The sequence below is a fragment of the Nocardia asteroides genome, assembly GCF_900637185.1.
GTDB classification, from domain to species: domain Bacteria; phylum Actinomycetota; class Actinomycetes; order Mycobacteriales; family Mycobacteriaceae; genus Nocardia; species Nocardia asteroides.
The window spans coordinates 2,160,001-2,272,642 of sequence record NZ_LR134352.1 but is presented as its reverse complement, the minus strand read 5'-3'; the positions used below and the strand labels follow the sequence as shown (position 1 = coordinate 2,272,642).

Annotated in this window: 115 protein-coding genes, 1 tRNA gene, 2 rRNA genes and 1 pseudogene (2 of these 119 running past the window's edge); 69 read left to right on the top strand and 50 right to left on the bottom strand. The window is 70.2% G+C overall.

Annotated elements, in window-relative coordinates; translation table 11 throughout:
• Positions 1-73: the final stretch of a cupin domain-containing protein gene (locus EL493_RS10615; protein WP_019045593.1), read on the top strand. 224 nt of this gene lie to the left of the window's left edge; the window shows 73 of its 297 coding nt (coding positions 225-297); the start codon falls outside the window, past its left edge; the stop codon is at positions 71-73.
• Between the two features lie 63 nt (positions 74-136).
• Here the strand turns inward: EL493_RS10615 and EL493_RS32260 are convergent, their stop codons facing one another.
• The gene (locus EL493_RS32260; RefSeq protein ID WP_022567121.1) at positions 137-940 is read right to left on the bottom strand and encodes a hypothetical protein; all 804 of its coding nucleotides are present in this window, start codon (positions 938-940) and stop codon (positions 137-139) included.
• A gap of 63 nt (positions 941-1,003) precedes the next feature.
• A complete protein-coding gene (locus EL493_RS10605; protein WP_022567120.1) occupies positions 1,004-1,468 on the bottom strand; it encodes a MarR family winged helix-turn-helix transcriptional regulator in 465 nt (154 codons plus the stop codon).
• A gap of 73 nt (positions 1,469-1,541) precedes the next feature.
• Between EL493_RS10605 and EL493_RS10600 the strand changes: the two genes are divergently transcribed.
• Both EL493_RS10600 and EL493_RS10595 read left to right on the top strand, forming a co-directional pair.
• The gene (locus EL493_RS10600) at positions 1,542-2,519 is read left to right on the top strand and encodes a pirin family protein (RefSeq protein ID WP_019045590.1); all 978 of its coding nucleotides are present in this window, start codon (positions 1,542-1,544) and stop codon (positions 2,517-2,519) included.
• Positions 2,520-2,656: 137 nt separating this feature from the next.
• Entirely contained in the window at positions 2,657-2,953 is a 297-nt protein-coding gene (locus EL493_RS10595; protein ID WP_019045589.1) for an excalibur calcium-binding domain-containing protein, read from the top strand.
• A 191-nt stretch (positions 2,954-3,144) separates the two neighbouring features.
• Here the strand turns inward: EL493_RS10595 and EL493_RS10590 are convergent, their stop codons facing one another.
• On the bottom strand, positions 3,145-3,378 hold the full coding sequence (locus tag EL493_RS10590) for a DUF3618 domain-containing protein (RefSeq protein WP_019045588.1): 234 nt from the start codon (positions 3,376-3,378) through the stop codon (positions 3,145-3,147).
• A 74-nt stretch (positions 3,379-3,452) separates the two neighbouring features.
• Between EL493_RS10590 and bcp the strand changes: the two genes are divergently transcribed.
• Positions 3,453-3,926, top strand: a complete 474-nt coding sequence (gene bcp / locus EL493_RS10585) for a thioredoxin-dependent thiol peroxidase (protein ID WP_030202485.1) — start codon at positions 3,453-3,455, stop codon at positions 3,924-3,926.
• On the opposite strand, the gene EL493_RS10580 is transcribed toward bcp, so the two are convergent.
• Positions 3,927-4,652 (bottom strand): TetR/AcrR family transcriptional regulator, encoded by a 726-nt coding sequence (locus EL493_RS10580; protein ID WP_022567118.1) that lies wholly within the window; start codon positions 4,650-4,652, stop codon positions 3,927-3,929.
• A gap of 118 nt (positions 4,653-4,770) precedes the next feature.
• Here EL493_RS10580 and EL493_RS10575 point away from each other — a divergent pair, with 118 nt between their 5' ends.
• Positions 4,771-5,724: a daunorubicin resistance protein DrrA family ABC transporter ATP-binding protein gene (locus tag EL493_RS10575; RefSeq protein WP_019045585.1), complete on the top strand. Its 954-nt coding sequence runs from the start codon at positions 4,771-4,773 to the stop codon at positions 5,722-5,724.
• Between the two features lie 20 nt (positions 5,725-5,744).
• On the top strand, positions 5,745-6,533 hold the full coding sequence (locus EL493_RS10570) for an ABC transporter permease (protein WP_019045584.1): 789 nt from the start codon (positions 5,745-5,747) through the stop codon (positions 6,531-6,533).
• A gap of 57 nt (positions 6,534-6,590) precedes the next feature.
• Here the strand turns inward: EL493_RS10570 and EL493_RS10565 are convergent, their stop codons facing one another.
• On the bottom strand, positions 6,591-7,826 hold the full coding sequence (locus tag EL493_RS10565; protein ID WP_126405657.1) for a hypothetical protein: 1,236 nt from the start codon (positions 7,824-7,826) through the stop codon (positions 6,591-6,593).
• A gap of 311 nt (positions 7,827-8,137) precedes the next feature.
• On the opposite strand from EL493_RS10565, the gene EL493_RS10560 reads away from it, so the two are divergent.
• On the top strand, positions 8,138-8,776 hold the full coding sequence (locus tag EL493_RS10560) for a TetR/AcrR family transcriptional regulator (RefSeq protein ID WP_074965548.1): 639 nt from the start codon (positions 8,138-8,140) through the stop codon (positions 8,774-8,776).
• A 111-nt stretch (positions 8,777-8,887) separates the two neighbouring features.
• Here the strand turns inward: EL493_RS10560 and acpS are convergent, their stop codons facing one another.
• Both acpS and EL493_RS10550 read right to left on the bottom strand, forming a co-directional pair.
• Entirely contained in the window at positions 8,888-9,316 is a 429-nt protein-coding gene (acpS, locus tag EL493_RS10555; RefSeq protein ID WP_019045582.1) for a holo-ACP synthase AcpS, read from the bottom strand.
• Between the two features lie 11 nt (positions 9,317-9,327).
• Positions 9,328-18,666, bottom strand: a complete 9,339-nt coding sequence (locus EL493_RS10550) for a type I polyketide synthase (protein WP_019045581.1) — start codon at positions 18,664-18,666, stop codon at positions 9,328-9,330.
• A 373-nt stretch (positions 18,667-19,039) separates the two neighbouring features.
• Here EL493_RS10550 and EL493_RS10545 point away from each other — a divergent pair.
• Positions 19,040-19,121: transfer RNA gene (locus EL493_RS10545), tRNA-Leu, on the top strand.
• Between the two features lie 122 nt (positions 19,122-19,243).
• Here EL493_RS10545 and EL493_RS10540 read toward each other — a convergent pair.
• Both EL493_RS10540 and EL493_RS10535 read right to left on the bottom strand, forming a co-directional pair.
• Complete coding sequence (locus tag EL493_RS10540; RefSeq protein WP_019045580.1) at positions 19,244-19,579, bottom strand: YnfA family protein; 336 nt, start codon at positions 19,577-19,579, stop codon at positions 19,244-19,246.
• A 44-nt stretch (positions 19,580-19,623) separates the two neighbouring features.
• Entirely contained in the window at positions 19,624-19,983 is a 360-nt protein-coding gene (locus EL493_RS10535) for an Rv2640c family ArsR-like transcriptional regulator (RefSeq protein WP_022567115.1), read from the bottom strand.
• A gap of 99 nt (positions 19,984-20,082) precedes the next feature.
• Between EL493_RS10535 and EL493_RS10530 the strand changes: the two genes are divergently transcribed.
• From EL493_RS10530 to EL493_RS10505, 6 genes are all read left to right on the top strand, one after another.
• A complete protein-coding gene (locus tag EL493_RS10530) occupies positions 20,083-20,601 on the top strand; it encodes an ArsI/CadI family heavy metal resistance metalloenzyme (protein ID WP_019045578.1) in 519 nt (172 codons plus the stop codon).
• Between the two features lie 145 nt (positions 20,602-20,746).
• Positions 20,747-21,124, top strand: a complete 378-nt coding sequence (locus EL493_RS10525; RefSeq protein WP_019045577.1) for an ArsR/SmtB family transcription factor — start codon at positions 20,747-20,749, stop codon at positions 21,122-21,124.
• Positions 21,121-21,861, top strand: coding sequence for an aquaporin (locus tag EL493_RS10520; RefSeq protein WP_019045576.1), 741 nt, complete (start codon positions 21,121-21,123; stop codon positions 21,859-21,861). The genes EL493_RS10525 and EL493_RS10520 overlap by 4 nt, the downstream gene beginning before the upstream one ends.
• Before the next feature lie 11 nt (positions 21,862-21,872).
• A complete protein-coding gene (locus EL493_RS10515; protein ID WP_019045575.1) occupies positions 21,873-22,277 on the top strand; it encodes an arsenate reductase ArsC in 405 nt (134 codons plus the stop codon).
• Between the two features lie 142 nt (positions 22,278-22,419).
• Entirely contained in the window at positions 22,420-23,853 is a 1,434-nt protein-coding gene (locus tag EL493_RS10510) for a DUF1254 domain-containing protein (RefSeq protein WP_019045574.1), read from the top strand.
• A gap of 34 nt (positions 23,854-23,887) precedes the next feature.
• Positions 23,888-24,910, top strand: a complete 1,023-nt coding sequence (locus EL493_RS10505; RefSeq protein WP_232017315.1) for a DUF389 domain-containing protein — start codon at positions 23,888-23,890, stop codon at positions 24,908-24,910.
• A gap of 83 nt (positions 24,911-24,993) precedes the next feature.
• Here the strand turns inward: EL493_RS10505 and EL493_RS10500 are convergent, their stop codons facing one another.
• Positions 24,994-27,150 carry an elongation factor G-like protein EF-G2 gene (locus EL493_RS10500; protein ID WP_019045572.1) on the bottom strand — a complete coding sequence of 719 codons (2,157 nt, stop codon included), beginning with the start codon at positions 27,148-27,150 and terminating at the stop codon, positions 24,994-24,996.
• Positions 27,151-27,310: 160 nt separating this feature from the next.
• Between EL493_RS10500 and EL493_RS10495 the strand changes: the two genes are divergently transcribed.
• Positions 27,311-27,679, top strand: coding sequence for a gamma-glutamylcyclotransferase family protein (locus EL493_RS10495; protein WP_019045571.1), 369 nt, complete (start codon positions 27,311-27,313; stop codon positions 27,677-27,679).
• A 106-nt stretch (positions 27,680-27,785) separates the two neighbouring features.
• Here the strand turns inward: EL493_RS10495 and EL493_RS10490 are convergent, their stop codons facing one another.
• Positions 27,786-28,361, bottom strand: a complete 576-nt coding sequence (locus EL493_RS10490) for a hypothetical protein (RefSeq protein ID WP_022567114.1) — start codon at positions 28,359-28,361, stop codon at positions 27,786-27,788.
• A gap of 332 nt (positions 28,362-28,693) precedes the next feature.
• Positions 28,694-29,251 carry a hypothetical protein gene (locus EL493_RS10485; protein WP_022567113.1) on the bottom strand — a complete coding sequence of 186 codons (558 nt, stop codon included), beginning with the start codon at positions 29,249-29,251 and terminating at the stop codon, positions 28,694-28,696.
• Positions 29,252-29,332: 81 nt separating this feature from the next.
• Between EL493_RS10485 and EL493_RS10480 the strand changes: the two genes are divergently transcribed.
• The 3 genes from EL493_RS10480 (at position 29,333) to EL493_RS10470 (ending at position 32,491) form a co-directional block, all read left to right on the top strand.
• Entirely contained in the window at positions 29,333-30,934 is a 1,602-nt protein-coding gene (locus EL493_RS10480; RefSeq protein ID WP_019045568.1) for an MFS transporter, read from the top strand.
• 159 nt (positions 30,935-31,093) lie between these two features.
• Positions 31,094-31,990: a bile acid:sodium symporter family protein gene (locus EL493_RS10475; RefSeq protein WP_022567112.1), complete on the top strand. Its 897-nt coding sequence runs from the start codon at positions 31,094-31,096 to the stop codon at positions 31,988-31,990.
• A 126-nt stretch (positions 31,991-32,116) separates the two neighbouring features.
• Positions 32,117-32,491, top strand: a complete 375-nt coding sequence (locus tag EL493_RS10470) for an Imm32 family immunity protein (protein ID WP_019045566.1) — start codon at positions 32,117-32,119, stop codon at positions 32,489-32,491.
• Here the strand turns inward: EL493_RS10470 and EL493_RS10465 are convergent.
• Complete coding sequence (locus EL493_RS10465; RefSeq protein WP_126405655.1) at positions 32,416-32,952, bottom strand: hypothetical protein; 537 nt, start codon at positions 32,950-32,952, stop codon at positions 32,416-32,418. The two genes, EL493_RS10470 and EL493_RS10465, sit on opposite strands and share 76 nt — an antisense overlap.
• Before the next feature lie 86 nt (positions 32,953-33,038).
• Between EL493_RS10465 and EL493_RS10460 the strand changes: the two genes are divergently transcribed.
• From EL493_RS10460 to EL493_RS10445, 4 genes are all read left to right on the top strand, one after another.
• The gene (locus EL493_RS10460; protein ID WP_019045564.1) at positions 33,039-33,374 is read left to right on the top strand and encodes an ArsR/SmtB family transcription factor; all 336 of its coding nucleotides are present in this window, start codon (positions 33,039-33,041) and stop codon (positions 33,372-33,374) included.
• Positions 33,371-34,072, top strand: a complete 702-nt coding sequence (locus tag EL493_RS10455) for a cation transporter (RefSeq protein WP_036836166.1) — start codon at positions 33,371-33,373, stop codon at positions 34,070-34,072. The genes EL493_RS10460 and EL493_RS10455 overlap by 4 nt, the downstream gene beginning before the upstream one ends.
• Before the next feature lie 276 nt (positions 34,073-34,348).
• Entirely contained in the window at positions 34,349-34,624 is a 276-nt protein-coding gene (locus EL493_RS10450) for a glutaredoxin domain-containing protein (RefSeq protein ID WP_019045561.1), read from the top strand.
• A 58-nt stretch (positions 34,625-34,682) separates the two neighbouring features.
• Positions 34,683-35,285, top strand: a complete 603-nt coding sequence (locus tag EL493_RS10445) for a hypothetical protein (protein ID WP_019045560.1) — start codon at positions 34,683-34,685, stop codon at positions 35,283-35,285.
• A gap of 13 nt (positions 35,286-35,298) precedes the next feature.
• On the opposite strand, the gene EL493_RS10440 is transcribed toward EL493_RS10445, so the two are convergent.
• Complete coding sequence (locus EL493_RS10440; RefSeq protein WP_198041013.1) at positions 35,299-35,910, bottom strand: TetR/AcrR family transcriptional regulator; 612 nt, start codon at positions 35,908-35,910, stop codon at positions 35,299-35,301.
• 75 nt (positions 35,911-35,985) lie between these two features.
• Here EL493_RS10440 and EL493_RS10435 point away from each other — a divergent pair, with 75 nt between their 5' ends.
• The gene (locus tag EL493_RS10435) at positions 35,986-36,411 is read left to right on the top strand and encodes a DoxX family protein (protein ID WP_019045558.1); all 426 of its coding nucleotides are present in this window, start codon (positions 35,986-35,988) and stop codon (positions 36,409-36,411) included.
• A 9-nt stretch (positions 36,412-36,420) separates the two neighbouring features.
• Here EL493_RS10435 and EL493_RS10430 read toward each other — a convergent pair whose 3' ends face one another.
• Positions 36,421-37,431, bottom strand: coding sequence for a TY-Chap domain-containing protein (locus EL493_RS10430; RefSeq protein WP_126405653.1), 1,011 nt, complete (start codon positions 37,429-37,431; stop codon positions 36,421-36,423).
• A 120-nt stretch (positions 37,432-37,551) separates the two neighbouring features.
• On the opposite strand from EL493_RS10430, the gene EL493_RS10425 reads away from it, so the two are divergent.
• Positions 37,552-38,475 carry a hypothetical protein gene (locus EL493_RS10425; protein WP_126405651.1) on the top strand — a complete coding sequence of 308 codons (924 nt, stop codon included), beginning with the start codon at positions 37,552-37,554 and terminating at the stop codon, positions 38,473-38,475.
• A gap of 169 nt (positions 38,476-38,644) precedes the next feature.
• Positions 38,645-38,836 carry a hypothetical protein gene (locus EL493_RS32970; protein WP_019045554.1) on the top strand — a complete coding sequence of 64 codons (192 nt, stop codon included), beginning with the start codon at positions 38,645-38,647 and terminating at the stop codon, positions 38,834-38,836.
• Here the strand turns inward: EL493_RS32970 and EL493_RS10415 are convergent.
• Positions 38,826-39,512, bottom strand: a complete 687-nt coding sequence (locus EL493_RS10415; RefSeq protein ID WP_022567108.1) for a TetR/AcrR family transcriptional regulator — start codon at positions 39,510-39,512, stop codon at positions 38,826-38,828. The two genes, EL493_RS32970 and EL493_RS10415, sit on opposite strands and share 11 nt — an antisense overlap.
• Before the next feature lie 94 nt (positions 39,513-39,606).
• Here EL493_RS10415 and EL493_RS10410 point away from each other — a divergent pair, with 94 nt between their 5' ends.
• Positions 39,607-40,515, top strand: a complete 909-nt coding sequence (locus EL493_RS10410; RefSeq protein ID WP_019045552.1) for an SDR family NAD(P)-dependent oxidoreductase — start codon at positions 39,607-39,609, stop codon at positions 40,513-40,515.
• A 40-nt stretch (positions 40,516-40,555) separates the two neighbouring features.
• Positions 40,556-41,215: an NAD-dependent epimerase/dehydratase family protein gene (locus EL493_RS10405; RefSeq protein WP_022567107.1), complete on the top strand. Its 660-nt coding sequence runs from the start codon at positions 40,556-40,558 to the stop codon at positions 41,213-41,215.
• 175 nt (positions 41,216-41,390) lie between these two features.
• On the opposite strand, the gene EL493_RS10400 is transcribed toward EL493_RS10405, so the two are convergent.
• From EL493_RS10400 to EL493_RS10390, 4 genes are read right to left on the bottom strand one after another with little or no spacing between them, the layout of a single operon-like run.
• Positions 41,391-42,260: an alpha/beta fold hydrolase gene (locus tag EL493_RS10400; protein ID WP_019045550.1), complete on the bottom strand. Its 870-nt coding sequence runs from the start codon at positions 42,258-42,260 to the stop codon at positions 41,391-41,393.
• Positions 42,261-42,308: 48 nt separating this feature from the next.
• Positions 42,309-43,283, bottom strand: a complete 975-nt coding sequence (ligD, locus tag EL493_RS10395; protein WP_019045549.1) for a non-homologous end-joining DNA ligase — start codon at positions 43,281-43,283, stop codon at positions 42,309-42,311.
• A 44-nt stretch (positions 43,284-43,327) separates the two neighbouring features.
• Complete coding sequence (locus EL493_RS32255) at positions 43,328-43,480, bottom strand: hypothetical protein (protein ID WP_019045548.1); 153 nt, start codon at positions 43,478-43,480, stop codon at positions 43,328-43,330.
• 29 nt (positions 43,481-43,509) lie between these two features.
• A complete protein-coding gene (locus EL493_RS10390) occupies positions 43,510-43,737 on the bottom strand; it encodes a DUF6480 family protein (protein WP_019045547.1) in 228 nt (75 codons plus the stop codon).
• A 140-nt stretch (positions 43,738-43,877) separates the two neighbouring features.
• Here EL493_RS10390 and EL493_RS10385 point away from each other — a divergent pair, with 140 nt between their 5' ends.
• Entirely contained in the window at positions 43,878-44,432 is a 555-nt protein-coding gene (locus tag EL493_RS10385) for a type 1 glutamine amidotransferase domain-containing protein (RefSeq protein ID WP_019045546.1), read from the top strand.
• A 38-nt stretch (positions 44,433-44,470) separates the two neighbouring features.
• A complete protein-coding gene (locus tag EL493_RS10380) occupies positions 44,471-44,800 on the top strand; it encodes a hypothetical protein (RefSeq protein WP_019045545.1) in 330 nt (109 codons plus the stop codon).
• Between the two features lie 12 nt (positions 44,801-44,812).
• On the opposite strand, the gene EL493_RS10375 is transcribed toward EL493_RS10380, so the two are convergent.
• A complete protein-coding gene (locus EL493_RS10375) occupies positions 44,813-45,433 on the bottom strand; it encodes a TetR/AcrR family transcriptional regulator (protein WP_019045544.1) in 621 nt (206 codons plus the stop codon).
• A 120-nt stretch (positions 45,434-45,553) separates the two neighbouring features.
• On the opposite strand from EL493_RS10375, the gene EL493_RS10370 reads away from it, so the two are divergent.
• Positions 45,554-46,573 (top strand): AraC family transcriptional regulator, encoded by a 1,020-nt coding sequence (locus tag EL493_RS10370; protein ID WP_019045543.1) that lies wholly within the window; start codon positions 45,554-45,556, stop codon positions 46,571-46,573.
• On the opposite strand, the gene EL493_RS10365 is transcribed toward EL493_RS10370, so the two are convergent.
• Entirely contained in the window at positions 46,570-48,069 is a 1,500-nt protein-coding gene (locus EL493_RS10365; protein WP_019045542.1) for a flavin-containing monooxygenase, read from the bottom strand. The two genes, EL493_RS10370 and EL493_RS10365, sit on opposite strands and share 4 nt — an antisense overlap.
• A gap of 189 nt (positions 48,070-48,258) precedes the next feature.
• Between EL493_RS10365 and EL493_RS10360 the strand changes: the two genes are divergently transcribed.
• A complete protein-coding gene (locus EL493_RS10360) occupies positions 48,259-48,888 on the top strand; it encodes a hypothetical protein (RefSeq protein ID WP_126405649.1) in 630 nt (209 codons plus the stop codon).
• Positions 48,889-49,096: 208 nt separating this feature from the next.
• Complete coding sequence (locus EL493_RS10355) at positions 49,097-50,146, top strand: alpha/beta fold hydrolase (protein WP_019045540.1); 1,050 nt, start codon at positions 49,097-49,099, stop codon at positions 50,144-50,146.
• Positions 50,147-50,159: 13 nt separating this feature from the next.
• Here the strand turns inward: EL493_RS10355 and EL493_RS10350 are convergent, their stop codons facing one another.
• Positions 50,160-51,170, bottom strand: a complete 1,011-nt coding sequence (locus tag EL493_RS10350; RefSeq protein WP_019045539.1) for a crotonase/enoyl-CoA hydratase family protein — start codon at positions 51,168-51,170, stop codon at positions 50,160-50,162.
• A 137-nt stretch (positions 51,171-51,307) separates the two neighbouring features.
• On the opposite strand from EL493_RS10350, the gene EL493_RS10345 reads away from it, so the two are divergent.
• From EL493_RS10345 to EL493_RS10325, 5 genes are all read left to right on the top strand, one after another.
• Positions 51,308-51,895 (top strand): TetR/AcrR family transcriptional regulator, encoded by a 588-nt coding sequence (locus tag EL493_RS10345; protein WP_019045538.1) that lies wholly within the window; start codon positions 51,308-51,310, stop codon positions 51,893-51,895.
• Positions 51,896-51,965: 70 nt separating this feature from the next.
• A complete protein-coding gene (locus EL493_RS10340; RefSeq protein WP_019045537.1) occupies positions 51,966-52,535 on the top strand; it encodes a TetR/AcrR family transcriptional regulator in 570 nt (189 codons plus the stop codon).
• 72 nt (positions 52,536-52,607) lie between these two features.
• A complete protein-coding gene (locus EL493_RS10335) occupies positions 52,608-53,630 on the top strand; it encodes a medium chain dehydrogenase/reductase family protein (RefSeq protein ID WP_019045536.1) in 1,023 nt (340 codons plus the stop codon).
• Between the two features lie 30 nt (positions 53,631-53,660).
• Positions 53,661-54,239: a hypothetical protein gene (locus tag EL493_RS10330; RefSeq protein ID WP_019045535.1), complete on the top strand. Its 579-nt coding sequence runs from the start codon at positions 53,661-53,663 to the stop codon at positions 54,237-54,239.
• A 126-nt stretch (positions 54,240-54,365) separates the two neighbouring features.
• Positions 54,366-55,352, top strand: coding sequence for an Acg family FMN-binding oxidoreductase (locus EL493_RS10325; protein WP_022567104.1), 987 nt, complete (start codon positions 54,366-54,368; stop codon positions 55,350-55,352).
• A gap of 3 nt (positions 55,353-55,355) precedes the next feature.
• Here the strand turns inward: EL493_RS10325 and EL493_RS10320 are convergent, their stop codons facing one another.
• The gene (locus EL493_RS10320; RefSeq protein WP_022567103.1) at positions 55,356-57,059 is read right to left on the bottom strand and encodes a SulP family inorganic anion transporter; all 1,704 of its coding nucleotides are present in this window, start codon (positions 57,057-57,059) and stop codon (positions 55,356-55,358) included.
• Between the two features lie 185 nt (positions 57,060-57,244).
• Here EL493_RS10320 and EL493_RS10315 point away from each other — a divergent pair, with 185 nt between their 5' ends.
• The 4 genes and pseudogenes from EL493_RS10315 to EL493_RS10300 form a co-directional block, all read left to right on the top strand.
• Complete coding sequence (locus EL493_RS10315; RefSeq protein WP_019045532.1) at positions 57,245-57,889, top strand: response regulator; 645 nt, start codon at positions 57,245-57,247, stop codon at positions 57,887-57,889.
• Between the two features lie 41 nt (positions 57,890-57,930).
• Entirely contained in the window at positions 57,931-59,667 is a 1,737-nt protein-coding gene (locus tag EL493_RS10310) for a GAF domain-containing sensor histidine kinase (RefSeq protein ID WP_019045531.1), read from the top strand.
• A 94-nt stretch (positions 59,668-59,761) separates the two neighbouring features.
• Positions 59,762-60,625: a universal stress protein gene (locus EL493_RS10305; protein ID WP_019045530.1), complete on the top strand. Its 864-nt coding sequence runs from the start codon at positions 59,762-59,764 to the stop codon at positions 60,623-60,625.
• A gap of 199 nt (positions 60,626-60,824) precedes the next feature.
• Positions 60,825-61,244, top strand: a pseudogene (locus EL493_RS10300) (MgtC/SapB family protein); the annotation flags it as partial.
• A 23-nt stretch (positions 61,245-61,267) separates the two neighbouring features.
• On the opposite strand, the gene EL493_RS10295 reads toward EL493_RS10300, so the two are convergent.
• A complete protein-coding gene (locus tag EL493_RS10295) occupies positions 61,268-62,341 on the bottom strand; it encodes a magnesium and cobalt transport protein CorA (RefSeq protein WP_030202473.1) in 1,074 nt (357 codons plus the stop codon).
• Positions 62,342-62,422: 81 nt separating this feature from the next.
• On the opposite strand from EL493_RS10295, the gene EL493_RS10290 reads away from it, so the two are divergent.
• Together EL493_RS10290 and EL493_RS10285 are read left to right on the top strand one after the other, a co-directional pair.
• Positions 62,423-63,124 (top strand): response regulator transcription factor, encoded by a 702-nt coding sequence (locus EL493_RS10290; protein WP_019045527.1) that lies wholly within the window; start codon positions 62,423-62,425, stop codon positions 63,122-63,124.
• Positions 63,111-64,529 carry a sensor histidine kinase gene (locus EL493_RS10285; RefSeq protein ID WP_019045526.1) on the top strand — a complete coding sequence of 473 codons (1,419 nt, stop codon included), beginning with the start codon at positions 63,111-63,113 and terminating at the stop codon, positions 64,527-64,529. Before EL493_RS10290 ends, EL493_RS10285 begins: the two co-directional genes overlap by 14 nt.
• On the opposite strand, the gene EL493_RS10280 is transcribed toward EL493_RS10285, so the two are convergent.
• From EL493_RS10280 to EL493_RS10270, 3 genes are all read right to left on the bottom strand, one after another.
• On the bottom strand, positions 64,508-65,176 hold the full coding sequence (locus EL493_RS10280; protein WP_019045525.1) for an MspA family porin: 669 nt from the start codon (positions 65,174-65,176) through the stop codon (positions 64,508-64,510). The two genes, EL493_RS10285 and EL493_RS10280, sit on opposite strands and share 22 nt — an antisense overlap.
• A gap of 41 nt (positions 65,177-65,217) precedes the next feature.
• The gene (locus tag EL493_RS10275; protein WP_019045524.1) at positions 65,218-65,859 is read right to left on the bottom strand and encodes an MspA family porin; all 642 of its coding nucleotides are present in this window, start codon (positions 65,857-65,859) and stop codon (positions 65,218-65,220) included.
• Positions 65,860-66,066: 207 nt separating this feature from the next.
• Positions 66,067-66,924 (bottom strand): AraC family transcriptional regulator, encoded by an 858-nt coding sequence (locus EL493_RS10270; RefSeq protein ID WP_019045523.1) that lies wholly within the window; start codon positions 66,922-66,924, stop codon positions 66,067-66,069.
• A 139-nt stretch (positions 66,925-67,063) separates the two neighbouring features.
• Here EL493_RS10270 and EL493_RS10265 point away from each other — a divergent pair, with 139 nt between their 5' ends.
• The 4 genes from EL493_RS10265 to EL493_RS10255 all read left to right on the top strand — a co-directional run bounded on the left by EL493_RS10265 (position 67,064) and on the right by EL493_RS10255 (position 69,070).
• Positions 67,064-67,600, top strand: a complete 537-nt coding sequence (locus EL493_RS10265; protein ID WP_019045522.1) for a carboxymuconolactone decarboxylase family protein — start codon at positions 67,064-67,066, stop codon at positions 67,598-67,600.
• 120 nt (positions 67,601-67,720) lie between these two features.
• Positions 67,721-68,044: a hypothetical protein gene (locus tag EL493_RS32250; protein WP_019045521.1), complete on the top strand. Its 324-nt coding sequence runs from the start codon at positions 67,721-67,723 to the stop codon at positions 68,042-68,044.
• 19 nt (positions 68,045-68,063) lie between these two features.
• Positions 68,064-68,534 (top strand): CinA family protein, encoded by a 471-nt coding sequence (locus EL493_RS10260; protein WP_019045520.1) that lies wholly within the window; start codon positions 68,064-68,066, stop codon positions 68,532-68,534.
• Between the two features lie 26 nt (positions 68,535-68,560).
• Positions 68,561-69,070: a DUF1990 family protein gene (locus tag EL493_RS10255; RefSeq protein WP_019045519.1), complete on the top strand. Its 510-nt coding sequence runs from the start codon at positions 68,561-68,563 to the stop codon at positions 69,068-69,070.
• Position 69,071: 1 nt separating this feature from the next.
• On the opposite strand, the gene EL493_RS10250 is transcribed toward EL493_RS10255, so the two are convergent.
• Positions 69,072-70,109: a beta-ketoacyl-ACP synthase III gene (locus EL493_RS10250; protein ID WP_019045518.1), complete on the bottom strand. Its 1,038-nt coding sequence runs from the start codon at positions 70,107-70,109 to the stop codon at positions 69,072-69,074.
• 89 nt (positions 70,110-70,198) lie between these two features.
• Between EL493_RS10250 and EL493_RS10245 the strand changes: the two genes are divergently transcribed.
• Positions 70,199-70,780 (top strand): TetR/AcrR family transcriptional regulator, encoded by a 582-nt coding sequence (locus tag EL493_RS10245; protein WP_019045517.1) that lies wholly within the window; start codon positions 70,199-70,201, stop codon positions 70,778-70,780.
• Positions 70,781-70,783: 3 nt separating this feature from the next.
• Here the strand turns inward: EL493_RS10245 and EL493_RS10240 are convergent, their stop codons facing one another.
• On the bottom strand, positions 70,784-71,680 hold the full coding sequence (locus EL493_RS10240; RefSeq protein ID WP_019045516.1) for an alpha/beta hydrolase fold domain-containing protein: 897 nt from the start codon (positions 71,678-71,680) through the stop codon (positions 70,784-70,786).
• Positions 71,681-71,741: 61 nt separating this feature from the next.
• A complete protein-coding gene (locus EL493_RS10235; RefSeq protein ID WP_019045515.1) occupies positions 71,742-72,284 on the bottom strand; it encodes a YaeQ family protein in 543 nt (180 codons plus the stop codon).
• A gap of 75 nt (positions 72,285-72,359) precedes the next feature.
• On the opposite strand from EL493_RS10235, the gene EL493_RS10230 reads away from it, so the two are divergent.
• The gene (locus tag EL493_RS10230) at positions 72,360-72,791 is read left to right on the top strand and encodes a hypothetical protein (RefSeq protein ID WP_019045514.1); all 432 of its coding nucleotides are present in this window, start codon (positions 72,360-72,362) and stop codon (positions 72,789-72,791) included.
• 3 nt (positions 72,792-72,794) lie between these two features.
• Here EL493_RS10230 and EL493_RS10225 read toward each other — a convergent pair whose 3' ends face one another.
• From EL493_RS10225 to EL493_RS10200, 6 genes are all read right to left on the bottom strand, one after another.
• A complete protein-coding gene (locus EL493_RS10225; RefSeq protein ID WP_022567101.1) occupies positions 72,795-73,130 on the bottom strand; it encodes an MmcQ/YjbR family DNA-binding protein in 336 nt (111 codons plus the stop codon).
• Between the two features lie 37 nt (positions 73,131-73,167).
• Positions 73,168-73,686, bottom strand: a complete 519-nt coding sequence (locus EL493_RS10220; RefSeq protein WP_019045512.1) for a hypothetical protein — start codon at positions 73,684-73,686, stop codon at positions 73,168-73,170.
• A gap of 114 nt (positions 73,687-73,800) precedes the next feature.
• Positions 73,801-74,682: a metal ABC transporter permease gene (locus EL493_RS10215; protein ID WP_019045511.1), complete on the bottom strand. Its 882-nt coding sequence runs from the start codon at positions 74,680-74,682 to the stop codon at positions 73,801-73,803.
• A 10-nt stretch (positions 74,683-74,692) separates the two neighbouring features.
• Positions 74,693-75,421, bottom strand: a complete 729-nt coding sequence (locus EL493_RS10210) for a metal ABC transporter ATP-binding protein (RefSeq protein WP_019045510.1) — start codon at positions 75,419-75,421, stop codon at positions 74,693-74,695.
• Positions 75,418-76,362 (bottom strand): metal ABC transporter substrate-binding protein, encoded by a 945-nt coding sequence (locus EL493_RS10205; protein WP_019045509.1) that lies wholly within the window; start codon positions 76,360-76,362, stop codon positions 75,418-75,420. The genes EL493_RS10210 and EL493_RS10205 overlap by 4 nt, the downstream gene beginning before the upstream one ends.
• A gap of 67 nt (positions 76,363-76,429) precedes the next feature.
• Positions 76,430-76,804 (bottom strand): cupin domain-containing protein, encoded by a 375-nt coding sequence (locus tag EL493_RS10200; protein ID WP_019045508.1) that lies wholly within the window; start codon positions 76,802-76,804, stop codon positions 76,430-76,432.
• A gap of 56 nt (positions 76,805-76,860) precedes the next feature.
• On the opposite strand from EL493_RS10200, the gene EL493_RS10195 reads away from it, so the two are divergent.
• Together EL493_RS10195 and EL493_RS10190 are read left to right on the top strand one after the other, a co-directional pair.
• Positions 76,861-77,337 (top strand): MarR family winged helix-turn-helix transcriptional regulator, encoded by a 477-nt coding sequence (locus EL493_RS10195; protein ID WP_232017281.1) that lies wholly within the window; start codon positions 76,861-76,863, stop codon positions 77,335-77,337.
• Positions 77,338-77,525: 188 nt separating this feature from the next.
• Positions 77,526-77,756: a hypothetical protein gene (locus tag EL493_RS10190; protein ID WP_019045506.1), complete on the top strand. Its 231-nt coding sequence runs from the start codon at positions 77,526-77,528 to the stop codon at positions 77,754-77,756.
• Here the strand turns inward: EL493_RS10190 and EL493_RS10185 are convergent, their stop codons facing one another.
• Positions 77,757-79,181 (bottom strand): amidase, encoded by a 1,425-nt coding sequence (locus tag EL493_RS10185; protein WP_019045505.1) that lies wholly within the window; start codon positions 79,179-79,181, stop codon positions 77,757-77,759.
• Positions 79,182-79,316: 135 nt separating this feature from the next.
• Positions 79,317-80,018: a hypothetical protein gene (locus tag EL493_RS10180; protein ID WP_030202459.1), complete on the bottom strand. Its 702-nt coding sequence runs from the start codon at positions 80,016-80,018 to the stop codon at positions 79,317-79,319.
• Between the two features lie 100 nt (positions 80,019-80,118).
• Here EL493_RS10180 and EL493_RS10175 point away from each other — a divergent pair, with 100 nt between their 5' ends.
• From EL493_RS10175 to EL493_RS10130, 10 genes are all read left to right on the top strand, one after another.
• Complete coding sequence (locus EL493_RS10175) at positions 80,119-81,378, top strand: ATP-grasp domain-containing protein (RefSeq protein ID WP_019045503.1); 1,260 nt, start codon at positions 80,119-80,121, stop codon at positions 81,376-81,378.
• On the top strand, positions 81,375-82,199 hold the full coding sequence (locus EL493_RS10170; protein WP_019045502.1) for a hypothetical protein: 825 nt from the start codon (positions 81,375-81,377) through the stop codon (positions 82,197-82,199). Before EL493_RS10175 ends, EL493_RS10170 begins: the two co-directional genes overlap by 4 nt.
• Positions 82,196-83,230, top strand: coding sequence for a PLP-dependent cysteine synthase family protein (locus EL493_RS10165; RefSeq protein ID WP_019045501.1), 1,035 nt, complete (start codon positions 82,196-82,198; stop codon positions 83,228-83,230). Before EL493_RS10170 ends, EL493_RS10165 begins: the two co-directional genes overlap by 4 nt.
• A complete protein-coding gene (locus tag EL493_RS10160; protein ID WP_019045500.1) occupies positions 83,227-84,612 on the top strand; it encodes an MFS transporter in 1,386 nt (461 codons plus the stop codon). The genes EL493_RS10165 and EL493_RS10160 overlap by 4 nt, the downstream gene beginning before the upstream one ends.
• Positions 84,609-85,562 (top strand): GHMP family kinase ATP-binding protein, encoded by a 954-nt coding sequence (locus tag EL493_RS10155; protein WP_022567099.1) that lies wholly within the window; start codon positions 84,609-84,611, stop codon positions 85,560-85,562. Before EL493_RS10160 ends, EL493_RS10155 begins: the two co-directional genes overlap by 4 nt.
• Positions 85,559-86,374 (top strand): ABC transporter ATP-binding protein, encoded by an 816-nt coding sequence (locus EL493_RS10150; RefSeq protein WP_019045498.1) that lies wholly within the window; start codon positions 85,559-85,561, stop codon positions 86,372-86,374. Before EL493_RS10155 ends, EL493_RS10150 begins: the two co-directional genes overlap by 4 nt.
• Positions 86,371-87,447, top strand: a complete 1,077-nt coding sequence (locus EL493_RS10145; protein ID WP_019045497.1) for a FecCD family ABC transporter permease — start codon at positions 86,371-86,373, stop codon at positions 87,445-87,447. Before EL493_RS10150 ends, EL493_RS10145 begins: the two co-directional genes overlap by 4 nt.
• A gap of 33 nt (positions 87,448-87,480) precedes the next feature.
• Positions 87,481-88,458 (top strand): ABC transporter substrate-binding protein, encoded by a 978-nt coding sequence (locus EL493_RS10140; protein ID WP_019045496.1) that lies wholly within the window; start codon positions 87,481-87,483, stop codon positions 88,456-88,458.
• On the top strand, positions 88,455-89,015 hold the full coding sequence (locus EL493_RS10135) for a GNAT family N-acetyltransferase (protein WP_019045495.1): 561 nt from the start codon (positions 88,455-88,457) through the stop codon (positions 89,013-89,015). Before EL493_RS10140 ends, EL493_RS10135 begins: the two co-directional genes overlap by 4 nt.
• A gap of 96 nt (positions 89,016-89,111) precedes the next feature.
• Positions 89,112-90,524, top strand: a complete 1,413-nt coding sequence (locus EL493_RS10130; RefSeq protein WP_019045494.1) for an AIM24 family protein — start codon at positions 89,112-89,114, stop codon at positions 90,522-90,524.
• Here EL493_RS10130 and EL493_RS10125 read toward each other — a convergent pair.
• Together EL493_RS10125 and EL493_RS10120 are read right to left on the bottom strand one after the other, a co-directional pair.
• Positions 90,488-91,762, bottom strand: coding sequence for a hypothetical protein (locus tag EL493_RS10125; RefSeq protein WP_019045493.1), 1,275 nt, complete (start codon positions 91,760-91,762; stop codon positions 90,488-90,490). The genes EL493_RS10130 and EL493_RS10125 overlap by 37 nt on opposite strands.
• A 64-nt stretch (positions 91,763-91,826) precedes the next feature.
• Positions 91,827-93,128, bottom strand: coding sequence for a hypothetical protein (locus EL493_RS10120; protein ID WP_019045492.1), 1,302 nt, complete (start codon positions 93,126-93,128; stop codon positions 91,827-91,829).
• Between the two features lie 529 nt (positions 93,129-93,657).
• Between EL493_RS10120 and EL493_RS10115 the strand changes: the two genes are divergently transcribed.
• Both EL493_RS10115 and EL493_RS10110 read left to right on the top strand, forming a co-directional pair.
• On the top strand, positions 93,658-94,803 hold the full coding sequence (locus EL493_RS10115) for an acyl-CoA dehydrogenase family protein (protein ID WP_019045491.1): 1,146 nt from the start codon (positions 93,658-93,660) through the stop codon (positions 94,801-94,803).
• A gap of 212 nt (positions 94,804-95,015) precedes the next feature.
• Positions 95,016-95,471, top strand: coding sequence for a DUF4254 domain-containing protein (locus EL493_RS10110; RefSeq protein WP_019045490.1), 456 nt, complete (start codon positions 95,016-95,018; stop codon positions 95,469-95,471).
• Positions 95,472-95,638: 167 nt separating this feature from the next.
• On the opposite strand, the gene EL493_RS10105 is transcribed toward EL493_RS10110, so the two are convergent.
• Both EL493_RS10105 and EL493_RS10100 read right to left on the bottom strand, forming a co-directional pair.
• Positions 95,639-96,007 carry an Rv3235 family protein gene (locus EL493_RS10105; protein ID WP_019045489.1) on the bottom strand — a complete coding sequence of 123 codons (369 nt, stop codon included), beginning with the start codon at positions 96,005-96,007 and terminating at the stop codon, positions 95,639-95,641.
• Between the two features lie 228 nt (positions 96,008-96,235).
• Complete coding sequence (locus tag EL493_RS10100) at positions 96,236-97,078, bottom strand: DUF72 domain-containing protein (RefSeq protein WP_019045488.1); 843 nt, start codon at positions 97,076-97,078, stop codon at positions 96,236-96,238.
• Positions 97,079-97,182: 104 nt separating this feature from the next.
• Between EL493_RS10100 and EL493_RS10095 the strand changes: the two genes are divergently transcribed.
• The 5 genes from EL493_RS10095 (at position 97,183) to EL493_RS10075 (ending at position 102,075) form a co-directional block, all read left to right on the top strand.
• Complete coding sequence (locus EL493_RS10095; RefSeq protein WP_019045487.1) at positions 97,183-98,415, top strand: MFS transporter; 1,233 nt, start codon at positions 97,183-97,185, stop codon at positions 98,413-98,415.
• Positions 98,412-98,606 (top strand): hypothetical protein, encoded by a 195-nt coding sequence (locus tag EL493_RS10090; protein WP_019045486.1) that lies wholly within the window; start codon positions 98,412-98,414, stop codon positions 98,604-98,606. The genes EL493_RS10095 and EL493_RS10090 overlap by 4 nt, the downstream gene beginning before the upstream one ends.
• Positions 98,607-98,696: 90 nt before the next feature.
• The gene (locus EL493_RS10085) at positions 98,697-99,242 is read left to right on the top strand and encodes a YceI family protein (protein WP_022567095.1); all 546 of its coding nucleotides are present in this window, start codon (positions 98,697-98,699) and stop codon (positions 99,240-99,242) included.
• 23 nt (positions 99,243-99,265) lie between these two features.
• A complete protein-coding gene (locus tag EL493_RS10080) occupies positions 99,266-100,474 on the top strand; it encodes a L,D-transpeptidase (RefSeq protein WP_022567094.1) in 1,209 nt (402 codons plus the stop codon).
• Positions 100,471-102,075 carry an LCP family protein gene (locus tag EL493_RS10075; protein ID WP_019045483.1) on the top strand — a complete coding sequence of 535 codons (1,605 nt, stop codon included), beginning with the start codon at positions 100,471-100,473 and terminating at the stop codon, positions 102,073-102,075. The genes EL493_RS10080 and EL493_RS10075 overlap by 4 nt, the downstream gene beginning before the upstream one ends.
• Positions 102,076-102,126: 51 nt before the next feature.
• Here EL493_RS10075 and fadD32 read toward each other — a convergent pair whose 3' ends face one another.
• Both fadD32 and EL493_RS10065 read right to left on the bottom strand, forming a co-directional pair.
• Positions 102,127-104,010, bottom strand: a complete 1,884-nt coding sequence (fadD32, locus tag EL493_RS10070) for a long-chain-fatty-acid--AMP ligase FadD32 (protein WP_019045482.1) — start codon at positions 104,008-104,010, stop codon at positions 102,127-102,129.
• Between the two features lie 120 nt (positions 104,011-104,130).
• A complete protein-coding gene (locus tag EL493_RS10065) occupies positions 104,131-105,351 on the bottom strand; it encodes a KasA/KasB family beta-ketoacyl-ACP synthase (protein WP_019045481.1) in 1,221 nt (406 codons plus the stop codon).
• Positions 105,352-105,580: 229 nt separating this feature from the next.
• Between EL493_RS10065 and EL493_RS10060 the strand changes: the two genes are divergently transcribed.
• Positions 105,581-106,573: an acyl-ACP desaturase gene (locus EL493_RS10060; RefSeq protein WP_019045480.1), complete on the top strand. Its 993-nt coding sequence runs from the start codon at positions 105,581-105,583 to the stop codon at positions 106,571-106,573.
• Positions 106,574-106,600: 27 nt separating this feature from the next.
• Here EL493_RS10060 and EL493_RS10055 read toward each other — a convergent pair whose 3' ends face one another.
• The 5 genes from EL493_RS10055 to EL493_RS10035 form a co-directional block, all read right to left on the bottom strand.
• On the bottom strand, positions 106,601-107,881 hold the full coding sequence (locus tag EL493_RS10055) for a sensor domain-containing diguanylate cyclase (RefSeq protein WP_019045479.1): 1,281 nt from the start codon (positions 107,879-107,881) through the stop codon (positions 106,601-106,603).
• A gap of 43 nt (positions 107,882-107,924) precedes the next feature.
• A complete protein-coding gene (locus tag EL493_RS10050) occupies positions 107,925-108,734 on the bottom strand; it encodes an SAM-dependent methyltransferase (RefSeq protein WP_022567093.1) in 810 nt (269 codons plus the stop codon).
• Positions 108,735-108,820: 86 nt separating this feature from the next.
• The gene (locus EL493_RS10045; protein ID WP_022567092.1) at positions 108,821-109,465 is read right to left on the bottom strand and encodes a YdcF family protein; all 645 of its coding nucleotides are present in this window, start codon (positions 109,463-109,465) and stop codon (positions 108,821-108,823) included.
• A gap of 197 nt (positions 109,466-109,662) precedes the next feature.
• Positions 109,663-109,779: ribosomal RNA gene (rrf, locus tag EL493_RS10040) — 5S ribosomal RNA — on the bottom strand.
• Between the two features lie 125 nt (positions 109,780-109,904).
• Positions 109,905-112,642 (bottom strand): 23S ribosomal RNA (locus EL493_RS10035) (it continues 376 nt past the right edge of the window).

Here is a 112,642-nt window from a genome sequence, read left to right as displayed (position 1 = left end):
CCTGACCACCGGCGACTACACGGGTGAAGTCCCCGACCACATCACCGCGACCACGGGCCGTGCGCTGACCTGAGCGGGTAGACCGCGCGCCGAACGGTCGGGCCCGCGGACCGTGACGGCCGCGGCGAGGTTCCGATCAGCTCGCGGCCGCCGCGAAATACGCCGTGCGGACGGCGACCACCAGCGGGGGTGGGAAGTCGGGGTTGCCCGAGCCCAGCGGGCCGACCCGCACCGTCCAGGTGCTCGACGAGGTATCGATCGCGGTGCGCGCCTCGGCGGGTTGGAGCACCACATCGTGTCCGCCGTCGCAGGAGTACGCGCCGACCAGGCCGTCGGAGCGGCCACCCCACGCGCCGCCGACGCGGATGCGGCAGTGCCTGCCGTCGGCCAGTTCCAGTGCCCACGGCTCGGGCGATTCGGTGCGCCCGACCGGGGTGAGCTGCGGTGTCACGGTGTAGCGGCGCAGGGTCCGCTGCCAGGGATCGTTCGCGCACAGCAGGGTGGTGTTGCCGGGTGGCGCCCAGCAGACGTCGGCAGAGTCGGCGGAGGCGCCGCAGCCGGAGTAGATGCCCGCGGTATTGCCCGAGCGGCCGGCCTGGGCGTATCGGCAGTCCAGGGCGCCGAACGGGTCGGGGCTGGTGACGGTGAATCCGTCGGCGGGCTGACCGGCGGCGTCCACCGCGACCACCGAGACGACGGTGGTCGCCGGGCCGGACGGCGCACCAGTCGATGTCGCGGGAGCGGCCGTCGAGGTGGTGGCGGACGGGGACGGCACGGTGGTGCCCGGATCGGTCGTGGCGGACGGCGTCTCCGGTTGGGCGGTGGCCGGGGACGTGGTGGTCGGCGTCGCGGTGTCCTCCGACGCGGACGAACACCCGGCGAGCACGACGATCAGCGCCGCACCCACCGCACCGGCCACCCGTGCGCGAACGACAGTCATAGCCACCCCTCGATTCGACGAGCCCGACCCTCGACCGATGCATCGACGACGCGCGCGAATTCGTTAACCCGGCAATGCCGTTCGGTTGTCGCTGGCCGCGATCACCTTCTCCGACAGCGACCGGATCGCGGTGCTCTCACGCTGGGTCAGCCGGTCGACGAACACCTCCCGCACCAGTTCCACGTGTTCGGGCGCGGCGCGCCCGAGCAGCGCCCGGCCCGCCTCGGTCAGCGAGACCACGATCCCGCGGGCGTCGTCCTCGGCGGGCCGCCGGTCGACGAGTCCGCGGGCGGCCATCCGGGCCAGCTGCTTGGACAGCCGCGACTTGTCCCAGCACACCTCGCCAGCCAGTTCCTTGGCCCGCATGCAGCCGTTCGGCGTGGCCGACAGCGGCACCATCAGCTCGTAGTCGGCCATCGACAGCCCGTGTTCGGCCAGGCCCGCGTTGATCGCGGCGTCGAGCCGCTGCCGCATGCGGATGTAGGCCTGCCAGGTCTGCTGCTCTTCGTCGGACAACCATCGAGTCACGGGAATGATCCTAGAACCCATTTGGTTGACATGGAAACAAAGAGACCGCAGATCCGTCCAGGAGGCGCATCCCATGCCCGCAATCACCGTCGACGACATCATGGTGCTGCCCCGGCTGCCCCGTCCCGATGTCACCGAGACCCAGCGACCCGTCCGCCAGATCGTCACCGCCACGCGGCAGCGCGAAGGCGCGGGCTTCGAGGTCACCCGCCCGTTCCCCAGCGTCGACCTGCGCGCGGCAGACCCGTTCATCCTGCTCGACCAGATGGGCCCGGTGGCCTACGAGCCCTACGAGGCCAAGGGCGCGCCCTGGCATCCGCACCGCGGTTTCGAGACCGTCACCTACATGCTCGACGGGACCATGGTCCACCACGACTCCCAGGGTGGCGGCGGCGTCATCAGCGAGGGCGACACCCAGTGGATGACCGCGGGCTCCGGCATGCTGCACGACGAACTGCCCGAGGAGAAGCTGGTCATCTCCGGCGGCACCTTCCACGGCATCCAGCTGTGGGTCAACCTGCCACGGGCGAACAAGTTCGCCACCCCGCGCTACCAGGACCTGCGCGCGGGCGAACTCACCCTGGTCAGCTCGCACGACGGCGGCGCGCTGGTCCGCGTCATCGCCGGTGAGCTGGGCGGCTTCGCCGGTCCGGGCTCCACCTACACCCCCATCGCCTACGCGCACGCCTCGCTCGTCCCCGGCGCGCAGCTCGAGACGCCGTGGCCCAAGGACTACACCGCCATGGCCTACGTGCTCTCTGGTACCGGCACCGTCGGCGTCGACCGCAGGCCGATCAGCGCCGGACAGCTGGTGGTGTTCGGCAAGGGCGACGCGATCACCCTGACCGCCGACACCAGCCAGCACAGCAGCACCGGCGATCTCGAGGTCCTGCTGCTCGGCGGAATCCCGTTGCGCGAACCGGTGATCCAGTACGGGCCCTTCGTGATGAACACCCGCGAGGAGATCATCGAGGCCATGGAGGATTTCCAGGCGGGCCGCATGGGCACCGTCCCGGCCGAACACCGGACCGGGCGACGGCTGGGTGAATAACCGACCGGAGTTCACGGTGCCGCGGTAGGGTCCCGCGCGGTTGACAACGGGCGGCCCCGTCGTGAAGGTTGACGGGGCCGCCCGCGGCGTCAAGTGTCCGGGCCCACAACCGAACCGCAGCAGACATCGAGGAATTCATGAACGTTCGCCGGCTCACCGTCAGCCTCGCCGCCGCAGGCCTGTCCCTGCTGGCCGTCCCCGCCGCCCATGCCAACGTGCCCACCGGCTCCGCGGGCACCGGCTCCTCCAGCTTCGACTCGCTCCTCGGCGCGACCGGCTCGGCCAACCTGGTCCAGTCCGGCTCGGCCGGCGGCGCCTTCCGCAGCTGCGACGACGCCTACGCGCAGGGCCGCGCCCCCCTGTTCCGTGGCGAAGCCGGCTACTCCCCGCACCTGGACCCCGACGGCGACGGCCTGGCCTGCCCCACGCAGTAGTTTTCGGCGGCTGGCGCCGCGGGGTTTTCGGCCCCTGGTGCCTCGCGCCCGAGGGGCGATACTTCGCCTTCGGCGGTACGTCTCGCCCCTCGGGCGCGAGGCGGCCGAAAACCCGTGGTGGAGCCGTTTGTCTTACACAGAACCCCCGATGTGGCCGGTGCCGCATCGGGGGTTCTGGTGTTCGCCGGTCTTCAGCGGCGGAAGATCTTGACCAGGACCAGGCCCGCTACGAGGGCGCCCGCGCCGATCAGTGTGTATTTGACCTTCGGCTCGTTCAGCTTGGCGACCACGATCGCCTTGGTGTCGTCCGCGATCCGCTGGGGATCGGCGCGCACCGCCAACTCGTCGAGCGTTGTCGCCAACCGGGCGCGCGCGATCTCGATCTCACGCTCGATCCGGTCGGTGTCGTCCTTGGCCACCTGCACCTCCAGTATGTGTCTGCTGCTCGCCGACGAGTCTATCCATGCCGTCGCCGGACCCGGTCGGTTACCGTGCGGTGGTGACCGACAACCATCGCCTCTCCCCCGGAGACCCCGCACCCGATTTCACGCTGCCCGACGCCGACGGCAAGGACGTGTCGCTGTCGGACTACCGCGGCCGCAAGGTGATCGTCTACTTCTACCCGGCCGCGAGCACGCCCGGCTGCACCAAGCAGGCCTGCGATTTCCGCGACAACCTGGCCGAACTCGGCGGCGCGGGCATCGACGTCATCGGCATCTCGCCGGACAAGCCGGCCAAGCTGGCCAAGTTCCGCGACGCCGAGGGCCTGACCTTCCCGCTGCTGTCCGACCCCGAGCGCACCGTGCTGAAGGAGTGGGGCGCGTTCGGCGAGAAGATGATGTACGGCAAGACCGTCACCGGCGTCATCCGCTCGACCTTCCTGGTCGACGAACAGGGAAAGATCGAACTCGCCCAGTACAACGTGCGCGCCACCGGCCACGTCGCCAAGCTGCGCCGCGACCTGTCGGTGTAGCTACCCGGCGAAGGTGCGGATGAAGACCTCGTAGCCGTCCAGCATCCGCGCCAGACCGAATTCGAAATCGGCTTCGCTCCAGTCGATCTCGTCGGCGAGGAAGGCGGAGGCGGACAGTGCGGCCGTCACCGAGGGAAAGCGCCGCGGGTCCAGTACCCGCGCCAGCACCCCGGTGAAGTCGCTGTCCTCCTCCGCCTGCAGGTCGCGCACCGCGCGCCGCTTGCCCACCACGAACATCGACAGGTTCATCACCAGCTGCAGCTTCACCGGCTCCGGCACGGTCGTCGCGGCCAGCGTCCGCAGGCCCGCGTCTAGCCAGGCCATGTTGTTGGGCCCCATCGGCGGCCGGTTCAGCGGGATGTCCACCCACCACGGATGCCGGCCGAGCCGCTCGAACTCCGCGCGCGCCCAGCGCTCGAGACCCGTTCGCCACGGCAGCTCCGCCGTGATCTCCGGCGGCGGCCCGACGACCCGGTCCATCAGCAGATCGATCAGGGTGTTCTTGCTGTCGACATAGCGGTACAGCGACATGGCCGTGAAGCCCAGCTCCTTGGCGACCCGGTTCATCGACAGCGCCGGGTAGCCCTCCGCGTCGGCCACCGCGACAGCGGCGTCGAGGATCTGGTCGAGCGTGAGGGTGCGCCGCGGCCCGCGCGCGCCGGGCTGTTCCAGCCCCCACATCAGCTCGACCGATCTCGGTAGCGCCGTATCGCCGGACGTCGTCATCTGCTCGCATCCTCCTCCGCTCCGCTCGACTCTATCGCCCCCGGCTCTTGCGCCCAGAAACTGTTTACCCTATAAATTGAGTTTATTACATAAACAGTTTCTCGATCGGAGAGATCTCATGCCATCCGAACCCATCCCCGCGCTCTCGATCAGCGGGCTCCACAAGGCCTTCGGTGACCACGTCGTCCTGGCCGAGCTCGACCTGGAGATCGCGCCGGGCACGGTCTTCGCGCTGCTCGGACCCAACGGCGCGGGCAAGACCACGCTGGTCCGCATCCTCGCCACCCTGATCCGGCCCGACCAGGGTGGCGCCCGGGTGTTCGGGCACGACGTGGTCGCCGAGGCCGACACGGTGCGCGGCCTGATCGGCGTCACCGGGCAGTACGCGGCCGTCGACAGCGTGCTCACCGGCACCGAGAACCTGCGGATGACCGGCAGGCTGCTGCACCTGGGCACGGCCGAGACCCGGCGCCGCACCGCCGAACTGCTCGAGCGTTTCGACCTGGTCGAGGCCGCCGACCGGCCGGTGGCCGCCTACTCGGGCGGCATGCGCCGCAGGCTCGACCTCGCCATGAGCCTGATGGGCAGGCCGCGCATGGTCTTCCTGGACGAGCCGACCACCGGCCTGGACCCGCGCAGCCGCCGCGACCTGTGGGCGGCGATCCGGGCGCTCGCGGCCGACGGCACGACCATCGTGCTCACCACCCAGTACCTGGAGGAAGCCGACCAACTCGCCGACCGGATCGCGGTACTCGACGGCGGCGTCATCGTGGCCGACGGCACGCCCGCCGAGCTCAAGAATCTCGTCCCCGGCGGCCATCTGCTGCTGCGCTTCCCCGACCACCGGCTGCTCACCGCGGCGAGCCGGGCCGTGCCCGACGGCCATCCCGACCCCGCCGAGCTGACCCTGCAGATCCCGACCAGCGGCGGCACCGCGCAGATCAAGGACCTGCTCGACCGGTTCGCCGACCTCGACATCACCGTCGAACAGCTGACCGTGCACACCCCCGACCTCGACGACGTCTTCTTCGCCCTCACCGGCGGCGCCCACCGGCCCGCCGCGGCCGCCTGACCCACGGAACGAGACCGACCATGACCATGCCATCCCCCGCCCTGCGGTCCCTGCGCACCGCCCAGGACTCGATCACCATGCTGGACCGCAATATCCGGCACACCGTGCGCTCCCCCGACACGATGATCATGACCATCGCGCTGCCGGTGATGATCCTGCTGATGTTCGTCTACGTCTTCGGCGGCGCGATGGACGTCGGACCCGGGGCCTACATCGACTACGTGGTGCCCGGAATCATCCTGCTGTGCGCGGGTTTCGGCGCGTCGACGACCGCGGTCGCGCTGTCGACCGACGTGGCCGACGGCATCATCGACCGATTCCGCACCATGGCCATCGCGCGCTCGGCCGTGCTCACCGGCCATGTGATCGAGAGCGTGCTGCGCAATCTGATCACCTCCGCGATCGTCATCGGCGTCGCGGTGCTGATCGGCTTCCGGCCCACCACCGATCCGCTGCGCTGGCTCGGCGTGGCGGGCGTGCTGACGATGTTCGTCTTCGCGCTGTCGTGGCTGTCCGCGGCGCTGGGCCTGCTGGCCCGTAACCCGCAGGCCGCCAACGGCTTCACCTTCGTGTTCATGTTCCTGCCCTATGTGAGCAGCGCGTTCGTGCCCGCCGAGTCGATGCCGTCGGCGCTGCACGCCTTCGCCCGCAATCAGCCGGTGACCCCGGTCATCGAGACGCTGCGCGGGCTGCTGATGGGTACGCCGATCGGGAACAGCGCGCTGCTCGCCGTGCTGTGGTGCGCCGGGATCGCCCTGGTCGGTTATGTCTGCGCCGGAGCGCTGTTCCGGCGCCGCACCAACGGCTGACCAACGAGCGAGGGGCCGCGCGAATCTCGCGCGGCCCCTCGCCGGGTGCGGCCGGAATCAGTCGGCCGACGCCGAGCTCGGCCCCTCGGGCGCGGGCGCCTGGGCGGGCTGCATCCCCATCGGGATGCCGGTGCCGGGCACTGTCGGCGCCGCGGCGGGCGTCTGCGGCACGATCGGGGCCGCCGGTTCCAGCGGCAGCGGCTCGTCCTGTGGCGCGTCGCCGTAGAGCTGGGTGGGGTACTCCAGCGGGAACTGGCCCGGGTCGATGAGCTGCGGGTTCGGCGACACGACGTCGTAGGGCGACGAGCCGGACGGCTCACCGGCCGGACTCACCTGCAGACCGCTGCCGGAGTTGACGCCGCCCGAGGTGCCGCTCTCACCCGAGCCCGTGTCGGCGACCGGCCCGGCCTCGGGCACCTGCGGGACGACCGGCGCGGCCGGACCGGCGCCCGGCTCCGACGACACCGCGGTGTTGTCCACTGCCTGCGGCCCGCCGCTCATCAGCGCGTACGAACCACCCGCCACCAATCCGCCCGCCAGCAGGCTCGCGGCCGCGGCGACCAGCGCGGTGCCCCGCTTGGACTGCGCGGCGACCGGAACCGGCACGTCGACGGCGTCCCCGAGGGCCACCAGCGCGGCGCCGGCGGCCGGGGCGAACGGCGCCAGCCGGCACGGCAGCACCGGCACCCCGAATCCGGCGACCGCCTCGCGCACCGCGGGCGCGTCGGCGGACGTGCCGACCAGCACCACCGCGCCCGGCCGCACCGAGGCCGCCTCGAACTGATCCCAGGCCGCCGACACTCCCGCGCGCAACGCGTCGGGGGTGGGCGCGCCGGTCTGCGCGGAGGCGGCCAGCACGCGCTGCCTACCCGGGTCGATGAGCGTCATCGCCTGATGACCCGGCACCGCCTCGTAGACCAGCAGATTCTCGAATTCGTCGAGCCAGGTCATCGCCCCGGCGACGAACAGGTGCGCCGACTTGGCCGAGACCAGCGAAGCGGTGCGCCACGGCGTGGGCGCGAGCCGGGTGACGATGGCGCGGCGCTCGACCGCGTCGCGGTAACTCACTGCCACCCCGGCGATCTCGTGCTCGTCGTCGAGTTCGGCGGCCATGGTGTCGAGCGCGGTCTGCACCGCGGCGGCGACATCGGCCCTACCGTCCCCGCCGGCACGCACCGTGCGCCGCAGCAGCATCCGGTCGGTGAGGGTGGCGCCTTCCGCGGCGAAGGCCACCGCGTGGACGGCGCCGCGCTCGGTACTGACACCGAGGGTGATCACAGATCCTGCAGCCACAAGTCAAGCCTTCCCTGTGCGAAACGATGCGGGACGGGACCGCACGGGGCCCATCACTTCGCGATAGGTCGGTTGCGGCGAGATCGCCGCGAATAAGCGTGCGGATGCACGCACGCTCATCTGATGATTCGTCACCAGCCGCGGCGCGGATGGGACCTATTTCTCCCAGTTGTTGACACGCTGTCGGTAGACGCGTGTCGTGGATGTGTGTATACCGCTAGCCTGGATGGGTGGAGGTACATGCGCAGGCCCGGTCCAAGCAGAGCCGTCCGGACCCTGCGCTGGAGTTGCAGGACGATCCGCAGGAGCTCATGCCGCGCAAGCGGCCCACCCAGGAACGCAGCAAGCGCAAATTCGACGCGCTGCTGGCCTCCTCGCGCGAACTGCTCGTCGAGGTCGGATTCGAATCGTTCACCTGTGAAGAGGTCGCGCAGCGCGCCGAGGTGCCCATCGGCACCCTCTACCAGTTCTTCGCCAACAAGTACGTGATCGTCTGCGAGCTCAATCGGCAAGACCTCGTTGCGGTTTCCCGTGAGCTGGCCGACTTCCACGGCGAGGTGCCCTCGCTGGACTGGCTGCGGCACATGAACCAGTTCGTCGACCACCTGGCGAATCTGTGGACCACCGATCCCTCGCGGCGCGAGGTGTGGCTGGCCATGCAGTCCACGCCGTCCACCCGGGCGACGGGCGCGCTGCACGAGAAGGAATTCGCCGAGGTCGTGTCGCAGATGCTGCGACCGCTCACGCCACGCACCCCGCGCGCCCGGCGCACGATGATGGCCGAGGTGCTGGTGCACGTCGTCTACTCGATGCTCAACTTCTCCGTGCAGGACGAGCAGTCCAACGCCGACGCCGTCGCCGAGCTGAAGCGCCTGATGGTGGCGTACCTGCTTGTGGCAGAGAAGGAATCGCGCCATGACCGCCTCCCCGGGGATTCGGCCGACAGCTGAGTAGCGGCGTGCGTGGCAACCGGGCATGCGGTGCGGTAACTCGCCGGGTTCTGGGCGTTCCCGGCGAGTTACCCATGTACTGACGAGATCAGCTGTAGCGGTGGGCCGCAGTCAGTGTCGTCCCTCGATCAAGTCCGCGAGTTCGCCCGGGTCTTCCAGGACGACCATGGCCGCTGCGGTGTCGCCGTCGTGGGTCAGCGACAGGTGCACCCGGGCCCGCGGCAGGAATTCCGCGGCCAGGCCGTGCAGCTTGATGCTCGGCCTGCCCCAGGCGTCGTTCACCACTTCGATCAGCGGATACGGGTTGTCCCCGATCTGCGGGCTGCGCGCGAAGCGAGACGATGCCCAAGCCTTGAGCACCGCCTCCTTCGCGGCCCAGCGAGCGGCGAAGCTGCGGGCCGGGTCCGTCTGCTTGCTCTGGCAGTAGCGGCGTTCACCCGCGGTGAAGCTCTCCCTGAGCATCGTCGTACCCGACCGTTGCAGCTGCTCGGCGAACTCGGAGATGGTCACCAAGTCCAAACCGATTCCGAGAATCGTCACGAAGCGGCAGCCTACGACGCTTCGTTCGACTGCGGAGCGGAACCGATCTGCCCGGTGCCGCAACCCCATCCGTTCGCCTGGTACACACCCGTGCCGTCGAGCCTGGCCTCCGGCGAGAGCAGCATGTCGGCCTCGCGCTGACGGATCTGCTTGGCCGGGGTGCCGTCGGCGCCGAGGCGACGATCGGCCGGCTTCTCGTACAGTGCCGCGCCGCCGCACATGGCCTCGGCGAAACGCTGACGACCCGCGAGCTGACGCGCCTGCGCCCGCTCCTGGTACTCCGCCCGCGCCACCGGCTCGATCGCGGCCAGGAACGCCTGCGGATGCACCACCGCGAGCAGACCCGACACGTGGCCGAAGCCGAGCGAGGTCACCAGACCGGCCTTGAGCGCGAACTTGTCGCCGAAGCGCAGCGGCTCGCGCGCCCACACCAGGTGCGGGTAGCTCGCCATCTTCTCGTCGACGCAGTCCAGGCTCCGGTTCGGCGGCACCACACCGTTTTCCAGCACCTGGCACAGGCCGATGAGCTGGAAGGCCGCCGCGCCGCCCTTGGCGTGACCGGTGAGGCTCTTCTGCGACACCACGAACATCGGCGCGCCCTCGCTGCGGCCCAGCGCGCCCGCCAGCCGCTCGTGCAGCTCCGACTCGTTGGGGTCGTTGGCGGCGGTGGAGGTGTCGTGCTTGGAGATCACCGCGATGTCGTCGGGCGCCACACCGAGCTTGCGCAGTTCGGCGGCCAGCCGCGAACCGCTGCCACCGCGACCCGCGCCCAGCGCGCCGAGACCCGGCGCCGGGATGGAGGTGTGCACACCGTCGGCGAAGGACTGGGCGAAGGCGAGCACGCCCTGCACCGGCAGACCCATCGCCACGGCCACGTCACCGCGGGCCAGCAGCACGGTGCCGCCACCCTGCGATTCCACGAATCCGCCGCGGCGGCGGTCGTTGGCGCGGGAGAAGTAGCGGTCGCTGATGCCCTTGGCGCGCATGGCCGCCGAGTCCGCGGTGGCCGACATGTCACCGAAGCCGACGATGCCCTCGATACCCAGATCGTCGAAACCACCGGCGACGACGACCTCGGCCTTGCCCAGCTTGATCTTGTCGACGGCTTCCTCCACCGACACCGCCGCCGTGGCGCACGCCGCGACCGGGTGCACCATGGCGCCGTAGCTGCCGACGTAGGACTGCACCACGTGCGCCAGCGCGACGTTGGGCAGGGCCTCCTGGAGGATGTCGTTCGGGCGCGGTTCGCCGAGCAGGTTGTCGACGTAGAGCGAGCGCATCGAGGACATGCCGCCCATGCCGGTGCCCTGGGTGTTGGCCACCAGGCTCGGGTGCACCCAGCTCATCAGCTCGTCGGGGCTGAAGCCGGCGCCCACGAACGCGTCCACGGTGCAGACGATGTTCCACAGCGCGACCCGGTCGATCGAGGCGGCCATATCGGCGGAGACACCCCAGATGGTGGGGTCCCAGCCGGTCGGGATCTGGCCACCGACCACCCGCGACAGCTTGGCCTTGCGCGGCACCCGGATCTCGGTGCCCGCCTTGCGGGTCACCGTCCAGTCGCCGGAGTCGGCGACCGGGGCGATCACGGTGTGCTCGGGGTCGGCGGTGTGGAAGGCACGCGCCTCGGCCTCGCCCGCGACGGTGAAGCTCAGGTCCTGGTCGAGGAAGACCGAGGTGAGCAGCGGCGCCGCGTTGTCGAGCATGGCGCCGTCGTCCTCGTAGCGGCGCACGCCGCAGCGCTCGACGACGGTGTCGTGGTAGCGCTCGGCCAGCTCCGATTCCGGCACGAAATCACCGGATTCGACGTCGTACCAGCCCGGCTTCGGGTCGTTCTCCCAGCGGATCAGACCGGTGGTCCAGGCCAGCTCCAGCACGCCCGCGGCGGAGAGCCGGTCCTCGACCTCCATCTCGAAGCGGGTGCGCGAGGAACCGTACGGGCCGAGCTCGGCCGCGCCGACGATGACGACCATGTCGGCGAGGTCGGCGGTCACCTCGCCCCATTCCGGCACCGGCAGAGCCGAACTCAGGGTGGGCGGCGCGGGCAGCGCGGCGATGGTGGCGGCGGTGACCGCCTCCTCCTCGCTCGCGGCCGCGGCCTCCTGGGCCTGCTTGGCCAGCGCGGGCAGGTCGAGCTTGGCGCGCGCCAGCCCGCCGGTGAGGTCGATCTGCTGCGGGCCGGTCTCGGTGACCTGCCGCGCCCGCGAGGTGCACCACTTGAGCAGCTCGTCGGCCATCTCGGTGGTGGACCAGGTCTGCACGCCCGCCGCCTCGACCGCCTCGACCATCGGGTCGTTGTGGCCCATCAGGCCGGTGCCGCGCACCCAGCCGATCAGCGCGTGCACCATGGTGACCCGCGCCGACCAGGACTTCTCGGCCCGCCAGCGGGTGACCACCGCGTCGAGCGCGGCCTTGGACTCGCCGTAGGCGCCGTCGCCGCCGAAGAGGCCGCGGTTGGGCGAACCCGGCAGCACCACATGCAGTTTCGCGTCGACGTCGTGATCGGCGCCGAGGGCGGACAGGCCGCCGATCAGCCGCTCGACCGACCAGAGCAGGACCCGCATCTCCATCTCGGCGCGGGCGCCCGCGTCGGCGAGGTCACCGGCGACGCGCGGCGCCGCGAACGGCAGCAGCAGCGTCGGGGTCATGGCGTCCTTGACCTTGATCTTGGCTCCGCCCGCGTTGTCGACCTGCTCGGTGCCGACCCAGTCGATCAGCGCGTCGAGGTCCTGGTAGGAGGCCATGTTGGCCGGGACCACCCACAGCGCCGCGCCGTGGCGGGCGTTGGTGCGGTACAGCGAGCGGTAGAAGCGCAGCCGCTCGTCGTCCAGCCGGGAGGTGGTGACCACCACGGTCGCGCCGCCGGCCAGCAGCCTGCCGGTCACCGCGGCCGCGATGGAACCCTTGCTGGCGCCGGTGATGACGGCGACGTCGTCGGACCACAGGCCCGCTTCGGTGGTGTCGAGGGCGGCCTCGGCGATCTGGCCGTAGACCCCGGCCAGCACCGAACGCGCCTCGCGCATCGCCCGCTGACGCCACCAGTTGGCCTGCGCGGCAACGGCTTCGCCCGCACCGTGGTAGCCGGAGATCGGCTGCTCGGCGGTGGTGGCGTCGTCGCCGAGCCACAGCGTGGCGAGGTCCTCGCGGGCGGTGGCCCAGCGGTCGTCGATCAGCACGGCCTTGCGGCCGTCGAACGCGGGGGCGACCAGTCGCGGCCAGTCGCTGCCGAGTTCGGCCGACACCAGGTCGACGAGGGTGTCCTCGGTGACCTCGGGCGCGCTGACCTGCTCGGCGAGGCCGAGCTGCTCCAGGATGACCCGCGCCGTGGTGGCCAGCACCCCGTCGCGGCCGGTGATCTGCTCGGTGAACTCGCCCAGCGCCGCCGCGTCGACGGTGCCGCCTGCCCCGCCGCCCGCCGAGGGCAGCGTCACCACGACACCGCGGCGCGCGGCCACGGCCTGCACGGCGGCGTCGATGGCCGCGTCGACCGAGGCGGCGTCGCTCAGCGCGCCGCCGACGAGACCGCCGAGGTCACCGCCGCGCACGCTGGCGCCTTCACGGGTGCCGAGCGAGACCTCGGCGGTGACGTGGCTGGCCCAGCCGTCGCCGAGTTCCCAGGTCTTCTTGACCCGGTCGGCGATGGCGGCGGGCCGCTTGCCCGACGGCCCGAAGACCTTGCGCAGGTGGTCGCCGATGGCGTCGGTGAGGACGGTGCCGAACGGCTTGTAGGTGCGGGCCAGGCGCTCGACGGTGCCCGCCAGGGCGCCCATGTCGGCGTCGGCCGCGCCGTCGATGGCGCCGAGCGAGAGCTCGGAGCCGAGGTCGACCAGCAGCTGGTTACGCCGCGAGGACACGCCGTCGCAGAGGCCTTCGATCGTGTCGACCGGGCCGATCTGGTCCAGCCGCAGCTTGGTCCACAGCGCGATGAGCACGCGGGTGGCGTCGGCGGCGGTGAAGGAGATGTCGTCGGGACGCGGTCCACCGGTGGCGGCCGGCGCCGCGGCGACCGGCGCGGCGGCGGGAGCGGCCGCGGCGGCGGGCGCCTCGGCCGGGGTCTCCTCGATGTCGTCCTCGACCGGCGCGGGATCGGTGTCGGTGGCGTAGACGACGGCGGCGTCACGCTCGACGTTGACGACCTCGACCGTGGCCCCGCCGAACGCGGGCAGCTTCAGCGTCTGCGAGGCCAGGTTCGCCACCGTCGGGGTGGCGCCCAGGCCGATCTCGACGAACCGCTCCACCCCGAGGCCGCCGTGCGCGGTGTCGGTGAACAGCAGGTCCTGGGTCTCGATCCAGCGCACCGGGCTGGCGAACTGCCAGGCCAGCAGCTCGATCAGCACCACGCGGCACAGCTCGGCCGCGCGCTCGGCCCAGCTGTCGAAGTCGGCCAGGACCGCGGCCAGCGGCTCGGACGGCACGAGTTCGGCGATCTCGGTGAGGAATTCGCGGGTCAGCGAGAACGGACGCGGCACCAGGTTCGGGATGTAGCGCCCGACCAGCACCTCCGGGTGCACCTCGGCGGGCAGCAGCTGCTCGAGCTTGTGCCGGAACTCCGGCACACCGTCGCGCAGCACCGAGGAGTGGAACGGCACGTCGATGCCGGGCACCAGGATGAACGCCCGCTTGCCACCGAATTCGGCGCGGCGGCGGTCGATCTCGGTCTCCAGCGCCTCGAGCCCGGCGACCGTGCCCGCGATGGCGTACTGCGAGCCGCGCAGGTTCAGGTTGACGACCTCGAGGAACTCGCCGGTCGCCTCGCCGATGCCGTTGACGAAGTCGATGACCTCGGCGTCGGGCAGACCGATCTGCGACGGGCGGATGGCGGCCATCCGGTAGTCGCTGCGGCCCTGGGCGTCACGCGGGACCAGCTCGTGCATGGCCGAACCGCGCTGGAACACCACCTCGAGCACCGCTTCCAGCGGCAGCACACCGGCCACGGCGGCCAGCGCGTTGTACTCACCGACCGAGTGACCGGCCAGCATCGCGCCCTCCACGAAGGCGCCCGCTTCGCGCAGCTCGGCGACCTGGGCGACGCCCAGGGTCGCCATGGCGACCTGGGTGAACTGGGTCAGGTGCAGCACGCCGTCGGGGTGGCGGTGTTCGACACCGCGCGCCTTGAGGTAGGTCGGGTTGTCGCGCACCACCGCCAGGATGGAGAAACCGAGCGCCTCGCGGGTGTGCGCGTCGGCACGCTCCCACACCTGTTTGGCCGCCTTCGAGCGGGTCAGCGCGTCCAGACCCATCCCCTTGCGCTGGATGCCCTGGCCCGGGAAGGCGTAGACGGTCTTCGGGGCGGCGGTGCGCCCGGTCGCGGTCATGACCAGGTCACCGTCGACGCGGCAGGAGACCTCGACGATCTCGCTGCCCGCGTCCACCGCGATCCGCTCCACCCGCACGTCCACCGTCGCGCCGGGGCGGACCATGCCGAGGAACCGGGTGGTCCAGGCGGTGAGCGTGCGTGCGGGAACGGAGCTTTCGGGATCCACCGCGACGACCGCGTGCTGGGCGGCGGCCGAGAGCCACATGCCGTGCACGATCGGGCTGCCCAGACCGGCCAGCTTGGCGGCGGAGTCGGAGGTGTGGATCGGGTTGTGGTCGCCGGAGACGGCGGCGAAGGCGTGCATGGCGCGCGGGGCGGCCATGGCGACGTCGCGGCGACGGCGGCGCGGGGTGTCGGTGGCGTCGGCCGAGACCGCACCGGCCGCGCGCGGCGGATCGGTGAGCTCGCCGGCGCCGTTGCGGCCGCGGATGGCGAACCGCTCGACCAGGCGCGCCAGCGGGGTCGGCTCGAGGCCGTGATCGAGGATCAGGCCCACGGTGACGGCCACCTCGACGACGCGGCCCATGTCGGTGTCGACGACCGCTCCACCCTCGGCGCGGACGACGAGAATGCCGGTCTCGGTGGGCAGTTCCTGCAGCAGCTCGATCTGGTGGTCCAGGTGGACCAGATCCAGCATGCCCTCGATCACCGAGCCGCCGTCGGCGGTGCGGCCCGCGCCGAGCACCGCGAACACCGCGGGCCAGCAGGCGCCGACGAGCACGTCGGGCGCGGTGCGGCCGAGGGTGCTCAGCGCGGCGGGCAGGCCGGAGCCGGTGACGCCCGCGTGGTCGGCGACCAGGTCCGGGGTCCAGGCCAGGTTGAGGTGCGCCACACCGGACTTCACCTCGGGCAGCGACTGTCCGGCGGCCACGGCGAGCAGCGCGGACATGGCCGTCTCGGCATCGGCTTCGGTGATCACCGGCGCACCGCCGGAGTACACGCTCACCGGCACGGTGATCCGGATGGTCACCACGTCGCGGCCCAGCAGCGGCACCGACAGCTCGACGTAGCCGAATTCGGCTTCGGGACCGGCGATCTCGGTCAGGGTCGCCCCGGTACCCGGATGCACCGCGCTGCCCTGCTCGACGATCCACTCGCCCGGCGCGCCGAGGCGGTGCACCGGGTTGACGGTGGTGCGGCCCGCCCACTGCACGTCGGGGGCGGCGAGCACGGTGTCGATGGCGCCCGCCACCACACCGGCCACGCGGCGCGCGTCCACCGGCGTCGGCGCGACACCGGCCCGGACCAGGGTGTAGGCGGTGTCCTGCTCGAAGCGGTCGAGCAGCTCGCCGACCGGCTCGTCGACGCGGGTGATGCCGGCGACCGCGACGGTGCCGGGGATGACGCACACCTGATCGGCCGAGTAACGCGGATCGTGGGCCTGCCACAGCGAGTCCGAGCGCCACCAGCGCCGCACGTCGGCATCGACGACGGGCACGAAGTTCACCGGCTTGCCCGGGGTCTTGCACAGCGCGACGAAGAACGGCACGTCGGCCGGGTGCAGCACGGTCTCGGCGACGGCCGGGTACTGCTTCTTGAGCGCGCACAGCGCCTGCACGGGCTGTTCGAAGGCCTCGTCGTCGGCGAACAGCGTCTCGATCTCGCCGCTGTCGGCGGGGTGCAGCCGGGATTCGGTGCGCCGCATCATCTCCGCGAACCGGTCGCGCCAGGTGATGTCGAGCCACAGCGAGCGGGTGGCGTCGACGATCGCGTCGCCGATGTCGCTGCCGCAGTCGAAGGAGATCGGGACCTCGCTCGACACGGCCAGCGAGACATAGCGTTCCAGCCACTGCTGGTAGGTCATGGTGGCGACGTCACCGAAGTACGGCTTGGCGGTGGCGTCCAGCGCGGCGATGATCTCCGCGCGGCGCTCGGCCACGGCGTCGGCGTCGCCTGCCACCTCGTCGAGCAGGCGGCCGGTGCGCGAGGCGGCGTTGTCGATCTCGTGGATGTCGGCGCCGAGCTGGCTGCGGCCCGAGGCCATCCCGCCGCTGGCGGTGCCGGCGCCGACCCAGTCGGGGGTGCCGGGGGTGTCGACCAGCAGCTGCTTCACCTCGGGGGCGGTGGTCGCCTCGAGGGTCGCCATCGCGGCGGTGCCCACGAGGATGCCGTCCAGCGGCATCACCGGGTAGCCGTGGTTGGTGGCCCAGGTGCCGGTGAGGTAGTCGGTGGCCCGCTCGGGCGTGCCGATGCCGCCACCGACGCAGACCACCACGTTGGCGCGGTTGCGCAGCTCGGCGTAGGTGGCCAGCAGCAGGTCGTCGAGGTCTTCCCAGGAGTGGTGACCGCCGGCCTTGCCACCCTCGATGTGCATGATCACCGGGTAGTCCGGCACGGCGTCGGCGATGCGCAGCACGGCGCGGATCTGCGCGACGGTGCCCGGCTTGAACGCGACGTGGCTGATGCCGGCCTCGGTGAGCTCCTCGATCAGCGCGACGGCCTCGTCCAGCTCGGGGATGCCCGCGGTGACGATCACGCCGTCCAGCGGCGCACCGGCCGCGCGCGCCTTCTGCACCAGGCGCTTGCCGCCCAGCTGCAGCTTCCACAGGTACGGGTCGAGGAACAGCGAGTTGAACTGCACCGCGCGACCCGGCTGCAGCAGCTGACGCAGCTCGGACATCCGGTCGGCGAAGATCTGCTCGGTGACCTGACCGCCACCGGCCAGCTCGGCCCAGTGGCCCGCGTTGGCCGCGGCGGCGACGATCTTCGCGTCGACGGTGGTCGGCGTCATGCCGGCCAGCAGGATCGGCGAGCGGCCGGTGAGCTTGGTGAACGCGGTCTCCACGACGATGCGCCCGTTGGGCAGCCGCACCGGCTTCGGCGCGAACGCCGACCACGGGGTGGCGGGCTCGGGCGCGGCGCCGGGGGTGAGCAGGCTGCGCTGGCCGGGGCGGGTGGCGGCGGCGACCACGCCGACGCCGGTGCCCTTGATCGAACCGCCGGTGACCCGCGAGAGCAGGTCACCCGGGCCGAGATCCAGGATCCACTCGGCGCCCGCCTCGACGACCTCGTCGACAGTCTCGACCCAGTCGATCGGGTCGACCAGCACCTGCTGGGCGAGCGTGGCGGCCAGCTCGGCGTCGAGCTCGCACTGGCGGGCCCAGCCGGTCACCAGGTCGACGGTCTCGGCCAGGGCCGGGTGGTGGAAGGCGACGTCGACGGAGATGTCCTCGAACACCGGCGCGAACACCGCGCCGCCGCGCACCTTGGCCTCGCGCTCGCGGGTCTGCTCCTCGTGCAGCTGCGCGCAGCGGGTGCGCACGCGATCGATCTGGGCGGGCGCGCCTGAGAGCACGACCCGCCTGCGGCCGTTGCGGATCGACACCACCGCGGCGACGGCGGGATCGACGCCCTCGGCGACCTCGGCGACGATGGCCCGCAGCTGTTCCGGATCGACATTGGACACCGCGACCATCGGCGAGCGCTCGCCCACCGGCATCAGTCCGCGCCTGCGCGCGACGAGCCCGGCGGCGGCGCCGATGAACTGGGCGATCGCCAGCAGCTCCGCGTCCCGGGCGCCGTGCGCGGTGAGCGCGGCGGCCGCGATCAGGCCCTGCGAGTGCCCGATGACCGAGACCGGCGGGTGCTCGGCCGTGTCCAGACCCTGCAGGCGCAGCGCCCTGGTGGCCGCGACCTGCGCGAGGAACACACCGGGCATGGACACCGCCGCCGAGCGCAGCACCGTGTCGGCCGGGGCCGAGGACGGCTCGTCCGGCTCGTCCAGCTCACTCTCCAGCATCCAGCCCATCGGATCGAAGCCGCCGGGACGGACCACCAGCAACTGCGCCGCAACCGGCTCGACCAGCGCCTCGGCCTCATGCACCAGCGCGGTGAGCTCGGTCTCCAGCGCGCTGTCGCGCGCGATCTCCTCGAGCTCGCGCAGCCACTGCGCGCCCTGTCCACCGAACGCCAACGCGTACCCGGCCCCGTTGCGCAGCTGCTCCAGCAGCGCCGCGCGGACACCCTTCACCTGGTCACGACCCGCTTTCGCGGCCGACCCCGTGCCCAACTCGGTGCTCTCGTTGATCGTCAAGACGCTCGACTTCCTTCTCCTGGCGTTTCGCCCACCGACGGAACGCACACGTATCCGGCAGCCCCTCGGGCCTGTATGCGAGCCACGATCGCACAAAATCATGAGGAAAGCCTCACGTTTCCAGCCCCCACGGCAGCTACCGCCGAGTATTTCTGCACGCCCGTACCAGTTTTATCTGAAACGTGACCCACCCTCATGTTTGAACGCGCAGGTCCGGCCTGTTACTTCGCTTCGCAAACATGAGTGGCCCTCACATTGGTGGTTACCAAATCGTTATAACCCCAGGTCGTGTTACCGACGAGTACGCCACGCCGCCGAAGCGCTTCGCGTAGCCGGATTTGCCCGGTAGAGTTTGGACGGTCGTACACATCCAGCGCGAGTGGCGAAATTGGCAGACGCGCCAGATTTAGGTTCTGGTGTCCACGGACGTAGGGGTTCAAGTCCCCTCTCGCGCACAGATTTGTGGCACGCATGCCACATTCGGAGTTGCACCTCGACTCGTCGAGCCTGTGATTCGGTCTCGAAACACCTGCGGCCGCGGCGGTGCGCTGACGACCTGGCCGTTCGGCAGCCGGACTCAGGCAGCGCGCGGTGCGTACATGATGACGGCGACACCGACGAGGCAGATGATCGCGCCGATCACGTCCCAGCGGTCGGGACGGAATCCGTCGAGCGCCATGCCCCACAGCAGAGATCCAGCGACGAAGACCCCACCGTAGGCGGCGAGGATGCGCCCGAAGTTCGCATCGGGTTGCAGGGTCGCGACGAAGCCGTAGACACCGAGAGCGAGGACTCCGGCGCCGATCCAGGCCCACCCGCGGTGCTCGCGCACGCCTTGCCAGACGAGCCAGGCCCCACCGATTTCGGCGACAGCCGCGAGCACGAACAGCAGGATCGAGCGGACAACGGTCATGTGAAAAGCGTAGTTACCTGGAGTCCGGCGTCGAGGATGTCGGGTCAGCTGCAGCAGTTGGGATCGAGCACGAAGCACAGGGCGGAGAGCGCGTCGCGGCGGGCGCGGTGGAAGGTGTTCATTCCGCGCCGCTCCGATTCCACCAGGCCGGCTTTGCGGAGCTGGCCGAGGTGGTGGGAGACGGTGGACTCACCCACGCCGACCGCGGCGGCCAGGTCGCCGCCGTTGCACTCCCCCTGCGGGGCGGTGAGCAGCAGCGACAGCAGCTTGACCCGGACCGGGTCGGCGATCGCCTTGAGTCTCAGCGCCACCTCGAGCGCGGCGGCGTCGTCGACCGGTCCCGCCGCCACGGGGGCGCAGCAGACAGGAGCGGACATGTCGATCACGGGGAGCGCCTTGGGCATGGAATCGAGACTACCCGCGGTATTGACATATGTCGAAAAGGTGAGCAGACTCGGAGTCGGAAGTTCTTCGATATATGTCACACAAGTGGAGGTTCGATCATGTCTCGCATCCAGCTCGCCCTCAACGTCGACGACCTCGACACCGCCGTGCGGTTCTACTCGACCCTGTTCGACGCCGAACCGGCCAAGCGCAAGCCCGGCTACGCCAACTTCGCCATCGCCGATCCACCGCTCAAGCTCGTGCTGATCGAGAACGCCGGACAGGGCGGGTCCATCAACCACCTCGGCGTGGAGGTCGACACCTCCGAGCAGGTCCACGGCGAGATCGCGCGGCTCTCGGGCGCCGGACTGTTCACCGAGGAGCAGACCGCGACCACGTGTTGCTTCGCCACCCAGGACAAGGTGTGGGTGACCGGTCCCGGCGCCGAGCGGTGGGAGGTCTACACGGTCCTCGCGGACAGCGAAACCTTCGGCACCGCGCCCGAACTCGGCCGCACCGACGCGGAGGCGGTCGACGTGTGCTGCGGCACCGCCGCCGAAGCCGAGGCCGAAGGCGCGTGCTGCGGCAGCCAGGCCAAGGAGAAGGCAGTGGCCTCGGGCGCGAGCTGCTGCGGCTGATCGTGTTCGCGAACCCGGCGGCCGACACGCCGACGCCGTATGCACCCGGCTCTCGCGCAGAGAAACGGTCCGGCAGAGCGTGTCGGCCCCGGTGTTCACCCACTGTTTGCTTGCCGACTGATTCGACAACCGTCAATATCGATGCGTGTCGAATCCGCCCTCGTCCTGTCAGCCGCGCGAGCCTGTCTCGTGTGAGGTCATCCCGCTGACCCGGGAACCGCTGTCCGCCGAATCCGCCGCCGAACTGGCGACGACGTTCAAGGCGCTGTCGGATCCGGTGCGGTTGCGACTGCTCAGCCTGGTCGCCAGCCGTGGCAGCGGCGAAGCCTGCGTGTGTGACCTGTCCGCCGGGTTCGAGCTGAGCCAGCCCACCATCTCCCACCATCTCAAGGTGCTGCGCGAGGCCGGGCTGTTGTCGAGTGAGCGGCGTGGTTCGTGGGTCTACTACCGGATCGAACCGCGCGCACTCGCTCCGCTGGCGCAGTTGCTCGATGTCACGACTGTCGAGGCGGGCGCGCGGTGACCGATATTCGACGCCGGTTCCTGGCCGAGTTCGTCGGCACGGCCGCGCTGGTCACTGTCGTGGTCGGTTCGGGTATCGCCGCCCAGCAGCTCACCGACGATGTCGCCTTGCGGTTGCTCGCCAACTCCACCGCGACCGTCTTCGGCCTCGGTGTGCTGATCCTGGTGTTCGGACCGGTTTCCGGCGCCCACTTCAATCCCGTGGTCTCCCTAACGGATTGGCTGCTCAGACGCCGTCACGGCACCGGCCTGGCACTCATCGACGCCCTCGCCTACACGATCGCGCAGATCAGTGGAGCGGTCTGCGGCGCCGTGCTGGCCAACGTCATGTTCGATCTGGAGGCCTGGCAGATCTCGACCCATGACCGGATCACCACCGGTCACCTGGTCGGCGAGGTCGTCGCCACCGCCGGATTGATCGCGGTGATCTTCGCGCTGGCCCGCAGCGGCCGGGCGGCACTGTCCGCTTCGGCGGTAGCGGCGTATATCGGTGCGGCGTACTGGTTCACCAGCTCCACCAGTTTCGCCAATCCCGCGGTCACCGTCGGCCGCGTCTTCTCCGACACCTTCGCCGGTATCGCACCCACGTCCGTCCCCGGATTCATCCTCGCCCAATTCGTCGGTGCGGCACTGGGCCTGGCGTTGATCGTGGTGCTGTATCCCCGCTCGGCGAGTGTGGCAGCCGACAACGCGGTGGTTCCGCATACCGCGGATCGCCCCGCCGCCAGCCCCCACTGAAAGGACATCCCGTGTCGACCAAGCCCAGCGTGCTGTTCGTCTGCGTCCACAACGCCGGACGCTCCCAGATGGCACAAGGCTTCCTGACCCACCTCGCCGGCGACGCCATCGAAGTACGTTCCGCGGGTAGCGCTCCCGGCGACACCCTCAACCCCGCCGCGGTCGAGGCGATGGCCGAAGTCGGCATCGACATCACCGACCAGGCCCCCAAGATCCTCACCCCGGACGCGGTCGAGACCTCCACGGTGGTGATCACCATGGGCTGCGGTGACGCGTGCCCATACTTCCCGGGCGTCGACTACCGCGACTGGCAGCTGGAGGATCCGGCGGGCAAGGGTGTCGAGGCGGTGCGGCCGATCCGCGACGAAATCCGTGCGCGCATCGAGAAGCTCATCACCGAGTTGATCCCGGCGTAGCGAACGATGTCGCGATCTCCCGGCGGGCACGACGGATGATTCATCCGATTCGGGTGATGCGCGCGACCCGTCGGCACGATTCGGTGGGAGGTGGCGGCCCGAGCGCCGAGCTGGGTCGATAGCCGCGGGCGAGGGAGATTGCATGACGCGATACGACGATCTGGCCGAGTCCGAATTCGAGGGCGGGTTCGCCACCGAGGAAACCACGCGGCTCCTGACCGAGGAGTTGCGGTTCCAGCGCGCCGTCCAGGCCTATCTGTGGGCGTTGCCCGCGGTGAACATCTGGGCGATGAAGGAAGCCTCGGAGCGCCGCTTCGGTGCCGGGTACCACGTCCTGCCGGTGTGGCAGGACCGCATCGATGCCAAGACGCTGGTCACCACCCCGAACTTCGACGTCGTCTACGCGATGGGCTATCTGGACCTCGCCAAGTCCGGGCCGTTGGTCGTGGAGGCACCGGCAGGGGTACAGGGGATCCTCGACGATTTCTGGCAGCGCCCCATCCTGGGACCGGTCATCGACGGCCATCAACACAAGGGCGATGTCGGCATGGTCGGACCAGACGCGGGCCAGGGCGGGAAGTATGTCCTGCTGCCCCCAGGATTCGACGGCCCCGAACCCAGCGACGGATTCGTCTACCGCTCCCGCACCAACAACGTATTCCTGTTCTGGCGTTCGTTTTTCGCCGATCCCGACGATCTGACCGAGACCGTCGGCCGGATCGAGGCCACTCGCATCTATCCACTCGGGAACAGGGCCGGGGCCGCGCCGATGCAGTTCCCGCACGCCTCCGGGGTGGAGCTGGACATGCTGTTCCCCCGCGACGGCTCCTACTTCGACATGCTCGACCGGTTCATCCAGGCCGAAGCAGTCGACCCCCACGACCTGGACATGCGCGGATTTCTGCACACCATCGGCATCGAGAAAGGCGCGAAATTCACCCCGTCGACGCGGGACCGTGAACTGCTCGACAAGGCGGCACGGACCGCGTTCAAGATCAGCAAGATCACCATCACCGACCTGCTGCCACTCGAACCCGGCGGCACGTACTTCCCGGCACGGCCCTGGCTGAACGTTTTCGCCGGGCAGAACACCGAATTCCAGGCCAGCGGCACGTTCACCAACCTCGAACAGCGCGCAGGTTATTTCACCTCGGCCTATTCCGACTCCCCCGCCATGGTGGTCAACCTCGTCGACAAGGGCGCCAAGTACCCGGTGACGATGCGCGACATCAACGGTGACGTGCTCGACGGTGCCCGCTCCTACACCCTGCACCTGCCCGCGAACGTTCCCGCGAAACTGTTCTGGTCGGTCGCGGTCTACGACCCGGTCACCGCTTCCGGCCTCGACAACGGCCAACGCTTCCCCTCGATCAACGCGATGGACAAACCCGCCACCGACCCGGACGGTTCCCACACCATCTATTTCGGTCCCGACAAGCCCACCGGTGCCGACGAGCGCAACTGGCTCCGCACCGTGCCCGGCAAGGGATTCTTCGTCATCGTCCGGCTCTACGGCCCTGGCACCGATTTCTACGACCAGGTCTGGACCCCAGGGGACCTGCGTCCGATCGGCTGACCGGCGGGCAGGCCCGGGCTGAGGCGGCTTGCCCGTGCTCGATCCTGCTGGGCAGATCGCTACGATTGCCGGAAATGAGCTGGCTGCCGGGCCGCTCGTACGTCGCACCGCGCCTGCCCGAGGAGTCCATGCTGTGCTGCATTTGCGTGTCGTCTCGCCCAGCGACCGGACGGCGGAGGTGCTGGACATGCTGGTCGCCGACCCCGGGGCCGTCCACGTGACGATCGCCCGCGGCTCCTCGATCGACCCGCCCGGCGATGTGATCGTGGCCTATGTCGCGCGCGGCCGGGCCAACCACGTCCTGGCCGCGCTCTCCGAGCTGAACCTGGTGGACACGGGCGCCGTCGCGTTCGCACCGGCGGGAACCGTACTGTCCGAAGCGAGCAGACTGGCCGACTCCGCCGCGGCGAGCCCTTCGGACGACGCCGTGGTGTGGGAGCAGCTGCTCAGCCAAGCGCGTCAGGGCGCTCGGCTCACTCCCACGATGCTGGTCTTCCTGACGATCGCGTTCCTGTTGTCGGCGGTCGGCGTGGCGACGGCGTCCCCACTGACGTTGGTCGGCGCGATGGTTGTCGGACCCGAGTTCCGGCCGCTGTCCGCGCTTTCGGTGGGGTTGACGCGACGAGACACCGCGCTCGTCCGGACTTCGGCTCGTACCCTGGCCATCTCCTTCCCGGCGGCGATGGTGGTCACCGCGCTGGCCACCTTGCTCTGGATCCGCCTGGGCTGGATCGGTACCGACGATGTCGAGAACGCGCGCGCTTTCGATTTCATCTACCAGGTGGGGCCGTTCTCGCTGATCGTGGCCTTGCTGGCGGGCGCGGCCGGCATGCTGGCCATGGTCACCTACTCCTCCACCGTCCTGGTCGGGGTCTTCATCTCTGTCACCACGGTCCCGGCGGCCGGCCTGGCCGTGGCCGCGGCGATCGCGGGAAAGTGGAACGTCGTCTGGAGCTCGCTCGCCCAGCTCGGCGTCAACCTCATCGGCATCGTGCTCGCCGGCGTCGCGGTGCTTCTGCTCCTCCAACGTCTCGGCGGTCGACACGAATCGCGCTGACCTCGCGCGGGTGGTCGGTGACCACGAAGTCGACCGCGGAGTTCCACGCGCCGTTGCCGCGGACATCGGTCACTCGGCGCGATTCAGGCCGTCGCAGTGGCACTTTCCTTGCGTGCTCGCTCGGCGACGGCGGCGGGCATCGGCTCGTGTCGCAGGTACCCGCGGGCGAACGAGCCGGCCCCGTGGGTGAGGGATCGCAGGTCGATGACGTACCGGCTCAGTTCGAGTTCGGGGACCTCGGCGCGGATATGGGTGCGGCCGGGCTCGGCCGGTTCGGTGCCGAGGATGCGGCCGCGCCGGGTGGACAGGTCGCCGAGTACGGCGCCCAGGTGGTCGTCCGGGACCGTGACCCGCACCGCGGCGACCGGTTCGAACAGCAGGGTTCCGGACGCGTCCGCCGCGTCGCGGAGGGCGAGGGCGCCCGCGGTCTGGAAGGCGGCGTCGGAGGAGTCCACCGAGTGCGCTTTCCCGTCCACCAGCGTCACCCGCACATCCACCAGCGGATATCCGGGGGTGACGCCGCGCGCGGCCTGCGCCTTCGCCCCTTTCTCCACCGATCCGATGAACTGCCGCGGCACCACGCCGCCGACCACCCGGTCGATGAACTCGAATCCCGTTCCCGCAGGCAGTGGTTCCGCCTGGATCTGGCATACCGCGTACTGCCCGTGCCCGCCGGACTGCTTCACCAGCCTGCCGCGCCCCTCGGCCGCCGCGGCGAGCGTCTCCCGGAACGCCACCCGATAGGGTTCCACGTCCACCTTCACCCCGAACCGCCCGCGCAGCCGTTCCAGCGCGACATCCCGGTGGGCTTCCCCGAGACACCACAGCACCAGCTGATGCGTGTGTTCGTTGTTGTCCAGCCGCAGGGTCGGATCCTCGGCGACGAGCCGGGTCAGGCTCTGCGAGAGCTTGTCCTCATCGGCCTTCCCCTGTGCCCGGATAGCCACGGGCAGAAGGGGTTCCGGTAGCGGCCAGGGCTCGATCAGCAGAGGCTTGCCGGTGCCGGAGAGGGTGTCGCCGGTTTCCGCGTGGCCGAGTTTGCTCACGAACGCGATATCACCGGCGACGGCCTCGGCCAGTGCCCGCTGCTGTTTCCCCAGCGGCGCGGTGACCCCGCCGACCCGGTCGTCGGCCTCGTGCTCGGGACCGCAGACGTGGACGGTGTCCTCGCTGTGCAGCGTGCCGGAGAACACCCGCACCAGCGACACCCGTCCCACATACGGATCGGACGAGGTCCGGATGACCTCCGCGGCGAGTTCGCCCGCCGGGTCGCAGCGCACCGGGGTGGGCGTGGCGCCGTCGCCGGGCGACACGGCCGACAGCGGGTGTTCGATCGGTGTCGGGAACCCGCCGCTGACCAGTTCCAGCAGTTCGAGCGTGCCGAGGCCTTGCTCCGCGTCCTCGGCCGCCGGTGCCGCGAACAGCACCGGATGGAAGCTTCCGCGCGCCACTGCTCGTTCCAGGTCGTCGACCAGGGTGTCGAGTTCGACGGGTTCGCCGTCGAGGTACCGGTCCATCAGCGTTTCGTCTTCGCTCTCGGCGATGATCGCCTCGATCAGCCGATCGCGGGCCGGGTCGATCTCCGCGAGCTGTTCCGCCGCGGGTTCGGTGCGCTCTCGTTTCCCACTGCGATAGTCGGCGACCCGTCGCTCGAGCAGCTCCAGCAGTCCGATCGCGGGCCGGTGCCCGTCGGGGCTCTTGGGTCCGTAGACCGGCAGGTGCAGGGGCAGCACGGTGTCGCTCGCGCCGTCGGTCAGCAGCGCCTGACAGGTCTGCACCAGTTCCGGGTACTCCGCGCGCGCCGTGTCCAGGTGGGTCAGCACGATCGCCCGCGGCATACCCACGCGCGCGCATTCGGCCCACAGTTCCCGCGTCGCCCCCGCCACGCCCGCCACGCCATCGGCCGCCGACACCAGGAACAGCGCCGCGTCCGCCGCTCGCAATCCGGCCCGCAGTTCGCCGACGAAATCCGGACAGCCTGGCGTGTCGATCAGATTGATCTTCACCCCGCCCCACTGCACCGGGACCACCGACACCTGCACGGACCGGTGCTGTCGCCGTTCGACCTCGTCGTAGTCCGACAGTGATGTCCCGTCCTCCACCCGGCCGGCCCGGTTCACCGTCCCGGTCGCCAACGCCAGCGCTTCCACCAGCGTCGTCTTCCCCGCACCGCTGCTGCCGACCAGCGCAACATTCCGGATGCTCTCCGGTCCCTGCGCCCCGTTCGTCCGGTTCACCATGTCGCACGCTCCCTCGGATCGGGACCCGGCCCCTTCGAGCTTCCCACCGCAGGTAGGGGCACGTCCACGGTTTCCGGCCGATCGTTTTTCGCGAGCCGCCGTCGCGCCGGTGCGGGATATCACCTTGCGGTGTGGGCGGCCGGTGGGTTGAGTCGCCACCATGACCGAGTCTCTGTTGTTCTCCTACGGCACCCTGCGACAGCGCGAGGTGCAGCAGATGGTGTTCGGGCGGGCGTTGCGTGGGCGCCCGGACGAGATCGCCGGGTACGCCCTCGACGAGGTCACCATCACCGCTGCGTCAGTCATCGCGGCCAGCGGGTCGTCGGTGCATCCGGTCCTGGTTCCGGCCGGCCCGCAGGATGGGGTGCCCGGCACCGTCTTCGAGGTCGACGACGACGATCTGGCGGCTGCCGACGACTACGAGGTCGACGACTACACACGTGTGCTGTTGCCGTTGCGCTCGGGCGCGCGGGCGTGGGTGTACGTGCTCGCCGCACCGGTGCCGACGGGCGTGGATCAGGCTGGATAAGCACCGGTCCCCGCAGAAGAGCGAAACTCCCGACACCACTGCGGTTTTCATCGCAGCAGCGCCGGGAGTCCCGAGACTGGGGGCAGTTACCTGCCGGCCCGCCCGCTCAGGGCAGGACTTGCGGAATGACCTCCGGGTTCGCGTGGCCGACGATTCCACCGATGATGGCGCCGACGGCCGCATGCGGAAGGACCCCGAGGAGCAGGCAGATCGGGTAGCCCACGCCGAGCACGATCACCGACGGAATGCAGTTGACCAGAGTCGCGAGGGCGCCGATACCGGCACCGGCGAGGGCGCCGTTGAGCACCGGGTCGGAGTGCTCGGCCTTCGGGTCGGTCGCGACATCATTCAGCTGGCTGTCGATCACATCCGAAACCGCGGCCGCCTCCGAAACCACGGGCGTAGCCGCGTCCGAGACGGGGCTCGCACCGGAAAGCTCGGCGTCCTGCGACATCGAAAGCTCGGCGTCCTGTGAAATCGCGGCGTTCGCCGGAGTGGCGCCGAACGAGAATCCGGCGATGGCGGTTTCGTAGCTGTCGCCCTGGACGACCATCGCGGTCGCCGGCTGAGCCTGCTGGTCGACGGAGGCATCCGCCGACGCGAGCCCACTACCAGCGAAGGTGACCGCCACAATTACCGGCAGCGCACCGAGAAGAAAATTGCGAGTCGAGCGCATGAACACTGAGAACTCCCTCTCGATTATTGCCCCCCAACCCGGACCGATCAAATGTCGACTGGGCTATTAGTAATGGCCTAAAGATATTGAAAGCAAGTAATGTGATCTATTTCACATTGACAGATTCGGACCAATCCTTTTCTTAGTCCGGATCCGCGTTCTTTATGCGAGTCCGCTTTCGCGCACAGATTTGTGGCACGCGTCCGGCATTCGGGCCGTAGGGACGGGTTTCGACCCGGTCATGTCACCCGCTGTTCGTCGGCACCCGCGTTTCCGCGCAAACAGGCCCGACGCCGGGTAACACGCACCATTTACATGTGGGCGGGGCCGCCGAAAGTTCAGTCCGGTAGACAGCGGATCGGCACCGCCCGCTCGATTCCCGCGGCGTCGAGATCGGCCAGGGTGAACACCATGCCCGCGCGCTCACCGAGCAGCGCGGTGAGCAACAGGTCCAGCAGGGCGCGATGCTGGGCACGCGCGGTGTCGACCGTGGCCCGCAGCTCGAACACGAGTTCCCGATGCGCCGCACCGATACCCAGGTTCTCCAACTCCGCCAGGAGCGACCCCGCCACCAGGTAGCCGTCCCATGGCGTTCCGGTGCGCAGCAACGACTTCGCGGCGTTGAGCATCAGTCCGTGCACATACCCGCCCGGCCCCCTGCCGACCGCCGCACGCGAGGTCGGCAGACGCACCTCGAACAGACCACACAGCCCGTCGAAATAGGCGCGGCGTTCCACCGCCAACCACCGCGGATTGCTTTCATCGGTCACCACGTCGACATAGGCATCGCGCAGTTCCCGGAGCCCGAACCGGGTCGGCGGATTCGGCACCAAACTCACATAGTCGTCCTCCGGCAGCACCACCCCATTGTCGCGGCGGCAGCCTGTGTGAATCATCCGAATCGGGTGAAGTGTGGGCCGGGGCGATCAGGTGTGCTGGGAACGCTCGGTTCACGAGGCGTGAGGTGGTGGGCTGCCATGGTCGACGAGGCTGGTTCCGGAAGTGCCGAGGAGTTGACGGGCAGCCGGCGACTGCTGGCGATTCTGCTGGCCATGGCGATGTTCGTGCTCGTCGTCGACACCTCGCTGATGAACGTGTCGATCTCGGCGGTGGTCCGCGATCTCGACACCACCGTCAGCGGGGTGCAGTCCGCGATCGCGCTCGAGGCGCTGGTGTCGGCGGCGTTCATCCTGATCGGCAGCAAGGTCGGGGATCTGATCGGCCGCAGGCGGGCCTACGTGCTCGGCCTGCTCGGGTACGCGACCGGTGCGGCCGCGATGACTTTCGCGCAGAGTCTGACGGCGGTGATCGTGCTGTGGGCCATGGTCGGCGGTATCGGCGCGTCGCTGCTGTTGCCGGCCATGCAATCCCTGGTGCACGGCAATTTCCACGGGGCCGCGCAGAAGAAGGTCTACGCGCTCGTGGGTGCCGCGGCCGCGATCGCCGCGGCGGTGGGGCCGCTGCTCGGCGGCTTCGTCACGACCTACCTGTCGTGGCGGGTCGGGTTCGCGCTCGAAGTGGTGATCATCGCCGCCGTCCTGTCCGGGATCAGGCTCGTCCACGACGTCCCCTACACCGGCGAACGGGGCGTGGATGTGGTCGGTGCCGCGCTGTCGGTGGTCGGCATGGGTGGCATCGTGCTGGGAATCCTGGTGTGGCAGGAGGGCGGTGAGACTGTCGCGGCGTTCCTCGTGGTCGGCGCGGCGGCCTTGATCGGGCTCGCGTACTGGCTCAACCATCGGAAACGGCGGGGTGAGCCCGCGCTCATGGACCCGGACCTGTTCCGGTCCAAGAAGTTCCGGCTCGGTGTCACCGGGCAGATGCTCCAGCAGATCGCCCTGGGCGGCACGATGATCGCGCTGCCGATCTACCTGCAGATGGTCCTGGAGTACAACGCGATGCAGGCGGGTCTGTCGCTGGCCCCGCTGTCGCTGAGCATGTTCGCCGTCGCGCTGCTCGCGGGCAAACGGGCGGGTGACCGGCGCCCGGCCGCGATCATCCGGTGGGGGTTCATCCTGCTCACCGTCGGCGTCGCGGTGCTCCTGCCGTTGGTGCCGCGCGCGGAGTTCGGATGGGCGCTGCTGGCTCCGCTGGTCGTCGCCGGCGCGGGTCTGGGCCTGCTTGTCTCGCAGCTGAACGACTACACGCTCGCGCCGATCTCGGAGGAACGGGTCAGCGAGGCCGCGGGCACCAACTCCGCCGCCGGGTCGTTCGGGCTCTCGTTCGGCCTGGCCTTCGCCGGCGCCGTCATGCTGGCCACCCTGTCGCTCACCTTCACCGCGATGGCGGAGTCCAGCGACGTGCTCCCACCCGCGGAGCAGGAGCATGTCGCACAGGTCCTCGAGGACGACGCCCAGGTCATGAGCAACACCGAACTCGAATCCCTGCTCGCGGGCCAGCCGCCGGCGATCCGCGACGAGATCGTCCGCATCAACACCGACGCCCGGCCCCTCGCTCTGCAGACGGCCCTGCTGGTGCCGATCCTCGCGGGCCTGCTCGGCCTGCTCAATTCGTTCCGGATGCTGCGCGAACCCGACGCGCCACCGGCGGCACCGGGTACGACCTCCGGGCTGCTCTGAGGACGTCGGCCGCACGCTCGGAGCCGCCGCCGTAACACCTTAGGGGAACAAGGCATTTCACGTTTGTGATGCCGCGCCGTCAGCTACGCTCCCGATCTGAAACCAATTGGTCTCAGAACTGGGCGGCATCCACGCCCGGATCGCGTGTCGAGGATGGCGATGAACACCTTCTTGGTCTCTGTCGGACTACCGCTGGTGCTGGCGGTGATCATGTTCGGCCTCGGACTCTCGCTCACCGTCGCCGACTTCACCCGCATCGCCAAGACCCCGCGCGTGGTGGCCATCGCCCTGACGTGTCAGGTGATCGTGCTGCCGGTGGTCGCGTTCGGGCTGGTGCTGCTGTTCGGACTGTCACCGATCCTGGCGGTCGGCATGCTGCTGCTCGCCGCCTCGCCCGGTGGGACCACCGCGAACCTGTTCAGCCATCTGTTCCGTGGTGACGTGGCGCTGAATGTCTCACTCACCGCGATCAATTCGGTCCTCGCGGTAGTGACCGTGCCGCTGGTGACCAACCTCGCCATCGAGTACTTCGAGCCCATGGGTGACGCCGACGCGATCGGCTTGCAGATGGGCAAGGTGATCCAGGTGTTCGCCATGGTGCTGGTTCCGGTCGCCGTTGGCATGCTGGTGCGCCGGTGGTCGGTGGGGTTCGCGCTGCGGATGGAACGCCCGGTGCGCATCGGTTCCGCGGTGACCCTGCTGCTGGTGATCGCCGGTGCCGTGCTCAGCGACCGCGGCGAACCCGATCCGGCGCTGGCCGACGTCGGCGCGATCACCATGGTGTTCTGCCTGATCAGCCTCGGCGTCGGCTATCTCGCCCCGCGACTGCTCGGAGTCACCTACCGGCAGGCCGTCGCGTGCTCGATGGAGGTCGGCCTGCACAACAGCACGATCGCGCTCACCATCGCGCTGAGCGTCATCGGCAGCACCGAGATGGCCCTGCCCGCCGCCATCTACGGCGTGGTGATGTTCCCCCTCGCCGCGGGATTCGGCTGGCTCATCACACGTCGCCGAACGCCGGACAGCCGGGAACACGACGCGAATGTGCCTGTGTGACCCGCTGTCCCGCTGACCGCCGCGGCCTCGACCCCACACCACGGACCATGGTGCCGCGCCAGGACCTACATTATGGATTGGCGCGGCCGTCGCAGGGACCGGCCCGCTGCCGCCGGAGGGAGAGGTATGCGGGTCGAGGAGTTCGAGGACGGCATGGTCGATGTGAGCGGGTCCGCGGAGGAATTCGAAGCGCTGGCCGCCGTGGTGGTCCGGGGCGCGGGGCGGATCGAGACCGAGGCGCTGACGGCCGTCGAGGTGTACGAGGACGACGATCCGCGACTGCTCGTCCAGGTCGTCGAACAGCGCCGGGTGCTGCTGGTGATGGGGGACGCGGAGAGCCGTGCGCTGCTCGCCGAGGATCTGCGCAGCGTGGGAGCCATGACCGAGTGCGGGCATCAGCACCTCGAATACTACGAGGACATCGGCTATCTGCGGGAAGGGTCGTCGCCGCTGGTGCTCAACAGTCCACACGGCGGTGCGCCCGCCCTGGAGCGCGCGTAGGCGCCCGCCCGGATCACGGTCGCCACCAGCAGGAACAGGAAGGCGTAGGCGAGGACGTCGACCAGCGCCATCGTCCAGATCGTTTCCGAGCTCACCAGATCATCGGCGTCGTGGTGGGCCCGGTACGGGTACGGATAGCCGCGCATCGTGGTGGTCATGTAGGGGCAGCAGCTCAGGTCCGAGCGCGCGAGAAACCAGGTCGCGGCGGTGGCGGCCACCCCGCCGGTGAGGAACGCGGCCAGCGCCGGGAGCGACCAGCGGCGGGAGTACGCCAGGACGGCGCTGCCGAGCATCAGCACCGCGGCGGTGACCGCGATCCGCCATCGCGCGTCGAGGATTCCGGTGTCGGGGATGAACTCCCAGCCGTTCTCTTCAGGGCCGACGAGCGCTACGAACGCGATCAGCGCCGTCGCGAGCCAGGCCACTACGACAGCGGGCCGACGCCACCGAATACGAGTCACAGGCTCCTCCCCCACACCACTTTGTACCGCACTCCGCCCGATAGTTCAGCCATTTTTGGATACAGATTTGGATGTACTATCGACTCATGGAGACGTTGCCCCTCGCCCACACCGACGCGCTGGCGCGGTTCGGCCACGCACTGTCCGATGCGACCCGGACCCAGATCCTGCTCAACCTGCGGCACGGCCCGGCCTATCCGGCCGAACTGGCCGACCGTATCGGCGTCTCGCGGCAGATCCTGTCCAATCACCTGGCATGCCTGCGTGGATGCGGGCTGGTCGTGGCCGTGCCCGAAGGGCGGCGTTCGCGCTACGAACTGGCCGACGTCCGGATCGGCCGGGTACTGGACGACCTCCTCGGCCTGGTCCTGGCGGTCGACCCGGCGTGCTGCCCGGACGCGGGCACCGAAGAGTGCTGCTGATGGCCACGCTCGGGATACCCTCAGCCGCCCCCGTCGGCGAACGAAAGCTACTGCTGGCCAAGCGCATTCGCTGGCTGGTCGCCGCCACGATCACCTACAACGTCGTCGAGGCGATGATCGCCCTGACCGAGGGCACGCGGGCGTCGTCGACCGCGCTGATCGGGTTCGGGCTGGACTCGGTGATCGAGGTGTCCTCCGCCGCCGCGGTCGCCTGGCAGTTCGCCGCCCCCGATCCCGCGCGACGGGAGAAGACCGCGTTGCGCGTGATCGCGTTCTCCTTCTTCGCGCTCGCGCTCTACGTCACGATCGACGCGGTCCGCGCCCTGGCCGGATTCGGCGAACCGCGTCATTCCATGATCGGGATCGTCCTGGCCACAACAAGTCTGGTGATCATGCCGGTGCTGTCGGCGGCACAGCGGCGCGCCGGGCGGGAACTGGGCTCCGCGTCCGCGGTGGCCGATTCCATGCAGACGCTGCTGTGCACCTACCTGTCGGCGGTCCTGCTCGCCGGGCTGGTGCTGAACAGCGCCTTCGGCTGGTCCTGGGCCGACCCGGTCGCCGCCTTGGTCATCGCGGTGATCGCCGTCAAGGAAGGGCGCAACGCATTGCGGGGCGATACCTGCTGCGCCACACCGGTTCCGATCACCGCTGCCGAATGCGGCGACAACTGCTGCGACACCGGAAAAGGCCACCGCTGATTCTCGACCCCGTCCGCTACGTCCCCGAGAATGGGCAGGTATTCACCGGCCCCGAGCGCAGTCATGGCCGACCATCGACCGCTGCGCGAACCCGCTCGGTGAAGGCGTCGAGCACGTGGGTATAGGCGGGCGGGACCTCGACGCCCATCACCACGGCGCTCGCGTCGGCGCGGAAGTCGAAGGCGAAGACCCGTCGTGAGCTGGTGAGATGGCCATACTTCGACGGTAACCCCGTACCCGGCACACGAGGCAACCCCCGGCGCCGATAATCCTGGCATGCCGAACTCCAGCGACGCGGTCGTCGTCTACACCCGCCCCGGCTGCCCGTTCTCGATGAAACTGCGATGGAAGATGCGGCTGGCGCGGCTGCGCTATACCGAGCGCGACATCTGGCAGGACCCGGACGCGGCCGCCTACGTGCGGTCCGTCGCCGACGGGAACGAAACGGTTCCCACGGTCAGTGTGGCAGGGCATGCGATGGTCAATCCGACTCTGCGCGAAGTGCTCTCGGCAGTCCGGCGCTACGCTCCGGGCGCGTCGCCGGGCCACTGAGGGCTGAGGTCACCGCCTCCCGCAGGCAGCGGAGAGCCACTTGATACATCATGTGCCGGTGGATCGAGAGCAAATCACCGCGCAGGTCGGCGAACTCGCGGAGCGATTCGGCGTGCGGACTCCGCTGGTCGAACTGGGTGACCGGACGCCGGAGTGGTGCGTGGACGGTGTGTACCCGCAGTTCGACTGGCACCGGCCGACTCTGACGATCGGGCCCGCGTTCGGCGCCCTCACCCCGGCCGAGCAGCGGGGCGCGCTCGCTGAGGCCATGCTGAGCGCGGACCTGCAGCGCACCCGCCTGTACCGCTTCCTCATCGCCGCGGTGATCGTCGTCGTGGCACAGCACCTCATCGTCGGCCATCTCGCGAAGTCCGCGATCCTGGCCCCGATCGAAGGGTGGCAGTGGACGCTGAAGTTGACGGGTTGCATCGCCGGACTCGTCCTGGTGTACACCCTGTGGGCGCGGGGCATCATCTACCAGCTGGATCGCCGGATGGTGACCGTACTCGGCCGCGAGACCGTGGCCGCCACGCTGAGCCTCGATGAGCGCAGCCGCACCAGCGCGCGAGGCATAGCCGGCGGCTTTCTCCGTCTCACGCTGCCCAGCAAGACCCGCCGGACGAAGCGGATCGGCACAAACCTCGGACGCGACGAGCCCTAGAGATCCGTGGATCTCAGCGGTGGGCGGCGCACAGGCGCTCGATCAGGGACTCCCAGCTGGTGGTGAGGCGGGCGGCAGCCGAGTCGGGGGACTCGCCCGATGTTCCGAGGAAGAGCAGGATGGGGCCTTCGAGGGCTCCGGTGAGCTGGAGGGCGAGGGTGTCGGTGTCGGTGACGCCGAGGTCGGCTCGGTCGAGCAGCATGCGCAGGTGCAGGGGCGACATGGTGGGCGGGCCGGTGGGGATGGGGCCGTGGGTGTCGAGGGCGGCGCGGGCGATGTCGATGTGTTCGATCAGGTGCTCGATGCGGGCGCGGCCGTAGGCGATCAGGCGGGCGACGGGATCGGCGCCGGGGCCGAGCGGGGGCGGACCGCCCAGGACGCGCTGCTGGAAGGCGATCTCGTCGGCGTCGAGCAGGGCGTGGAAGATGCCCGCGCGGGTGCCGAAGCGCCGGTACACCGTGCCCTTGCCCAGGCCGGCGCGCTCGGCCAGGCCGTCCATGGTGACGTGCTCCACGCCGAGTTCGGCGATCATCTCGCGCGCGGTGGCCAGCAGCACCTGACGGTTGCGGACCGCGTCGCCGCGTTCGGCGCGCGGCTGCCCGAGGGGTAGCGACAAGGGTTCCACCGCCCGGTACATTACCGCAGGAATATTAAGCGGGGTAAAGTCCGTTTAAGCCTGCAGTCGGTTCGCAGACCAGCTGTGACCAGCACCAACGCCGAACGCAACGTCGGGCGGCGAGAGGAGTATCCGGAGATGAACGTGCTGCTGTGGATCCTGCAGATCGCACTCGCGCTGATGATCGGCATGGCCGGAGTGGTGAAGGTGATCACTCCGCGCGTCCAGCTGACCGAGAAGATGTCGTTCACCCAACACGCCACCGACGGGCAGGTCAAAGCGCTCGGGGCGGTCGAGGTGCTGGGCGCGCTCGGGTTGATCCTGCCCGCGGCCACCGGGATCCTGCCGTGGCTCACACCGCTGGCGGCCGTCGGCATCGCGGTGATCATGGCGGGCGCCATCGTCACCCATGTGGTCGCGCGGGAATTCCCCAACGCCGTGGTCAATCTCGTGCTGCTCGCGGTGTCGCTGTTCGTGGCGGTCGAACGATTCGGGTCCTACCGGTTCTGATCCGGCGGTTCAGAGTTGCGCGGGGTAGGCGGCGATCCGGTTGGTCCGGGGATCGAGTCGCAGGTACAGGTATTCGATGTCGAGCAGCCCGCGCTCGTACGCCGGGACGACATCCCACAGCTCCGGCACCACCGGGGGCACGCGCGGGTAGGAGCGCAGCATCCGGTGCAGGTACGGGCCGGACAGCTCCGGGCACCGTTGGCCGTCGATGGTTTCCGACAGCGGGGTGTCGTCGTGCGGATCGGCGTTGACGTGCAGGACCAGCAGCCGGCGCGGGCCCGCGGTGGCGATGACGTCGAGGCGGCCGCCCCGGCCGGGATGGTGGCGCGCGAGCGAGATGCGCGCCCCCGCTTCGGCGACGCGCCGCTGGGCGATGTCGGCGGCGATCCGATCGGCCTGCCGGTCGCCACGGCACACCGCCGCCAGGGCGTCGATCCGCGACCGCCGCCACTGCGCCAGCTCGGCCGCGGCGTCGGCCTGCGGATTCTGTTCGAGCACCTGCTCGACGGCGCCACCGAGGGCCAGGCTCAGCGCGCCGATGTCGACGGGCGGGACCGCTTCGCCGTCGGGGGCGGAGTCGGGTCGCCACCAGGAACCCGGTCCCCACGCGGTCGGCGCGGTGCGCAAGGCGTCGCGCAGCGTGCTCACGATCAGCTCGGCGACGCTCGCCGCCGCCTGCTCGCCCGCCGCCCAGGAGGTGAGCCGGCACCAGGCGCCGCGGCCGGTCTCCCCGGAGGCGCGCACCCAGCCGAGCTTGGCCAGCCGCGCCTCGTCGGCGGGCGAGACCCGGTAGCGCGGGTCGGTGTCCTCGCCGGAGGTCAGGCGCAGCATCAGCTCGGTGCGGTACATCACGATCGCCAGTTGCCGTTCCTCGCAGTCCCAGGCCCGCAGGGCCACGACGGCACCGGCCGGGACGCGCGTCAGTGTCAGCGTCAGGGCATCCCGGAGATACCGCCAATCGACCTCGGTGGGCACCAGTTGCTGGACTCGGCTCTTCGATCGGCGAAAACGCGACAACACCGCCTGAACATAGGCAGGCGGGAGGGTACCCGGCAAATGCGGCATCGAAACCCCCAGCACGCCAACGTATTTGCGGACCGGTAGCGTGGCATGGTGGGTTTCGACACCAGCTTCCACGCTGTGGACATTCGACTGATCGAGTCGCGGATCATCCCCTTCGTCGCCGGGTTCGGCGCCGACCACGATCTCGACGATCTCGTCGCCAGGGCGGTCGAGCAACGCAAGGTCCGCTTCCGCGCGAAGGCCTGGGCGCTGGGCGCCTACGCGGCGGCCGGACACGACAGCGGTTTCGACGCCCAGCTCTACGTCTGGGGGCGACCGTACTTCATCACCGCGGACGCGGCCGCCGACGTGGCCGAAGCCGTTGTGCGCTACACCAATTGCGCGCCCGAGACGGTGGACGCGCTGGCCGTCGAACAGTTGCGCGCCCTCGATCCCCGGCTCGCGGCCCACACCCAGCCGGACGCGGACGGATCGCTCCCCGACGATCACGGCCTGACCACGCTGCTGTCGTGGAAGATCCGGCTGTTGCGCGACGCGATGGTGGCGCTGCGCACCGGCCGCGGCGAGGTGACCCATCCGAGCGGCGACACCCAGGACGCCGGTGAGGTACTGGCGAACAATCTGCAGTTCGCGGTCGTCGAGTTCGCCGCGGCCCTGCTGCCCGGCTGGATGGATCGCGGCCCCTGCTGGCCGACGCTGCTGGCCGGGGAAGCCGGTCTCGGCCGGCCACCCGGGTTCACCGACAACGAGCCGCTGCTCGGCCTGCTCGGCGCGCAGATGCCCGAGTTCCCGTGGCCGATCCGCGACACCATCGAGGAGAACTACGAGGTCGGCGGCTTCGTGCCGGCGATGGACGTGGCCGCCGCCCGGCAATGGCTCACCGACCATGCCGCGCACCTGACGGCCGAGGCCGACGGCGGGGACCGGCTGACGACGACCCTGCGCAAATGCGACGAGGCCCTCGCCCTGGCCCAGCGGATCGGCGGCGGCTTCGCCGAGGCCACCGAGATCTACAGCGGTTTCGAGGGCGAGCTGAACTAGCCTCGGCCAGAACCGGATTCGGCGGGGAGCGCGAGCAGCTGCCCGACGACCGCGGTGACGTGGTCGACGAAGGCCTCACGGTCGGTGCCGAGGTTGCCCTCGGTCCACTCCACGAACAGGAAACCAGTGCACCGCGGTCGACCGCTATCACTTCGGCACCGACCGCCTGATGTACGAGGGCGAGACCCTCTACGACCTCGTCGACGGCGTGCAGCTGGCGGGCATGTTGCCCGCGCCGTCGTCGACGGCCGTCAAGCTGCTGATGAACGGGGCAGGCGTGGCGAGCCGGGTGAGCACGTTCCTCAACCGGGGCACCGCGGCCGAAAGCGGCGTGCTGCCGCGCCGAACGCTCACGCGGTGAGCGCTCCCCCGTCGGCCAGGACACCCAGGAGGACGAACCTGATCATCTTCTCCAGGGACTCGGCGAAGCCGTCGGGCATGACCACCAGGGACGGGTCGGCGGCGTAGGCCTCCAGCACCGCCTGCGGCGGGTGGGCGTGGGTCCACAGCGCGCCCGCCAGCAGCAGGATGGTCATCGCGGCCTCGGCGGCCTCGCGGTCGCCGAGTTCGGGCAGCACCCGGCGCAGGTCGGCCGTGAATTCGCCCAGGCTCGCGTAGGCACTCCGTTTGTAGCTCAGGACCGCCTCGGCGGACACATTGCGCTCGAGGACGCCGGCCTGGGCGCTGATCAGCTCGCACAGCATGGGGTGCGCCGCGAACGTCGCCGCGAGCACCGACGCGACGCTCGCGGCCCTGGCCCGGACCGAGCCGGCCGTGTCGACGGCCGCGGGCAGCCGGTCGGCGATGTCGGCGAAGAAGTCGCCCACGAGCTGGACGAGCAGATCCAGCAGTACCGCTTCGCGAGACTCGAAGTAGCGCAACACATTCGACTTCGCCAGGCCCACGCGACGGCTCAGCTCGTTGAGGCTCACCGCGGACAACGGCATCTCACCCAGCATGGTCGCCGCGGTCCGCAGGATGACCTGACGCCGCTCCTCGCGCTGCTCCTCGCTCCTGGCGCGCTGGAAAGTACCCATGCGCACACTTTACAGACCGCAGGTCTCTTGACAACAGACCACCGGTCTCTTACGTTAGAGACCGATGGTTCGTTATTCCCGAGAAGGAGACATCATGTCCGACTGGACCACCACCGACATCCCTGATCAGACCGGCCGCACGGCGGTCGTCACCGGCGCCAACTCCGGGCTCGGCTTCGAGACCGCCGCGGCGTTGGCCGCCAAGGGCGCGCACGTCGTCATGGCGGTGCGCGATCTCGACAAGGGCAAAGCCGCCGTCGACCTGATCACCACCGCCACGCCCACGGCCGAGGTGGAACTGCTGCGGCTGGACCTGGGCTCGCTGACGTCGGTGCGCGAGGCGGCGCGGGAGCTGAAAGCCGCCCATCCGCGCCTCGATCTGCTGATCAACAACGCCGGCGTGATGTATCCGCCGAAGCAGAGCACCGCCGACGGGTTCGAGCTGCAGTTCGGCACCAATCATCTCGGCCATTTCGCGTTCACCGGACTGCTGCTGGAAAGCCTTGTGCCCGTGCCGGATTCGCGCGTGGTGACCGTCAGCAGCATCGGGCACCGGATCCGCGCCGCCATCCACTTCGACGACCTGAACTTCGACCGCGGCTACAACCGGGTAGTCGCCTACGGCCAGTCCAAACTCGCCAATCTGCTGTTCACCTACGAACTCCAGCGGCGCCTGACCGCCACGGCCGCATCGACGGTCGCGCTCGCCGCGCACCCCGGTGGCTCGAACACCGAACTGGGCAGGCATCTGCCCGCCGCCTTGCGAGGTCCGATGATGAAGCTGGTGACCCAGTCCGCCGCCATGGGCGCACTGCCCACCCTGCGCGCGGCGACCGATCCCGCGGCCACCGGCGGGCAGTACTACGGTCCCGACGGATTCGGCGGCGTCCGCGGCTACCCGAAGCCGGTGTCGTCGAGCAGGCAGTCCCACGATCCCGAGCTGGCGCGCAGGCTGTGGCAGGTCTCCGAGGAACTGACCGGAGTCACCTATCTCGACGCCTGACCGTCTTTCTGCGACAACATCTTTCGGGACAAGGACGAACATGCGGATCATTGTTTTCGGAGCTACCGGGATGGTGGGTCAAGGCGTCGTCGAGGCCTGTCTGCGGTCGGACTCCGTCACCGAGGTGCTGGCGATCGGCCGCTCCGGCACCGGACGCACGCACCCGAAACTGCGCGAGATCAGGCACACGGATTTCACCGACTTCTCGGCCATTCGGGAACAGCTGCGTGGTTACGACGCCTGCTTCTTCTGCCTGGGCACCTCGTCACTGGGTATGCGCGAGGACGGCTATCGCGCCGTCACCTACGACCTGACACTGGCCGCGGCGCATGCCGTCTTGGCGGTCAACCCGGGTCTGACCTTCTGTTATGTCTCCGGTGCCGGTACCGGCACCAGCTCGCGGCAGATGTGGGCGCGCGTGAAGGGCGAAACCGAGGACGCGCTGCTCGCGCTCACCGACCGCGCCTACATGTTCCGGCCCGCGTTCATCGTCCCCGTGCCCGGCGGCAAGCCCAGGTCCAAGGCCTATGTCGCGCTGTATCGCCTGGTGGTCCCGCTGTATCCGGTGATTCGCCGCATCGCGCCGCGCCAGGTGACCTCGGCCGTCCGGATCGGCCAGGTGATGATCCGTGCCGCGCGCGACGGTATACCCGAGCATGTCTTGTCCACGGCCGACATCAACGAACTCGCCGAAGTGTGATTTCGCCCCGGCGAAGCTACCCGATGCGAACGCCGGCGCTTGGGGGGCGAATTCACCGATTGTGTTGTGCGGGAGTCGGACCGGTCCCGAAGCCTTGCTCGGTGAACGCTGGTCGCCGGTGCGGCGGCGCGGCAGCAGCGGAGCCATGGGAGCGGGCGGGTAGGGCGCGGCGGGGTCAGTTGTCGCGGTCGAGGACTTCGTGGAGGACTTGGGCGAAGGCTTCCGGCTGGCCGGGGTAGCCGGAGTCGGGGCCGGTGAATCCGCCGTGGTGGCTGGGGAACAGGACCGGCTTGTGGCCGAGGTGGTCGGCGAGTGCGGTCGAGGTGCGTTCGGTGACGGTGCCCGTGGACTCCTCGCCGTAGCCGAGGACGATCCGGGTGGGCGCCGCGGTGAGGGCGGCGATGTCGGCGCGGTAGGCGAGGACCGGACGGGAACGCTCCGACAGCAGGGGGTGGTCGCGGGCGCCGTCGTCGTCGGTGGGCAGGCCGAACATCGCGGGATCGGCGGCGGGGGCGGCGAAGTAGGCGTCGGTGAATTCGCCGGGCCAGGAGGTCATCGCGATGAACGCGGCCATGCCGGCGCCGAAGCCCTTCGCCGCGTAGGCGTCGCGATACCCGGCCGCCGCACGTGCCGCTGCCGCGGCATCGGGGAGCGCCGTCAGCAGCGGCGGTTCGTGCGCGACGAGAGTGGTCACGTCGCCGGGATGGGCGGTGACGAGGGCGAGCGCGACGATCGCCCCGCCGCTGCTGGCGAAGATCTCGACCGGGCCCGCGTCGATCGCCTCGATGACGGCATGCACGTCGTCGGCGTGCACGGCCGGGACATTGTCGACCTCACCGTCGGTGCGCACACTGCGACCGAGCCCACGCGGGTCGTAGGTGACGACCGTGCGTTCGGCGAAATGCGCAGCGAGGGCGCTGAAACCGCTCGCGTCCATGGGCAGGCCGATCATGAGCAGCGGCGGCCGCCCGTCGGCGGTCGGGAGCGGGCCGTGGACGTCGTAGGTGAGGGTCGCGCCGGGAACTTCGAGCTTGTGTGTCGCCATACCGATAGTGACGTGCCCGGCGGCGAGAACTCATCGGCGGGCGGATCGCTAGCGCGGGACTTCGACCTCGTCGGGTGTCTTGTCGGTGCGGATACCGCGGAAGCTGGGGTGGCGGAGCAGGCCGTCGCCGCTGATCTCGCGGTATTCGATATCGGCGACGAACACCGGATCAACCCACCACGCGGCGCGGGTGACGGTGGGTGGGGGTGGGTCGTCGAGGGGGCTGGTGTCGCGGCGGACCTCCTCCAGGGCGGCGCGGATGGTGCGCCGCGCCTCGGTGGTGAACCCCGTGCCGACGCCGCCGATGCAGTGCAGGTGGCCGTCGGGGGTGTGGCCCGCCAGGACCAGGCCGCCGAAGGTCGCGGCGTTGGGGCCGGTGCCGGGGACCGCGCCGACGATCACAGCCTCGGTGGTGGCGCGCAGCACCGTCTTGATCCAGGCCGGCGAGCGGCGGCCGGGCTCGTAGCGCGAGTCGGCCCGCTTGCTGACGATGCCCTCCAGGCCCGTGTCGGCGGCCGCCTGCAGCAGCTGGTCGGCGTCGGTGTCGGCCAGCGACCAGTTCGGTGGGACGCGGACCCGCGCGCCGTCGTCGATGCCCAGGTCGGTGAGTTGGGCGCGACGCGACGAGTAGGGGTCGTCGAAGAGCATCTCGGTGTCCACGGCGAGCAGGTCGAAGGCGATGTAGTCGACGCGGACCTCGGCGATCAGCGCCTGCTTCGGCCGCTGGACGTGCATCCGCCGTTGCAGCAGCGCGAACGACGGCGCTCCGCGCTCGTCGGGCGCGACCAGTTCACCGTCGAACATCAGGGTGCGGCCCTCGACGATCTCGGTGAGCGCCGCGACGACCTCGGGATACGAGGCGGTGATCTCGCGCAGGTTGCGGCTCCACAAGCCCACGCCGTCGGGCGTGCAGCGCGCGATCGCGCGGACGCCGTCCCACTTCATCTCCGCGCACCAGCCACCTGGCGGCACCGGCGGCCGTCCGGGTTTGGCCAGCATCGGTGCCGGCACCGCGGGACCCATCAGTCCAGGTTAACCCCGACCACCTGCGGTTTCGAGTGCCGATGTCAGTCCGGTGGTTCCTGGGCGTGCTCGGTCTCGGCCATTTCCGGGGCGACTTCGCGGGTCGCCATACCGCCCTCGCCGCCGTGATCGGCGGGTCCGGGCCTGCCGCCCTCCGGCTCGTCGCGGTCTTCGTCGGGGTTGTTCGTGCGCGGCATGGGTTCCTCCTCGGGTCGAATCCAGGGGCTCACAGGGTGAGCAGGATGCCGACCGCCGCGATCACGAAGACGGCGACCAGCACCACGACCACCACGACGGCGGCCACCCCTGTCGGCGGGAAATGGCGGCTGGTGCGGGGTTCGGGAGCGGACAGGCCGGAGACCTGGCCGGCTTCCGGTGGTGTCGATCCGGGTGCCACTCCCCCGCCCGGCTCCAGGTCGGGGGTGCGCGCGGGATCGGGATCCATCGACGTCATGACTACACCTGCCTCTGTTGCGCGAGTATCGCGGTCACACCGAGGCCCTACCCGGCTCCGGGGTCGTCAATCGGTTTCGCCGCCGGAGATCGGGTATGTGCCCGGCATCGAGGCACACAGTCGACCCAGAGGAGATCACCATGCCGCAGCACACGCTCACCGGAAAGCGCGTCGCCATTCTGGCCACCGACGGAGTGGAGCAGGTGGAACTGGTCCAGCCGCGCACGGCGGTGGAGGACGCGGGGGCGAGTACCGCGCTGCTGTCGCTGAAATCCGGCGAGATCCAGGCGATGAACCACGATGTCGAGCCGGGCGACACGTTCACCGTGGACCAGGTGGTCGGCCAGGCCAGCCCCGACGACTTCGACGCACTGCTGCTGCCCGGCGGCACCACCAACCCCGACAAGTTGCGCCAGGATCCGGCGGCGGTCGGCTTCGTGAAGGAGTTCGTCGCGACCGGCAAGCCGATCGGCGTGATCTGCCACGGCCCGTGGACGCTCGTCGAGGCCGACGCGGTGCGTGGCCGCACCCTCACCTCCTACCCCAGCGTGCGCACCGATATCCGCAACGCGGGTGGCACGGTGGTCGATCAGGAGGTGGTCACCGACAACGGCCTGGTCTCCAGCCGCAACCCCGACGACCTGCCCGCCTTCTGCGCCAAGATCGTCGAGGAGTTCGCCGAGGGCAGGCACTGACCTCGATTGAGGCACGGCACAGCGGGTAACGCCCGCTCATGACCTCTTCGAATCAGCACGGGCAGATCCGCAAGCGCACCGAGCACGTCGACGGTGAGTTCCCCGACCATGCCCGTACCACCCGCAGCCACGCCGGTGAGAGCCTCGAGGACGGCTACAACTTCCCCGGCATCATCCTGTGCGCGCTGGGTGTCATCGCGCTCGGCCTGTGCCTGACCGCCACCGGCTACGGCTTCGCCGGCTGGGCCACCATCGCCGGCGTCGCCGCCGTCCTCCTCGCCGGCGCCGGCGTCGTCTGGCTCCTCCTCGAACACCGCCGCGTCAAGTCCCGCGAAGGCCTGGATCTGACCGATCCCCGAGGCCACTGACCAGCCGCACGGTCAGGGGGCCGGGTGGGTGTAGAGGGTGAGGGTGTTGTCGATGCAGTGGGTGATGAAGGCTTCGTCGACGGGGTCGCGGCCCAGGAGTAGGCGGAAATAGAGGGGGGCGGAGAGGGTTTCGAGGAATTCCCGGGGGTCCACCGACGCGGGGAGTTCGTCGCGGTCGACGGCTCGGGTGACCAGGAGCGAGCCCTGGTCGAAGCGGTGGGTCCAGAAGCGCTGACGGGCGGCGTCGACCTCGGGGTCGGCGGAGAGGGCGATGATGGTGCCCACCAGGCGGGCGATGCCGGGGCGGGCGATCAGGTGGGCGATCTGCTCGGTGAAGATTCGCAGGTCGGTGCGCAGGGAACCGGTGTCGGGGACGGGGTTGCCGAGGGCGGCCAGGTCGGTGACGGCCTCGGCGACCAGCGCGGTGCGGGTTTTCCAGCGGCGGTAGATGGTGGTCTCGGCGACGCCGGCACGGGCCGCGACATCGCCGATGGTCAGGCCCTCGATGCCGTGTTCGGCCACCTGTTCCAGGGTGGCGGCCAGCACGGCCTGCCGCACCCGGGCCGAGCGCCCACCGGTGCGCTTGCGCGGCGCCGGGGGCTGCTCGTCGATATCGGCGGCCGGCTGGTTCATGCCCCCAGTTCTACTCGACAGCTCGGTCAGCGAGCGTCACCCGGCGCCAACCTGACCCCGAGAATTGTCTACACGCGACAAGAACTTGACCGGAGACGACACATTCCCGACGATGGCGGCATGGCGGTGATCCGGTCGGCGGGTATCCGGGGCTTCCGGGCGGTGGTGGCCGAACTCGGCGGCGATGCCGAGGACCTCGCGCTGCGCACCGGTTTCCCGCCGCAGGCGCTCGACGCCGACGACCTGCTCGTGTCCGACCGGACGATGGGCATGCTGCTGGAACTGGCGGCACTCGAACTGGACTGCCCCGACCTGGGATTGCGCGTGGCCCGGCTCCAGGACGTGAGCATGCTCGGACCGCTGGCCCTGGCCATGCAGAGTTCGGCCACCCTCGGCCAGGCGCTGGAGTCGGCGATGGCCTACCTGTTCGTACACAGCAAGGGCATGCGCCTGACCATGCGGGACGACCCGTATCACGCGCGCGGCGTGGTCGCGCTCCGGCTGGACATGCCGCTGCCGGGGTACTGGCCGGTCCAGGGCACCGATCTGACCATGGGTTTCATCCATCGCGCCACCGAGAAACTCGCCGGCGGACCGTACGGGCTGCGCTCGGTGGAACTGCCCTACCGTCCGCCGGCGAGCCTGCGGCGGTACGAGGAGTTCTACGGCGTTCCGGTCCGCACCGGCAAGCCCGCGGCGCTGCTGCGGCTGCCGACGAGCCTGCGCTCGCGACCGCTGACCACCAGCGACGAGGACGTGCGCCGGCTCGCCCTGGTCATGCTGCAACGCCGCGCCCCCGACCTCGCGACCCCCGAATACACCGCCCAGGTCCATTCGACCCTGGCCCAGTCCCTGGGCACCGCCACCCTCGACATCGCGGCCGTGGCGGGCCTGCTGGCGATGCACCCGCGCACCTTGCAGCGCAAACTGGCCGACGAGGGCACCAGCTTCAACACCGTGCTCGACGACGTCCGCCGCGGCGCCGCCAAACGCCTGCTGACCACCACCGACCTGCCGCTGAGCCAGGTGGCGGCGATGGTCGGCTTCGCCGAGCCCGCCTCGCTGACGAGGTCGGCCCGGCGCTGGTGGGGCCGCGCGCCCTCGGCCGTGCGCAAGGCGGCGGCCGCGGGAACGACCTAGACGAGTACCTCGGCGCGCGGCGGCACCGTCGTCAGCTCGAGGTCGCGGTCGAATCCGCCGCGCAGGGTCGCGAAGCGGTCGATCAGGTAGTTCTGCGGAACACGCCAGGAACCGCTGGGCCCCTGCGCGGGAAACTCGCTGATCGAGCGCTGCACGTACCCGGACTTCAGATCGATGATCGGCAACCGCCGCATGCCCGCGGGCGCCTGCGGCGACACCGAGGTCGCGTTCTCGGCGTCGAGGTACCGCAGCACGCGGCACACCAGCCGCGCGGACAGATCCGCCCGCAGGGTCCACGACGCGTTGATGTAACCCATGCACACCGCGAGGTTGGGGACACCGCTGACCATCGCGCCCCGCCACAGGAAGGACTCGCTCAGGTTCCCGGGCCGGCCGTCCAGGGTGAACTCGATACCGCCACCCGCCGACAGTTGCAGTCCGGTGGCGGTCACCACCAGGTCGGCCTCGAGTACCCGGCCGCTCGCGAGCCGGATGCCCTCGGGGACGAAGGTGTCGATCCGATCGGTCACCACGGAGGCGTCGCCGCCGCGGATCACCTTGAAGAAGTCGCCGCCCGGCGCGGCGCACAGCCGCTGGTCCCACGGGTCGTAGCTGGGGGTGAAGTGTTCGGCGACGGCCGTCGCGTCGCCGCCGAGGACCTTGGTCGCGAGCCCGGTCAGCATCTTGCGGGCGCCCTGCGGGTTGTGGCGGCAGTAGGTGTAGATCGCGATGCCACGGGTGATGTTCTTGGCGCGGATGAGCCGATGCGCGAGACCGGCGGGCAGGACCGCGCGCAGCCGGTCGGCGACCTTGTCACGGGAGGGCACCGCGCCGATCCAGCTGGGCGACCGTTGCAGCATCGTCACGTGGCCCGCGGTCGATGCCATGGCGGGCACCAGGGTCACCGCGGTCGCGCCGCTGCCGATGACGACCACGCGCTTGCCCGTGTAATCCAGGTCCTCGGGCCAGAACTGCGGATGCACCACCTGACCCGTGAAGTCGTCGAGGCCGGGGAAGTCGGGGGTGTGGCCGGCGTCGTAGCGGTAGTAGCCCGAGCACAGGTAGACGAAGCGCGCGCTCAGCGTCCGGCGTTCGACCGCATCTCCCGTGCGGACCTCGAGGTCCAGATTCCAGCGCTGCTCGGCGGTGGACCAGTCGGCGGCGACGACCTTGGTGCCGTAGCGGATGTGCCGGTCGATGTCGTTCTCGGCCGTGGTCTCACGCAGGTACGACAGGATCTCGGCGCCCTCGGCGAGCGGCTTGTCACCGCGCCAGGGCTTGAAGCCGAAGCCGAAGGTGAAGATGTCGGAGTCCGAGCGGATCCCGGGATACCGGAACAGATCCCAGGTGCCGCCCATCGACTCGCGGGCCTCCAGGATGGCGTAACTCTTGCCGGGGCACTGTTCTTGCAGGCGATACGCGGCGTTGATGCCCGACAGTCCGGCGCCGATGACCACGACATCCAGCTGTTCGGTGCTGTGCAGGGAGGAACTCATACCTGAAGATTCTCGCCGCGTCCGCCCCGCGAGAATTGTCCTGTCACGACAACAACTTGTCCGCACATGCCACGGGACGTCGACCATAGCGGCGACGCGGCCCGAGCGAGGCCGGTCACAAGCCGGTAGCGCGGGGCGGCCCGTTGTCGATCTTGCTGGCGACAGAGCTGGACTCGGGAAGGAACTCAGGTGGCAGGACGGCATCGTGCAGTGAGCAAGCGCGGCAAGGCGCTGCGAGGACTTCCCGTGGCGGTGGCGCTGCCCGCGGCGATCGCGTTCGGGGTGGGGCCGGGGACGGCGCAGGCCGCGGAAGCGACCGTCGCCCACCTCCCCGACACGGCGGACGAGATCGCGACGGAAGCCGGTGCCCCGCACTTCACGCCGACTTCGCACGTCGAGGCGCAGCTCGCCCCGATCGCGCACGCGGAGACGGAGTTCACCGATGTGCTCGCGGCGCAGCCGATCTCGCGGGTCGTCCCCACCGCGCAAGTCGCCGCGGCACAGCCGGGCGCGGTGGCGGAACCGGTGGCCGCGGCGGCGCCGATCGCGAGCCCGATCGAGAACGCCACCTTCCTCGGGTCGACCGCCGGTCAGGTGATCGGCGGGCTCGCCGGCGCCGGACTCGGCGCGGCGGGCGGCGCGGCACTGGCCAGCCCGCTGGCCGTGCCGACCGGCGGGGTCGCGGTGCCGGTCGGCGCCGTGGCCGGTGGCGTCATCGGTGGCGTGGCGGGGACCTACGCCGGGTACTACGTGGGCGCCTACCTCGGCACGATCGTCGCCCAGCAGGCGCCGCACCTCATCCCGGCCGTCCTGCCCTGATCCACCCCGCTCGGCAGAGCGCGCCGATCCGGCGGGCCATGCGGGAGCCCGCCGGATAGCCGGGAGTCGCATCCCATTTACCCGCGCAGATGCCGGGCATATGCCCGATGCGACCTCGGTGGGCGATTTGCGCGCGGCAATGTAAATGGGACACGATGTCCAGGTCACATGCCGTCGGACGACGGCGCTGGGTATCGAGGGGTAAGTCGTGGTCAGCTGGGATGTCGCGGTGCGCAATGTCGGCGCGCTGCTCGGTCGGGGGATCGAACCGTACGAGCCGATGCCGTCGGACGTCGTCTACGCCGAGCCGCATCGGACCCTGCGCCGCTACCGGCGCTCGACCCCGGCCACCGGGAATCCGGTCCTGCTGGTGCCGCCGCTGGCGGTGACGATCTCGTGCTACGACCTGCGGCCGGGCCAGAGCCTGGTGGAATTCCTGCTGGGGCTGGGTCGCGACGTCTACGTGGTGGACTACGGCGACATCGGTTACGCCGACCGGCATCTCGGGTTCGAGGAGTGGGTCGACGACATCGTGCCCACGGCCGTCCGCGCGGTGAGCGACGCGCACGGGCACGCGCCGGTGGAGGTCATCGGGTGGTCGTTCGGCGGCACCATCAGCCTGCTCACCGCCGCGGCCGATCCGGGACTGCCGATCGCCTCGATCACCGCGGTCGGCACACCGTTCGACCAGCGCCGCAACGGGCCGATGGCGCTCGCCCACGCGGTCGGGCGCCGCACCTCGAGCCACTTCGTCACCGCGCCGGTGCGATTGGCCGGCGGCATCCCGAAACACGCGGTGCGGATGGGCTTCCGGGCCCAGTCGCTGGACCGCGAACTGACCAAGCCGTGGTACATCGCCCGCAACGCCGGTGACACCGAGGCGCTGGCGCGGATGCAGGCCGTCGACCGGTTCATGGACGAGATGCCCGGCTACCCCGGCCGCTTCTACCGGCAGGTCTATCGCCAGCTGATCGTCCGCAACGAAATGTGGAGCGGCACCGTGAATCTCGGCCCCGGCCACGCGGTCCGGCTGGCCGGGATCACCGCACCGGTCCTGCTGGTCGGCGGCCGCCGCGACAAACTCGCCACCGCCGCCTCCGTCGCGGCGGGCACCGAGGTCCTCACCGGTGCCGCCACCGTCCGCTTCGCCGAGGTGGACGGCAGCCACCTCGGCATCATCGCCGGACCCGAGGCCCGATCCAGCACCTGGGCGGCGATCGCGGACTTCCTCACCGTGGACGTGCCCCAGCCCGCGTGAAAACCGGATCCGCTCAGCGTTCGAACTGGGCGCGCTTGTGGTCGCCGTACGGGTCGTCGCGCTCGCGGACCGCTTCGCGGAAACCGACAGTGGCGGAACGGGTCTGGAAGGCGTAGCCCTCGCGGGTGTGCCGGGAGATGCCGTCGAAGACGGTGCTGATCATGGCCGAATTGGCGACGCCCTGGGTGTTCAGGGCGGAGTTGAGGGCGAGCTTGGCCATCATGAGCTGGTTGACCGGCATCCGGGCGATCCGCTCGACCAGCGCTTCGGTGCGCTCGTCGAGTTCCTCGGCGGGACAGGACTCCACCGCCAGACCCCACTCGGCGGCCTGCTTGCCGCTGATGCAGTCGCCGGTGAACAGCAGCCGCTTGGCACGCTGGTCACCGAGCCGGTGCGCCCACAGGCCGGCCGCGGGGATACCCCAGACGCGGGTGGGCGGGTAGCCGATCTTGGTGTCGTCGGCGCAGATGATCTGGTCGGCGTGCAGCGCGATGTCGGTGCCGCCCGCGATGGCGAAGCCGTGCAGCTTGGCGACGGTGGGTTTGTTCGCGTGCATGAGACTGGCGAAACCCTTGGTGAACCGGCTCATCATGGCGAAGTCGATCATCGGGTCCCACACGCCGTGCGGGTTGTGGTTGATCGCGTTGACCATCGGGTCGAGCACGGTCCCGGTGACCTCGTCGGGTCCGTCGGCGCCCGCGAAACTCTGCTCGGCGAACATGTCCAGGTCGTAGCCGCCGCAGAAGCCCTTGCCGCGCCCGGACACCACGATGACGTGCACCCGCGGGTCGAGGTCGGCGCGCTCGACCGCGTGCGCCAGGTCGCGCGGGGTGTGCGGGGTGATGGCGTTGCCCTTGTCGGGGCGGTTGAAGGTGATCCGGGCGATCCGGCCGTCCCGCTCGTAGGTGAGCGTGGCGTACTCGCGGTCGAAGTCCGGGTCCGGGCGATGCTGCCACGGGGATTCCGGGCCCTCGGTCCAGCTGTCGTACCAGGGCGCGGTTCGGTCGGCGTTGCTGTTCGGCACGGATGCCCTCCCGAGGTCGAGGATGATTCGGCAGGGCTGCACTCTCTGCCGATACCCACGGAGCATGGCGGACCGGCCCATTGACAGTCAAGTGTGACTGTGAAAATCTCGGCGAACGAACAGAGAGGCCCCGACCAGTGGCGACCCGGGAAGAACAGAAACAGGCGACGCGCGCCCGCATCCTCGAAGCGGCCACCGACCTGCTGGTCGAGCGTGGCTATGCCGCGCTGACCACGGTGGCCGTCCAGGAGGCGGCCGGCCTCAGCCGCGGCGCGCTGCTGCACCACTTCCCGACCATCGGCGCGCTGACGACCGCGCTGGTACAGAACCTGGTCGCGCGCAACGAGCGGGCCGCGCTGGCCGCCGCCGAACGCTTCGGCGCCGACGCCGACCCGGTGGACCGGGCACTGGCCGCGCTCTACGACTCGATGACCCAGCCGGCGGCCCAGGCCGAGCTGGAGCTGTGGTCGGCCGCCCGCACCGACCCCGACCTGGCCGCGGCCCTGCGGTGCGCCGAACGCGCCGCGGGCCGCGACCTCCTCCGCGTCGTCGACGGCGTCTTCGGCCCCGAGGTGGTGGCCCACCCCCGCTATCCGGTGATCCGCGACCTCACCATCACCGTGCTGCGCGGCACCGCCACCGGCCGGGTGCTGCACACCTCCGAGACCTCGGCCCGCACCACCCTGCGCGCATGGGCGGACATCGTCCGAAGTCTGCTCGGCTGAAGCGGGTCGCAACCTGCGACAACGGATCGGGTATTGACGCGCGGAAAAGAGTGAGTGTACGGTCACTCACATGAGCAAGAGCGGAGTCACCCTCTCCCGATCGGACCTGCGCCGCGACGCGGTGGTCGATGCCGCGATCGTCGAGTTCGCGCGGACCGGCTATCACGGCACCCCGATCAGCACGGTGGCCGCGACGGCTCAGATCTCCCCGGCGTACGTGTTCAAGCTGTTCCCCGGCAAGGTCGCCCTGTTCGTCGCGGCGCTCGAGCGGTGCTTCGACCGGATCGTGGCGGCGATGTCGTCGGGCGCGGCGCGGTCGACCGGCGAGAGTCCCGAGCAGATCCTGTACGACATGGGCGGCGCGTACGCCGAGCTCATCGGCGACAAGAGCCTGCTCATGCTCCAGGTCCACGCACAATCGGTGGCCGACGAGCCGGAGATCGGCGCGGCCCTGCGCGAGGGGCTGGCCCGGGTCACCGAGCTGGCCAAGGAACGCTCCGGCGCCGCGGACGAATACGTGCAGCGGTTCATCGCGTTCGGGCAGCTGTGCCACCTGATCACCACCCTCGGACTCGACGGCGACGACAGCCCGTGGGCCACCATCGTCACCGCGGGCATCCGCCACCCGAAACCCCACTGATTCCCCTCTGCCCCTCCGGGGGCATTTTTTCGACCCATCGAGTGATTGACCAGTCACACACTAGGAGTTCCGATGTCCACCACCGCCACCGAAATCGTCCTCCCCGGCCGCGTCGCACCCGACGGACTGCTGGTCACCCGGCGCGAACTGCCCGCGCCCGGCGCCGGGCAGGCGCTCGTACGCGTCGAGGCCAGCGGGGTCTCCTTCGCCGAACAGCAGATGCGCCGCGGCAAGTACTACGATCAGCCGCCGTTCCCGTTCGTGCCCGGCTACGACCTGGTCGGCATCGTGGCCGAGGTCGGCGCCGACGTCGATCCGGCGCTGCTCGGCACCCGGGTCGCCGCGCTGACCAAGATCGGCGGCTGGGCCAGCCACACGCTGCTCGACGCGGCCGATCTGGTCGCGGTGCCCGCGACACTCGAGCCCGCCGAAGCCGAGACGTTCGTGGTCAACGGGATCACCGCCTGGCAGATGCTGTTCCGCACCGCGCGGGTGCGCGCCGGGCAGACCGTGCTGGTGCTCGGCGCCAACGGCGGCGTCGGTTCGACGCTCGTCCAGCTGGCCCGGGCCAACGGCATCCACGTCATCGGCACCGCCTCGGCGCGCCATGCCGACGCCGTGCGCGCGCTCGGCGCCACCTGGGTCGACTACCGCGACGACGTGCCCGCGCGGGTGCGCGAGCTCGCCCCCGACGGCGTCGACGCGGTGTTCGACCATGTCGGCGGGCCCGGCATCGCCGACTCGTTCGCGCTGCTCGCGCCGCACGGCACGCTCGTGTCCTACGGCACCGCCGCCACCAGGGACGACGCGGGCAACTCCCGGCTGCCGGTGCTGAAACTGCTGGCCACCCTGCTGCTCTGGAACGCCCTGCCCAACCGGCGCCGGGCGCACTTCTTCAACCTGTGGGCGGGCAAGCGTCGTGCCGCCCGCTTCCGCGACCGGATCCGCGCCGACCTCGGTGCGGTCTTCGCCCTCGCCGCCCGTGGCGAGCTGCGGGCCCAGGTCGCCGCGCGGATCCCGCTCACCGAAGCCGCGCGGGCCGTGGAGCTGGCCGAGTCCAGCACGGTCGTCGGCAAAGTCGTCCTCGTCGCCTGATCCACCCCACCTCGTACAGGAGATTCCCCCATGTCCCAGCACCCGTCCACCCTGCGTGTCCTGCTCGACAACCGGCCCTCGTACCTGAGTTTCGGCCTGGCCTGGCTGCTCGGCCACGGCGCGTACGCCCTGTCGCACGGCGACGATCCTCTGCTGCGGCTGCCCTCGGCCGTGCCGGGCGCGCTGCTGATCGCCGGGCTGTTCACGGCGATGGTCGTCACCAGTGTCGTGACCATGCGGGCCCAGCGCGGCGTCAGCGGCCGTGACGCGGTCGTCGGCAATCTGCTGGCGGCGTCCTGGCTGATCGGCTTCAGCGCGCTGTTCTTCGTGATCACCGCGCTGAGTTCGGCGCTGAGCCAGGACGATCTGAAGATGCTGCTGTGGCCCACCGGCTCCGGTCTGATCGTCGGCCTGCTCTACCTCGCGGGCGGCGCGGCCTACCGCGACGTGCTGCAATACGCGCTCGGCGCCTGGCTGGCGCTGACCTCCACCGCGGCGTTGTTCCTCGACGGCGCGAGCCCGTACTGGGTTCTGGCCCTAGCCGGCGGCGGCAGCTATCTGGTCGCCGCAGCCATGGAACCCCGGCGCCGGGCATCGGCCGCCGTCTGACCCCTTTTCACCCGCTGCCCGTACGGTCCGGCCGTGCGGGCAGCGCCGTGATCAGGGACTTCGGTCCCCGCCGGAGGGGCAGAAGGACCGTGGCGCTCGGGACCACAGGGGGCCAGACTGGCAGGTATGAACGATGACCGAGTTCATCCGGCGCCCGACCATCCCACGGTGCGCGCGGCCATCCGGCTCGGCTGCCGGGCACCGTCGGTGCACAACACGCAGCCGTGGCGCTGGGCGTTCGACGGCACCGCGCTGCTGCTGTTCCGCGATCTCGGCAGGCAACTGGTCGAGGCGGACCCGACCGGGCGGCAGGCGGTGATCAGCTGCGGCGCGGTCCTGCACCATGTGCGCACCGCCTTCGCCGCCGCGCACTGGCACACCGAGGTCAGCAGGCTCCCCGACCCCGACCGCCCCGACCTGCTGGCCCGGATCGAATTCCAGCCCTGGCCCGACCCGCCGATGGCCGAACTGCGCCGCGCCGAGGCCATCGACCGCCGCTACACCGACCGCCTGCCGATGGACGCCCCCATCGGCCTGGACTCGGTGCTGTCGCCGCTGGACAAGGTCCTCGCGCCACACGAGCTGTCGCTGGACCTGCTCACCGACGACGTGCGCCCCCGGCTGGCCACGGCCTCCGAACAGTCCGACGCGCTGCGCCACTACGACATGCAGTACCAGGCCGAACTGCGCTGGTGGGCCGGGCATTCCGAGCACCCCGACGGCGTGCCGCCGAGCGCGCTGCCGTCGGAATCGGAGCTGGCCCGGGTCGGCGTCGCCCGCACCTTCCCGACCCCGGGCCGCTCGGCCCGCCGCGCCGACAGCGTCGACAACGCGCGCCTCGCGGTCCTCGCCTCCGCCGACGAATCCCCGCTGTCCTGGCTGCGCACCGGCGAGGCCCTCTCGGCGGTCCTGCTCGAGTGCACCGCCGCGGGCCTGTCGACCTGCGCCCTCACCCACATCACCGAACTCCCCGCGAGCCGCCGCACCCTGGTCGGCCTCCTCGGCCACCCCGGCACGCCCCAGGTCGTCCTCCGCATCGGCATCGCCCCCACCGGCGAACTCCATCCCCCGACCCCGCGCAGGCCCCTGACCGAAGTCCTCGTCGAGGGCTGACCGTCACGGATCCTCGCCCGCCTCCGGGTGTGCGGCGCGGAAGGCCTCGACCGCGGTCGGGAGGGTGGGGAACAGGCGGTCGGGGCCGATGCGGGTGGTGAGGCCCGCGGCGTCGAGGGCTACCCGCAGGTCCTGTTTGACGCGGGCCATGGCGAAGACGATGCCGCGCGCGGCCAGTTCGGCTCGCACCTGTTCGACGGCGTCGAGCGCGGTCAGGTCCACCTCGACATTGGCCTCCACATTGAGCACGAACCAGCGGACCGGTACCCCGCTGTGCTCGGCCGACCAGTCGACCGCGGCGAGCGCGCCGGTGCGGAAGTCCTCGGCGTTGGCGAAGAACAGCGGCGCGTCGTAGCGGTACACCACCAGGCCGGGCAGTGGCCGCGCGGCCGGATAGTCGTCGACATCGTGCATGCCCGCCAGCCCGGGGACGAAGCCGAGGACCGCGTCGTGACCGCGGGCGATGCGGCGCAGCAGGTCGAACACCGACAGCGCGACCGCGACGAGAACGCCGTAGAGCACCCCGAGCACGAGCACCGAACCGGTGGTGACCAGTGCCAGCAGCAGTTCGCTGCGCCGGAACCGGCCGATCCGGCGGAACTCGGCGACATCGATCAGCCGCAGTGCCGCGTAGACGACCAGCGCGCCCAGCGCCGCCATCGGGAACTCCGCGAGCACCCCGGTGGCGCCGAACAGCACCACCAGCACCGAGGCCAGGCACACCAGCGAATACAGCTGGGTGCGCGCGCCCATCAGGTCGGCGATGGTAGTGCGGCTGCCGCTGCTGCTCACCGGGAAGCCGTGGGTGACCGCGGCGGCGACGTTGGTCGCGCCGAGGGCGGCCAGCTCGGTGTTGACCTGCACGTGCCGGCCGTGCCGGGCGGCGAACGCGCGGGCGGTCAGCGCGTTGTCGGAGAAGCCGACCACCGCGATGCCCGCCGCGGGCAGCAGCAGGGCCGCCACATCGGCCATCGCGAGCGTCGGCAGCGCGGGGACGGGGAGTCCGGCGGGTACCGAGCCCACCACCGCGATGCCGAATCGCTCCAGCGAGAACACCGCGACCGCCAGCGTCGCGGCCAGCACCGCGAGCAGCGGTCCCGGGGCGCGCGGCGTCCAGCGGGCCATGACCAGCAGCGCGACCAGCACGGTCGCGGCCAGGATCGCCGTCGCCGGATGCCAGCCGCCCAGGTTCGCCACGAACGAGCGCAGCTGGGCCATGGCCGTCTCGCCCTCGACGGGCACACCGGTGACCCGGCCCAGCTGACCCACGATCATCAGCCCCGCGGTCCCCGCCAGATAGCCGATCAGCACCGGACGCGACAGCAGATCGGCCAGCACCCCGAGCCGGGCCAGCGCCGCCACCAGGCACAACGCGCCCACCAGCAGCGCCAGCACCGCGGCCAGCGCGGCGTAGCGCCGCGGATCGCCCGCGGCCAGCGGCGCCAGCGCGACCGCGGTGAGCAGCGCGGTGGTCGACTCCGGACCCACCGACATCTGCCGCGAGGTCGCCAGCAGCGCGTACACCGCCAGCGGCGCGATCGTGGCCCACAGCCCCACCACCGGGGGCAGCCCGGCGACCGTCGCATAGGCCATGACCTGCGGGATCAGATACGCGGCGACGGTCACGCCCGCGACCACGTCCGAACGCAGCCACGCGCGCTGATAGTCCCGGTATTGCCGCAGACCCGGCAGAGCTCGTCGCAACACAGTGCGAACATTGTGCGCTCGCGACGCGCGATCCGGCGGTCCACGACACCGGATCGGGACACGGGTCCCCGGCCCGGGTGACCTTCGGCCCTGACCCGACCGCCCGGTTTGCGGGAGGCTCGGAGAGTGGGCGGCCGCATGCCGGACAATGGACACGACGGTTCGCCCGCGAGAGAGGATCGGCGATGATCACGGTGTTCCTGGTCGACGACCACGAGATCGTCCGGCGCGGAGTCTCGGACCTGATCGCGCTCGAATCCGACCTCGGGGTGGTCGGCGAGGCAGGTTCCTGCGCCGAGGCCCTGGCCCGCATCCCCGCGCTGCGCCCCGACGTGGTGGTCCTCGATGTGCGCCTGCCCGATGGCAACGGCATCGAACTGTGCCGCGAACTGCTCTCGGCCGAACCGGCACCGCGCTGCCTGATCCTCACCTCGTTCACCGACGAGCAGGCCATGCTCGACGCGATCCTGGCCGGGGCGAGCGGCTATGTGGTCAAGGACATCCGGAGCCTGGAACTGATCAACGCCGTGCGCGAGGTCGGCAACGGGCGGTCGCTGCTGGACAACCGGGCCGCCGCGGCGCTGATGGCCAAGCTGCGCTCGGAGGCCGCGGAGAAGACCGGCCCGCTGGCGACGCTGACCGAACAGGAACGCACCCTGCTGTCGCTGCTGGGCGAGGGCCTGACCAATCGGCAGATCGCGGCCCGCATGTTCCTGGCCGAGAAGACCGTCAAGAACTACGTGTCCCGGCTGCTCACCAAGCTCGGTGTGGAGCGCCGCACCCAGGCCGCCGTGTTGGCCGCCGACCTGGAGCGACCGCCGCGGCGATGACGCCGGTCCCCGGCTCGTCGACCCGTGGAAGAATGCCCGCCATGGACGACGATTCGGCGGCCGCGGGCCGGCCTCCGGTGACCGAAACCCTGTCCCAGCTGCGGCTGCGCGAGCTGCTGGCCGAGGTGCAGGACCGGATCACCCAGATCGTCGACGTCCGCGACCGGATGGACCGGTTGATGGAGGCCATGCTCGTCGTCACGGCGGGCCTGGACCTGGACAACACCCTGCGCACGATCGTGCACACCGCCATCGAACTCGTCGACGCCGGCTACGGCGCGCTCGGCGTGCGCGAGACCGACAAGACCAGCAATCAGCTCGCCGAGTTCGTCTACGAGGGCATCGACGACCGCACCCGGGTGCTGATCGGCGACCTGCCGCGCGGGCACGGTGTGCTCGGTGTGCTCATCGCCGATCCGAAACCCATTCGGCTGTCGAATCTTTCCGATCACCCGTCGTCGGTGGGGTTCCCGGCCAACCATCCTCCGATGCACACCTTCCTCGGGGTGCCGGTGCAGGTGCGCGGCGAGGTGTTCGGCAATCTGTACCTCACCGAGAAGGCGGGCGGGCTCGAGTTCACCGAGGACGACGAGGTGGTCCTGCAGGCGCTGGCCGCCGCCGCGGGCATCGCGATCGAGAACGCGCGCCTCTACGAGCAGTCGCGGGTGCGGCAGCTGTGGCTGGAGGCCATCCGCGACGTCGCCACCGAACTGCTCGCCGGCAGCCCGTCCAAGGACGTGCTGGAGCTGGTCGCCGAACGTGGTCGCGCGCTGACCAATTCGGTGTGCACCTTCCTGGCGCTGCCCGACGACGCGGACGTGCCGCACGAGGAGATCACCGAACTGGTGGTGGTCGCGGCGGCGGGCGCCGACGCGGGCGTGCTGGTGGGCCGGTCGGTGCCGCTCTCGGATTCGCCGGTGGCGCAGGCGTTCCGGTCGGGCAAGCCGGTCACCTCGTATGTCCCCGAACCCGATCCGATCTTCGCCGGGATCGCCGATCTCGGACCGGTGCTCACCTTGCCGTTGCGCGCCAACGGCATCATCACCGGCGTTCTGACCACCGTGCTCAGTCCCGTCGACACCGCGCGGAGCCCGGTGGACCTGGCGCTGATGACCACCTACGCCGACCAGGCCGCGGTGGCGCTGCAACTGGCCGACACCCAGCGCCGCATGCGCGAACTCGACGTCTACGCCGACCGCGACCGGATCGCGCGCGGCCTGCACGATCACGTGATCCAGCGGCTGTTCGCGGTCGGGTTGTCGTTGCAGGGGACGATGCAGCGGGTCCGTACGCCCGAGGTGCGCACCCGGCTGGACGAGACCATCGACGACATCCAGGCGATCGTGCAGGACATCCGCTACTCGATCTTCGACCTGCAGAGCAACACCACCACCGATTCCTCGCAGTACCGGAAACGGTTGCACCACATCATCACCGAGATGACCGCCGAGAGCGGGCTGCGTACCACGGTGCGGCTGTCCGGTCCGGTCACCGTGCTCGAACCGCCGCTGTCCGGGCACGTGGAGGCGGTGCTGCGCGAGGCGGTGAGCAATGTGGTCCGGCACGCGGGGGCGTCGACGGTCGCGGTGGAGCTGGTGGTGCGCGACGAGGTGAGCATCGAGGTGGCCGACGACGGTGCCGGGCTGGCACCGGAGGTGACCCGGCGCAGCGGGCTGGCCAATCTCGCCGCGCGCGCCGAGGAGGCCGGTGGCGTGTTCGCCGTCACCGCGCGCGAGCCGCGGGGCACGGTGCTGCGCTGGTCGGCGCCGCTGACCTGAGCGCCGAGGGACTTTCGGCCCTGGCGGGCGGGTCCTGCGGCCCTGTCCCCGTGCGACGTCGGCGACGCACAGTGGAAGGGACAGAGGAGCCGTCATGTTCTTTCCCGACACCCAGGGCCGTGTCGTCGTCGTAGGTGTCGACGGTTCATCGCAGGCTCGGATCGCCCTGCGGTGGGCGGCCGAGTTCGCCGCCCATCATCGGGCGCCGCTGCACCTCGTCACCGCGGTGGAGATCCCGGTCGACTACGGGCCGGGACTCAGTGGCCCGCTCTTCGACGGTGAAACACTCTGCGCCCAGGGTGAAACCGTGGTCGCCGAGGCGGCGAGACAGGTGCCGGACGGGCTGATCGTGTCGACCGCCGCCGAGGTGGGCGACGCGCGGGCGGTGCTGCGGCGTCACAGCGAATCGGCGCGACTGCTGGTGGTGGGCAGTCGCGGGCTCGGCGCGCTGCGGCGCACCCTGCTGGGCTCGGTGAGCACGGCGGTCGCCCGGCACGCGGTGTGCCCGGTGGCGGTGGTGCCGGAGCCGCCGGTGCCGTCGGCCGGTGCCGTGGTGGTCGGCGTCGACGGTTCCGGCGACAGCGCCTGCGCGCTCACCCTGGCCTTCGACGAGGCGAGCCGGCGCGGCGTCCGGCTGATCGCGGTGCGCGCCTGGTCGGAGTTCTTCCGCTACGAGGCCCGCGAGACCATGCAGGCCGAAGCCGAGGCGGAGCTGTCGGCGAGCCTGGCCGGCTATCGCGAGAAGTTCCCCGACGTCCTGGTCGAGCGCATCGTCGTCGAGGACCGCCCCGCCCGCGCCATTCTCACCGCCGCGGCGGGCGCCCAGCTGATCGTGGTCGGCAGCCGGGGCCGCGGCGGCGCTGTCGACCCCGCCATCGGCTCCGTCGCCCAGGCCGTCCTGCACGGCGCACCCTGCCCGCTGCTGATCGTCCGCCCGGAGTCCGAGCCGCACGGGTGAGTGGCGCGGAACACGGTTGCGCGCTCGGGTTGCCGGGTGTTTACTGCCAGAGGTCTGCCGAGGAGTGGCGCCGGACCGGCCGTGCGCCGAACCCACTCCAGACCTGGTCGCGTGAGGAGGTGGTTGTCGTGCCCGATGGAAGTCGCAGTAGAGACGTGTCCCTCGTTCACCACCTCCACCCCGAAGGGTGTGATTCCCCATGTCGACCTTGGAAATGCTGCTCCGGCTGGGAGCGGCGGTAGGACTCGGCGCGCTCATCGGCGTCGAGCGTCAGTACCGTGCGCGGATGGCGGGGCTGCGCACCAACGCGCTGGTCGCCGCCGGCGCCGCGTTGTTCGTCCTGTTGTCCGCCAATGGTTTTCACGGCGGTGACGCCGATCCGACGCGGGTCGCCGCGCAGATCGTCTCCGGTATCGGGTTTCTCGGCGCCGGTGTGATCATCCGGGACGGCGTCGATGTGCGCGGGCTGAACACCGCGGCCACGCTGTGGTGCGCGGCGGCGGTCGGTTCGCTGGCCGGAGCCGGGATGTACGCCACCGCGGCCGCGGGCACCGTCGCCGTCGTCGTGGCCAATGTGGCGCTACGGGCTGCGGGCCGGGCCGTGGACCGCAAGCCCGAGCACGTCGCGTGAAAACCGCCGCGTCACAACCACTTGATGCGGCGGAAGGCGGCGAACAGTCCCGTGCAGAGCACGACCATGATGATCAGGACGGCGGGATAGCCCCAGCGCTGGTGCAGTTCGGGCATGTGGTCGAAGTTCATGCCGTAGATGCCGGCGATCATCGTCGGCACGGCCAGGATCGCGACGAAGGCGGAGATGCGGCGCATGTCGGCGTTCTGCTGGATCGCGATCTTGGCCACCGCCGCGCCGACCAGGGCGGTGAGGGACTCGTCGAGATCGTTGATCCGTTCGGCGACGCCCGCGTGGTGGTCGGCCACATCGCGCAGATAACGCCGGGCCTCCTTCGACAGCGGTGACACCGGCCCGGTGAGGGTCTGCAACGGCAGCGCCAGCGGGCTCACCGCGCGGCGCAGTTCCACGATCTCGCGCTTGAGCTGATAGATCGACTCGATCGGCAGCCGCGAGCGCGGGGTGAACAGTTCCTCCTCGATCGACTCCACGTCGTACTCCACGGCCTGGGCGACCGCGATGTAGGAGTCGACGATCCGGTCGGCGATGGCGTGCAGCACCACGCCGGGGCCGTGCGCCATCCGCTCGGGATCCTGTTCGAGCCGGTGCCGCACGTCGGCCAGGCCCGAATGCTCGCCGTGCCGGACCGCGACGACGAAATCGGGGCCGGTGAACACCATGATCTCGCCGGTCTCGACGATCTCGCTGACCGCGTGCATGTCGTGCTCGACGTAGGCCACCGTCCGCATCACCGTCACCAGGATGTCGTCGTAGCGCTCCAGTTTGGGGCGCTGGTGGGCGTGCACGGCGTCCTCGACCGCCAGCGCGTGCAGGTCGAAGGTCGCGGCGATCTCCCCCATCTGGCGCAGGTCCGGTTCGAACAGCCCGATCCAGACGAAGCCCTTGCCCCGCTCCCGGACCGCGGCCCGCGCCTCGGCCGGAGTGAACCGGCCCGGCAGCCGCCTGCCCTCGACATAGACGCCGCAGTCCACGATCGCCCGTGCCGTCGGGACCGCGGGCCCCGGCACCGGCGGCTCGGGCGCGAGACGGGAACGGCGGAACCGGAACTGTGGAGCGGACGACACCACCCGATCGTAGGTGCCGGCCACGTCGCCGGTCTCCCGCTCGCCTGGCCCGCGGCGGTGGTTACCGGTACGAAGGACATGATGAGCGCGCAGTTGATGATCGTCGAGGACGACACCCGGGTCCGTACGTCGCTACGACTGGCGATGGAGGACGAGGGTTACCTCGTCGCCGAGGCCGAACGGGCGGAGGTGGCGCTCGCGCAGGTCCGCGAACTCGGCGCCCCCGATGTGATGATCGTGGACCTGATGCTCGGCGGCATGGACGGTTTCACCTGTATCCGCGAGGTGCGCCGCGACCACGACGTGCCGATCATCGTGGTCAGCGCGCGCGACGACACCCACGACGTAGTGGCCGCGCTCGAGGCGGGCGCCGACGACTTCGTCACCAAACCGTTCGAGGTGAAGGAACTCACCGCCCGCATCCGTGCCCTGCGCCGCCGCTCCCGCGCCACCGGCGAACGCGAGGTCACCGAGCTGGTCCTGGACGCGGACCGGCGGCTGGTGCTGTGCCCCGAACGCGGCTCGCTGCGCCTGGCCGGAGCGGACGTGCACCTCACCCTCACCGAGTTCCGGCTGCTGTGCGAACTGGCCCAGCACGACGGCCTGGTGCTGAGCAGGCAGCTGCTGCTGGACAAGATCTGGGATCGCGGCTTCTTCGGCGACGAACGCATCGTCGACGTGCACGTGCGCAGGCTGCGCACCAAGATCGAACGCGATGCCGCCGACCCGCGCCTGATCGTGACCGTGCGCGGCCTCGGCTATCGGCTCGATGCCCGGTCCTGATCGCCGCCCGCGCCTGCCCGCCCGGTTCCGTGGCCTGCGCGGGCGGGTGATGACCGCGTTCGTGCTCGGCGCGAGCGTGGTCGCGGTGGTGCTGGCCGCCTCGGTGTACGGGATCAGCACGCGGTACATGGAGGCGCAGCGGGTCCGGACCGTCGACCGCGCGGTCGCCGTGCACGCCGAACTGCTGCGGCTGCGTCTGGACGATCCGGCCGTCACCAGCGCGCAGGCGCTCGACGCCCTGCACCTGCCGACGGGCTATATCGCCGTCCTGCACCGGGATTCACGCTGGACGGCCGTCGGTGTCGACGACGGATTCGTCCCGCTGGCCCCGCCCGCGATCGACCCCACCGCGGCGCTGCCCAGCACCGCCACTCGCGTCCGGCTCGGCGACCAGCCGTACCTGCGGGTGTGGACCACCGTCGACGACGGCACCGTGCTCTACGAATTCGCGCCGCTGCGTGAGCTCGAGGCCACGCTGCGGCTGCTGCGCACCATCCTGTTCGCCTGCGCCCTGCTCGCCGTGGCGGTCGCCGCGATCTCGGGCGCCTGGGCCGCGCAGCGCACGCTGAGCCCGCTGCGCCAGGTCGCGCGCACCGCCGCCCGGATCTCCGCGGGCGAACAGGATCTGCGACTGCCCGGCGACGACGACCCCGACCTGTCCACCATGGTCGACGCGTTCAACGCCATGGTCGATTCCCTGCACCGCCGGATCGAACGCGAACACCGGCTGGTCTCGGACCTGAGTCACGAACTGCGCACCCCGCTGACCACGCTCACCACCACCGCCACCGTCCTCGCCGGGCACAGCGACGAACTGTCCGAACGGCCGCGCGCGGCACTGGGACTGCTGGTCGAGGAGACCGCCTATCTGCGCGGCCTGCTCGACGACATGCTCGCGCTGGCCCGCGCCGAAGCGGGCATCCACCGGTCCGAGCCGGCGCCGCTGTCGCTGGCCGAACTGCTCACCCACCTGCTGCGCGGCCGGGGCGCGGCGCCCGAACTGCTCGACATCGGCGACCCCGGCATGGTGCGCGGGCGGCGGATGGAACTCGAACGGGCGCTGGTGAATCTGCTCGCCAACGCCGACCGGCACGGCGGCGGACTGGCCGGGGTGCGGGTGGAACGCGACGGTGCGGAGGTCAGGGTCCTCGTCGACGATGCCGGGCCCGGTGTCGCGCCCGCCGACCGCGAGCGCATCTTCGACCGGTTCGTCACCGCGGCGCCGGCGACGGCGGGCACCGGGATCGGCCTGGCGCTGGTCGCCGAGACCGTCGCCGGGCACGGCGGCACGCTGCGGTGCGTCGACCGCCCCGGCGGCGGTGCGCGTTTCGTGCTGACGGTCCCCTCGCTCCACACGGAGGGCGCCGCCGCCGGGGCCGGGGATCAGCCGATGCTGAAGGGCTGACCCCACAGGGTGACGACCGAGTTCACGTTCTCGGTCTCCACCTTGACCTTCACGAAGGCGCGCGCCTGCGCGTACCCACCGCAGCCGCTGAGGCCGATGGTGGTGTCGGCCCAGGTCACCGAGCCGCTCTTACCCTTGAACTTGTTGTTGGTGCCGTGGTCCTCGTTGCCGTAGTCGTCGGCCTTCTCGATGTCGAGCACGTAGAACGACTTCGCCTGGCCGGGGCCCAGACTCAGTTCGGCGCCGCTGCTGGCGCCGACGTTCACGTCCTCGCCGTCCCAGCTGCTCTCGCCTTCCACGCCGCCCTCGACGCCGCCGCCGTCGATGTTCACCTGGCAGCCCACGACGTAGCCCGGGTAGATCTTGCCGCCCTTGGCGTTGTCGCCGGACAGCTCCACCTGCGCGCTGCCGGACACCCACGCGTTGCGGTGCGCCGGGGTGGCGCCCATCGACGGGTTGATGTTGGCCGACTCGCCCGCCAGGCGCACGGTGACGACGGTGCCGTCGGACAGGGTCTTGACGATCTCGCCGCCGGGCAGCGGAACGAAGGTGTCGGCGTTGGCGGCACCGGTGGACAGCAGGCCCAGCGTCACGGCGGCCGCACCGGCCAGACCGGCCAGGCGGGCCGAATTCTTACGGTCGATCATGTGTGTCATTCCTCGGATCGAATGCGGTCTCGGCGGTGCGCTCAGCCGATGCTGAACGGGGCGCCGTAGAGGGTGGTCTTGGAGTAGTGGTCGCCGATGATCTCCACGACCGAGTAGGCGCGGGCCTGGGCGTAACCGGCGCAGCCCTGGATCTCGATCTCCACGTCCTGGTACTCGACCGAGTAGACGCCGGCCTTCAGGATGTCCTTCTTCTCGATCTGGACGAACTTCACGTCGCCGGGACCGAGGTCGAGGCCGACCGAGCCGCCGATGCTGCCGCCGGACAGGTCGATGCCGCCGGAGACGCCCGCCGAGATGGCGTCGTCGCCGATCGCCACCTGGCAGCCGATGATGTAGCCGGTGTTCAGCTGCGAGGCGCCGTGGGTGGAGGAGTTGTTGGATCCGTCCTTGCCGGACGGGCCGTTGTACGGGCCGACCTCACCCTCCGGGGTGGCGGTCACGTCGGCGGTCACGGTGCCCGACACCCAGGCCACCCGGCCCGCGCCGTTGGCGGCCAGCGACGGCGAGACCAGGGCGCGCTCGCCGGTCCGCTTGACCGTGACCCCCGGCCCCGCCCGCTCGCCGTCGGGCAGCGGGACGAAGGCGTCGGCGCCCGCGGTGCCGGTCACCAGAGCACTCAGCGCGAGTACGGCGACACCGGCGCCGATACGGTTGATTCTCATACTTCCCCTCATCAGGTTCGAACAGTCCACCCGCGGGCGCGAGCCACCTGGCCGGGGCGCGTCGCGGGCTTCGCCGAGCATCGCGGCCGTCTATGGCGCGATCAGAACCGCGCCACGGCCCTGCGATGAAGGTCCCGGTACGGGAACCTGTCCGGCTCTTTGCGGCGGTATGACGGTCACCGCAACACGTTCGCAATATTTCGCGGTTCAGCCCTGGTCACGCGCGGCCAGCCAGGCCGTCGGCGATCGGCCCACCTTCTGGGTGAACACGCGCGACAGGGCCGAGCTGTTCGCGTAACCGAGTTCGGCGGCAACGGCTTTCACCGGGCGCCCGGCCTGCAGCCGCAATTGCGCCACCGCCAACCGCCACGCGGTCAGGTACTCCAGCGGGGTCTGCCCGACGATCTCGCGGAAGCGCGCCGCGAACGCGCTGCGCGACAGGGCGGCGCGCTGGGCCATGGTGGCGAGAGTCCAGTTGTCGCCGGGTGATTCGTGGATCGCGAGCAGCACCCCCGCCAGCTGTGGATCGGCGATGCCGGTGAGCAGGCCCGGTGGCATCGCGACCGCGCCGGTGTGGTCGAGCAGCCAGCGCAGCAGTTGCAGCAACACCACTTCGAAGAGCCGGTCCGCCACCACGCGGTGCCCGCACCGGTGCCGGTCGATCTCGCCGAACAGCAGCGCGAGCGCCTCCTCCAGGCCGTCGACCCGGGCCAACGGCACGATCACCACCGGCGGCAGTGCCCGGGCCAGCGGATGCAGCGCGCCTCCTTCGAACTCGACGGTGGCACAGGCGAAGTCGCAGTCACCCTCGGCGTCGGTGTGGAAGTCGTGGGCCAGCGGGCGCGGGTAGAACAGCACGCTGGGTTCGGTCACCACCACGCGCCGCGGCCCCGCACCGGGGACGCGGTGCTCGACGGTCAGATCGCCGGACCGGATCAGGTGCAGGAATCCCCGGCCCTCCCCCGCCCCGAATCGGGTGACACCGCACAGCGGTCCGGTGTGGAGCACGTGCGCGCGCACCCGGAACTGTTCCAGCAGCGGCGACAACCGATCGACCGAGGTCATCACCCGACATTAGACGATCGGATACCTACTGCGGACTTTTCGTACCCATTCAGCCATCGCACTCGATGAAGCTGGGAGCATGCTTCGGCATCCGCCCGGGCCGATCGGTTCCGGCGGAGGAACTTTCACGGAGGACACCATGTCGTACGTCTCGCTCATCGCCCGGACCGATGCCACCGGGGCGACCCGCGAGCTGCTCGATCAGATCGACGGCGCGTTCGGGGCCACCCCGGCGATGTTCCGGGCGGTGGCCAATTCGCCCGCCGCGCTGCGCAGCATGTGGGGTTCGTTCCAGGCGCTCGGCGCGGGCGAGCTCGGGCCCGCGCTCGGCGAGCTGATCGCGGTGGCGGTGGCCAATCGCAATGGTTGCGAATACTGCCTCGCGGCGCACACCGGGCTCGGACGCAAGGCCGGGCTGACCGACGCGGCGTTGGTCGCGGCACAGCTCGGCGAGTCCGACGACCCGAAGACGACCGCGCTGCTGGCGCTCGCGCTGGCCCTGGTCGATCAGCGCGGGCAGGTCTCCGACGCGCAGTTCGAGGCGGCGCGGGCGCACGGCTGGACCGACGGTGAGCTCGTCGAACTCGTCGCCCAGGTGGCGCTCAACCTGTTCACCAACTACGTCAACATCGCGCTGCGGGTGCCGGTCGACTTCCCGGTGGTGGCCCTGCGCTGACCCGGCTCCGACGCGCCGGGCGGGGTTGCGCCCCGGCGCGTCGGAGCGAGTTTGCGAAGTCGCGTCAAGGGCACTCGATTTCCGTGTTCCCTGGATAGTTGCTGCGTTACGGTTTCCCGCATGGACGACATCGAGTTGGATTTGCCGAGCGTCGCTTCTTCCCACAACGCCGGACGGATTCTGGAAATCGAGGCGGTCGGTCTGCGCAACCCCCTCCCGGTCGACGGGGAGCGGACCCAGGCCTACGTCTGCTGCGTCGACGGCACCACCCTGCGACTACCGGATTCGCTGGAGGGCTGGGCGATGCAGACCCTCGCGGCGAACTACGATCTGCGCGCCACCGGGCTACCCTCGTTGTTCCCCTGCCGGTTCGAATTCGGCATCCGCGACGGAGCCGCGTACGCCGTGCCGGTCAGGGTGGCAGCCGGACACCCCGCTGCGTGAGGTTCCGAGAGGAGACCGCTTGGCCACCCCATCCGAGGTCGGCGAGTTCGCCCAGCGTCACGGGCACACCGTCGCCGTCGCCGAATCACTGACCGGCGGGAATCTCGCCGCGGCCCTGGCCGCCGCACCCGACTCGGCGGACTGGTTCCGCGGTGGCGTGGTGGCGTACTCGGTCACGGTGAAACAGCGGGTGCTCGGCGTCCCCGACGTGCCCGTCGTCTCCGAGACCGCCGCGCTGGCCATGGCCGAGGGCGTCCGGAGCCTGACCGACGCCGATGTCGCGGTCGCGACGACCGGCGTCGGTGGTCCCGGCGCCCAGGACGGCGAGCCGGCCGGTTCGGTCTGGTGCGCCGTGGCCACCCGCGACACCGCCTGGGCGGTACACCGCGACTTCCCCGGCGACCCGGCCGAGGTCCTGGACCAGTCGGTGCGCTGCGCGCTGGAACTGCTGCGCGCGGGACAGGACCGCCTCACCGGATCCGGCGGATAACCCGTCCGCCGCCTATCGTCGAGCGCATGCAGGCCCTGACCTACGCGCCCGCCGGTGCGACCAGCCCCGCCGAGCCGCACTGGACCGCGCGGCCCACCGGCTTCCGGCGGTTCGAGACCTCGGTGGTGATCGGGCACGGGGAGCCGGCCTGGGCCGCCGCCAGGGAAGCGGTGCTGCGGTGGGGTGTCAAGCGCCGCAGCGGTTTCCGCGTCGAGCCCGACACCCCCGCGACGGCCGGCGCCGACTACCGGGTGACCGCGGGATTCGGCCCGGTCGCGATCGTCGAGCCGGTGCGCGTGGTGGCCGTGGTCGACACCGCCGAGCGCTGCGGCTTCGCCTACGGCACCCTGCCCGGCCATCCGGTGTCCGGCGAGGAGGCGTTCGTGGTGCATCGCCGCCCCGACGGCACCGTCGAACTCACCCTGCGGTCGCTGACCCGAGCCGCGCCCGCCGGATGCTGGCGCGCGGCCTTCCCGATTCTGCTTGTCGCCCAGCGGTTCTACCGCCGCCGCTACCTGCGCGCGCTGCAGCGCTGACTCAGGCGATCGGCGGCAGATGAACCACCTGGCCCGCGTACGCCAGACCCGCGCCGAACCCGAGCAGCAGGGCGGTATCGCCCGGCTTCGCCTCGCCGGAGCGCAGCAGCTGCTCCATGGCCATCGGGATGGACGCCGCGCTGGTGTTGCCGGTCTCGATGATGTCGCGGGCCACCGCGACGGTCTCGGGCAGGCCCAGGGTACGCACGAGCGCGTCGGTGATCCGGATATTGGCCTGGTGCGGGACGAAGGCGTCCAGCTCGGCCGCGGTGACGCCGGCCCGGTCCAGCGCGGCGCGGCAGGCCTTCTCCAGGAAGGTGACCGCCCAGCGGAACACCTCGGTCCCGTTCATCCGGATGTAGGGCCGCACCGAGGTGCCGCCGGACGCCTCGGCCGCGGCGACCTCGGCGAAGTATTCGAGAAAGTCCTTGTCCTGCTTGATCGCCGAGGTGCGGCTACCGTCCGAGCCCCAGGCGACCGGGCCGATCCCCTCCTGCTCGGCCGCGCCGACCAGGACCGCGCCCGCACCGTCGGCGAAGATGAACGCGCAGCTGCGGTCGGTGGTGTCGAGCAGGTCCGACAGCCGCTCCACCCCGATCACCAGCACGGTGCGCGCCTGGCCCGAGCGCACCAGGTTCGCGCCGTCGGCGAGCGCGTAGCAGAAGCCGGCGCACCCCGCGGAGACGTCGTAGGCGGCGGTGTCGTCCATGCCGAGTTCGGTGGCGACGACCGCGCCCGCCGACGGGCCCAACACCATCTGCGAGGAGGTGGCCAGGATGACGGCGTCGACCTGGTCGGCCCCGACCCCGGCGGCGGTCAGCGCGTCGCGCGCGGCGGCGACGCTCATCCCCACGATGGTCTCGTCGGGTTCGGCCCAGTGGCGCGCGGCGATCCCGGAGCGGGTCCGGATCCACTCGTCGGAGGAATCGATGGCGTCCACGATCTCCGCGTTGGGGACGACGCGGCGCGGGCGATAGACGCCTAGACCGAGAATTCCCGCATGGGTGACCGGAACGGCGGTGGCGATGGGGGTGGGCATGGCATCCTCTCCATATGAACCGATCGGTTCACGCTGGAATAGGTCTAACATGGACCGATCGGTTCAATCAAGGGTTGGGAGGAGATCGGATGGCAGCCGGACCACGCGCCCGACTGATCGAACACACCATCAGCACCGTCCAGCAGCACGGCGTGCACGCGGCGGCGCTCAGCGAACTGCTCAGGCGCAGCAACACCTCGCGCAACTCGCTGTATCAGCACTTCCCTTCCGGCAAAGGCGAACTGGTGCAGACGGCGGGCCGGATCGTGGCGCGCCTGGTGTACTCGCACGTGAGCACCATGGCCGACGCCCTGCAGACCGCGCCGTCGGTGCAGCAGTGGCTCACCGATCTGCTCGCCTTCTGGCGGGCGCCGCTGGAACAGTCCGACTACAGCGCGGGCTCGTTCATGATGGCCGCCGCACTGGACGAACTCGATCCGGCGGTCCAGTCCATCGCGGGCCAGGCCTTCGCCGAGTGGACCGCGCGGCTGGCCGACGGCATCGTCGCCACCGGCATCGAGCGCGCCACCGCCGTCTCGCTGGCCGGTTTCCTGCTCACCACCATCGAGGGCACCATCGTGCACAGCCGGGCCCTGAAGTCACCGCACCCCTTCGACCAGGCGGTCACCCAGCTGACCATCCTGCTGAATCTGCACCTGTCCCAGCGCTGAGCGCTACAGGTGGGCGCGCAGGGACTCGACGATGACGCGGCGCGCGGCGGCGCCCTCGGGGGTGGGGGTCAGGGGGTAAACGTGCACCAGGCCGTCGCCCTCGTGGTAGTCGACCTCCACGCCCGCCGCGCGCGCCTTGGCCACCAGCAGCCGGGTGTCCGGGTTGAGGATGTCCTCGGTGCCGCTGAACACGGTGAGCGGGCCGAGCCCGGTGAAGTCGCCGAACAGGGGGCTGACCATGGGGTTCTTCATCGGCAGGTCGCCGCTCCACAGCTCGCCGAAGACCAGTCCGCCGTCCCGGCCGAGCCACGGATCGCGGGGCAGCACCGCGGTGATCTCCGGATTCTCCAGGGTGAGATCGAGCGCGGGTGAGATCAGCACGGTGCGCGGAATCGGCGCCGCCCCGGAGTCGCGCAGGTGCAGCGCGGTCGACAGGGCGATCTGGCCGCCCGCGGAGTCACCGGCCAGGAAGGTGGGGCCGTGACGCTCGGCGCTCTCGGTGACGAGTTCGGCGAACCGCGGAATCACCTGGGCCGCGGTGCCGCGCGGAATCAGCGGGTAGATCGGGACGGTGACGGTGAGCCGCAGCTGACTCGCCAGCCGCGCGGCCAGATGCCAATGCTGCGGGGCGATCTCGCCGACCCACCCACCACCGTGCGCGTACACCAGCCCGCCACGCGACTCCCCCGCCGCCGGGGCCAGCGTGTAGACCGGCCAGCCGCGATCCTCGACGTGCGAGACCGTCACGCCGCGCAGCCGCTTCGGCGGCGCGTAGGCCACCGGGTCGGCGCCGCGACGGCGCACGTGCTCGCGCGCGGCCTCGGCGCTCACATAGTTGCGGTTCGCCCTGGTGACCCGCAGGAACGCGGGGACGACGATCCGGCTCAGCACACTGGGCACCGGCAACCTCCTGCTCGATCGACTGCCGAGGATACGGACCCGGCCGCCGCGGCGACGGCGATCAGCCGAGCCGGTGCTCGGTGATCTCCCCGCGCAGACTGGTTCCGTTGAGATCCAGGTACAGCTCCCCCTCGGTGACCGACAGGCTCAGGGTGTTGCGGCGGTCGATCAGCGGCACCGCGGCGTCGATGAGGGCGCGGTCGACGGCGTAGAGCGGGATGTCCTCGGCGCGGTGGATCTTCTTGCCCGCGTAGGACGCCAGTACCTTGGCCGGGTCGCGATGGGTGTACACGGCGGCGCGACCGGCCAGCTTGCTGCCCCGGTGGACGCGCTCGGCATCGGGCGCGCCGACCTCGATCCAGGCGGTGACCTGCCCGGTGAGATCGCGGATCTGCACGGCCGGTTCGTCGGTGGCCGAGATGCCGCCCTCGCTGAAGACGATGCCCTCCTCGTACTGCAGGCAGTAGGCGAGGATGCGGGTGAGCATGTACTCGGGCGTCTCCGACGGATGGCGGGCGACCCGCAGCTCGAGGTCCTCGTAGACGCCACGGTCGACGTCGGCGAGCTGGACGGCGAAATGGTGCAGGGTTGCGCTGAGTGCCATAGGAGCTCCGACACTACCGGGCGGTATCGCGCGGCGGCCATTGCACTCGCCCGCGCGGACCGCCAGCATCTCTGCATGCGAATCACCCACGTTTCAGCACTGGCCGCCGCCTTCCTCGCGCTCGGCACCACAACCGCTGCGGCAGCACCGGATCCGGCCGACAGCCCGCGCCAGGCGATCGCCCGCGCCTACATCGACGCGCTGGTCTCCCACGACGCGAGCGCGGTGCCGTTCACCCCCGACGCCACCCGCGTCGAGGTCGGCATCAAGACCGGCCATTCCGGCCCGCAGCTCACCGCGGACCTCGAGCACGGCCCGCAGTACCGGGTGATCCAGGGCATCCGCGACCTCACCATGTCCGAATCCGGCGACACGGTGACCACCCGCTATCTGCTCGACTCCGGCGTCGCCGGCGTGCGGCTGACCACGGTGGAGATCGTCGAGACCTTCGTCATCCCCGGCGACGCCATCCAGACCATCGAGGCCACCATCACGCCGGTCGGCTGAGCGCTAGCCGTCCTCGAGCAGGGCCCGGGGCGCGGCCAGCCGCCAGGAGTCGGTGACGATCGCCTCCAGTTCCTCGCGATCGTCCAGGGCGGCCAGCCGGACCCGGACCCACGGATTGCCCGCCTCGTGCGCGGCGATCCAGAACTTGTCCGGTTCGGCGAGGACCAGTTCGTCGCGGTCGAGCACCGGGCAGCGCACCGCCATCGAGGTCTCGTCCTCGGGCAACGTCAGGAACAGCTTGCCCGCGACCTTGAAAATCGGCATGCCCCAGGCGAATTGCTCCACCGTCTCGGGCAGCGCCGCGACGACGGCCCGGACATCCTCCCCACTGACCACCATGGCGGTCATCTTGCCAGCAGGCCCCGACACCCGCGGGTCACCGCTCGGCCAGCAGCGCCTTCCAGCCGTTGCCGATCGGACGCGCGAGCGGCGCGGCCCAGGCGGGCAGCGCCGCCCGGCCGCAGAACGCGACGGGTTCGGCCGGGCCCGCGACCGTGTACCAGGCCTTGGACGCGGACCGGTCGAGCAGCGTGATCATCGCGACCGACACCACCACCGCGGGCAGGGTGAGCACGCCGAACAGCGCGATCCCGGCGACCAGGGCCGACCCGTACCAGCCCCCGGCGTGGGCGTAGCGGGTGCGCGCGGCGAACACGGTGGTGAACACCGCGAGCGCGATGGTGGCCGCCGCGGTGAGATAGGCGAATCCCGCGCAGCGCAGCGGCAGGGCGTCGGCGGGCAACAGTTCCCTGGCCGGGACGGTCGCGAGCGCGACGCCGGTGCTGTACACGGCCTGCCACACCGCCAGCTGCTGGACCCGCCTGACCTCGCGCGGCCGCCCGTCGGGCGTATCCAGCGACAAGGCTGCGGCATCCAGGATTCCGAGACCGAACATCGAGCGACGACCTTTCCCGCGTGTCACAGCGGCCGAAAGCCCTGCGCTACTGGAACACGTTCTAGGCGTCCATCGTGCGACGCGGATCGATTCCCCGCGGCGGATTCGCCGAAATCAGCTTCCGACGGCGACTTTCGATCCCGTGCGCGCCCTGGCCGCGCTCAGCCTGCGGCCGATGATCCCGTGCCGGGGCGCGAACAGATAGACCAGCGTGAAGGCCACCCCCTGGGTCACCACCACCATGCCGCCCGCGGCGGTGTCGAGGTGGTAGCTGAGGTAGAGCCCGGTCACCGCGCACACCACCGACACCGTGGGCGCGATGACCAGCATCCGGCCGAACCGATCGGTCAGCAGATACGCCGTCGCGCCGGGAATGATCAGCATGGCGACCACCAGCACCACGCCGACGGCCTGCAACGCCACCACCGAGGTGAGGGCGAGCAGCGCCAGCAGCGCCGTGCCCAGGACGCGCGGATTGAGCCCGATCGCGTGGGCGTGCGTGGCGTCGAAGGCGTACAGCGTGAAGTCGCGTCGCTTGAGCAGCAGCGCCGTCAGCACGATCGCGGCCAGGATCATGATCTGGATCATCTCGCCGCGGCTCACACCGAGCAGATTGCCGAACACGATGTGGTTGAGGTCGGTCTGGCTCGGCGTCACCGAGACCAGCACCAGACCGAACGCGAACAGCGTCGTGAACACGATGCCGATCGCGGCGTCCTCCTTCACCCGGCTGGTGTCGCGGACCACCCCGATCAGCGCGACCGCGAGGAAACCGAAGATCACCGCGCCCACCGCGAACGGCCAGCCCACGATGTAGGCCAGCACCACGCCGGGCAGCACGGCGTGCGAGACCGCGTCGCCCATCAGCGACCAGCCGATCAGCACCAACCAGCACGACAGCACCGCGCACACCACCGCGGCGGTGACGGTGGTCGCGAGCGCGCGGACCATGAACTCGTAGCGCAGCGGGTCGACGAAGAATTCCTCGAGGCTCATCGGTTGTCCCTCACTCGTCCACGTCGAGGCCGAAGGCCTTGGCCAGGTTCTCGGGCCGCAGCACCACATCGGGGTCACCGTGCTCGAGCACCTTGCGATTGAGCAGCACGGCCTCGTCGGCCAGCTGGGGCAGCGCGTGCAGGTCGTGGGTGGACACCAGGATGGTGGCGCCGGTCGCGGCGAGCTCGCGCAGCAGCGCGGTGATGGTGGCCTCCGAGCGTTTGTCGACACCGGCGAACGGTTCGTCGAGCAGCAGGATGGTGGCCTCCTGGGCGATGCCGCGGGCCACGAACGCCCGCTTCTTCTGCCCACCGGAGAGCTGACCGATCTGCCGGTCGGCGAGGTCGGTGAGCTCGACGCGGGCCAGCGCCTCGGCGACCGCGGCCCGGTCGGCCTTGCTCGCCCGCCGGGTGAAGCCCATCTTCCCGTAGCGCCCGGTCATCACCACGTCGCGCACGGAGACCGGAAAACTCCAGTCCACATCCTCGGACTGCGGCACGTAGCCGAGGCTGCCCGCCTTGCGCGCCGCGGCGGGCACACCCCCGTTGATCAGCACCCGGCCCCGGTCGGGGGTGACCAGTCCCATGATCGACTTGAACAGCGTGGATTTCCCGGACCCGTTCATGCCGATGAGCCCGCAGACCCGGCCGGATTTCAGGGTGAGCTCGACATTGTCGAGGGCGAGCACGTCGCCGTAGCGGACGGTGACGTCCTGGATCTCGACGACGGGCGCGGTCATCTCGGTGCCCCGGCCAGCGCGGTCGCGATGGTGTTCGCGTCGTGGCGGATGAGTTGCAGGTACGTGGGCACCGGGCCGTCGGCCTCCGACAGCGAGTCGACGTAGAGGACACCGCCGAAGCGGGAACCGGTGGCCTCGACGACGCGCTGCATGGGCGCGTCGGAGACGGTGGACTCGCAGAACACCGCGGGCACTCTACGCTGGCGCACGAAGTCGATGGCGGAGCCGATCTGCTGCGGCGTGGCCTGCTGTTCGGCGTTGACCGGCCAGATGTACTTCTCGGTGAGCCCGGTGTCGCGGGCCAGGTAGGAGAAAGCGCCCTCACAGGTCACCAGGGCCCGCTGGTCGGCGGGCAGCGTGTTCACCGCGGCGACCAGGTCGGCCTGCACGGCGGCGAGTTGCGTCTTGTAGGCGGCGCCGTTGGCCCGGTACGCCTCGGCGTGCTCGGGGTCGAGGTCGGCGAACGCGCGGACCATGTTGTCCACATAGATCTGCGCGTTCACCGGCGACATCCAGGCGTGCGGGTTGGGCTTGCCGCGGTAGGCGTCCTCGCCGATGTCCATCGGGGCGACACCCTCGCTGACCACGGCGTGCGGCACGTCGAGGTCGGCGACGAACTGGGCGAACCAGGCCTCCAGGTTGAGCCCGTTGTCCAGGATCAGGTCGGCCTTGGCGGCCTTCTTGATGTCGCCGGGCGTGGGCTCGTAGCCGTGGATCTCGGCGCCGACCTTGGTGATCGACTCGACCCGCAGGTGCTCCCCCGCGACATTGCGCGCCATATCGGCGAGCACGGTGAAGGTGGTGAGCACCACCTTCTTCCCGTCGTCCTCGGCGGCGACCCCGCCGCACGCGGTGAGCGCGACCGCCACGACACTCAGCACACCCGACGCAAGAACCCGGCGCCGCGGCGAACCCGGCGAACGGTGGAACCCGACCTTCATTCCAGAATTATATTGTTCGGGCGACCGAACTTTCAAGTTCAATGCCAAGAACAGGCACCGTGACGGTTCAGGATGCCCAGGGCGGAACGAAAGTGGACCCGTCGGGCAGCTGCGCCGAGAACCCGGCTCGCACGGTCACCAGGAACACCGCGGGCTCGGCCGCGGCGTTGGAGATGCCGAGCATCGAACCGGCGGGTGCGACCGCGGCGTCGCCGGCCCGCATCGGCACGGATTCACCGTCGATCGTGATCGTCACCGCGCCGGAGAGCAGGACGAAGGCCTCCTCGCCCAGGATCCGGTGCGGCACGCCCTCCGAGTCGGGCGCGATCTCGGTCTGCCAGACGCAGAGTTCGGCACTGCCGGTGCCGGGACGGACGAGCGAGGTGAAGCGGGCGTTGTGGATTTCGTGGACCTGCGCGTCGGCGGAACGGACGACCGGCATGTATGCCTCCCAAATAGTCAAGCTGCTTGTCCATATAGTCAAGTAGATTGACCATCATGTCAAGTGCCAGAATGACCGACGTGCCCGAGAAACCCCCACCGGCAGGCGATCTGCCCCTGCTCCTGCTGGCGGCGGCCGCCGAGGTGAGCACCGCGATCCAGGCGGGCGTGACGGCGGCGGGCTTCACCGACATCCGGCCCGCGCACGGTTTCGCCTTCGTCCGGATGGCGCCCGACGGCGCGACCGTGGGCGAGATCGCCGAGCACCTCGGCGTCACCAAGCAGGCGGCCAGTCAGCTCGTCGACGAGCTGGTGACCAAGGGCTACGCCGCGCGCAATCCCCACCCGCGCGACGCGCGCGCCCGGCTGATCACCCTCACCGAGCGCGGCTGGGCCTGCACCAGAGCCGCCGACGCGGCCGCCGCCGACTTCACCGCCCGCTGGGCCGACACCCTCGGCCCGGCAAGCTTGGCGCAGCTCAGGAATGCCATCGCCCGGGTGGTCACGCCGGGCCGGGTGCGCCCGTCGTGGTGATCGCGACCGGCCGATGACGGGTAACCGTTAATCAGAAGAACAGGATTTTCAAAACACTGCGCGTAGTGTCGTCGCGCGCGGCATACTCGGCGTCGAGCGGTGACGCGCCACCGCGGCATCCGGGCCATCGGTCCGGGAGCGCCTCGTCAGGTCGATCACCCCTCTCCTCGATCCCGGAAGGATCACCCATGTCTTCCCTCGCCACCGTCGCCGCGGTCGACACCGTCACCCGCCACAAGTACGAGCGGCTGCAGTACACCGGATCGGCCGGCGTCGTCGCCTCGCTCGAGGACCCGCGCCTGATCGCCCGCTGGCATGCCGACTACCCCGGCTGGCGCGGCGAGCACTGGGCTTTCGAGGCGGGCACCGTGAGCCCGGGCCGGTTGCGACCGATCAATGTCGCGGTGCGCCAGAGCTGATCAGGCCGCGCCCTCGGCCGCCGTGCGGTCGACGATGCGCGGGAACGGGCTCGCCGCCTCCAGCTGGTAGGCCAGGTCGAGCAGCGTCCGCTCGTCGCCCCGGCGGCCCGCGAGCTGGACCGAGCCGGGCATACCGTGCGGCAGCAGCCCGTGCGGCAGCGACACCGCGGGCCCGCCGCCCACATTGTTGAGCGGCGTGAATCCCACGTAGTCGACCAGTTTCGCGAACAGGTCGCCGAAGGGCTGGCCCGGTGCCAGCTCGCCGATCCGCGGCGCCGGATGCGAGAGCACCGGCGTGAGCAGCACGTCGACCTCGGCGAAATGCCGGTCGTAGGTGGCGGTGCCCGAGCGCAGCCGCCAGGCCGCGGCCGCGGCGGCGAGCGGATTGCGCTTGGCCAGGCCGATCAGCCCGGTGGTGAACGGGTCGAGCTTGGCGACGTCGAAGTGGTCACGGTGACCGATCCGGAACGACAGCGTCATGGCCGCGGCCATCACCGCCCAGTACCGCTTGAAGTCCTCGATGAACCGCGGGTCCACCGCCAGGCTGGTCTCCACGATCTCGTGGCCGAGCCCACCGAGGATCGCGGTGGCCGAGGCCAGCACGGCGGCATTGTCGGCGTGCACCGGGCGGCCCAGGACGTCGGCGGTGATCAGGCCGATCCGCAGCCGCTTGGCGCTCGGACCCTCGATGAGGCCGATCGGCGCCAGTTTCGGATTCGGGTGGAATCGCTCGACGGCGGCCAGGTAGTGCGCGGTGTCGCGGACCGAGCGGGTGAGCACGCCCTCGGTGACCAGGTGCACCGGCAGTTGCCGGGCGCCGGGCTGGTCGAGCAGCCGGTTGCGGGTGGGTTTCAGCCCGACCAGGCCGTTGGCCGCGGCCGGAATCCGGATCGACCCGCCACCGTCGTTGGCGTGCGCGATCGGCACCACGCCCGCCGCCACCAGCGCCGCCGATCCACCCGAGGACGCACCCGCCGAGTACTCGGTGTTCCACGGATTGCGCGTCGGCGCCCGGTCGGTGAACTCGGTGCTGGCGGTGAGCCCGAACTCGGGCAGTGTCGACTTCCCGAGCACCACCACCCCCGAATGCAGGAACTGCGCGCCGGGCCCACCGGTGGCCGTGGCCGGGCGCGGCGTGAACGCCGCCGACCCGTGACAGCTGGGCAGGCCGGCGATATCGGTGTTGTCCTTGACGAACGCGGGTACCCCGGCGAACACCCCCGCCCCCTCCGGCGCCGCGGCCGCCCGCTCGAAACACGCCACCTGCACCGCGTCCAGACTCGGATCCACCACCCGCGTCCGCGCGACCGCCGCCGCGATCACCTCGGCCCGGCTCACCTCCCCCGCCCGCAGGGCCGCGGCGACCCCGACCGCGTCGAGCGTCCCGAGTGCATCGTCGGTGAATCCATGGACCGTGGTGCTCATAGCCGCAGCGTAATGCGATCCGACACCCATTTGCGGCGGTAACCAATTTCCTCCGAGAACCCACAGAGTCGGCCCGCGCCGGGCGCGCGGGCAATGCCGCACCCGGCGCGGGCCGACTCATGTCACCCGGTCAGGTCACTTCGCCGGTGGGGTGAAGGGCTGGTTGATGGTGGTGACGTACTGGATGGCGGCGCCGATGGCGACGGGGGCGGTGACCAGGATCTGGCCGGCGACCGTGCCGAGGGCGCCGACGGCGAGGATGCCGCCGACGCAGCCCACCGCGGCGGCGGGCAGGAACGGGCCGAACAGGCCGATGATCGTGGCCGAGGCCACCGTGGCGCCGACGATGCCGCCGAGCACGCAGCCCACCGCGGCGCCACCCAGGCCGCCGACCAGGGTGCCGACCGCGGCGCCGAGGGAGATGGTGCTGGTCATCCGCGACCAGGCGGCCTGCTCACGGTCGTATTCGGACTTCCACGGCGCCTTGTCCTCGAACGGCAGCGCGACCGGCTGGTAGACGGCCTTGTCCATGCTCAGCTGCGGGGTGAGGGTGGCGGTGCGGCCGGAGATCTCGGCCGCGATGGGGAACCGGAAGTCGTCCACGGCGAAGGTCAGCGGGGTGGCGGCCACCACGGTGCCCGCGCCGTCGCGCACCTGCAGCGCCCCGTCGGCCACCACCAGCGAACCGGCGTCGATCTCGATGATCGAGGCGGTGTCGGTGGCGTGCGCGGTGAATCCGATCGGCCGCTCCGGTTCCTGCGCCTGGACCGTGCCCGCGGTGACCGTCAGGGCGGCCAGCGAAAGCACGGCGGGCACAACGATTTTCCTCATCAACATGCGGTTTTCCTCATCTTGTCCACGTCGAACGAGCGCTCGACTATCGCAACAATAACGATAATGGTTATCATTAGCACCTTGCTCGAGGCTGGGAGGCTACGTGGGACATCTGCTGATGGTGGAGAGCTGGGTCGGCTCGATGAGCACCCTGCTCCCGAAGGCAATCGAGGACACCGGACACCGATTCAGCTTCCTGACCAGGGATCTCGGCCACTACCTGCGCGCGGGCAGCCCGTCGCCGCATCCGCTGCTCGGCGCCGGCAACGTGTTCACCGCCGAGACCAACGACGAGGCGGCCCTGCTGCCGTACGTGCGCAGGCTGCACGAGGTCTTCGCCTTCGACGGCGTCCTCACCTCGTGCGACTACTACCTGCCGACGGTCGCCGCGATCGCCGCCGATCTGGGCCTGCCCGGCCCCGGCCGCGACGCGGTGGCCGACGCGTGCGCCAAGGACCGCACCCGGGCCGTCTGCCGTGCCGCGGGTGTGGCCCAGCCCGCCTTCGCGGTCGTGGAGACCTGGGACGAGACAGTCACGGCCGCAACCGAAATCGGCTTTCCGCTGGTGGTGAAACCGGTCGATCTGTGCGGCGGGATGTTCGTACGCCGGGTCGCCGACGCGGACGAACTGCGCGCCGCCGTCGACCGCATCGCCGGGTTCCCGGTGAACGCGCGCGCACAGCGGCGCTCACCCCGGGTGCTGCTCGAGGAGTGCGTGGACGGACCGGAATTCAGCGTGGAGACCGTCACCGTGGACGGCCGCACGACCGTGCTCGGCGTCACCGACAAACAGCTCACCGGCGCGCCCGCCTACATCGAATCGGGCCACATGTTCCCGGCCGCGCTGTCGGCCGCCGACACCGCCGCGGTCGTCGATCTGGCCGTGGCCGCGGTCACCGCTCTGCGGCTGGACGCCACGGTGGCGCACACCGAGATCCGGCTCGGCGCATCGGGTCCGCGCCTGATCGAGGTGAATCCGCGCCCCGGTGGCAACCGCATCAGCGAGCTCGTGCGCCGCGTCACCGGCATCGACCTGGCCGCCGTGTACGCCGACCTCGCCGCGGGCGGCTCGCCCGACCTGACCCCGCGCCACACCGGCACCGGCAGCGCCGCCATCGCGTTCGCGGTGCCGGACGCGACCGGCGAACTCACCGGGATCACCGGCGCCGAACACTGGGCCGAGGATCCGCGAGTCGTCGAGCACACGCTGGCCGCGCCCGGACGCAGCGTCCGGCCCGCCTCCGACAACAACAGCTACCTCGGCCACGTCATGATCGCCGACGAGACACCCGGCGCCGCGGGTGAACTGGCGCGGAAGCTGATCGCCGATCTGCGCTTCGAACTCGCCGGTGGTGCCGCGTGACGGTCTCGACACAGCCCGGCTCGGTCACCGAACTCGTGGAGTGGGCCCGCGCGGGCAGGCTCGGTCCCGATCCGGCCACGCTGCGGGCGGCGACAGCGTTCCGCACCACCTACGGCACCCGACACGCGGGCCGCACCACCAGCTACCGCAACGAGATCCTGAGCATCCGGCTCGGCGCGGCCGTGGGGTCCTGCGGACTCGAACCCGGCACGGCCACCGGCGAACTCGTCGACGACTGTGTCGCGGCGACGATCGCCGACCTGCTGGCGCATCCGCGCCCCGAGGTCGGGATCGCCGCCCTCGACGCCTACCTCATGCACACCCGCCCGCATCCGTGCGCGGGCGGAGTCACCGGTGAGCCGGTGGTGATCGACGGGCCGTCCTCGCTGGCGAAGTCGCGGAGCCGGGCGGCCACCGTGGCCGACCTGCTGCCCGCGGGAGTGCGGAACGTCCTGGTTGTCGGTGTGGTCGGGTCACTGCTCGCCGAGCTGCGGACCCGCGAGATCGGCTATCTGCCCTGCGATCTCGCCGGTGGCGTCACCGAATGGGGAGAGCCGGTCTACGAGTCCGTGGCGGCGGCTCCGGCCGGCTACGACGCCCTGCTGGTCACCGGAATGACCCTGAGCAACGGCAGTTTCGACGAGCTCAGGGCCATCGCCCAGGAGCGCGCGCTGCCGCTGGTGCTGTTCGCCCAGACCGGCAGCGCGGTGCTGCCCTGGTTCCTCGGCGCGGGTGTGCACGCGATCTCGGCGGAGCCGTATCCGTTCTTCTCCCTCGACGGCGGACCGAGCACCATCGTGACCTACCGGGAGCCGCGATGAGCACGCCGCAACCGGCCCTGCTGCGGCTGATCGGGAACACCCCCGCCGTGCCGATCCGAGCCGGAAACAGCTGGTACACCGCCAAACTCGAAGCGGCGAGCATCGCGGGCATGAAGGCGCGCGCCGCGGTCGCCATGCTGCGCGCCGCCGCCGCGCGTGGCGATCTGGCGCCGGGCGCCACCATCGTCGAATCCACCAGCGGCACGCTCGGAATGGGCCTGGCGCTGGCGGGCAAGGCACTCGGGCATCCGGTGGTGCTGGTGGTCGACGCCGAGCTGGAGCCCGAATTGCGTTCCCTGTTCAACGCTTTCGGCGTGGAGATCGATGTCGTCGACACCCCGCACCCCACCGGCGGCTGGCAGCGGGCCCGGCTGGACCGGCTCGCCGAACGACTCGCCGCCCTCCCGGGCGCCTACTGGCCCGACCAGTACGACAACCCCGACAACGCGGGCGGCTACGACGCGATGGGCGCGGAGATCCTCGACCAGGTCGACGCGGTCGACGTGCTGGTCGCCTCCATCGGCTCCGGTGGGCACTGCGCCGGCCTGACCAGGGTGTTGCGCACCCGCTGGCCGGACCTGCGGGTGATCGGGGTCGACGCGGTCGGCTCCCGGATCTTCGGCCAGCCCGACCGGCGCAGGCTGATGCGCGGGCTGGGCAGCAGCATCCTGCCGCGCAATGTGGCCTACGCCGATTTCGAGGAGGTGCACTGGGTGGGCGCGACCGAGGCCGTCGCCGCCTGCCGTCGGCTCGCGGCCGCGACCGGCATCGCCGGCGGCTGGAGTACCGGGGCCGCCGCGCTGGTCGCCGGCTGGGTCGCCGAGCGCGAACCCGGCGCACGGGTGCTGACCGTGTTCCCCGACGGCCCGCACCGCTACCTGCGCACCATCTACGACGACGACTGGTGCCGGGCCAACGACCTGTTCGGCGCACCGGCGCGCGAACCCGTGACGATCGCGTCGCCCGGCGTCGAGGCGCGCGGCTGGGCGCGATGTCGGGTCGTGCGCGATCCCGCCGGGGTGAGCGCGTGAGCGGGCTCGCCACCTTCCGCGCCCTGCCCGGCGCCGTCCGGCTGCTGCTGGTGAATCACCTGGTCGGACATATCGGTTTCTATCTGCTCGTCCCGTTCCTGGCGGAATATCTGCTCGAGGATCTCGCGCTCTCGGCGGCGGTGGTCGGCGTGGTACTCGGCGTGCGCAATCTGAGTCAGCAGGGCCTGTTCCTGGTGGGTGGTTCGGCGGCGGACCGGCTCGGCGCGCGCGGCGTGATCATGACCGGGCTGGCGATCCGCGCGCTAGGCTTCGCCCTGTTCGCCGTCGGCGGGTCGCTGCCGGTGGTGCTGGCCGCGGCCGTGCTCACCGGATTCGCCGGGGCACTGTTCAATCCGGCCGTGCGCGCGTTCATCGCCCGCGACAGCGGGGACCGATCGGCGCAGGCGTTCGCGCTGTTCAACGTGTTCGGCAACGCGGGCTCGGCGATCGGGCCGGTGGTCGGCACCATCCTGATCGCGGCGGGCTTCCGTATCTCGGCGCTGGTGGCGGCGGCCATCTTCGCCGTGCTGGCGGTGGTGCAGTGGCTGTTGCTGCCCGCCCGGCCGCTGCCGCGTCACGACGGCGGAGTCGCCGCCGACTTCGCCACCGTGTTCACCGACCGCCGGTTCTGGGCCTTCACCCTGGCCCTGATGCCGATGTTCGCCCTGATGAGCCAGATCTACTTCCTGTTCACCCTGCAAGCGCAGGACAGCGCGGGGCCCGGGCACGGCGCCGGTGCGGTGGCGTCGCTGTTCGTGGTGGAGACGATCGCGGTGGTGGGACTCCAGGTGCGGGTCACCACGGTGCTGGCACGCAGGCCGCGGCGCGGTCCCGCGATGGCGCTGGGCATGGCGATCATGGGCCTGGCGTTCCTGCTGCCGCCCGCGGCCGCCGGGATGGTCACCGTTTCGGGAAACAGCCTCGTGGACACGGCGATCCGCGTCTCCCCGGTGGTCGCGGCGGCGGTGCTGCTGGCGATCGGCGTGACGGCCGTGCAGCCGTTCGTCAACGAGGCCATCGGCCGCTTCGCCGGCGATCGCCTGACCGGCACCTATTTCGGCGCCTTCTACCTGGCTTCGGGCCTGTTCACGGTCGCGGCCACCTCGCTCACCGGCGCCGTACTCGACCGCACGGGCGGCTCCCTGAGCTGGCCACCGGCCTTGCTGTGCACCGCCGCCGGGCTGCTGTCGGCCGCCGCGCTGCTGTGGCTGCACCGGCGCGAGGTATTGCCCGGACCGCGGCCACGGGCCTGCGAACCAGCGCCCGCGCGCCAGGGCCGCGAGTCCGGGCTGCGGGCGAGCGAGTCCCGCCCTGTCGGCACCGAGCGCGGTGTGGTCGAGGCCGTGTCCGAGCGGCGCGGCGGAAGGTGGTCGCCGCGATGACGATCGAAACATCCTCGGGAATCGGTGTCGGGCGCGCCTACGGCAGTTGCGGGGAGTTGTTGCAGGGCGTCACCGCGCGAAATCGGCACTTCCTGGTGACCCTGCCGATCCGGCGCGGCTCGGTCGCGGTGTTCGAACCGGGCGACGCGCCGACAACCGTGGCGCCGGAACACAAATCGAAGGCCCGGCGACTCGCCGAGGCCATGATCGCCCGGTCACCTGTATTGCGGGGCGGACGGCTCACCGTGCACAGCGAGCTGCCCGAGGGCAAGGGGCTGGCGAGCTCGACCGCTGATCTCGTGGCCACCGCACGGGCCGTCGCCGACGCCGAGGAACGCGCGCTGCCGGTCGCCGAACTGGAAGCCGACCTGCGTGCCATCGAGCCGTCGGACGGGGTCATGTACCCGGGCACCGTCGCGTACTTCCACCGGGAGGTCCGGCTGCTGGCCCGGTTCGGCACGCTGCCCGCGCTGACGATCGTCACCGGCGACGAGGGCGGCGCCGTCGACACCGTCGAATTCAACCGGGACACACCCTGTTTCAGCGCCGCCGACAAACGCGAATACGACCGGCTGCTCGACGCGCTGGGACGCGCGGTCGTCCGGGGCGATGTGGCGGGCATCGGCGCGGTGGCCACCCGCAGCGCGGTGCTTAGTACCGCGCTGCGCGCCCGGCCGCACCTGGACGACACGATCGCGGCGGCCCGAGCCATCGGCGCGGCCGGTGTCGTGGTCGCGCACAGCGGCACCACCACCGGCATCGTGCTGGCCGACGCCCACCCGCGCCGGCGCGAACAGGTCCTCGCCGCGCGCGAGATCTGCGCCCGGTTCGCCTGTTCGGTCACCGTGCACCACTCGTGGCGGCCCGGCCGCTCCGCCGAGACCCGCCATCCCACAGTCGACCACACGTATCTGTCGACCGTAGTCCGACCAGAGAGCAGTCCGCGATGATCACCGTCGACCAGATCCGTTTCACCTACGGCGGTCGAATCACCCTCGACGACATCGGTTTCCGCGCCGAACCCGGCAGCACCGTCGGCCTCATCGGCCCGAACGGCTCGGGCAAGTCCACCCTGCTGCGGCTGATGTATCGCGCACTGCGCCCGGCGGGCGGGTCCGTCGTCGTCGACACCACGCCGGTGGAGCAGTTGCGCGGCCGGGCGCTGGCGAGCCGGATCGCCGTCGTCGCCCAGGAGGCGCCGCCGGACACCCCGGTCACCGTGGCCGAGACCGTCCTGCTGGGCAGGTCGCCGTGGGTCGGCGCGTTCCAGGGGTATTCGCGCGCCGACCGCATCGCCGCGGCCGCCGCGCTCGACCATGTCGGCGCGCGTGACCTGGCCGATCGGGCCTTCGCGACACTGTCCGGCGGCGAACGCCAACGCGTCCTGATCGCCAGGGCACTGGCCCAGCAGGCCGACCACCTGCTCCTCGACGAACCGACCAACCACCTCGACATCCGCTACCAGCACGAACTGCTCGGCCTGGTCCGCGGGCTCACCGCGACCACCACCCTCGTGGTCCTGCACGAGCTGAACCTGGCCGCCCGGTACTGCGACCGCCTGGTCCTGCTCGATCAGGGCCGGGTGGCCGCCGCGGGCACCGTCGACGAGGTCCTCACCCCCGAGATCGTCGAGCCGGTCTACCGCATCCCGGTCCGCAGGACCACCGCCTTCGGCGCCGTCCAGCTGCTGTTCGGACCAGCGCCGGAGGACACCCCCATGCCCGCTGTTCCGCCCGTCCACCGAGAGGCGGCCGACCGATGACCGCGACACCGACCATCGACCCGATCGATGACCTCGACCACGCCGGGCAGCGGCTGCGCACCGCGCTGCTGACCGGCGGACTCACCGTCGCGCTCATCGGCACCGTGCTGATCGCCGCCGGGCTGGGACCCGTCGCGGTGCCACCGGGGACGGTGGCCCGGATCATCGGTCACCACACCATCGGACACCCGGTGACCGCCGACTGGACCTCCGCGCAGGACTCCATCGTCTGGCTCGTGCGCGTCCCGCGCGTGCTGCTCGGGGCGCTCGTCGGCGCGGCGCTGGCCATCACCGGCGCGGTCCTGCAGACGGTGGTGCGCAATCTGCTCGCCGACCCGCACATCCTCGGCGTCACCTCGGGCGCGTCGACCGGGGCCGCGGTGTACCTGCTGTTCGGGATCACCGCGGCGACGACCGCGACCGCGCTGGCCGCCAGCGCGTTCGCCGGCGCGCTGGCCGCCACCGCGCTGCTGTTCCTCATCGCGCGGATCAACGGGCAGCTCACCTCGCTGCGGCTGCTGCTCGGCGGCGTCACCATCGGCTACATCTTCTCGGCGGCGACCAGTTTCCTGATCTTCGCCTCAGACCGGCCCGAAGGCGCGCGCACGGTGCTGTTCTGGCTGCTCGGCTCGCTCGCGCCCGCGGCCTGGTCGTCGGTGGGAACCACGGTGGCCGTCGTCGCCGTCACCACGGCGGGCGTGCTGCTGCTGGCGCCGCGCCTGGACGCGCTCGCCGCCGGCGACGACACCGCGCGCACCCTCGGCGTCGCGCCGAACCGGATTCGCCTGCAGGCCTTGCTGATCGTCGCGCTGGCGGTGGGCGCGGTGGTGGCCGTCGCGGGCGCGATCGGCTTCGTCGGGCTGATCGTGCCGCACGTCGCGCGGCTGTGCGCCGGTGGCGCGCATCGACCGCTGGTGGTGGTCAGCGGACTGCTCGGGGCGCTGTTCCTCGTCGTCGCCGATGTGGCCGCGCGCACCGTGTTCGCGCCGCGCGAGCTGCCCATCGGCATCGTCACCGCGGCCGTCGGCGCGCCGCTGCTGCTGGTGCTCATCCGGCGCCTGCGCGCCTCCTGAATTTTTCGCTCCACGAAAGGAATACCGATCACCGTGTTCACTGGTGTCCTCCCGTCGCGCCGTGCGGCGCTTCCCGTCCTCGCACTCCTGACCAGTGCCGTCGTCGCAGGCTGCGGCACGCCCGCGCCCGCGGGTGGCTCCGCCGACGAGGGCTTCCCGATGACGATCTCGAGCTGCGGCCGCGAGGTGACCTTCACCGAACCGCCGCAGCGCGTGGTCACCGTCGGCTCCATCGCCGCGCCGCTGATCGCCGCGGCGGGCGCCGCCGACCGCATCGTCACCCGGGCCTTCGAGGCCGCCGCGTTCCCCGGCGAGTACGGCGACAGGCTGCGCGGCATCGAGATCACCGCGCCCACCGCCGAACTCGCCCGCGAGGAGATCATCGCCCGCTCCCCCGACCTGGTGGTGAGCGTGGAAGGGCTGTCGGTGACGCCCGACGATCTCGCGCAGGTGAACATCCCGCTCATCGTCACCCGCGGCTACTGCCGCGACGCCGCGGGCACCTTCGAGGACGTCTTCGCCGACATCTCCCTCTACGGCAAGCTGTTCGGCACCGCGGCCGCCGCCGACGCCGAGGTCGCCGCCCTGCAACGGCGCGTCGACGCGGTGGCCCAGCGTCATCCCGCCGCCGCGGCCCGCGTGCCCGCCGCCGCGCTGATCATCTCCCGCGACGGCGCGCAGCTGAAGGCCTACGGCGCCAAGAGCACCGTCGACGCGCAGATGAGGATCCTCGGCCTGGAGAACGTGTACGGCGGCATCGACAAGCGCAATTTCGAGGCCAACACCGAGACTCTCATCGCCCGCGATCCCGAGGTGATCGTGCTGCTCACCCAGGGCGACCAGACGCCCGACGCCGTGCGCACCGCACTGCGTCAGCGCCCGGAACTGGCCGGGCTGCGCGCGATCCGCGAGAACCGGATCATCGTGGCGCCCTTCGGCTACACCGGGCCGGGCCCGGTCGCCGTCGAGGGACTGGAAGTGCTCGATCGCGAACTGGCGGCCCTGCGATGACCACCGCCACCGGCACCGGCTACCTGATCCGCACCGCCGAGCCCGCGGATCTGCCCGGCGCCCGCAGCGTCATGCTCGACACCTTCTACCGCGTCTTCGGCATCGGCTACCTGCCCGAACACCACCAGGACGTGATCGATCCGGCGAGCACCTACCTGGACCACCCGGGCAACCGGCTGTGGGTGGCCGAGCACGAGGGCGCCATCGTGGCCACCACCGCGATCCGCGCCAAGGGTCCCGCCCATCCACCGCATCCCGCCGAACTGGCGGCCCGCTACCCCGATCCCACCACCGCCCAGCTGTTCCGGGTCTACGTCCGCCCGGAGCACCACCGGCGCGGGCTGGCGACCCGGCTGGTGGCCGCCGCGATCGACCATGTCCGCGCCACACCGGCATTCGACCGGCTCTACCTGCACACCGACGCGCGCACCCCGGGCGCGCTCGAATTCTGGCTCACCTTCGGCCACATCGTGCACGACGCCCGCGGCCCGCACGACGGGTTCCAGACCGTCCACCTGGAGATTCCGCTGGACCGCGCGGGGCGGGCGGACCTGTGACGGGCGCCGCTGGCGCGGCGGCGGCGGACACGGCACTATCGAATCCGTGGAACACTTGCGAATCGGACAAACCGCCCCGCATCGGGGTGTCGAGTCGTGACCGTGCTGGCTCCCGGCGAGAACCGGCCCGCGCCGGGTGATCCGCTGACCGTCACCGTGGCGAGTTCGGCGTCGGTCGACGTGTCCGCGCTGCTGCTGAACAGCGCGGGCACGGTGCGCTCCGACGCCGATTTCGTCTTCTTCAACCAGCCCACCGGCCCCGGCGTGGTCTACCGGCACGGCAACGGCGGGCCCGATGTGGTGCAGGTGCAGACCTCGGCACTGCCCGCCGACATCGACCGGGTGGTCGTCACCGCCAGCCTCGACGGCCGCGGACCCGCCACCTTCGCCGGCGTCGGGCAGCTCACCGCCACCATCGGATCCGCTTCCGGGACACTGTCTTTCCCGATCTCCGGGCTCACCACCGAGAGCGGCGTGGTGTGCGTGGAGATCTACCGGCGCGGCGACGCCTGGAAGGTCAGGGCGATCGGGCAGGGCTACGACGACGGGCTCGCCGGCATCGCCTCGGCCTTCGGGGTGAACCTCGACGACGAACCCGAACCGCAGCCGCCCGCCCCGCCGCCGTCGTACCCGCGGACCGCGCCCACCATGGCCTTCCCGGCCGCGCCCGTGCCGCCGCCCCCGGCGCCGCAGGGCCAGTTCGCCCCGCCCCCACCACCCCCGGCGCCGCCGCAACCAGCCTCGTTCTCTTCCCAGCAAGGAGCCCAGCCCGTGCACAGCGACCTGTTCGACCCTTCGCATGCCGAGGTCAACGGCCTCGGGATCCAGAAGCAGGGCGGCAAGATGATCAAGGTCGGCCTCAACGGTGAGGTGATGGCCCGCAGCGGTTCGATGGTCGCCTACCAGGGCGACCTGCAGTTCCAGGCGCTCGGCTCCGGCGGCATCGGCCGCGCGATCCAGCAGCACCTGACCGGCGAGGGCGTGCCGCTGATGAAGGTGACCGGCCGGGGCGACCTGTTCCTGGCCAACAGCGCCGCCGACGTGCACATCATCGACCTCGACGGCACCGACGGCCTGACCATCAACGGCTCCAACGTGCTGGCCTTCGACGCCACCCTGCGCTACGACATCGGCCGGGTGCAGGGCGCCGCGGGCTACGCCTCCAACGCGGGCCTGTTCAACTGTGTGTTCACCGGCCGCGGCCGCATCGCCATCACCACCCACGGCACTCCGGTGGTGCTCACCGTCGACGCGCCGACCTACGCCGACCCGCAGGCCGCCGTCGCCTGGTCGTCGAGCCTGCAGACCGGCATCAAGCGCAACGACTCGTTCGGCCTGGGCAGGCTGATGGGCCGCAGCACCGGCGAGGCGTCCACGCTGGCGTTCACCGGCCGCGGTTTCGTCATCGTGCAGCCCTCGGAGCTGCCGCCGGGCGGGCTCATCGGCGGCACCGGCGGCGGACAGCAGGCCGGTCAGTCGGGCGGCATGTTCGGCGGCCTGCTCGGATAGGTCCGGACGCGCTGCCGTGACCACACCAGGATCGCGCAGCCGAGGATCACGACGGTGGCCGCGAGCATGGGCGCAGCGCCGGGCCGGCCGACCGTGTAGGCATCGGGCGCGTACGCGGTCCAGCCCAGCTCGTCACCGGCGGACCAGGTGGCCCTGCCGTTCTCGAACAGCCGGGCCACCACCGGGAACACCGACAGCGCCACGACCGTCGTCGGCGCCACCGGCAGGCACGCGCCGACCGCGAACCCGACGGCCGCGGGCAGCACGAACCGGAACGCCACCTCGGTGACGGTGGTGCTGTCGATCAGCGTCGGCACCAGTCCGCCGAGCGTGACCAGGGCACACAGTCCGATGCCGACCAGCGGTAACCGCCGCAGCGTGCCGACCAGCGCGCCCAGCGCCAGCAGCGCGATCTGCACCGACAGCCCGACGCGATCCGGCCCGACACCCACCGACGGGTCGACGGCGATCGCGGCGGCGACGGCCAGCATGGTCAGCGTGTAGATCGCGTCGGCGGCGGGCAGCCACAGACTCACCGCCGCGGTCCCCAGCACCACCACCACCGCGACGATCACCGAGGGATTGCCGGGCACCTGTCCGACGAGCCAGATCAGCGCGCCGATCGCGAGCGGGATACCGGCCCCCACCGCCACCGCGCGCCCCGGCGACGCCGTCTCGATCCGCTCCCGCCCCACCACGAAACCCGCTGCCAGCAGCGCGATCACCGCGGCCACGAGCAGCGGCCAGCTGCCCGGCAGATCGGGCACGGTGCGGGTGGTCAGGTAGTCGGCGTAGCGGCGCGGCAGCTCGACGCTCTCGTCGATGCGCGCGCCGTACAGCACCGAGACCATCGATCCCACCACGAACCAGGTCTGTCCCGCGGGCCGCAGCACCGCCGCCGCGATCAGCAGTCCGGCGCCGATACTGCCCAGAACCCACTGCTCCGAGTCGGTTCCGGCGGATTGCAACGCCGCGATGGCGACCACCATGGCCAGCCCGGCCAGTCCGGCGGCCACCGCGACCAGATAGCGCGCACGAAACCGGCCGAGCACCACCACGACCGCGGTCGCGACCACCGCCGCGATCACCGCGGCGCTGCCCGGCCCCGCGCCGAACCAGCTCGCCCGCCCGTCGTGGACGACGACGGCGAAATCGGTCCGCGTATGGCCGATCACGTAGCCGGCCAGATAACCGCACAGCAGACCGACCGCAACGGAAACGACCGCACGCCCGTTCATTCGCAGCACGATAGCCGCCGACGCGTGCTCGATGAGCCCGAATCAGCGGCGCGGACCAGCGATATCAGGAACCGGCACGCTCCTTGCGGGCCTGGCGACGGGCCTCGCGCATCTCGGCGAGTTCCTGCTCCAGGCTCTCCGCGATGCGGAACTGGCCGGTGTCGTAGATGTTGACGGGCTCGATCGCCTCGTAGCCGAAGTTGGCCTCGGCGAAGGCCTTCTCGACGCGGGCCTCGATGTCGGAGATGGTGCTCTTGCGGGCGGCGGGCACCGAGTCGGCGGGCTTGGCCGCGGGCTCGGCGGGGGCGGCCGCTTCCTTCACCGGCTCGGGCGCGGGGGCCGGGGCCACCGACTTCTTGGCCTTGTCCGACGACGAGGGCTTGCCGATGCCGAAGCGCTTGCGCTTCTCGGTGGGCTTGCCGTTGCCGTTGGCGATCGGCTCGGTGGGCGTCCACGCCGGTTCCCGGGTGACCGGCGGCGCGGCGACCGCGGCCTGCTCGGCCGCGTACGCCTCGGCGCGGGCCTGGCCGGTCATCGGCGGCTGGTAGGTGAGCCGGACGCCCTCGGTGGCCTGGCGGTTGAGGATGTTCTCGGCCGGGTCGGGCATGTCCCTGACCTGACTGGTAGCCCGGGTGATGGCCAGGCCGTAGCGCGCGCTGGCCGCGTCGTGGATGAGCAGCGCGACACCGATCATCACCGGCGCGACCGCGTGCACCGCCGCGTCGTACCAGCGCCCGTCCCGCACGTACGGGTAGGTGTTGAGGGTGACGGTGAGGCCGAGCAGCGCGATCTCGGCCATCGCGACCTGGCGCCGGTTGTCGATGACGCCCCACTCGGCGACCTTGTTGGTGCCGACCATGATAATGATCAGACACACGCTGATCATCGCCTCGAGCAGGTAGCTGAACCAGTACAGCGGATCGCTGGGACCACCGGGCGCGATGTTGTGCTGGACATTGACCGCCGACCACAGCATGCCCGCGCCGACCACGCCGGCCAGCGCGCGCAGCGACCACGACCGGTGCCGGTACAGCGAGGCCAGCTTGGCGTGCGGGCTGGATTCGCGCCGCTGGGCGGCCATCGCCTTTCTGGCGAGCAGCAGATCTCGCATGTCGGCCTTCTCGATCGCTTCGGTGGTCTGCCTGGCCCGGTCGGAGGCCTGCGCCATCGCCTGGGTGTGCTTCCAGCGCTGTTCGCGGTCCTGTTCACGGATGCGTTCGGCGAGTTCTCGCTCGGCGCGCAGTTCGTCTTCCGAGAGCGCGTCGGTCAGCGCCGGATCGAATTGGTAGGCGAGGCGCCCGCGCGCCCGTTCGACGCGCTGGGCGAGCTGGCTGACGTCGTCTTCGACGGGTGTCTCGATGGTCATCCCAGACCACCGCCCCGGCATCGCGAAGGCAGGCAGGTGAGCACACGTGTGAACGGCACACGCCATTCTTAGTCCATATACCCTCCGGTGCGAAACCGATGCTCCGACACCGCTCCCCATTACCGGCGCGTTGCGGGCGACACGCGCAGCGTTTACCAGCCGGTAGCCGAATCTCGAAAGATAATCGCCGACCACTTGCGCCGCCACGGTTTCCGGCTCATCGGTGCGCAACCGTTGCCGAACATTGTTCGCGGACAACTCGACTCACCCGCCTGCGCCGATGCCGAATCCGGCATTCGATCCGAATCGACCGCGCGCATTCTCGCCGGCTCACCCCACCGCGATTGCGGATCGATATGCGGGCGGCTCGCAGGCGGCCGGCCGCCGAGACCGACCGGTTATCGACGAATCGCAGGTGAGAGGCTATTTCCACGATATTATTGTCACGTCGCCAATACTGATGCAGACTGGTACCCGTAACCACCGGTCACGCCTGTGCCGGTGCAGTGCCGAGCCGTAAGGAGACTCGATGGCCGCCAACCGGTCCACCTGGATGAACGAGGACTTGGACGCCCTGCGCGACCTCGCCCGCGCCTTCATGGCCAAGGAACTGGCACCCAACATCGACAAGTACCGCGAGCAGCACCACGTGGACCGCGACCTGTGGAACAAGGCGGGCGAGGTGGGCCTGCTCTGCCTGTCCATCCCGGAGGAGTACGGCGGCGGTGGCGGCACCTTCGCCCACGAGGCCGTGCTCATGGAGGAACAGGCCCGCGTGGTCGACACCTCGTGGGGCGTCAGCCTGCACAACGGCATCGTCGCCCACTACCTGCTCGCCTACGGCACCGAGGAGCAGAAGAAGCAGTGGCTGCCGAAGATGGCCAGCGGTGAGGTCGTCGGCGCCATCGCCATGACCGAGCCCGGCACCGGCTCGGATCTGCAGGCCGTCAAGGCCAAGGCCATCCGCGACGGCGACGAGTACGTCATCAACGGGTCCAAGACCTTCATCACCAACGGCGCGCAGGCCGACCTGATCATCCTGGTCGCCAAGACCGACCCGACCCAGGGCGCCGCGGGCGTCTCGCTGGTGCTGGTCGAGGCCGATCGCGCCGGTTTCCGGCGCGGCCGGGTCCTGGACAAGATCGGACAGAAGGGCCAGGACACCTCCGAGCTGTTCTTCGAGGACGTGCGCGTCCCGGTGACCAACCTGCTCGGCACCCAGGAGGGCCAGGGCTTCGTCCAGCTGATGCAGCAGCTGCCCCAGGAGCGCCTGATCGTGGCGCACGGCGCGGTCGCGGGCATGGAGGTCGCGCTCGAGCACACCCTGCGCTACACCAAGGAGCGCGAGGCGTTCGGCCGTCCGGTGTTCGGTTTCCAGAACACCAAGTTCAAGCTGGCCGAGGTGGCCACCGAGGCCCGCATCGCGCGTGTGTTCATCGACGACTGCGTCGAGAAGCACCTGCGCGGCGAGCTCGACATCCCCACCGTCGCCATGGCGAAGTGGTGGTGCACCGATCGCGCCATGCAGGTCGCCGACACCTGTCTGCAGCTGTTCGGTGGCTACGGCTACATGAACGAGTACCCGATCGCGCGGATGTGGGTCGACAACCGCGTCCAGCTGATCTACGCGGGCACCAACGAGATCATGAAGGAGATCATCGCGCGGAGCCTGTGAGCCTCCCGCCCTGGTGATTTCGACGTCGACCGGCCGCGAACAGTCCCACTGTTCGCGGCCGGTCCGTCGTGTGACCTATCCGGATTCCCCGCCGAGACGAATGTCCATCGGAAGCGGCGCAAACAGGACAGGACGGTGCGGCGACAGTGGACAGGGACGGCGGTTCATCGGGTGAGCCCGGACGGGAACCGGTACTGCCGGACCGCGCGCGGATGATGCAGGCGGTCTGCGGATTCACCGGCGACACCGATCCCGTCCTGCGGGCCGCGCACGAACTGGCCGCGCTGCACGAACGACGCGAACAGCTGGTCCCCGGCGACACCAGCGAGATCGATTGGGAGCGGGCACGTCTGGTCTGCGAGATCGACCGGTGGGTGGTCATCCGCTCCCCCAGACCCGCCACGACGGCGCCGATGCACACCGAGAGCATCGGCGCCGTCGTCGATCGGATGGCCCATTTCGCCGCCCTCACCTACCGCGCTCTCGCCTGTGGCGCCGAATCCCAGCTGCGCGCCGCGCAGACCCGGCTGCACGAACTGGCCTGCGGCTACGACGATCTCGCTGTCGAGGTGGCCAACGGCGCCCGCCGACTACCCGACGGCCCCGACGGCGACGCACCGGAAAGCGGTGGCGCGCAACCAAGCCGGAACCGCCCGCGCACCGAATAACAGTCGGCGCGCTGCCCGACCGGCCACGGAACCGGCGCGCCACCGCTCCACCGCCGCGCCTGGGTTCACACCCACCCTCCCCCAGGTCCGGCGCGGCACCCGGACCCCGCTCCTCGGGCGGCGGGGTCCGTTCTCGTCTCCCGGCCCCGTCGCGATCGCGACGGGTGTCAGAACAGCCGCAGCGCCACCAGCCGCCAGCGGTCTTTGGCGAATTCGACGCGTCCCGCCAGCGCCAGTGTGCGCGGTCCGCGCTGGTAGCAGGCGAAAACCTCGGCGGCGCCCGCGTCGTCGGGCGTGACCCGGACGCGGGTGAGCGTGGCGGATCCGAGTCCGCTACCGGGCACCAGGTTCTGGGTGAGCATCGTCCGGATCGCGGCCAGCACCATGGGCTCGGCCACGGCCCGCAGCTGATCGACCGGTCGGCGTCGATCGGCTACCTCGAGCACCAGCCGCACCGCCTTCTCGGCGAATCCCTGTGCGGTGGGCGAGGACCGGGGCGCGTTGCGCGCGCAGGCGCCCCGCACCGCCAGACTCACCCCGCGCGGCACTCCGCCGCTGCGGCGCACAGGACGGCAAACCCGTTGCGGTACCGCGGAATCCCCCCTGTGCGCGCCGGTCTGATCCGCGAGGCCCGGCTCGCAGTGCGGTGCGCGCGACAACGACAGTCGATTCGTAGACATCACTCGTCCCCTTCGAGTCCGCCCACCCACTCCCCAGTGCTGGCGCACAGCATGCCACGGGGGTCCGACACGCGTGCGCGGAATTCAGAACAGGGTCATCGGTTCGTCGGGCTCGGGCGTCGGCTGCGGTGGCAGGCCGGGTACCGCGGCGGCGACGGCGTCGTGGAAGCGGCGGGCCAGGTCGCGGGCGGCGGCATTGTCGGGGGTGTGCACGAACACCGTCGGCGAGCGGCCCTCGCGCAGCCAGTCCGCGACCGTCTCGACCCACGGCTGCCAGCCCGCGACGGTGCGGTCGGTGTCGGCGCGACCGTGGTAGCGCACGATGGGGTACTCGGTCAGCGCGCGCATGCGGCGCGGCACCCGGGGCTTCTTGGCCCGCGCCTCGTACTCGGAGGGATCGCCGGGCGGTCCGTCGAACAGGACGGTCGTGTCGAAGGGCACCCACTCCGCGCCGATCCGGCCGAGCACTCGCTCGAGCTGCACCGCGGTCCGCTCCTCGGTGAAGAACGCCGGATGCCGCACCTCCACCGCGCAGCGCAGCCCACCGGGCAGCTCGCGCTGGAACCGCGCCAGCGCGCCCAGATCGCCCGGCCCGAACGAGGCGGGCAGCTGTATCCACAGCGCGTGTACCCGCGGACCGAGTGGCGCCATCACGTCGAGGAACGCCGCCAGGTCACCGCCCGCGTCGACCAGCCTGCGCTCATGGGTGACCGCGCGCGGCGGCTTCAGCACGAACCGGAAATCCGGCGCGGTCTGCCGCGCCCAGGACTCCACGGTCGAGGCCGACGGCGTCGCGTAGAAGGTGGTGTTGCCCTCGACGGCACCGCAGTGCGCGGCGTAGGCGCGCAGCCGCTCCCCCGGCGCGGGCATCCGCTGCTGCCACTGCGGGTGCGTCCACATCGCACACCCGACCCGCAGCTCACGCACTCCCCGACGGTAGTACAGCGATCGGCCGCGCCTAAAATGAGACCGGTTGCCACCATTCGCCCTGTGAGCGTGCCCCGGTGCGCGCACGACGGAAAGGGCCTGTGATGGCGATTCTCACCAGCGAGCGGCCCACCGCTGTCTCCGGCACCGGTACCCGCGCCTGGCTGGGCGTTTCCGCCGCCATGGTCGCGATCGCCTGGGGCGGTAACGAGTTCACCCCGCTGCTGGTGATGTACAAGAATCACGGCCTGCCGCTCACCGCGGTCGACCTGCTGCTGTTCTACTACGTCCTCGGCATCGTGCCCGCGCTGCTGATCGGCGGCCCGCTGTCGGACCGGTTCGGCCGCCGCCCGCTGATGCTGCCCGCGCCGCTCATCGCGGCCGCCGGGTCGCTGCTGCTGGCCGCGGGCGCGGCCTCGGTGCCGATGCTGGCCGCGGGCCGGATGCTGTGCGGTGTCGCGCTCGGGCTGGCCATGGCGGTCGGCGGCAGCTGGCTCAAGGAGCTGTCCCAGCCGCCGTACGCCGCGGCCGCCGCGGGTGTCGGCGCGCGCCGCTCGGCCATGAGCCTGACCGCGGGCTTCGCGCTCGGCGCCGGTGTGGCCGGGGTGCTGGCGCAGTGGGGACCGCTGCCCGATTCCACCGCCTATCTCGTGAACGCGGCACTGTGCGTGGCGACCTCGGTCTGGCTGGCGCGATCACCGGAGACGGTGCCGCGCGACCGCGCCCCAAGCCGGCTGCGCGACGACCTGAAGATCCCCGCCGCGGGCCATCGCCGGTTCCTGCGCGTGGCGGTGCCGATCGCGCTGTGGCTGTTCACCGCCAACGCCACCGCCTACGCGGTGCTGCCGACGCTGATGCTGCCGCGCGTGCAGCAGGCCCCGATCGCCTTCTCCGCGCTGGTCACCATGGTGACGCTGGGCTGCGGCTTCACCATCCAGTCGGTGGCCCGCAAGATCGACCGCCCCGGCACCGCCCGCGCCGGTGTGGTCGCGCTGGTGCTGCTCACGATCGGCATGGTGCTGGCGGCCTGGACCGCGGCCACCCTGAGCATCTGGGTGACGCTGCTGACCGCCGTCGTCCTCGGCAGCGGCTACGGCATCGGCCTGGTGGCCGGGCTGCAGCAGATCGAGCGAATCGCCGGCCCCGGCGACCTGGCCGGGCTCAACGCGGTCTTCTACTCGGTGAGCTACCTGGGATTCGGCGTGCCCGCCCTGCTGTCGAGCCTGCACGGCGGCTTCGGTTTCGGGTATCCGGCGATGTACGTCGTCGTCGCGCTCGTCGCCGCGGCCTGCCTCGCGCTGGTCGCGGCCAACTATCGCGAACCGGTGCGCTCGTGAGCACGGACCCGGTCGAGACACTGCGCCGCTGGCAGGATTCCGGCGCCGTCTGGCGGGTGCTCGCGCGCCGCGCGGGCGCGGTGACCGTCGGCCTGTTCGAATGCACCGGCGGTCAGGAGGTCGACCGGTTCACCTCCACCGATCCGGCCCTGCTCCGCTTCCTCGGCGACCGCTCGACCAGCGAGGACTGACCGCCGCGCACGCACCGGGCTAGGCTGGGTGCCGTCATCGCTTCACGTCACGTCGGCCGTACCGGCCGGTTCGCTCAGTGAGGAGAGATCATGTCGGCACCTACCCGGGGTTTGTCCGCGGGCACGTGGGTCATCGACCCGAGCCATTCCACGCTGCAGTTCTCCGTGCGACATCTGATGGTGAGCAAGGTGCGCGGGCGCTTCACCGACTTCTCCGGCGCGCTCGTCATCCACCCCGACGGCACCGCCGACGCGAATGTCGAGATACAGGTCGCCTCGGTCACCACCGACAACCCGCAGCGCGACGGTCACCTCGCGACCGCCGACTTCTTCGACGTCACCCACTATCCCGTCGCCACCTTCACCGCCACCGGGTTCCGGCCCGCGGGCGAGGAGTTCGAGGTGACCGGCGACTTCACCATCCGCGGCACCACGCACCCGGTCACCCTCGCGGTCGAGTTCCTCGGCGTGGGCCCCGGCATGGCCGACGCGCCGGTGGCCGGATTCACCGCCACCACCACCATCAACCGCCGCGATTTCGGCATCACCACGGAGATGCCGATGGCCGAGGGCGGCGTGGTGGTCGGCGACAAGATCGCCCTGTCGCTCGACGTCGAGGTCGGCCTGCAGAGCTGACCGGAATGAGACAGGAGGGGCGCATGGCGCGACGACGATGGCCGGCCGGGCTGGTGGCCGTGCTCATGCTGCTCGTCGCGGCCTGCGGTGGCACCGGCTCCGATCGCGACGGTGACACCGCCGCCCCGCCCGCCCCCGTCATCACGGTCACGCCAGGGGCGGGCGCCACCGAGGTCGACCCGCTGGGCCAGGTCCGGGTCACCACCAGCGACGGCGAACTGACCGCGGTCACCCTGACCAACGAGCAGGGCCGTCCGGTCGAGGGCCTGTTCACCCCCGACCGGACGGCCTGGAAACCCGCCGAACCCCTCGGCTACGGCCACACCTACACCGTCGAGGCCTCGGCGCTCACCGTCACCGGCAGGGTCGGGCCGATCACCTCGTCGTTCACCACGCTGGCGCCGAACAACCAGACGAAGGTGTACTTCCGCACCACCGGCGGCGCCGCGCTGGAACCCTCGGGGTCCTACGGCGTCGGCACGGTGGTCGTCGCCCATTTCGACGAGGACGTCCCCGACCGCGCCACCGCCGAGCAGCGCCTGAGCGTCACCACCGACCCGCCGGTCGCGGGCAACTGGTACTGGCTCGACAACCGCAACGCGCACTGGCGGCCGCAGACCTACTACCAGCCCGGCACCAAGGTGAGCCTCGCCGCCGACATCTACGGCAAGGACCTCGGCGGCGGCCTGTACGGCCAGGAGGACACCCGGACCAGCTTCACCATCGGGCCCTCGCACGTCTCGGTGGTCGACGACAACGACAAACAGGTGCGGGTCTTCGAGAACGGAACGCTCATCCGTTCCATGCCCACCTCCATGGGGATGGGCGGCAGCGAGGTCGTCGCGGGCAAGACCATCACCTTCTGGACCCAGCCGGGCACCTACACCGTCATGGACAAGGCCAACCCGGTGATCATGGACTCCTCCACCTACGGCTTGCCGGTGAACTCCCGGCTCGGCTACAAGGAGGCCATCGGCTGGGCGACCAGGATCAGTACCGACGGCATCTACCTGCATCAGCTCGACGACACCAGCTGGGCCCAGGGCAACACCAACGTCTCGCACGGCTGCCTGAATCTCAGCGGCGAGAACGCCCGGTGGTTCTACGAGTTCGCCCAGCCGGGCGATGTGGTGGAGATCCGCAACACCGGGGGCGCCCCGCTCGAGGTGTGGCAGAACGGCGACTGGAGCGTGCCGTGGGACCAATGGCAGGCGGGTAGCGCACTCCGGTGAACCGAACAGACGACACCCCGGCGCGGCGACCGCGCCGGGACACAGCCCCCTCCGCACCGCGGCGGGTCGGCAGGCACGCCCAGGACTCCGGCCACCCGACCCGCCGCGCCGGCCTGCGCCGCGCCGCGCTGATCACCGCCAGGATGCTCGCGGCCACCACCGCCCTGGCCGTGCTCACCGGCACCGGGCTGGCCTGGTCGGCCAAGAACGACTTCGACTCCGGCTTCACCCATTCCACCGCTCTCGGTGAGGACGCGCCGCGCTCGCGGGACGGCGCGGTCAACATCCTGCTGATCGGCCTGGACACCCGCAAGGACCTCGACGGCAACGACCTGCCGAAGGAGATCCTCGACCAGTTGCACGCCGGCGACGGCACCGAGGGCGGCTACAACGCGAATTCGCTGATCCTGCTGCATATTCCGGCCGATCTGAGCAAGATCGTCGCCTTCTCCATCCCGCGCGACGACTACGTGCCGGTCACCGGTATCCCCGGCTATCAGCAGGTCAAGATCAAGGAGGCCTACGGCCTGAAGAAGGCCGCGGTGCAGGCCGAGTTGATCGAGCAGGGTGAGAAGGACCCGGTGGTGCTCGAGCGCCGCGGGCGCGAGGCGGGCCGCGCGTCGATCGTGACCACGGTGCGCAATCTCGTCGGCGTCCCGATCGACCGGTTCGCCGAGATCTCCCTGGCCGGTTTCTACGATCTGGCCACCGCGGTCGGCGGCGTCGACGTGTGCCTGAACAACGCCGTGGACGACAGCGAGTTCTCCGGCGCGGTGTTCCCGGCGGGCCGCCAGCACCTGAACGGCGCCGAGGCGCTCGCCTTCGTGCGGCAACGGCACGGACTGCGCAACGGCGACCTCGACCGCACGCACCGGCAGCAGGCGTTCCTCACCTCGGTGGCCAAGTCGCTCAAGGATTCCGGCACCCTCACCAACCTGAGCAGGCTGGCGGCGCTGATGGACATGGCGCACAAGGACGTGGTGCTCTCCGACGGCTGGAATCTGTTCGATTTCGCCCGCGAACTGGGTGCGGCGGGTTCGCTGCCGGTCGAGTTCCGGACGCTGCCGGTGCTGCGCTACGACGTGATCGACGGTCAGGACGTCAATATCGTCGACCCGGCCGCCATCAAACGCGAGGTCAGGGCGGCCTTCGGGCAGCAACCGAGCACCACGAGCGCCGCACCGGCGCCGACGAGCGTCGTCGACGTGCACAACGTGAGCGGGATCGTCGGCCAGGCGGCGACGGTGTCGGCGGCACTGGCGAAGGGCGGCTATCGCGCGGGTGAGATCGGCAACGGCACCCTCGACGACGGCCCGTACTCCGCGATCACCTACGGGCCCGGTGCGGGCCCGGACGCCACCGCGCTCGCCGAGAGTCTCGGTGGTCTCCCGGTCGCCGAGTCGGCGTCGGTGACGGCCGGGCACATCCGGCTGGTGGTCGGCAGCGATTTCACCCTGCCTGCCGAACTCGCCCCCACGACCACGACTTCGGCGACACCCACGACGGCGACGGCCGCTCCGGGAGTGTCGTCGACACCGCTGCCCGACGCGGGCAAGCCGGTGACGACGACCATCGGCAGCACCATCCCCTGCGTCAACTGAGCACGGCCGCACCGCGGTTCGGCCACCGGCAGCCCGGTGGCCGAACCGGTCTCACTCCTCCGGCGCGTCCGGGTACGCGTCCTGCCGGTGCCCACCGCGCAGCGTGCCGTCCAGGTAGGCCGCCTTGCAGGCACGTCGCGCGATCTTGCCGCTCGACGTGCGCGGGATCGACCCGGCGGGCACGAGCAGCAGGTCACGCACCATCACCCCGTGCCTGCGCGCGATCGCCGCGCGCACGGTGTCGACGATCGGGCCCGGCTCGAGTTTGGCCGCACCGGTGGCGCGTTCGGCCACGACGACCAGCTGCTCGGCCATCTCGTCGGTGACCCCGCCCGCCTCGAGCACCGGCGCGGGCAGCTGCCCGCCCTGCACCGAGAACGCCGCGACGAAGCCGGGCCGCAACGCGGTACTGGCCTCCTGCGCGGAGTATTCGAGATCCTGCGGGTAGTGGTTGCGGCCGTCGACGATCACCAGGTCCTTCACCCGGCCGGTGATGAACAGCTCCCCGTCGTGATAGGCGCCGAAGTCGCCGGTGCGCATCCACCGCGCGTCGTCCGGTGCGCCCTCGGCGCGGCTGCCCGCCGGATTGCGGGCGATCACCCGGTTGTGGAAGGTCTCGGCGGTCTCCCCCGGCCTGCCCCAGTACCCGATGCCCATATTGTCGCCGTGCAGCCAGATCTCGCCGACCTCACCGTCACGGCGCTCGATCCCGGTCTCCGGGTCGACGATCACCGCCCACTGCGACCGGGCGACGTACCCGCACGACACCTGCGCGACCGCGTTGTCCGCGTGCTCGTCGACCTCGACCATCCGGCCCTCGTTGAGCTGCCCGCGGTCCACGTAGACCACCCTGGCCTCGTCGTCGCGCCTGGTCGCCGAGACGAACAGCGTCGCCTCCGCCATGCCGTAGCACGGTTTGATCGCGGTCTTGGACAGCCCGTAGGGCGCGAAGGCCTCGTTGAACTTGCGCATCGAGGCCACCGACACCGGCTCGCTGCCGTTGATCAGGCCGATCACATTCGACAGGTCCAGCGATTCGGCGTCCTTGGGCAGCCCGCGCACGGCGGCGTGCTCGAAGGCGAAGTTGGGTGCCGCCGAATAGATCTCGGCCCCGTCGGCCTGCGCGGCCAGCTCCTTGATCCAGCGCGAGGGCCTGCGCACGAACGCGCTCGGCGACATGATGGTGATGAACTTGCCGCCGATGGTCGGCAGGATCACCGTGAGCAGCCCCATGTCGTGGAACAGCGGCAGCCAAGTGACCCCGCGCGCGTTCTCGGTGATGCCGATGGCGTCGATCATCTGCAGCAGGTTGGTCCCGACCGCCCGGTGGGTGATCTCGACGCCTGCGGGCACCCGGGTGGACCCGGAGGTGTACTGCAGGTAGGCCACACTGTCGATGTTGATGTCGGGCCTGCGCCAGCGCGCGCCGACGGTGTCGGGGATCGCCTCCACCGCGATGATCCGCGGCCGTTGCGCGGCGGGCTGTTCGCGGAAGAAGTTGCGCACCCCCGCGGCCGCGCCGGTGACGGTGAGCACCGCGGCCGGCTCGCAGTCGCCGAGCACCGCGTGCAGGCGGTCGCTGTGGCCCTGCTCCTCCGGATCGAACAGCGGCACGGCCACATTGCCCGCGTACACCGCCGCGAACAGCGCGACGACGTAGTCGAGGCCCTGCGGCGCGAGCACCGCCACCCGGTCGCCGGGCTCGGTCACCTGTTGCAGCCGCGCCGCCACCGCGCGCAGCCGGACGCCGAATTCGCGCCAGGTCAGCTCCTGATATTCCCCCTCACGCTCCCGCGAGTAGTCGATGAAGCGGTAGGCCAGCTCGTCACCGTTGGCCTCACTGTGTTTGTCGACGAAGTCGATCAAGGTCTGGTCACCGGGAATCCGGATATTGCCCAGTTCGTCCACATAGTCGTCGAAAGTCTCGCCGATCATTCCCTATCCTTTTCAACGCACAATGCCTCTCACGCCGAGAGGCCGAACTCGTGCAATGACGCCGAACAAAGAAGAAGTCGCCTGCGCCCGGAACGGTCCGGGCACAGGCCGTGGCAATCGTCAATACCGCCCGAAGGCGACGGCGACGTTGTGGCCGCCGAATCCGAAGGAGTTGTTCACCGCGTAGTCGATCCGGCCGCGCCTGGCCTCGCCGGCGACCACGTCCAGATCGATCTCGGGGTCCTGGTTGTCCAGGTTCAGGGTGGGCGGGACGATGCTGTCGCGCACGCTGAGCACGGTCAGCACCGCCTCGAGCGCGCCGACCGCGCCGATCGAATGCCCGAGCGCCGACTTGGGCGCGTACACCGAGGCGTGCGCGCCGATCGCCTTGCCGATGGCGTTGGCCTCGGCGGTGTCGCCGATCGGGGTGGCGGTGGCGTGGGCGTTGATGTGGGTGACATCGGTGCGGCTGATCCCGCCGGTCTGCAGCGCCCTGGTCATCGCGCGCGCCGCGCCGGTGCCCTCGGGATCCGGTGCGACGAGGTGGAATCCGTCGGAGGTGACGCCCGCCCCGAGCAGCCGCGCGTGGATCGTGGCGCCGCGCGCCTTGGCGTGCTCCTCGGTCTCGATCACCATCATCGCGCCCGCCTCGCCGAACACGAAGCCGTCGCGGTCCTTGTCGAACGGGCGCGAGGCCGCCTTGGGATCGGCGTTGCGGGTGCTCATGGCCCGCATCTGGGTGAAGGCCGCGATCGGCACCGCCTGGATCGAGCCCTCGACGCCGCCGGTCACCACCATGTCGGCGTCACCCATCACGATCATCCGCCACGCGTTGGCGATGGCCTCCGAGCCCGACGAGCAGGCCGACACCGGCGTGGAAACCCCGGCGCGCGCGCCGAGTTCGATGCCGACGCAGGCGGCGGGCCCGTTCGGCATGATCGCCTGCACGGTCAGTGGCGACACCTTGCGGTAGCCACCGTTGCCGAGCTTGTCGCGCGCGTAGATCAGCGATTCGGCGCCGCCGAGCCCGGTCCCGATCGAGACACCGAGCCGGTCGCGATCCACCTCGGGGCTGCCCGCGTTGCGCCACACCTCGCGACCGAGGACCACGGCCATCTGCTCGACATAGGACAGCCTGCGCGCCTCCTCGCGGGTGAGCGAGGCGGCCGGCGCGACCTTCAGGTGCCCGCCGATGCGCACCGGCAACTCGAAATCGTCGACGAAGGAGTCCTCCAGGACGTCGATGCCGCTTTCGCCGTTGAGCAGACCTTTCCAGGTCGAGTCGACGTCGCCCGCGATCGACGTGGTCGCCGCCAAGCTCGTGACCACGATGTCCGTCATATTTTTCGCTCACTCTCTCTAGCTATGCCACGACTGATCGGGAACCGCTGATGGAGCTGAACTGGTGGAGCGTATATGCACTCGGCGCGACGCGCCCAAATTGCGAAACAGTGCCCTCCGCACCGTGTCGTTCGGAGGCACGATGTGCCGGGTCTATTCTCGGCGACGACGGGCAACACTACCGGACCAGCGCAACTCATGCTTTTCACTTGACGGAAAGGGCACGTGCGTGGCCAGGAACCTCACCCAACTGGAACTGCTCATCGAACTGGAGCCGGTCGCGGCCAGCAATGTCGACCGCCATCTGTCCATGGCCAAAGACTGGCACCCGCACGACTACGTGCCGTGGGATCAGGGCCGCAACTTCGCCGCGATGGGCGGAATCGATTGGGAGCCCGAGCAATCCGCGCTCAGCGAGCTCGCCAAAGCCGCGATGATCACCAATTTGCTCACCGAGGACAATCTCCCGTCCTACCACCGCGAGATCGCCGAGAACTTCTCCCAGGACGGCGCCTGGGGTACCTGGGTCGGTCGCTGGACCGCCGAGGAGAACCGGCACGGCATCGCCATCCGCGACTACCTGGTGCTCACCCGCGGCGTCGATCCGGTGGCGCTGGAGCAGGCGCGGATGATCCACATGACCAACGGCTATTCGGCCATGGCCGTGGTCGACGCCAAGGCCGCCGAGGTCGACATCAGGGCCAAATCCGTGGCGGGCCTGCTGTATTCGGTCGCCTATGTGACCTTCCAGGAACTGGCCACCCGGGTCAGCCACCGCAACACCGGCCGCGTCTGCGACGACCCGATCGCCGACCGCATGCTGGCCCGCATCGCCACCGACGAGAACCTGCACATGATCTTCTACCGCAACCTGTGTGCCGCCGCCCTCGACCTGGCGCCCGACCAGACCATCGAGGCCGTCAACACCATCGTGCAGGGCTTCCAGATGCCGGGCGCCGGTATGCCGGGCTGGCGCCGCAACGGCGTGCTGATGGCCAAGCACGGCATCTACGACCTGCGTCAGCACCTCGACGAGGTGCTGCTGCCGGTGTTGCGCAAGTGGAACATCTTCGAGCGCACCGATTTCGGCCCCGAGGGCGAACGGGCGCGCGAGGACCTCGACGCCTTCCTCGAGCGCCTGCGCGGTGATGTGGCGCGGTTCGAGGAGCAGCGCGACCGGTCGCTGGCCCGGGCCGCGCAGCGCGACCGTCAGCCCGTCTGAGCGGTCCCCGTGCTTCCGGCCCGGCCGCTACCGGGCCGGATCGCGGCGTGGGTCGTGCTTGTGGCGGTACATCGCCGAATCGGCCGCGTGCACCAATTCGTCCACGGTGCCGGGCAATTCGCCGAAGTAGGCGGCGCCGATACTCACGCCGACCGCGAGCATGTGCCCGTCGACCTCCAGCGGCGCGGTGAGCGCGCTCATCAGATCGTCGGCCAGCGCCGTCAGCTGCGGCTCACCCGAGCAGTTCTCGACCAGCACCAGGAACTCGTCACCGCCGATGCGGGCGGCCATGCCGTCGAGCGGGCGCACGCTCTCGCGCATCCGGTCGGCTACGGTGCGCAGCACCCGGTCCCCGATGGTGTGGCCCCACAGGTCGTTGATCTCCTTGAAGCCGTCCAGGTCCAGATAGCAGACGCCGATCGGCGGCACCGCCTCGGCAAGCCGGCTGAACAAGTGCGCGCGGTTCGGCAGGCCGGTCAGCGCGTCGTGGTTGGCGTCGTGCCAGAGCCGGTCGGCGAGCTGCTTGCGCTCGGTGACATCGACCGCGACGCCGATCAGGAACCGGATATTGCCGTCGGCGTCGCGCACCGTCGACATGGACAGGTCGATGACGGTGACCTCGCCGTCGTCGTGCAGATGCTCGGTCTCGGTACGGAAGCTGTCGGATTCCCCGCTCACCATGCGCTGCAGTTCCACGAAGGCGTGGTTGAGATTCTGCGGTCCGAGAATGTCGGCGACGGTGCGCCCCGGCATCGTCTCCGGGGTCTGTCCCAGCATCGCGGCCATGGTGGCATTGCAGTTCACCACCTGACCGGACATGTCGACGGTGCCGATGCCGACCAGCGCGCCGTCGAAGACCGCCTCGAACCGGGCCTCCGACAGTGCCCGCCTGCTCTCGGCTTCCCGCGCGGCCGCGAGCACCGCGGCCAGCGTGGCCTCCTGTTCGGCCAGCGCGGCCGAACGCAGCGCCGCGGTGAACCCCGCGGCGAAATCGGCGGCCAGCCCGATCGCGCGGTCCCTGATCTCGGGCAGCGATGGATCGTCGGGGCCGTCGGCGACGATGTCGACCAGGTCGTGGCAGATCACCCGCACCGACCGGCTCACCGCCGCCGAATCGCGATAGTTGGCGGCGACCAGCATGCGGGCCGCCCGCCGGGCAACGTCGGGGTCCTCACCCCCGCGCGCCGCCTCGATCAGGCCGATACACAGGGCCGCGAGCATCTCCTCGATCTGGGAGCGGGTCAGGGTGGGAGCGACGACACCGTCGAGCGCATCGGCCCACCGCTGCGCCAGCTCCCACGACCCCACTACTCGTCCACCCTGTCATCTCCCGCCACCGCCGGACGACGGCTCATTCTTTGCGCGCGACTCCACCGAGGCCGAGCGAACGCCCCGGCTTCTCGTGCTGATCCCGCTCGGACTCCGGCCGCCACAGCGGCAACTCGACGACCCCGGGGGACTCCAAGCCCCAACCCTCGAACATCGCCGCGATCTCGTCCTTGGTCCGGAACTGGATCCCGACCCTGGTCTCGGTCGCGGCGTGCTCACCCAGCTTACCTGCGTCTTCCGGCCGCAACTCGGAGGTGAGATGTGAAATGGCTATGAAACTCCCCGGTGCGACCGCCTCCCGCAGCGCGGCCACCTTGCCCGCCGGATCGTCCTCGTCGGCGACCAGGTGCAGCACCGCGATCAGCAGCAGCCCGACCGGCTCGGCGAAGTCGATCAGCCCGGTCGCGCGGACCGCCGCGAGCAGGTCCGCCGTCTCCCGCAGATCCCCCTCGATGGCTCCCGCGTGCTCCCGGCCGACCAGGATCGTCCGGGAGTGCACCACGGCCACCGGATCGATGTCGACATAGAGCACCCGGGCCTCGGGATCGAGCTCGTGCACGATCTCGTGCACATTCCCCGCGGTGGGGATGCCCGAGCCGATGTCGAGGAACTGCCGGATACCCGCGTCGAGCATGAACCGGACGGCCCGGCGCAGGAACGCCCGGTTGCTCAGCGCCAGCCGCGGCAGATCCGGCACCATCGAGGTCGCCATCTCCGCCGCCATGCGATCGACCGCGAAATTGTGCGAGCCGCCGAGCAGCGCGTCGTACATCCGAGCCGGGCTCGGCTGATTCATGTCGACGCCGTCCGGTGCCCACGCTGGCCTGTCCATTACCTACCCCTGTCCCGTCACGGCACCACCGCACCCCGCGACGACGCCAGAGGCATAGTAGTGCGCCGCACCGACTTCGGCGCGCTCTATCGCGGCTCGTCCGTGCCGTACGGTTTGGCCCACAGCGGGGCGACGTCCGGCGTCATGGTGGCGACCACCGGGATACCGGCCGCCACGAAGTTGTCCAGGGCCCTGCGCATGTGGTCGGCGGAGGTGATGAGCACGGCCTTGTGCACGCCGAGCACCTCCATCAGCTTCGCCGAGAAGAACGCGTTCTGAACCGTCGAGCCCGCCTGCGTCTCGGTGAACACGCGCTGCCTGGCCACCCCGCGCGTCGTGAGCCAATCCGCCATCACCTGGGCCTCGGTGACACCGTTGCGCGGATTGCCCCCGGTGACGATCACCGGCGAGGACGGCGACATGAACGCCTGGATCAGTGCCGCGTGCAACCGGTTCCCCAGCTCGGCACGCATGGTGCCGTCCGGCAGCAGCCCGAACCCGAGGACCACGATGGCGGTCTCGGGCCCATAGGTCTCGGGAAGGTCGATTCCGGCAACGCCCGCAACGGAATTCGCCGCGCCGGCCAGCTGGTCGGCGAGACCGGCGAGCGGATCGGGCGTGGGCGCCGCGCCGGCCGGCCCCGCGGTGGCTATCAGGCCGACAAGGGCGGCGGGCAGCGCCAGCGCGACCACGCCGCGTCGCAGCGACTTTTGAGCGAACAACCAATTCATGGCGACCTCCCGAAGCAACGTCGCACTATGGTCGCCGACGAGACCGGGCCGTAAGGCCGTTTTCTGAAATGTTGTCGGTTCGGATGGCAATCCCCCGATTCCGGGGGCAGGCCGGCCGCGTGGATGCTACGCGCGCGACCGGTCCGGGAACGCAAAAAGGCCCTCCAACCGAAGTTGGAGGGCCTTTCGCAATGATGTTCCGGCGGTGTCCTACTCTCCCACACCCTGTCGAGTGCAGTACCATCGGCGCAGGTGGCCTTAGCTTCCGGGTTCGGAATGGGACCGGGCGTTTCCCCACCGCTATAACCGCCGTAACTCTATGAAACTGTCACACAGAGAGCCACCCCAAACCCTGACCCCTAACGGGACCGGACTCGGAGAGTCTTCTCGGTGATCTGTGTGTTGTTTCAGATACCGCACAGTGGACGCGTAACACCTTCGTAGTAAGCCCTCGGCCTATTAGTACCAGTCACCTACACCAGTTACCTGGCTTCCAGTTCCGGCCTATCAACCCCATGGTCTGTAGGGGGCCTTAACCCATCAAGTGGGAGAGAAACCTCATCTTGGAACAGGCTTCCCGCTTAGATGCTTTCAGCGGTTATCCCTTCCGAACGTAGCCAACCAGCAGTGCTCCTGGCGGAACAACTGGCACACCAGAGGTTCGTCCGTCCCGGTCCTCTCGTACTAGGGACAGCCTTCCTCAAGTTTCTAACGCGCGCGGCGGATAGAGACCGAACTGTCTCACGACGTTCTAAACCCAGCTCGCGTGCCGCTTTAATGGGCGAACAGCCCAACCCTTGGGACCTACTCCAGCCCCAGGATGCGACGAGCCGACATCGAGGTGCCAAACCATCCCGTCGATATGGACTCTTGGGGAAGATCAGCCTGTTATCCCCGGGGTACCTTTTATCCGTTGAGCGACACCGCTTCCACTTGCCGGTGCCGGATCACTAGTCCCGACTTTCGTCCCTGCTCGAGCTGTCACTCTCACAGTCAAGCTCCCTTGTGCACTTGCACTCGACACCTGATTGCCAACCAGGCTGAGGGAACCTTTGGGCGCCTCCGTTACATTTTGGGAGGCAACCGCCCCAGTTAAACTACCCACCAGGCACTGTCCCTGAACCAGATCATGGTCCGAGGTTAGAAGTCCAATACGATCAGAGTGGTATTTCAACGACGACTCCACCTGAACTGGCGTCCAAGCTTCACAGTCTCCCACCTATCCTACACAAACCGTACCGAACACCAATACCAAGCTATAGTGAAGGTCCCGGGGTCTTTTCGTCCTGCCGCGCGTAACGAGCATCTTTACTCGTAATGCAATTTCGCCGAGTCTGTGGTTGAGACAGCAGAGAAGTCGTTACGCCATTCGTGCAGGTCGGAACTTACCCGACAAGGAATTTCGCTACCTTAGGATGGTTATAGTTACCACCGCCGTTTACCGGGGCTTAAATTCTCAGCTTCGCGCCGAAGCGCTAACCGGTCCTCTTAACCTTCCGGCACCGGGCAGGCGTCAGTCCGTATACATCGTCTTACGACTTCGCACGGACCTGTGTTTTTAGTAAACAGTCGCTTCTCTCTGGTCTCTGCGACCCCACCCAGCTCAGAGTGCAAGACTCGTCACCAGGCGTGGTCCCCCTTCTCCCGAAGTTACGGGGGCATTTTGCCGAGTTCCTTAACCACAGTTCTCTCGATCGCCTTAGTATTCTCTACCTGACCACCTGTGTCGGTTTGGGGTACGGGCCGTGTACCAACTCACTAGAGGCTTTTCTCGGCAGCATAGGATCACTGAATTCACCACAACGGCTACGCATCACCTCTCAGGCTACATGTTGTGCGGATTTGCCTACACAACGCCCTACAGGCTTACACCAGGTATTCCATCACCTGGCCCAGCTACCTTCCTGCGTCACCCCATCGCTTGACTACTACAGCCAGGGTCTCGTGCAGCAATTCTCCCTCTCACCCGAAGGCTCGATAAGAAAACATTTGGACGATTAGCACAACTGATTCGCCATTGGGCGCGGATACACGGGTACGGGAATATCAACCCGTTGTCCATCGACTACGCCTGTCGGCCTCGCCTTAGGTCCCGACTCACCCTGGGCGGATTAACCTGGCCCAGGAACCCTTGGTCATTCGGCGGACGAGTTTCTCACTCGTCTTTCGCTACTCATGCCTGCATTCTCACTCCCGTGGCCTCCACAGCTGGATCACTCCGCTGCTTCCACGGCCACAGGACGCTCCCCTACCCATCCCAGCTCCTGGCTCGAAAGCAGGATAATGCTGAAATGCCGCGGCTTCGGCGGTGTACTTGAGCCCCGCTACATTGTCGGCGCAGGATCACTTGACCAGTGAGCTATTACGCACTCTTTCAAGGGTGGCTGCTTCTAAGCCAACCTCCTGGTTGTCTAAGCGACCCCACATCCTTTTCCACTTAGTACACGCTTAGGGGCCTTAGCCGGCGATCTGGGCTGTTTCCCTCTCGACTACGAAGCTTATCCCCCGCAGTCTCACTGCCACGCTCTCACACACCGGCATTCGGAGTTTGGCTGACTTCGGTAAGCTTGTGGGCCCCCTAGGCCATCCAGTAGCTCTACCTCCGGCGTGAAACACGTGACGCTGCACCTAAATGCATTTCGGGGAGAACCAGCTATCACGGAGTTTGATTGGCCTTTCACCCCTACCCACAGCTCATCCCCTCAGTTTTCAACCTAAGTGGGTTCGGGCCTCCACGACGTCTTACCGTCGCTTCACCCTGGCCATGGGTAGATCACTCCGCTTCGGGTCCATAATGTGCGACTCAAACGCCCTATTCGGACTCGCTTTCGCTACGGCTACCCCACACGGGTTAACCTCGCCACACACCGATGACTCGCAGGCTCATTCTTCAAAAGGCACGCCATCACCCCACTGCAAGCAGAAGGCTCTGACGGATTGTAAGCGCACGGTTTCAGGTACTATTTCACTCCCCTCCCGGGGTACTTTTCACCTTTCCCTCACGGTACTAGTCCGCTATCGGTCACCAGGGAGTATTCAGGCTTACCGGGTGGTCCCGGCAGATTCACAGCAGATTTCACGGGCCCGCTGCTACTCGGGTATCACTCACGAGAGCCAACATGTTTTCGTCTACCGGACTATCACCGTCTATGGCAGGCCGTTCCAGACCACTTCGAC

Bases quoted from the DNA above. Each gene is read 5' to 3' on its own strand.
- EL493_RS32260 (WP_022567121.1), bottom strand. From the start codon at position 940: ATGACTGTCGTTCGCGCACGGGTGGCCGGTGCGGTGGGTGCGGCGCTG.
- EL493_RS10600 (WP_019045590.1), top strand. From the start codon at position 1,542: ATGCCCGCAATCACCGTCGACGACATCATGGTGCTGCCCCGGCTGCCC.
- EL493_RS10595 (WP_019045589.1), top strand. From the start codon at position 2,657: ATGAACGTTCGCCGGCTCACCGTCAGCCTCGCCGCCGCAGGCCTGTCC.
- EL493_RS10580 (WP_022567118.1), bottom strand. From the start codon at position 4,652: ATGACGACGTCCGGCGATACGGCGCTACCGAGATCGGTCGAGCTGATG.
- EL493_RS10575 (WP_019045585.1), top strand. From the start codon at position 4,771: ATGCCATCCGAACCCATCCCCGCGCTCTCGATCAGCGGGCTCCACAAG.
- EL493_RS10570 (WP_019045584.1), top strand. From the start codon at position 5,745: ATGACCATGCCATCCCCCGCCCTGCGGTCCCTGCGCACCGCCCAGGAC.
- EL493_RS10560 (WP_074965548.1), top strand. From the start codon at position 8,138: ATGCCGCGCAAGCGGCCCACCCAGGAACGCAGCAAGCGCAAATTCGAC.
- EL493_RS10540 (WP_019045580.1), bottom strand. From the start codon at position 19,579: ATGACCGTTGTCCGCTCGATCCTGCTGTTCGTGCTCGCGGCTGTCGCC.
- EL493_RS10535 (WP_022567115.1), bottom strand. From the start codon at position 19,983: ATGCCCAAGGCGCTCCCCGTGATCGACATGTCCGCTCCTGTCTGCTGC.
- EL493_RS10530 (WP_019045578.1), top strand. From the start codon at position 20,083: ATGTCTCGCATCCAGCTCGCCCTCAACGTCGACGACCTCGACACCGCC.
- EL493_RS10510 (WP_019045574.1), top strand. From the start codon at position 22,420: ATGACGCGATACGACGATCTGGCCGAGTCCGAATTCGAGGGCGGGTTC.
- EL493_RS10500 (WP_019045572.1), bottom strand. From the start codon at position 27,150: ATGGTGAACCGGACGAACGGGGCGCAGGGACCGGAGAGCATCCGGAAT.
- EL493_RS10495 (WP_019045571.1), top strand. From the start codon at position 27,311: ATGACCGAGTCTCTGTTGTTCTCCTACGGCACCCTGCGACAGCGCGAG.
- EL493_RS10485 (WP_022567113.1), bottom strand. From the start codon at position 29,251: ATGATTCACACAGGCTGCCGCCGCGACAATGGGGTGGTGCTGCCGGAG.
- EL493_RS10480 (WP_019045568.1), top strand. From the start codon at position 29,333: ATGGTCGACGAGGCTGGTTCCGGAAGTGCCGAGGAGTTGACGGGCAGC.
- EL493_RS10475 (WP_022567112.1), top strand. From the start codon at position 31,094: ATGAACACCTTCTTGGTCTCTGTCGGACTACCGCTGGTGCTGGCGGTG.
- EL493_RS10470 (WP_019045566.1), top strand. From the start codon at position 32,117: ATGCGGGTCGAGGAGTTCGAGGACGGCATGGTCGATGTGAGCGGGTCC.
- EL493_RS10460 (WP_019045564.1), top strand. From the start codon at position 33,039: ATGGAGACGTTGCCCCTCGCCCACACCGACGCGCTGGCGCGGTTCGGC.
- EL493_RS10450 (WP_019045561.1), top strand. From the start codon at position 34,349: ATGCCGAACTCCAGCGACGCGGTCGTCGTCTACACCCGCCCCGGCTGC.
- EL493_RS32970 (WP_019045554.1), top strand. From the start codon at position 38,645: ATGTACGAGGGCGAGACCCTCTACGACCTCGTCGACGGCGTGCAGCTG.
- EL493_RS10415 (WP_022567108.1), bottom strand. From the start codon at position 39,512: ATGGGTACTTTCCAGCGCGCCAGGAGCGAGGAGCAGCGCGAGGAGCGG.
- EL493_RS10410 (WP_019045552.1), top strand. From the start codon at position 39,607: ATGTCCGACTGGACCACCACCGACATCCCTGATCAGACCGGCCGCACG.
- EL493_RS10405 (WP_022567107.1), top strand. From the start codon at position 40,556: ATGCGGATCATTGTTTTCGGAGCTACCGGGATGGTGGGTCAAGGCGTC.
- EL493_RS10400 (WP_019045550.1), bottom strand. From the start codon at position 42,260: ATGGCGACACACAAGCTCGAAGTTCCCGGCGCGACCCTCACCTACGAC.
- ligD (WP_019045549.1), bottom strand. From the start codon at position 43,283: ATGGGTCCCGCGGTGCCGGCACCGATGCTGGCCAAACCCGGACGGCCG.
- EL493_RS32255 (WP_019045548.1), bottom strand. From the start codon at position 43,480: ATGCCGCGCACGAACAACCCCGACGAAGACCGCGACGAGCCGGAGGGC.
- EL493_RS10390 (WP_019045547.1), bottom strand. From the start codon at position 43,737: ATGACGTCGATGGATCCCGATCCCGCGCGCACCCCCGACCTGGAGCCG.
- EL493_RS10385 (WP_019045546.1), top strand. From the start codon at position 43,878: ATGCCGCAGCACACGCTCACCGGAAAGCGCGTCGCCATTCTGGCCACC.
- EL493_RS10380 (WP_019045545.1), top strand. From the start codon at position 44,471: ATGACCTCTTCGAATCAGCACGGGCAGATCCGCAAGCGCACCGAGCAC.
- EL493_RS10375 (WP_019045544.1), bottom strand. From the start codon at position 45,433: ATGAACCAGCCGGCCGCCGATATCGACGAGCAGCCCCCGGCGCCGCGC.
- EL493_RS10370 (WP_019045543.1), top strand. From the start codon at position 45,554: ATGGCGGTGATCCGGTCGGCGGGTATCCGGGGCTTCCGGGCGGTGGTG.
- EL493_RS10365 (WP_019045542.1), bottom strand. From the start codon at position 48,069: ATGAGTTCCTCCCTGCACAGCACCGAACAGCTGGATGTCGTGGTCATC.
- EL493_RS10340 (WP_019045537.1), top strand. From the start codon at position 51,966: ATGAGCAAGAGCGGAGTCACCCTCTCCCGATCGGACCTGCGCCGCGAC.
- EL493_RS10335 (WP_019045536.1), top strand. From the start codon at position 52,608: ATGTCCACCACCGCCACCGAAATCGTCCTCCCCGGCCGCGTCGCACCC.
- EL493_RS10330 (WP_019045535.1), top strand. From the start codon at position 53,661: ATGTCCCAGCACCCGTCCACCCTGCGTGTCCTGCTCGACAACCGGCCC.
- EL493_RS10325 (WP_022567104.1), top strand. From the start codon at position 54,366: ATGAACGATGACCGAGTTCATCCGGCGCCCGACCATCCCACGGTGCGC.
- EL493_RS10315 (WP_019045532.1), top strand. From the start codon at position 57,245: ATGATCACGGTGTTCCTGGTCGACGACCACGAGATCGTCCGGCGCGGA.
- EL493_RS10310 (WP_019045531.1), top strand. From the start codon at position 57,931: ATGGACGACGATTCGGCGGCCGCGGGCCGGCCTCCGGTGACCGAAACC.
- EL493_RS10305 (WP_019045530.1), top strand. From the start codon at position 59,762: ATGTTCTTTCCCGACACCCAGGGCCGTGTCGTCGTCGTAGGTGTCGAC.
- EL493_RS10290 (WP_019045527.1), top strand. From the start codon at position 62,423: ATGAGCGCGCAGTTGATGATCGTCGAGGACGACACCCGGGTCCGTACG.
- EL493_RS10285 (WP_019045526.1), top strand. From the start codon at position 63,111: ATGCCCGGTCCTGATCGCCGCCCGCGCCTGCCCGCCCGGTTCCGTGGC.
- EL493_RS10280 (WP_019045525.1), bottom strand. From the start codon at position 65,176: ATGATCGACCGTAAGAATTCGGCCCGCCTGGCCGGTCTGGCCGGTGCG.
- EL493_RS10275 (WP_019045524.1), bottom strand. From the start codon at position 65,859: ATGAGAATCAACCGTATCGGCGCCGGTGTCGCCGTACTCGCGCTGAGT.
- EL493_RS10270 (WP_019045523.1), bottom strand. From the start codon at position 66,924: ATGACCTCGGTCGATCGGTTGTCGCCGCTGCTGGAACAGTTCCGGGTG.
- EL493_RS10265 (WP_019045522.1), top strand. From the start codon at position 67,064: ATGTCGTACGTCTCGCTCATCGCCCGGACCGATGCCACCGGGGCGACC.
- EL493_RS32250 (WP_019045521.1), top strand. From the start codon at position 67,721: ATGGACGACATCGAGTTGGATTTGCCGAGCGTCGCTTCTTCCCACAAC.
- EL493_RS10255 (WP_019045519.1), top strand. From the start codon at position 68,561: ATGCAGGCCCTGACCTACGCGCCCGCCGGTGCGACCAGCCCCGCCGAG.
- EL493_RS10250 (WP_019045518.1), bottom strand. From the start codon at position 70,109: ATGCCCACCCCCATCGCCACCGCCGTTCCGGTCACCCATGCGGGAATT.
- EL493_RS10245 (WP_019045517.1), top strand. From the start codon at position 70,199: ATGGCAGCCGGACCACGCGCCCGACTGATCGAACACACCATCAGCACC.
- EL493_RS10235 (WP_019045515.1), bottom strand. From the start codon at position 72,284: ATGGCACTCAGCGCAACCCTGCACCATTTCGCCGTCCAGCTCGCCGAC.
- EL493_RS10230 (WP_019045514.1), top strand. From the start codon at position 72,360: ATGCGAATCACCCACGTTTCAGCACTGGCCGCCGCCTTCCTCGCGCTC.
- EL493_RS10225 (WP_022567101.1), bottom strand. From the start codon at position 73,130: ATGGTGGTCAGTGGGGAGGATGTCCGGGCCGTCGTCGCGGCGCTGCCC.
- EL493_RS10220 (WP_019045512.1), bottom strand. From the start codon at position 73,686: ATGTTCGGTCTCGGAATCCTGGATGCCGCAGCCTTGTCGCTGGATACG.
- EL493_RS10215 (WP_019045511.1), bottom strand. From the start codon at position 74,682: ATGAGCCTCGAGGAATTCTTCGTCGACCCGCTGCGCTACGAGTTCATG.
- EL493_RS10210 (WP_019045510.1), bottom strand. From the start codon at position 75,421: ATGACCGCGCCCGTCGTCGAGATCCAGGACGTCACCGTCCGCTACGGC.
- EL493_RS10205 (WP_019045509.1), bottom strand. From the start codon at position 76,362: ATGAAGGTCGGGTTCCACCGTTCGCCGGGTTCGCCGCGGCGCCGGGTT.
- EL493_RS10200 (WP_019045508.1), bottom strand. From the start codon at position 76,804: ATGCCGGTCGTCCGTTCCGCCGACGCGCAGGTCCACGAAATCCACAAC.
- EL493_RS10195 (WP_232017281.1), top strand. From the start codon at position 76,861: ATGTCAAGTGCCAGAATGACCGACGTGCCCGAGAAACCCCCACCGGCA.
- EL493_RS10190 (WP_019045506.1), top strand. From the start codon at position 77,526: ATGTCTTCCCTCGCCACCGTCGCCGCGGTCGACACCGTCACCCGCCAC.
- EL493_RS10185 (WP_019045505.1), bottom strand. From the start codon at position 79,181: ATGAGCACCACGGTCCATGGATTCACCGACGATGCACTCGGGACGCTC.
- EL493_RS10180 (WP_030202459.1), bottom strand. From the start codon at position 80,018: ATGTTGATGAGGAAAATCGTTGTGCCCGCCGTGCTTTCGCTGGCCGCC.
- EL493_RS10165 (WP_019045501.1), top strand. From the start codon at position 82,196: ATGAGCACGCCGCAACCGGCCCTGCTGCGGCTGATCGGGAACACCCCC.
- EL493_RS10155 (WP_022567099.1), top strand. From the start codon at position 84,609: ATGACGATCGAAACATCCTCGGGAATCGGTGTCGGGCGCGCCTACGGC.
- EL493_RS10150 (WP_019045498.1), top strand. From the start codon at position 85,559: ATGATCACCGTCGACCAGATCCGTTTCACCTACGGCGGTCGAATCACC.
- EL493_RS10145 (WP_019045497.1), top strand. From the start codon at position 86,371: ATGACCGCGACACCGACCATCGACCCGATCGATGACCTCGACCACGCC.
- EL493_RS10135 (WP_019045495.1), top strand. From the start codon at position 88,455: ATGACCACCGCCACCGGCACCGGCTACCTGATCCGCACCGCCGAGCCC.
- EL493_RS10125 (WP_019045493.1), bottom strand. From the start codon at position 91,762: ATGAACGGGCGTGCGGTCGTTTCCGTTGCGGTCGGTCTGCTGTGCGGT.
- EL493_RS10120 (WP_019045492.1), bottom strand. From the start codon at position 93,128: ATGACCATCGAGACACCCGTCGAAGACGACGTCAGCCAGCTCGCCCAG.
- EL493_RS10115 (WP_019045491.1), top strand. From the start codon at position 93,658: ATGGCCGCCAACCGGTCCACCTGGATGAACGAGGACTTGGACGCCCTG.
- EL493_RS10110 (WP_019045490.1), top strand. From the start codon at position 95,016: ATGATGCAGGCGGTCTGCGGATTCACCGGCGACACCGATCCCGTCCTG.
- EL493_RS10095 (WP_019045487.1), top strand. From the start codon at position 97,183: ATGGCGATTCTCACCAGCGAGCGGCCCACCGCTGTCTCCGGCACCGGT.
- EL493_RS10085 (WP_022567095.1), top strand. From the start codon at position 98,697: ATGTCGGCACCTACCCGGGGTTTGTCCGCGGGCACGTGGGTCATCGAC.
- EL493_RS10080 (WP_022567094.1), top strand. From the start codon at position 99,266: ATGGCGCGACGACGATGGCCGGCCGGGCTGGTGGCCGTGCTCATGCTG.
- fadD32 (WP_019045482.1), bottom strand. From the start codon at position 104,010: ATGATCGGCGAGACTTTCGACGACTATGTGGACGAACTGGGCAATATC.
- EL493_RS10065 (WP_019045481.1), bottom strand. From the start codon at position 105,351: ATGACGGACATCGTGGTCACGAGCTTGGCGGCGACCACGTCGATCGCG.
- EL493_RS10050 (WP_022567093.1), bottom strand. From the start codon at position 108,734: ATGGACAGGCCAGCGTGGGCACCGGACGGCGTCGACATGAATCAGCCG.
- EL493_RS10045 (WP_022567092.1), bottom strand. From the start codon at position 109,465: ATGAATTGGTTGTTCGCTCAAAAGTCGCTGCGACGCGGCGTGGTCGCG.